The organism is Anaeromyxobacter terrae (genome assembly GCF_022690685.1).
Classification (GTDB): Bacteria; Myxococcota; Myxococcia; order Myxococcales; family Anaeromyxobacteraceae; genus Anaeromyxobacter; species Anaeromyxobacter terrae.
Genome location: NZ_JALCYY010000003.1, coordinates 54,404 through 169,665 on the forward strand (window position 1 = coordinate 54,404; position 115,262 = coordinate 169,665).

General features: G+C 74.2%; 91 protein-coding genes, 1 tRNA gene and 3 pseudogenes (1 of these 95 cut by a window edge). 40 read left to right on the top strand and 55 right to left on the bottom strand.

All coding sequences use genetic code 11. The features are described from left to right. Nucleotides 1-504, top strand: partial view of an amidase gene (locus MNY62_RS01965; RefSeq protein ID WP_242342411.1) — the final stretch only. The gene continues 915 nt to the left of window position 1, outside the view; only the last 504 of its 1,419 coding nucleotides appear in the window; the start codon falls outside the window, past its left edge; the stop codon is at nt 502-504. Beyond that, complete coding sequence (locus MNY62_RS01970; protein WP_242342412.1) at nt 504-1,154, top strand: TetR/AcrR family transcriptional regulator; 651 nt, start codon at nt 504-506, stop codon at nt 1,152-1,154. The genes MNY62_RS01965 and MNY62_RS01970 overlap by 1 nt, the downstream gene beginning before the upstream one ends. A gap of 35 nt (nt 1,155-1,189) precedes the next feature. On the opposite strand, the gene MNY62_RS01975 is transcribed toward MNY62_RS01970, so the two are convergent. From MNY62_RS01975 to chrA, 4 genes are all read right to left on the bottom strand, one after another. Beyond that, complete coding sequence (locus MNY62_RS01975; RefSeq protein ID WP_242342413.1) at nt 1,190-1,552, bottom strand: VOC family protein; 363 nt, start codon at nt 1,550-1,552, stop codon at nt 1,190-1,192. Nucleotides 1,553-1,832: 280 nt separating this feature from the next. Further along, nucleotides 1,833-1,906 (bottom strand) — tRNA-Arg (locus MNY62_RS01980). 164 nt (nt 1,907-2,070) lie between these two features. After that, entirely contained in the window at nt 2,071-3,702 is a 1,632-nt protein-coding gene (locus tag MNY62_RS01985; RefSeq protein ID WP_242342414.1) for a Na+/H+ antiporter, read from the bottom strand. A gap of 156 nt (nt 3,703-3,858) precedes the next feature. Continuing rightward, nucleotides 3,859-5,142, bottom strand: coding sequence for a chromate efflux transporter (chrA, locus tag MNY62_RS01990; RefSeq protein WP_242342415.1), 1,284 nt, complete (start codon nt 5,140-5,142; stop codon nt 3,859-3,861). 158 nt (nt 5,143-5,300) lie between these two features. Between chrA and MNY62_RS01995 the strand changes: the two genes are divergently transcribed. The 6 genes from MNY62_RS01995 (at nt 5,301) to gloA (ending at nt 9,626) form a co-directional block, all read left to right on the top strand. After that, nucleotides 5,301-5,948, top strand: coding sequence for a methyltransferase domain-containing protein (locus MNY62_RS01995; RefSeq protein ID WP_242342416.1), 648 nt, complete (start codon nt 5,301-5,303; stop codon nt 5,946-5,948). An 18-nt stretch (nt 5,949-5,966) separates the two neighbouring features. Continuing rightward, on the top strand, nt 5,967-7,319 hold the full coding sequence (locus MNY62_RS02000; protein WP_242342417.1) for a radical SAM/SPASM domain-containing protein: 1,353 nt from the start codon (nt 5,967-5,969) through the stop codon (nt 7,317-7,319). Nucleotides 7,320-7,465: 146 nt separating this feature from the next. Further along, complete coding sequence (locus MNY62_RS02005) at nt 7,466-7,651, top strand: hypothetical protein (protein ID WP_242342418.1); 186 nt, start codon at nt 7,466-7,468, stop codon at nt 7,649-7,651. Nucleotides 7,652-7,858: 207 nt separating this feature from the next. Continuing rightward, complete coding sequence (locus tag MNY62_RS02010) at nt 7,859-8,194, top strand: thioredoxin family protein (RefSeq protein ID WP_242342419.1); 336 nt, start codon at nt 7,859-7,861, stop codon at nt 8,192-8,194. A gap of 17 nt (nt 8,195-8,211) precedes the next feature. Next, nucleotides 8,212-9,132, top strand: coding sequence for a thioredoxin-disulfide reductase (trxB, locus tag MNY62_RS02015; protein WP_242342420.1), 921 nt, complete (start codon nt 8,212-8,214; stop codon nt 9,130-9,132). A gap of 107 nt (nt 9,133-9,239) precedes the next feature. Continuing rightward, nucleotides 9,240-9,626, top strand: a complete 387-nt coding sequence (gloA, locus tag MNY62_RS02020; RefSeq protein WP_242342421.1) for a lactoylglutathione lyase — start codon at nt 9,240-9,242, stop codon at nt 9,624-9,626. Nucleotides 9,627-9,663: 37 nt separating this feature from the next. On the opposite strand, the gene MNY62_RS02025 is transcribed toward gloA, so the two are convergent. From MNY62_RS02025 to MNY62_RS02055, 7 genes are read right to left on the bottom strand one after another with little or no spacing between them, the layout of a single operon-like run. Beyond that, complete coding sequence (locus MNY62_RS02025) at nt 9,664-11,868, bottom strand: response regulator (RefSeq protein WP_242342422.1); 2,205 nt, start codon at nt 11,866-11,868, stop codon at nt 9,664-9,666. Continuing rightward, nucleotides 11,865-12,932: a chemotaxis-specific protein-glutamate methyltransferase CheB gene (gene cheB / locus MNY62_RS02030; RefSeq protein ID WP_242342423.1), complete on the bottom strand. Its 1,068-nt coding sequence runs from the start codon at nt 12,930-12,932 to the stop codon at nt 11,865-11,867. The genes MNY62_RS02025 and cheB overlap by 4 nt, the downstream gene beginning before the upstream one ends. Beyond that, nucleotides 12,929-15,007, bottom strand: coding sequence for a hybrid sensor histidine kinase/response regulator (locus MNY62_RS02035; protein WP_242342503.1), 2,079 nt, complete (start codon nt 15,005-15,007; stop codon nt 12,929-12,931). Before MNY62_RS02035 ends, cheB begins: the two co-directional genes overlap by 4 nt. A 5-nt stretch (nt 15,008-15,012) precedes the next feature. Next, on the bottom strand, nt 15,013-16,482 hold the full coding sequence (locus MNY62_RS02040; protein ID WP_242342424.1) for a methyl-accepting chemotaxis protein: 1,470 nt from the start codon (nt 16,480-16,482) through the stop codon (nt 15,013-15,015). A 1-nt stretch (nt 16,483) separates the two neighbouring features. Next, nucleotides 16,484-17,005 (bottom strand): chemotaxis protein CheW, encoded by a 522-nt coding sequence (locus MNY62_RS02045; protein WP_242342425.1) that lies wholly within the window; start codon nt 17,003-17,005, stop codon nt 16,484-16,486. Continuing rightward, a complete protein-coding gene (locus tag MNY62_RS02050) occupies nt 17,002-18,582 on the bottom strand; it encodes a CheR family methyltransferase (RefSeq protein WP_242342426.1) in 1,581 nt (526 codons plus the stop codon). Before MNY62_RS02050 ends, MNY62_RS02045 begins: the two co-directional genes overlap by 4 nt. Continuing rightward, the gene (locus MNY62_RS02055) at nt 18,579-19,040 is read right to left on the bottom strand and encodes a chemotaxis protein CheW (protein ID WP_242342427.1); all 462 of its coding nucleotides are present in this window, start codon (nt 19,038-19,040) and stop codon (nt 18,579-18,581) included. Before MNY62_RS02055 ends, MNY62_RS02050 begins: the two co-directional genes overlap by 4 nt. Nucleotides 19,041-19,366: 326 nt before the next feature. On the opposite strand from MNY62_RS02055, the gene MNY62_RS02060 reads away from it, so the two are divergent. Beyond that, complete coding sequence (locus MNY62_RS02060) at nt 19,367-20,926, top strand: hypothetical protein (RefSeq protein ID WP_242342428.1); 1,560 nt, start codon at nt 19,367-19,369, stop codon at nt 20,924-20,926. Between the two features lie 36 nt (nt 20,927-20,962). Here MNY62_RS02060 and MNY62_RS02065 read toward each other — a convergent pair whose 3' ends face one another. After that, nucleotides 20,963-22,750 (bottom strand): glycoside hydrolase family 15 protein, encoded by a 1,788-nt coding sequence (locus tag MNY62_RS02065; RefSeq protein ID WP_242342429.1) that lies wholly within the window; start codon nt 22,748-22,750, stop codon nt 20,963-20,965. Between the two features lie 84 nt (nt 22,751-22,834). Beyond that, a complete protein-coding gene (locus MNY62_RS02070) occupies nt 22,835-23,464 on the bottom strand; it encodes a hypothetical protein (RefSeq protein ID WP_242342430.1) in 630 nt (209 codons plus the stop codon). 315 nt (nt 23,465-23,779) lie between these two features. On the opposite strand from MNY62_RS02070, the gene MNY62_RS02075 reads away from it, so the two are divergent. The 6 genes from MNY62_RS02075 to MNY62_RS02100 all read left to right on the top strand — a co-directional run bounded on the left by MNY62_RS02075 (nt 23,780) and on the right by MNY62_RS02100 (nt 29,842). After that, nucleotides 23,780-24,238 (top strand): hypothetical protein, encoded by a 459-nt coding sequence (locus tag MNY62_RS02075; protein WP_242342431.1) that lies wholly within the window; start codon nt 23,780-23,782, stop codon nt 24,236-24,238. Further along, nucleotides 24,235-24,834, top strand: coding sequence for a tetratricopeptide repeat protein (locus MNY62_RS02080; RefSeq protein WP_242342432.1), 600 nt, complete (start codon nt 24,235-24,237; stop codon nt 24,832-24,834). The genes MNY62_RS02075 and MNY62_RS02080 overlap by 4 nt, the downstream gene beginning before the upstream one ends. A 1-nt stretch (nt 24,835) precedes the next feature. Then, nucleotides 24,836-26,230, top strand: a complete 1,395-nt coding sequence (locus MNY62_RS02085) for a hypothetical protein (protein WP_242342433.1) — start codon at nt 24,836-24,838, stop codon at nt 26,228-26,230. Next, nucleotides 26,230-27,471, top strand: coding sequence for a sensor histidine kinase (locus tag MNY62_RS02090; RefSeq protein ID WP_242342434.1), 1,242 nt, complete (start codon nt 26,230-26,232; stop codon nt 27,469-27,471). The genes MNY62_RS02085 and MNY62_RS02090 overlap by 1 nt, the downstream gene beginning before the upstream one ends. Before the next feature lie 11 nt (nt 27,472-27,482). Beyond that, nucleotides 27,483-28,823, top strand: a complete 1,341-nt coding sequence (locus MNY62_RS02095) for a sigma-54-dependent transcriptional regulator (RefSeq protein WP_242342435.1) — start codon at nt 27,483-27,485, stop codon at nt 28,821-28,823. A gap of 65 nt (nt 28,824-28,888) precedes the next feature. Continuing rightward, entirely contained in the window at nt 28,889-29,842 is a 954-nt protein-coding gene (locus MNY62_RS02100) for a ketopantoate reductase family protein (RefSeq protein ID WP_242342436.1), read from the top strand. 7 nt (nt 29,843-29,849) lie between these two features. Here the strand turns inward: MNY62_RS02100 and MNY62_RS02105 are convergent, their stop codons facing one another. Beyond that, nucleotides 29,850-30,851 (bottom strand): hypothetical protein, encoded by a 1,002-nt coding sequence (locus MNY62_RS02105; RefSeq protein WP_242342437.1) that lies wholly within the window; start codon nt 30,849-30,851, stop codon nt 29,850-29,852. Nucleotides 30,852-31,035: 184 nt separating this feature from the next. Between MNY62_RS02105 and MNY62_RS02110 the strand changes: the two genes are divergently transcribed. After that, entirely contained in the window at nt 31,036-32,478 is a 1,443-nt protein-coding gene (locus tag MNY62_RS02110; protein WP_242342438.1) for a carboxypeptidase-like regulatory domain-containing protein, read from the top strand. Nucleotides 32,479-32,543: 65 nt separating this feature from the next. Here the strand turns inward: MNY62_RS02110 and MNY62_RS02115 are convergent, their stop codons facing one another. Further along, nucleotides 32,544-33,905, bottom strand: coding sequence for a HAMP domain-containing sensor histidine kinase (locus MNY62_RS02115; RefSeq protein WP_242342439.1), 1,362 nt, complete (start codon nt 33,903-33,905; stop codon nt 32,544-32,546). Between the two features lie 234 nt (nt 33,906-34,139). Beyond that, nucleotides 34,140-35,477, bottom strand: coding sequence for a Na+/H+ antiporter NhaA (nhaA, locus tag MNY62_RS02120; RefSeq protein ID WP_242342440.1), 1,338 nt, complete (start codon nt 35,475-35,477; stop codon nt 34,140-34,142). Between the two features lie 209 nt (nt 35,478-35,686). Here nhaA and MNY62_RS02125 point away from each other — a divergent pair, with 209 nt between their 5' ends. Beyond that, complete coding sequence (locus MNY62_RS02125; RefSeq protein ID WP_242342441.1) at nt 35,687-37,633, top strand: chloride channel protein; 1,947 nt, start codon at nt 35,687-35,689, stop codon at nt 37,631-37,633. A gap of 5 nt (nt 37,634-37,638) precedes the next feature. Here the strand turns inward: MNY62_RS02125 and otsB are convergent, their stop codons facing one another. The 3 genes from otsB to MNY62_RS02140 all read right to left on the bottom strand — a co-directional run bounded on the left by otsB (nt 37,639) and on the right by MNY62_RS02140 (nt 41,287). Continuing rightward, nucleotides 37,639-38,445, bottom strand: a complete 807-nt coding sequence (gene otsB / locus MNY62_RS02130) for a trehalose-phosphatase (RefSeq protein WP_242342442.1) — start codon at nt 38,443-38,445, stop codon at nt 37,639-37,641. After that, entirely contained in the window at nt 38,442-40,712 is a 2,271-nt protein-coding gene (locus tag MNY62_RS02135; RefSeq protein WP_242342443.1) for an alpha,alpha-trehalose-phosphate synthase (UDP-forming), read from the bottom strand. The genes otsB and MNY62_RS02135 overlap by 4 nt, the downstream gene beginning before the upstream one ends. Nucleotides 40,713-40,873: 161 nt before the next feature. Continuing rightward, on the bottom strand, nt 40,874-41,287 hold the full coding sequence (locus tag MNY62_RS02140; protein ID WP_242342444.1) for a response regulator: 414 nt from the start codon (nt 41,285-41,287) through the stop codon (nt 40,874-40,876). A 149-nt stretch (nt 41,288-41,436) separates the two neighbouring features. Here MNY62_RS02140 and MNY62_RS02145 point away from each other — a divergent pair, with 149 nt between their 5' ends. The 3 genes from MNY62_RS02145 (at nt 41,437) to MNY62_RS02155 (ending at nt 48,164) form a co-directional block, all read left to right on the top strand. Next, nucleotides 41,437-46,089: an AMP-dependent synthetase/ligase gene (locus MNY62_RS02145; RefSeq protein WP_242342445.1), complete on the top strand. Its 4,653-nt coding sequence runs from the start codon at nt 41,437-41,439 to the stop codon at nt 46,087-46,089. A gap of 10 nt (nt 46,090-46,099) precedes the next feature. Further along, the gene (gene lysS, locus MNY62_RS02150) at nt 46,100-47,230 is read left to right on the top strand and encodes a homocitrate synthase (RefSeq protein WP_242342446.1); all 1,131 of its coding nucleotides are present in this window, start codon (nt 46,100-46,102) and stop codon (nt 47,228-47,230) included. A gap of 82 nt (nt 47,231-47,312) precedes the next feature. Next, nucleotides 47,313-48,164: a DMT family transporter gene (locus MNY62_RS02155; protein WP_242342447.1), complete on the top strand. Its 852-nt coding sequence runs from the start codon at nt 47,313-47,315 to the stop codon at nt 48,162-48,164. Here the strand turns inward: MNY62_RS02155 and MNY62_RS02160 are convergent, their stop codons facing one another. The 3 genes from MNY62_RS02160 to MNY62_RS02170 form a co-directional block, all read right to left on the bottom strand. Further along, entirely contained in the window at nt 48,165-49,334 is a 1,170-nt protein-coding gene (locus MNY62_RS02160) for a patatin-like phospholipase family protein (protein WP_242342448.1), read from the bottom strand. 102 nt (nt 49,335-49,436) lie between these two features. Next, entirely contained in the window at nt 49,437-49,826 is a 390-nt protein-coding gene (locus MNY62_RS02165) for an ACT domain-containing protein (protein ID WP_242342449.1), read from the bottom strand. A 125-nt stretch (nt 49,827-49,951) separates the two neighbouring features. Then, a complete protein-coding gene (locus tag MNY62_RS02170; RefSeq protein WP_242342450.1) occupies nt 49,952-50,977 on the bottom strand; it encodes a pyridoxal-phosphate dependent enzyme in 1,026 nt (341 codons plus the stop codon). A gap of 308 nt (nt 50,978-51,285) precedes the next feature. Here MNY62_RS02170 and MNY62_RS02175 point away from each other — a divergent pair, with 308 nt between their 5' ends. Together MNY62_RS02175 and MNY62_RS02180 are read left to right on the top strand one after the other, a co-directional pair. Continuing rightward, on the top strand, nt 51,286-52,878 hold the full coding sequence (locus MNY62_RS02175) for a WD40 repeat domain-containing protein (protein WP_242342451.1): 1,593 nt from the start codon (nt 51,286-51,288) through the stop codon (nt 52,876-52,878). A 115-nt stretch (nt 52,879-52,993) separates the two neighbouring features. Then, nucleotides 52,994-54,172 carry a methyl-accepting chemotaxis protein gene (locus MNY62_RS02180; RefSeq protein WP_242342452.1) on the top strand — a complete coding sequence of 393 codons (1,179 nt, stop codon included), beginning with the start codon at nt 52,994-52,996 and terminating at the stop codon, nt 54,170-54,172. A gap of 25 nt (nt 54,173-54,197) precedes the next feature. Here the strand turns inward: MNY62_RS02180 and MNY62_RS02185 are convergent. After that, nucleotides 54,198-54,782 (bottom strand): annotated as a pseudogene (locus tag MNY62_RS02185) (DsbA family oxidoreductase); the annotation flags it as partial. A gap of 150 nt (nt 54,783-54,932) precedes the next feature. Between MNY62_RS02185 and MNY62_RS02190 the strand changes: the two are divergent. The 3 genes and pseudogenes from MNY62_RS02190 to MNY62_RS02200 form a co-directional block, all read left to right on the top strand. Next, a pseudogene (locus MNY62_RS02190) lies at nt 54,933-55,472 on the top strand (DTW domain-containing protein); the annotation flags it as partial. A gap of 103 nt (nt 55,473-55,575) precedes the next feature. After that, nucleotides 55,576-57,609 carry a tRNA guanosine(34) transglycosylase Tgt gene (tgt, locus tag MNY62_RS02195; protein ID WP_279426192.1) on the top strand — a complete coding sequence of 678 codons (2,034 nt, stop codon included), beginning with the start codon at nt 55,576-55,578 and terminating at the stop codon, nt 57,607-57,609. A gap of 35 nt (nt 57,610-57,644) precedes the next feature. Beyond that, the gene (locus MNY62_RS02200; RefSeq protein ID WP_242342455.1) at nt 57,645-58,640 is read left to right on the top strand and encodes a YheT family hydrolase; all 996 of its coding nucleotides are present in this window, start codon (nt 57,645-57,647) and stop codon (nt 58,638-58,640) included. 10 nt (nt 58,641-58,650) lie between these two features. Here the strand turns inward: MNY62_RS02200 and MNY62_RS02205 are convergent, their stop codons facing one another. From MNY62_RS02205 to MNY62_RS02230, 6 genes are all read right to left on the bottom strand, one after another. After that, entirely contained in the window at nt 58,651-59,841 is a 1,191-nt protein-coding gene (locus MNY62_RS02205) for an acyltransferase family protein (protein WP_242342456.1), read from the bottom strand. Between the two features lie 139 nt (nt 59,842-59,980). Continuing rightward, nucleotides 59,981-60,283, bottom strand: coding sequence for a c-type cytochrome (locus MNY62_RS02210; protein WP_242342457.1), 303 nt, complete (start codon nt 60,281-60,283; stop codon nt 59,981-59,983). 23 nt (nt 60,284-60,306) lie between these two features. Then, nucleotides 60,307-61,560 (bottom strand): sulfate reduction electron transfer complex DsrMKJOP subunit DsrP, encoded by a 1,254-nt coding sequence (dsrP, locus tag MNY62_RS02215; protein ID WP_242342458.1) that lies wholly within the window; start codon nt 61,558-61,560, stop codon nt 60,307-60,309. A gap of 11 nt (nt 61,561-61,571) precedes the next feature. Then, nucleotides 61,572-62,495, bottom strand: coding sequence for a 4Fe-4S dicluster domain-containing protein (locus MNY62_RS02220; RefSeq protein ID WP_242342459.1), 924 nt, complete (start codon nt 62,493-62,495; stop codon nt 61,572-61,574). A 2-nt stretch (nt 62,496-62,497) separates the two neighbouring features. Further along, nucleotides 62,498-63,217: a hypothetical protein gene (locus tag MNY62_RS02225; RefSeq protein ID WP_242342460.1), complete on the bottom strand. Its 720-nt coding sequence runs from the start codon at nt 63,215-63,217 to the stop codon at nt 62,498-62,500. Between the two features lie 108 nt (nt 63,218-63,325). Further along, nucleotides 63,326-64,582 carry a TIGR04013 family B12-binding domain/radical SAM domain-containing protein gene (locus tag MNY62_RS02230; RefSeq protein ID WP_242342461.1) on the bottom strand — a complete coding sequence of 419 codons (1,257 nt, stop codon included), beginning with the start codon at nt 64,580-64,582 and terminating at the stop codon, nt 63,326-63,328. 546 nt (nt 64,583-65,128) lie between these two features. Here MNY62_RS02230 and MNY62_RS02235 point away from each other — a divergent pair. After that, nucleotides 65,129-66,022 carry a CPBP family intramembrane glutamic endopeptidase gene (locus MNY62_RS02235; protein ID WP_242342462.1) on the top strand — a complete coding sequence of 298 codons (894 nt, stop codon included), beginning with the start codon at nt 65,129-65,131 and terminating at the stop codon, nt 66,020-66,022. Nucleotides 66,023-66,380: 358 nt separating this feature from the next. Here the strand turns inward: MNY62_RS02235 and MNY62_RS02240 are convergent, their stop codons facing one another. Together MNY62_RS02240 and MNY62_RS02245 are read right to left on the bottom strand one after the other, a co-directional pair. Next, nucleotides 66,381-66,986, bottom strand: a complete 606-nt coding sequence (locus MNY62_RS02240) for a DUF2378 family protein (RefSeq protein ID WP_242342463.1) — start codon at nt 66,984-66,986, stop codon at nt 66,381-66,383. A gap of 134 nt (nt 66,987-67,120) precedes the next feature. Beyond that, nucleotides 67,121-68,860 carry a chloride channel protein gene (locus MNY62_RS02245; protein ID WP_242342464.1) on the bottom strand — a complete coding sequence of 580 codons (1,740 nt, stop codon included), beginning with the start codon at nt 68,858-68,860 and terminating at the stop codon, nt 67,121-67,123. Between the two features lie 197 nt (nt 68,861-69,057). Between MNY62_RS02245 and MNY62_RS02250 the strand changes: the two genes are divergently transcribed. Then, the gene (locus tag MNY62_RS02250; RefSeq protein ID WP_242342465.1) at nt 69,058-70,023 is read left to right on the top strand and encodes a hypothetical protein; all 966 of its coding nucleotides are present in this window, start codon (nt 69,058-69,060) and stop codon (nt 70,021-70,023) included. A gap of 1 nt (nt 70,024) precedes the next feature. Next, nucleotides 70,025-70,351, top strand: coding sequence for a hypothetical protein (locus MNY62_RS02255; protein ID WP_242342466.1), 327 nt, complete (start codon nt 70,025-70,027; stop codon nt 70,349-70,351). A gap of 393 nt (nt 70,352-70,744) precedes the next feature. Here the strand turns inward: MNY62_RS02255 and MNY62_RS02260 are convergent. The 7 genes and pseudogenes from MNY62_RS02260 to MNY62_RS02290 form a co-directional block, all read right to left on the bottom strand. Then, nucleotides 70,745-71,134: pseudogene (locus MNY62_RS02260) on the bottom strand (HNH endonuclease); the annotation flags it as partial. 702 nt (nt 71,135-71,836) lie between these two features. Beyond that, the gene (locus MNY62_RS02265) at nt 71,837-73,126 is read right to left on the bottom strand and encodes an MFS transporter (protein WP_242342467.1); all 1,290 of its coding nucleotides are present in this window, start codon (nt 73,124-73,126) and stop codon (nt 71,837-71,839) included. 10 nt (nt 73,127-73,136) lie between these two features. Continuing rightward, on the bottom strand, nt 73,137-75,695 hold the full coding sequence (locus tag MNY62_RS02270; RefSeq protein ID WP_242342468.1) for a M1 family metallopeptidase: 2,559 nt from the start codon (nt 75,693-75,695) through the stop codon (nt 73,137-73,139). Between the two features lie 245 nt (nt 75,696-75,940). After that, nucleotides 75,941-77,086 (bottom strand): hybrid sensor histidine kinase/response regulator, encoded by a 1,146-nt coding sequence (locus tag MNY62_RS02275; RefSeq protein WP_242342469.1) that lies wholly within the window; start codon nt 77,084-77,086, stop codon nt 75,941-75,943. Then, nucleotides 77,083-77,664: a chemotaxis protein CheB gene (locus MNY62_RS02280; RefSeq protein WP_242342470.1), complete on the bottom strand. Its 582-nt coding sequence runs from the start codon at nt 77,662-77,664 to the stop codon at nt 77,083-77,085. Before MNY62_RS02280 ends, MNY62_RS02275 begins: the two co-directional genes overlap by 4 nt. Before the next feature lies 1 nt (nt 77,665). After that, nucleotides 77,666-78,484 carry a CheR family methyltransferase gene (locus tag MNY62_RS02285; protein WP_242342471.1) on the bottom strand — a complete coding sequence of 273 codons (819 nt, stop codon included), beginning with the start codon at nt 78,482-78,484 and terminating at the stop codon, nt 77,666-77,668. A 9-nt stretch (nt 78,485-78,493) separates the two neighbouring features. Then, nucleotides 78,494-81,625, bottom strand: coding sequence for a response regulator (locus MNY62_RS02290; protein WP_242342472.1), 3,132 nt, complete (start codon nt 81,623-81,625; stop codon nt 78,494-78,496). A gap of 154 nt (nt 81,626-81,779) precedes the next feature. Here MNY62_RS02290 and MNY62_RS02295 point away from each other — a divergent pair, with 154 nt between their 5' ends. Next, nucleotides 81,780-83,726, top strand: a complete 1,947-nt coding sequence (locus tag MNY62_RS02295; protein ID WP_242342473.1) for an acyl-CoA dehydrogenase family protein — start codon at nt 81,780-81,782, stop codon at nt 83,724-83,726. 455 nt (nt 83,727-84,181) lie between these two features. Here the strand turns inward: MNY62_RS02295 and MNY62_RS02300 are convergent, their stop codons facing one another. From MNY62_RS02300 to egtB, 3 genes are all read right to left on the bottom strand, one after another. Continuing rightward, nucleotides 84,182-85,027 (bottom strand): hypothetical protein, encoded by an 846-nt coding sequence (locus MNY62_RS02300; RefSeq protein WP_242342474.1) that lies wholly within the window; start codon nt 85,025-85,027, stop codon nt 84,182-84,184. A gap of 64 nt (nt 85,028-85,091) precedes the next feature. Then, entirely contained in the window at nt 85,092-86,069 is a 978-nt protein-coding gene (egtD, locus tag MNY62_RS02305; protein ID WP_242342475.1) for an L-histidine N(alpha)-methyltransferase, read from the bottom strand. After that, complete coding sequence (gene egtB / locus MNY62_RS02310; RefSeq protein WP_242342476.1) at nt 86,066-87,349, bottom strand: ergothioneine biosynthesis protein EgtB; 1,284 nt, start codon at nt 87,347-87,349, stop codon at nt 86,066-86,068. Before egtB ends, egtD begins: the two co-directional genes overlap by 4 nt. Before the next feature lie 230 nt (nt 87,350-87,579). Here egtB and MNY62_RS02315 point away from each other — a divergent pair, with 230 nt between their 5' ends. Continuing rightward, nucleotides 87,580-89,364: a MutS-related protein gene (locus MNY62_RS02315; protein WP_242342477.1), complete on the top strand. Its 1,785-nt coding sequence runs from the start codon at nt 87,580-87,582 to the stop codon at nt 89,362-89,364. A 30-nt stretch (nt 89,365-89,394) separates the two neighbouring features. Here MNY62_RS02315 and map read toward each other — a convergent pair whose 3' ends face one another. The 4 genes from map to MNY62_RS02335 all read right to left on the bottom strand — a co-directional run bounded on the left by map (nt 89,395) and on the right by MNY62_RS02335 (nt 94,065). Then, on the bottom strand, nt 89,395-90,384 hold the full coding sequence (gene map, locus MNY62_RS02320; protein WP_242342478.1) for a type I methionyl aminopeptidase: 990 nt from the start codon (nt 90,382-90,384) through the stop codon (nt 89,395-89,397). A 43-nt stretch (nt 90,385-90,427) separates the two neighbouring features. Then, nucleotides 90,428-90,919 (bottom strand): hemerythrin domain-containing protein, encoded by a 492-nt coding sequence (locus MNY62_RS02325; protein ID WP_242342479.1) that lies wholly within the window; start codon nt 90,917-90,919, stop codon nt 90,428-90,430. Nucleotides 90,920-91,085: 166 nt separating this feature from the next. Beyond that, nucleotides 91,086-93,368: a nitric-oxide reductase large subunit gene (locus tag MNY62_RS02330; protein WP_242342480.1), complete on the bottom strand. Its 2,283-nt coding sequence runs from the start codon at nt 93,366-93,368 to the stop codon at nt 91,086-91,088. Nucleotides 93,369-93,456: 88 nt separating this feature from the next. Beyond that, on the bottom strand, nt 93,457-94,065 hold the full coding sequence (locus tag MNY62_RS02335) for a hemerythrin domain-containing protein (protein ID WP_242342481.1): 609 nt from the start codon (nt 94,063-94,065) through the stop codon (nt 93,457-93,459). A 167-nt stretch (nt 94,066-94,232) separates the two neighbouring features. Here MNY62_RS02335 and MNY62_RS02340 point away from each other — a divergent pair, with 167 nt between their 5' ends. After that, nucleotides 94,233-95,801 carry a sigma 54-interacting transcriptional regulator gene (locus MNY62_RS02340; RefSeq protein WP_242342482.1) on the top strand — a complete coding sequence of 523 codons (1,569 nt, stop codon included), beginning with the start codon at nt 94,233-94,235 and terminating at the stop codon, nt 95,799-95,801. 55 nt (nt 95,802-95,856) lie between these two features. Here the strand turns inward: MNY62_RS02340 and metX are convergent, their stop codons facing one another. The 4 genes from metX to MNY62_RS02360 all read right to left on the bottom strand — a co-directional run bounded on the left by metX (nt 95,857) and on the right by MNY62_RS02360 (nt 102,499). Next, complete coding sequence (gene metX / locus MNY62_RS02345) at nt 95,857-98,097, bottom strand: homoserine O-acetyltransferase MetX (protein ID WP_242342483.1); 2,241 nt, start codon at nt 98,095-98,097, stop codon at nt 95,857-95,859. 35 nt (nt 98,098-98,132) lie between these two features. Beyond that, on the bottom strand, nt 98,133-100,331 hold the full coding sequence (locus tag MNY62_RS02350; protein WP_242342484.1) for a DPP IV N-terminal domain-containing protein: 2,199 nt from the start codon (nt 100,329-100,331) through the stop codon (nt 98,133-98,135). 111 nt (nt 100,332-100,442) lie between these two features. Continuing rightward, the gene (gene mobB, locus MNY62_RS02355) at nt 100,443-101,336 is read right to left on the bottom strand and encodes a molybdopterin-guanine dinucleotide biosynthesis protein B (RefSeq protein WP_242342485.1); all 894 of its coding nucleotides are present in this window, start codon (nt 101,334-101,336) and stop codon (nt 100,443-100,445) included. Continuing rightward, nucleotides 101,333-102,499 carry a molybdopterin molybdotransferase MoeA gene (locus MNY62_RS02360; RefSeq protein WP_242342486.1) on the bottom strand — a complete coding sequence of 389 codons (1,167 nt, stop codon included), beginning with the start codon at nt 102,497-102,499 and terminating at the stop codon, nt 101,333-101,335. The genes mobB and MNY62_RS02360 overlap by 4 nt, the downstream gene beginning before the upstream one ends. A 354-nt stretch (nt 102,500-102,853) precedes the next feature. On the opposite strand from MNY62_RS02360, the gene MNY62_RS02365 reads away from it, so the two are divergent. From MNY62_RS02365 to MNY62_RS02400, 8 genes are all read left to right on the top strand, one after another. Beyond that, nucleotides 102,854-103,510 (top strand): Crp/Fnr family transcriptional regulator, encoded by a 657-nt coding sequence (locus MNY62_RS02365; protein ID WP_242342487.1) that lies wholly within the window; start codon nt 102,854-102,856, stop codon nt 103,508-103,510. A 49-nt stretch (nt 103,511-103,559) separates the two neighbouring features. Then, complete coding sequence (gene tatA / locus MNY62_RS02370; protein ID WP_242342488.1) at nt 103,560-103,772, top strand: twin-arginine translocase TatA/TatE family subunit; 213 nt, start codon at nt 103,560-103,562, stop codon at nt 103,770-103,772. A gap of 407 nt (nt 103,773-104,179) precedes the next feature. Beyond that, nucleotides 104,180-104,602 carry a universal stress protein gene (locus MNY62_RS02375; RefSeq protein WP_242342489.1) on the top strand — a complete coding sequence of 141 codons (423 nt, stop codon included), beginning with the start codon at nt 104,180-104,182 and terminating at the stop codon, nt 104,600-104,602. A 33-nt stretch (nt 104,603-104,635) separates the two neighbouring features. Further along, on the top strand, nt 104,636-105,076 hold the full coding sequence (locus MNY62_RS02380) for a CBS domain-containing protein (protein WP_242342490.1): 441 nt from the start codon (nt 104,636-104,638) through the stop codon (nt 105,074-105,076). Nucleotides 105,077-105,161: 85 nt separating this feature from the next. Then, nucleotides 105,162-106,301 carry a sensor histidine kinase gene (locus tag MNY62_RS02385; RefSeq protein ID WP_242342491.1) on the top strand — a complete coding sequence of 380 codons (1,140 nt, stop codon included), beginning with the start codon at nt 105,162-105,164 and terminating at the stop codon, nt 106,299-106,301. Nucleotides 106,302-106,317: 16 nt separating this feature from the next. Further along, nucleotides 106,318-107,124, top strand: a complete 807-nt coding sequence (locus tag MNY62_RS02390) for a response regulator (RefSeq protein ID WP_242342492.1) — start codon at nt 106,318-106,320, stop codon at nt 107,122-107,124. Continuing rightward, the gene (locus MNY62_RS02395; protein WP_242342493.1) at nt 107,121-108,242 is read left to right on the top strand and encodes an ATP-binding protein; all 1,122 of its coding nucleotides are present in this window, start codon (nt 107,121-107,123) and stop codon (nt 108,240-108,242) included. The genes MNY62_RS02390 and MNY62_RS02395 overlap by 4 nt, the downstream gene beginning before the upstream one ends. 6 nt (nt 108,243-108,248) lie before the next feature. Further along, nucleotides 108,249-108,767 carry a PH domain-containing protein gene (locus tag MNY62_RS02400; protein ID WP_242342494.1) on the top strand — a complete coding sequence of 173 codons (519 nt, stop codon included), beginning with the start codon at nt 108,249-108,251 and terminating at the stop codon, nt 108,765-108,767. Between the two features lie 50 nt (nt 108,768-108,817). Here MNY62_RS02400 and MNY62_RS02405 read toward each other — a convergent pair whose 3' ends face one another. The 6 genes from MNY62_RS02405 to MNY62_RS02430 form a co-directional block, all read right to left on the bottom strand. Continuing rightward, a complete protein-coding gene (locus tag MNY62_RS02405) occupies nt 108,818-110,254 on the bottom strand; it encodes a sigma-54-dependent transcriptional regulator (protein WP_242342504.1) in 1,437 nt (478 codons plus the stop codon). A gap of 128 nt (nt 110,255-110,382) precedes the next feature. Further along, complete coding sequence (locus MNY62_RS02410) at nt 110,383-111,057, bottom strand: TatD family nuclease-associated radical SAM protein (RefSeq protein WP_242342495.1); 675 nt, start codon at nt 111,055-111,057, stop codon at nt 110,383-110,385. Nucleotides 111,058-111,175: 118 nt separating this feature from the next. Next, nucleotides 111,176-111,484, bottom strand: a complete 309-nt coding sequence (locus MNY62_RS02415; RefSeq protein WP_242342496.1) for a TraR/DksA family transcriptional regulator — start codon at nt 111,482-111,484, stop codon at nt 111,176-111,178. Nucleotides 111,485-111,654: 170 nt separating this feature from the next. Beyond that, nucleotides 111,655-112,032 carry a hypothetical protein gene (locus MNY62_RS02420; protein ID WP_242342497.1) on the bottom strand — a complete coding sequence of 126 codons (378 nt, stop codon included), beginning with the start codon at nt 112,030-112,032 and terminating at the stop codon, nt 111,655-111,657. A gap of 30 nt (nt 112,033-112,062) precedes the next feature. After that, a complete protein-coding gene (locus MNY62_RS02425; RefSeq protein ID WP_242342498.1) occupies nt 112,063-113,208 on the bottom strand; it encodes a zinc-dependent alcohol dehydrogenase in 1,146 nt (381 codons plus the stop codon). Between the two features lie 90 nt (nt 113,209-113,298). Then, complete coding sequence (locus tag MNY62_RS02430; RefSeq protein WP_242342499.1) at nt 113,299-113,943, bottom strand: nicotinamidase; 645 nt, start codon at nt 113,941-113,943, stop codon at nt 113,299-113,301. A 173-nt stretch (nt 113,944-114,116) separates the two neighbouring features. On the opposite strand from MNY62_RS02430, the gene MNY62_RS02435 reads away from it, so the two are divergent. Then, a partial coding sequence (locus tag MNY62_RS02435; RefSeq protein ID WP_242342500.1) for a 3'-5' exoribonuclease YhaM family protein occupies nt 114,117-115,262 on the top strand: 1,146 nt, incomplete at its 3' end.

Sequence of the window (115,262 nt, forward strand, 5' to 3'; positions counted from 1 at the left end):
GCGGCGGTGGCCGGCCTCGTCGAGATGGTGGACCGGCTCCGCGGCCACCCCGTGCAGCGGGACGAGCTCGAGCCGTTCAGCTGGGCGCTCGTCGACGAGCTCGAGCGCCGGGGCCCTGGCGCGCTGTCCGCGGCCCGCGCGGCGTTCGCCGCGGGCACCGAGCGTTACCTCGCGTCGATCCGCGGCTGCGACGCGGTCCTCACCCCGACGCTCGCGACGACGCCCTGGCGCATCGGCCACCTGTCCCCGATCCTCCCGCGCGACGAGCTGATCCGGCGGACCGGGCACGCCGTCGGCTACACGCCCATCCACAACATCGCGGGCTGCCCGGCGATGTCGGTGCCGCTGCACTGGACGGACGAGGGCGTCCCCGTCGGCGTTCACTTCGCCGCCGCGCCGGGTGCCGACGCGCTCCTGCTCGGCCTCGCCTATCAGCTCGAGGAGGCCCGCCCGTGGAGGGATCGCTGGGCGCCCTTCTCCTACCCCCGGCTGTTCGAGGCCTGATGCCCCAGGTCCTCAAGGACGAGGTGCGTGCGCGCATCGAGGCGGCCGCCCTCCGGGTCTTCGCGGAGCGCGGATACGCCGGCGCGACGATGACCGCCATCGCCGAGCGCGCCGGAGTCGGGACGGCGAGCACGTACCGCTACTACGCCGGGAAGCGCGAGCTCTTCGACGCGCTCGTCACGCCGGCGCTCGCCGAGGAGTTCGAGTCGCTGCTCGACCGGCGTGTGCGCGCCCTCTCCCGCGCCTTCCGGGCGGAGGCGACCCGCGGCGCGGCCCACCTCGGCGACGAGCTGCTGAGCTTCTGGGCGGAGCACCGGCTCGCGGTGGTGATCCTCCTCGACCGCGCCGAGGGGACCGACTACGCCGCGTTCGGCGCGCGCTTCGTGGAGCGGCTCGTCGCCTCGACGCTCGCGGATCTGCGCCCGCGGCGCGGGGAGAGCGCGACAGCGCGCTTCGTGCTCGCGCGGATCTTCGACAACACCCGGCGAATGCTCGCGGCGATCCTGGAGGCTCACGCCGACGAGCGCGCGCTGCGCGAGGCGATCGAGGCGTTCTGGAGCTACCAGATCCCGGGGCTGCAGGGGTTCGCGCGCTGGTCCGCTCGTCGCGCCCGTGGCGAAGCGGAAGACGGGAAGCAGAACGCGCGGTGAGGGAGTCGCTTGCCACCGCCGCGTCCCGCCCGGAGTCACTGCGCCTCGTGACAGACGGCCTCGATGTTGTGACCGTCCGGATCGACGTAGTAGTTCGGGTGGTAGTGCGGCCTCAAGCCCGGCGCACCGTTGTCCCTGCCGCCTGCTGCGATGGCCGCCTCGTAGAAGGCATCCACCGCTGCGCGCGAGGACACGCGAAATGCGATGTGGATGGGCGGCCTGTTCGCATCGCCCTGGCTGATCCAGAAATCGGATCCGTCGGCATGACAGAAGCCCGCGGTCTGCGCACGGCCATCGAGCGCGGCAGGCAGCTCCACCAGCCGCGAATGGCCGGTCTGCGCCAGCGCCTGCAGGTAGAACGCCTTGCTTTTCGCGTAGTCGCTGACGATGACGCTCACGTGATCGATCATCGGAACTCCATCCGGTTTGCAGCGTGAATCAGATCGCTCCATGCGTGTTCGGTCTAGCGGCGGGTCCTGGTCGCCATGGCCGAGCGTTCTTCGATCCGAAAAGTCTAAACGACCGGTTCCGCGCCGCGGCCGTCCCGGCGCTGATCGCCCTGGCGGAGGTGCTGACCATCGGACGGGCCCGGAAGCACACGGGAGCGCGGCCGTAGACGCGTCGGCGGGTCCCCGGGAGCTCCGGGAACCCCGCCTGACTTGCCGACTGGAATGTGTGTGGCCCCGGCGGGACTCGAACCCACGGCCTACGGTTTAGGAAACCGCCGCTCTATCCAGCTGAGCTACGGGGCCATCGGACTACGGGCCGGCGGATATAGCACACGGAACGGCGGGACGCCTCTGCGGACGAACGCCTCCCCTCACCTCCCGAGCATGAGCGCGCAGCGGAGGCCCCCCGCCGTGACGAACGCCCCATTCCTCCGCGTTCCACGGTGCACCGCCTCTCCGGAGCCACGCTACGGGCTCCCGGGATCTTCCCCTGGCGCGAGCTGCTGCAGGTCCAGCTCCTCCAGGTCGAGCTCCTGCTCCACGCGCTGGAACGCCGCATCGCCGATGGTCCCGTCCGCCCGGAGAGCGAGCAGGCGCTGCCGCTCCGCGGAGACCGCCTTGCGTGCGACGGACGCATCGATGGTGAGCGACCGTCCGTCACCTTCGCCCGGCCGGGCCGGATCGGCGGCGACTCCACCCAGATCCGCCTCGGCGCGCCCGAGTAGCAGTTCGTACCGGCGCCGCAGCAAACCCGACATCTCGTCGCTGGCCACCCCATCCGTGGCGGACAGCGCGGCGCGCAACAGCTCGACGCGGGCGAGCCGGACCTCCCGCTCGACGGAGAGATCGCCCTCGAGCCGGAGCAGGCTCATGAGCGGGCGCAGCGTCATCCCCTGCAGGACGAGCGTCCCGAGCACGACAGCGAACGCGGTGAACACCACCAGATCCCGGTACGGGAACGCGGGCGCGTCGGGCCCGCCGGCGGGGAGCGCGAGCGCCGCCGCGAGGGTCACGATCCCTCGCATGCCGCACCAACCGACCACCGCTGCGGCGCGCGGCGACAGGCCGACCGCGTCGCGCCGTCCGTCTGCGCCGTCGCTCGCCGGGCGGCACCGCAGCCGGCTGACCGCCGCGGCGCCGGACACCCACGCGATGCGCGCGAGGATCGTCGCGATGCACACCGCGGCCGCAACGCCGGCATACCTGACGACCGTGGGCGCATCGACCCGGCTCAGGATCGCCTTCAGCTGGAACCCGACCAGGATGAACGCGAGCACGTTCAGCACGAACACGGCGAATTCCCAGACCGCATACGACGGGATGCGTACGCGCGCCGCCACCGCGCCCGCGGCGCGCTGCGCGCTCGCCATCGCGAAGACCACCACGGTGAGGATGCCCGAGAGGTGGAGTCGCTCGGCCAGCATCCAGACCGCGAACGTCCCGCAGAACTGGACGACCACGACGATGGGGACGTCATGTATCCGCGCGATGAGCGGCACGATCACGCGTGAAAGCGCGAACCCGAGCACCACGCTCCCCACGGTCACGACGAGCAGCAGGGGAACGACCTTCGCCGGCGCCAGCGCGCCCGCGAGCGCCGCGCCCACGGCGAGTCGGTAGATGAGGAGCGCGCTGGCGTCGTTGAAGAGACTCTCCCCCTCGAGGATCACGAGGAGGCGATGCGGGGGCCGGAGCTGCTTCAGTACGGCGGTCGCGGCCGCGGCATCGGGAGGTGCCACGATCGCTCCGAGCGCCACCGCCACCGCCCAGGGCATGCCGGGCACGAGCACGCGGACGACCACCGCCACGACGGCGACGGTCAGCACGACCGCCCCGACCGCGAGGCCGACGACGGTCCGCCAGTTTGCCCGGAGGTCGCGCGCGGACGAGTCGAACGCGGCGTCGAGCAGCACGGGCGCGACGAAGATCGTGAGCGCGAGGTCCGGCTCCAGGACGAGCGTCGGCGTGCCGGGAACGAGCGCGAGGACCGCGCCCGCGAGCGCCACCAGCGCCGGGTAAGGAGTCCCGATCCGTCGTGAGAGGGCCGTGAGGCCCGCGCCCGCGAGCAGCAGCGCAATGATGATCTCGAAGACGAGCATGCGACGCAGACTGCCGCGGCCCGGTCACGCTGCCGCAGCCGACACCTCCGTGACGCGGTCGCCTCGGGCTCCGACCCGGGCCGCGACCGCGCATCTATTCTGACGCGTCTCGTCCGTCGCAATGGCGAGCGGGAAGCCTCTGCGGAGGACCGGCCCTCACACCCCCGCGAGCGTCAGCGCCCAGCGGACCGCCCCGGCGGTGACGAGCACGACGACGGGGCTCACGCGGAAGCGCGACAGCGTGAGCGTGGTCGCGACGGCGATCCCGACCTCGGCGGGCCCGCGCATCGACGCGCCGAGGGTGACGGCCGCGGCGGCCATGAGCCCGACGACCGCCGGGGTGAGCCCGCGCAGCGCGGCCCGGATCGCGCGGCGCGAGCGCATGCGGAGGAGCCAGCCGCCGAGCACCACCACGAGCGCGAACGGCGCGGCGAAGATCGCGGCCGTCGCCACGATTGCGCCCGGGAACCCGCGCGCGACGTAGCCGATGAAGGTCGCCATGAGGAGCACGGGGCCGGGCGTGAGCTTCCCGACGGCGACGGCGTTCGTGAACTGATGCTCGGTGATCCAGCCGGCATCGACGACCGTGGCGTGCAGGTGGGGGACGATCGCGAACCCGCCCCCGTACGCGCCGAGGCCGGTGCGGAAGAAGAGCGCCCCGAGCGCCACGAGCCCGCCCAGGCCGACCTGGGTGACGAGGCCGAGGGGAGCCACCGCGGCGAGCGGCGCGCTCTCCTCGGCGGGGCGCGTCTCGCTGAGCGGCTCGAGCCGCTGGCCCTCGTCCGGCAGCGCCACCGGCGGCGACGGCCTGCGAGGCGCCCGGCGGATGCGGGCGAGCCGCGCGCGCTTCAGCAGGAGATCGATGACGAGTCCGGAGGCGATCCCGAGCCCCGCGATCTCGCCGGAGGCCGCCCCGCCGGCGATGCTGAGCAGGAGCGCGATGGCCGCGACCCCCATCTGCCACGGCCGCCCGATTGACGTCCGGACCATTTGCAGCGCGAGCGCCGCCACGATCCCCACGACCGCCGCGTTGAGGCCGGAGAGGACGACCTCCGCGCGCGGCGCGACGCCGAACCGGACGTAGGCCCACGCGAGCGCGAGCGTCAGCAGCGCGCCCGGCAAGACGAAGCCGACGTAGGCGGCGAGCGCGCCGCTCATCCCGCGCAGCCGGAGGCCGATGTGCGCGAGCGCGTTCGCGGCGGCGCCGCCCGGGAGCATCTGCGAGACCGTCGAGGTGTTCGTGAACTCCCGCTCGGTGAGCCAGCGGCGGCGCTCGACCGCGAGGTGCCCGATCATCCCGAGCACGCTCACGCCTCCGCCGAACCCGACGAGCCCGAGCCACAGCGACGCGCGGGCGAGCTCCCAGTGGGTCGGGATCGAGCGGGTCGTGGTCGCGGTCCGCTCGTGCGCTCGCTGGCCCTCGGTCCTCGCCCTCAGCATCGTCGTATCCCGAGCGATGAGACGAGCGCGGCGGCGTCGCGACTCCGTCGCGCGCGCAGCGTCCCGTCCCTGGCGCGGCTCTGCATACCAGGGTCGAGGCGCGCCCGCCACGAACCTCCGTGCTTCCCGCTGGCTCTCCCGGGGGCGAGACTCTCGACATGGCCTGCCCCGGCGACGCTCCCTCGGACCTCGACCGCGCACTCGAGGCGCGCTACTCCCCCCTCGCGACTGCGGCGGGCTCGCTCTCCTGCGGGAGCGTGCTCGAGCACGCCGCGCCGCGCGCGGGCGAGACGCTCGTCGACCTCGGCTGCGGGCGAGGCCGGGAGCTCCTGCGCGCCGCCGGCGCGGTCGGCCCGGGCGGCCGCGCGATAGGCGTGGACGCGAACGAGGCGATGATCGCGGGGGCGAGCGCGCTCGCCGCGGGCCTCGCGCAGGTACGCCTCGTGCGCGCGGACGTCGCCACGGTGCCGCTGCCCGACGGCGAGACCGACGTCGTCGTCTCGAACTGCGCCATCAACCACGCGCCGGACAAGGCCGCCGTGTACCGCGAGGTGCACCGGCTGCTCCGGCCCGGCGGGCGGTTCGTCGTCTCCGACGTGGTCTCCGAGTCCACGCTCCCGGACTCCGTCCGCAGCGACCCGGCCGCATGGGCCGCCTGCTACGGCGGCGCGATCCCCGAGGCGGACTACCTGGCGGCGATCACGGCCGCGGGCCTCGCCGACGTGAGCGTCGTGCGCCGCACGGCGCCTTACGAGAAGGGCGGCGTGCGCGTCCTCTCGATCACCGTGAAGGGCCGGCGCCCGTAGCGCCGGGGAAGGTCTCCGATGCGGCTCTCGCGCTCCACCCTCGTCGCGCCCATCCCCGGCTCGCCCCGGGTGCTCCTCGTGCAGCCGCTCACCGGCCAGGCGGCGCTCGTCTCGGCCGAGGACGCCGCCGCCCTCCGCGAGCTCACGCGGGGCGGCGCGCTCCCGGCGTCGTTGCCCGAGGAGACCCTCCGCGCGGCGGCGTTCGTCGTCGAGTCCGACGAGGACGATCGGGCGCTGCTCGAGCGCGCCCGCGCGGAGTTCGAGCGGGAGGCGGCTCGGGCGCCGACGCAGCTCATCGTCGTGCCGAGCTTCGGCTGCAACCTCGCCTGCACCTACTGCTACCAGGAGGTCTTCGATCCCTCCGCGGCGGCGCTGATGGCGCCCGAGGTCATCGATGCGTTCTTCGCCTACGTCGACGCGAACCACGCCGCCGAGACCCCGCGGCCGTACGTGACGCTCTTCGGCGGCGAGCCGCTGCGCGACACGCCCGCGCACCACGACCGGATCGGCCGCTTCCTCCGCCGCGCGGCGGAGCGGGGCCTCGCGCTCGCCTTCGTCACGAACGGCCACGATCTCGAGGCGTTCCTCCCGGCGCTCGCCGCAGGTCCGGTGAAGGAGGTGCAGGTCACGCTCGACGGCCCGCGGCCGGTCCATGACGCGCGCCGGCCGCACGCGAGCGGGCGAGGCACCTTCGACCGGATCGTGTCGGGCATCGACGCGCTCGTCCGCGCCGGCATCCCCGTGAACCTCCGCGTCGTCGCGGATCGCGGGAACCTGCCGGCGCTCCCGGAGCTCGCCGAGCTCGCCGCCGCGAAGGGCTGGCTCGAGCTCCCGGCCTCGCGCTTCAAGACCCAGGTGGGCCGGAACTACGAGCTGTTCGGCTGCGCCTCCCGCCAGCGCCGCGAGGACCTCTTCGACCGCGTGGAGCTCTGGGCGCGCTACCTCGAGCTCGCCGAGGCGCACCCCATCCTTCGCCGCTTCCACAGGCCACGGTTCCACGGGATCGGCCACCTCGCCGACACGGGCGAGTTGCCGGCGCCGAACTTCGACGCCTGCCCGGCCGCGAAGAAGGAGTGGGCCTTCGGCCCGGACGGGAGCCTGTACGGCTGCACGGCGACCGTCGGCCACCCGGCGCACGTGCTCGGCCGGTACCACCCGGTCGTCTCCCGCGACGACGCCGCGATCGCCCGCTGGCGCGCGCGCAGCACGCTAACGATCCCGCGCTGCGCCGAGTGCGCCGCCGCGCCGGTGTGCGGGGGCGGGTGCGGCGCGATCGCCTGGGATCGGGAGGGGACCCCGCTCGCGCCGGACTGCCGGCCGGTGCCCGAGCTCTACGGCCTGGGGGCGCGCTACTACGGCCTCGACGCGTGAGCGGCTGGCGCGGAGAAGCGGACCTGCGCAGCCCACATCTCGGGTGAACCCACGGGGCTGCGACCTCGTGTCGCGAACCCCACCCGCTTCGAGCGGCTCGTACCGGGTGGCGCGAGGATCCGACGCACCCGTTCCTGGAGGCGCACATGGTCCCCGCGGCAACGCAGACGGTCCTCACGCTCTCCCCGCGGGAGCTGCGGATCATGGTCCAGTCGCTCGTGAACTGTCTCGCGACTTGCCAGACACATGCGGTGAAGCCGGACGCACCGTGTGAGGACTGCGACGCCGCACGCGCCCTGAAGGAGAAGCTCGAGTCCCACCTCGAACCCTGAAGGAGAGCGCGATGAAGCTCCTCACCACGCTCAAGAAGCCCACCTGCTGCGCGCCGGAGAAGGTCGCGCAGTGCTGCGCCAAGGCATCCCCGCTCGTGTCGGGCTGCCACGACTGAAGCACCGCGGGGTCCGCCCCGCACCCTCCCTCACCCTCACCCTCCGGTAGCCGGGCCACCCGGCGCGGGAGGGGCTTGCCTGGAGATCCGAATGTCCGCAGCCGTCGAGGAGATCAGCGCGAACCAGTACGACGAGCGGGTGCTCGGGGCCGAGACCCCGGTGGTGCTCGACTTCTTCTCCACCGAGTGCCCTCCGTGCGAGGCGCTCGCGCCGAAGTACGAGGCCGTCGCCGAGCAGTTCGCGGGGAAGGTCCGCTTCCTCAAGATCTTCCGGCAGGGGAACCGCGAGCTCGCGACGAGGCTCGGTGTGAGCGGCAGCCCCACCCTCCTCTTCTTCAAGTCCGGCCGGGAGGTCGGGGCGCGCATGACCGGCGAGGACATCAAGCGGTCCGCGCTCAAGTCCGCGGTCGAGGCGCTCCTCCCGTGAGCCCGGAGACTCCTGCCATGTCGGAGCGTTACGACGTCGCCATCATCGGGGCTGGACCGGCCGGGCTGACCGCCGGCATCTACGCGGCGCGCGCGCGGCTCAGGACGATCGTGCTCGACGAGAGCGTCCCCGGCGGGCAGGTGAAGACGACGCACAAGGTGTCGAACTACCCCGGGTTCCCCGAGGACGTCCACGGCTCGGAGCTCTCCGCGGCGTTCGCAAGGCAGGCGGAGCGCTTCGGCGCGCGGATCCGCCGCTCGGTGGAGATCACCGCGCACGACCTCTCCGCCTTCGTGAAGACCCTGGAGCTCGACGAGTCGGAGACGGTCGAGGCGCGCGCCGTCATCGTGGCCACCGGCGCGAAGCCCCGACCGCTCGGCGTCCCCGGGGAGGACACGTTCAAGGGGCGCGGCATCTCCTACTGCGCGACCTGCGACGGCGCCTACTTCGAGGGGAAGGACATCCACGTCATCGGCGGCGGCAACTCCGCCGTGGAGGAGGCGCTCTTCCTCACGCAGTTCGCGCGGAGCGTCACCATCGTCCACCAGTTCGAGCAGTTCCAGGCGGAGCCCGCCTCGGTGGGCGAGGCGCTCACGAACCCGAAGATCCGCGTCCTGTTCGGCCACGAGCCGCGCGCCTTCCACGGCGAGACCGCGCTCGAGGCGCTCGAGGTCGAGGCGCTGCGGACCCGCGAGCGCAAGCGGCTCCAGACGGACGGGGTGTTCGTGTTCGTCGGCATGGTGCCGCGGACCGACCTCCTCGCGCGCTACGTCGAGCTCGCGCCGGGGGGCTACGTCGAGACGACCGACGCCATGGAGACGAGGATCCCCGGCGTCTACGCGGCGGGCGACATCCGCGTGAAGCGGTTCCGGCAGATCACCACGGCGGTCGCCGACGGCACCATCGCCGCGCTGGCGGCGCAGAAGTACCTGCGCTGAGAGGTCGCGGCGCGGCGCGTCCTTCCTCTCCGCCCAGGACGCGTCGCGCCGCCCTCCGTCTCGTGTTAAGGCACGTCCCGCCGCGCTCCCGCGGCGAGGAGACCCCCGTGCGCATCCTCCACACCATGCTCCGCGTCGGCGACCTCGAGCGCTCCGTCGCGTTCTACACCGAGGTCCTCGGGATGAGGCTCCTGCGCCGGCAGGACTTCCCCGACGGCCGCTTCACCCTCGCCTTCGTGGGCTACGGCCCGGAGTCCGAGCAGGCGGCGCTGGAGCTCACGCACAACTGGGACACGAAGGCGTACGACCTCGGCAACGGGTACGGCCACGTGGCCCTCGAGGTGCCGGACGCCTACGCCGCGTGCGCGGAGATCAAGCGGCGCGGCGGCGTCGTCACGCGCGAGGCGGGGCCGATGAAGCACGGTACGACCGTCATCGCGTTCGTGCAGGATCCCGACGGCTACAAGGTCGAGCTCATCCAGCGCGGGACGTGACGGCGGCGTTCGCCTGGATCGACGCAGGCGGACGGCGCTACGCGGAGCTCCCCCCCGCCCGCGCCGGCAGGGTCACGAAGAACGTCGTGCCGCGCCCGGCCTCGGAGGTGACCGCCACGCTCCCGCCGTGCGCGCGCACGAGCTCCCTCACGATGAAGAGGCCGAGACCCGTGCCGCCGCTCGCGGCGGTCCGGCCGCGCTCGAACGGCTCGAACATGTTCGCGAGGAGCGCGGGATCGATGGGGGGCCCGTCGTTGTGCACCGCGATCACCTTTCGGTCGCCGTCCGTGTGCCACTCCAGCGACACCGCCGCGTCCTCCAGGCTGTAGCGCACCGCGTTGGTGAGCAGGTTCGAGAGGACCTGTCCGATGCGGTCCGGGTCCCACTCGCCCGCGCCGTCGGCGCCGGGCTGGTACGAGATCTTCCGGCCGGCGTTCGCGCTGCTCACCTCCTCGATGATGTCCCGGCAGATGGCGTCGAGCTCGGCCGGCCGCCGCGCGATCGGGATCCCCTTGCCGAGCCGAGCCCTCGAGTAGTCGAGCAGGTCGTTCACGAGCCGGGACATCCGCGCGGCAGCGCCCGAGGCGCGCGCGAGCACCCGCCGGTTCCGCTCGGAGAGCTGCGGGTCCCGGAGGGCGACGTCGAGGGAGACGCGCACCACCGAGATGGGCGTCCGGAGGTCGTGCCCGGTGATGCCGAGGAGGTGCGCCTGCACCTCCTGCGTGCGCCGGCGCTCGGTCACGTCGCGCAGGTAGGCGGTGAGGCCGTCGCGGTGCGGGAACGCGCGGACCTCGATCCACCGCTCCGCGGGCCCTCGCGCCTCGAACGTCACCGGCACCTGGGCCTCGACCGCGCGGTCCAACTCCGCGCGCGGCTGGCCCCGCGCCAGGAACGGGCAGCGCTCCCACAGGACCGCGCCGGCCAGCGCGTCGCGCGGCGAGCCCACCATCTCCTCGAGCGCGTGGTTCACGTACACGAAGCGCCAGTCGCGACCCGCCGCGAAGAACGCGTCCGAGATGGTCTCCAGGATCGCCGCGCTCCGCGCGTACCCTTCGCGCGTCCGGTTCTCGTCCTCGAACTGGCTGCGGCGCAGCTGAGCGTTGACGCGCGCGCGCGCGACGAGCGGGCCGCTCGCCAGCGGAACGTAGTCGTCGGCGCCCCCGGCGAGGGCGTCGACCGTGGCCTCCGGGTCCGGGCGCTCGCCCACGACGAGGAGCGGAAGGTGGCGCCATCGACCGTCGCCGCGAATGCGCAGGCACGCGGCGGCCCCCTCTTTGCCCTGCTCCGTCGCCTCCACCAGGATCGCGTCCACTCGGTCGACCGCGAGGAGCGCGAGGGCCTCCTCGGGCGAGGCGGCCACCACCACGTCGTGGCCGTCGACGCGCAGCGTCTCCGCGACGTCGCCGAGCGGGGCGGTCCCCGCCCCGATCACGAGGATGCGCCTCGCCGCCGGCGCGCCGGCCGCGCTCCCCTCCGGCGCCGACGTCGCGCTGCGGAGCAGGGCCTGCAGCCGGGCGAGCACGAGCTCGTTCCCGTCCTCGTCCTTGCGGACGTACGCGTCCGCCCCGGCGTCGAGCGCGCGGAGCTCGCCGACGGAGCCCGACGCGGTGAGCAGGATGCAGGGCGTGGTGCGGAGCGCCGCGTCGGCGCGGACCTCGCGGATGAAGGTGGCGCCGTCCATCCCCGGCATCACGCCGTCGACCACGATGGCGCGCGGCCGCCGTTCCGAGGCGACGCGGAGCCCTTCCTCGCCGCTGCCGGCCGTCACCACCTGCAGCCCCGCGCGCTCGAGCGCCTCCCGCAGCTCCTCCCGGGCCGTGACGCTGTCGTCCACGAGCAGCACCGGCCGCGGGGCGGCGCCGGAGTCGACCCCGGCGCGGCGGCGGACGAGCTCGCGGGCGCGGGCCACGACCTGCGCGGCGTCGTACGGCTTGCCCACGTACTCGTCCGCCCCGGTCTGCAGGCCGCGCACGCGATGCTGGACCTCCGTCTCCGTGGAGAGGAGCACGACCGGCGTCCCCGCGTGCTGCGGGGACCCCTTGATCTCGGCGAGCAGCTCGAGGCCGTCGCCGTCGGGGAGGAGCACGTCGAGCACGGCGAGCGCGAACCGCCGGGACGCAAGGGCGCGGCGCGCGCTCGCGACGTCGGCGGCGAGCACGGGCTCGAACCCCGCGGCGGAGAACGCCTCCTCGAGGTGCATCCGCACGGTCAGGCTGTCGTCGACGACCAGGACGGCGCTCATGGCGGCCTCCCGGGCGTGCCCGCGCGCGCCGCGATCGCCGCGCCGATCTCATGGATCGGCAGGACGCGCTGCGCCGCACCGAGGAGGATCGCCTCACGGGGCATGCCGAACACGACGGAGGTCGCCTCGTCCTGGGCGATGGTGGCGCCGCCCGCCTGCCGGATCGCGAGGAGTCCCTGCGCGCCGTCGCGCCCCATCCCGGTGAGCAGGCACGCGAGCGCCTCGGCGCCGCAGTCCCGCGCGACCGAGTCGAACAGCACGTCCACCGAGGGCTTGCAGCTGTGGCGCTCGGGGCGATCGTCGAGCCGGAGGACGCCGCGCTCGACGACGAGGTGGCGGCCCGGGGGCGCCATGAGGACCGTCGAGCGACCGCGCTCCGCGAGGCGCTCGCCGTCGCGGGCATACCGGACGCGCAGCGGGGAGAGCCCGTCCAGCCACTCGGCGAACGCGGCGCCGAAGGGCTCGTTGATGTGGACGACGAGCAGGATCGGGTGCGGGAACTCCGGCGGGAGCCGGCGGAGGATCTCCACCAGCGCCGCCGGCGAGCCCGTGGAGCCGCCGATCGCCACGAGGTTCGTCGGCGCCGCCGGCTCTCCCGCGAGGGGCGGCGCCGCGCCCGGACGCGACATGGCCCCGAGCCGCGCCCGCGGGTGCGTGATCACCTTGAGGCGCGAGATGAGCTTCACCGTGCCGCGGAGCCGCTCCTCCCACTCACCGTCCGGCTCCGTCCCGAGGGGCTTGTCCAGCACGTCGATGGCGCCCGCCGCGAGCGCGTCGTAGGTCCGGAAGAGCTCGCCGCGGTTCGTCGACGCGGACACGACGAGGATCGGCGTGGGGCAGTACGCCATGATGTACTCGGCCGCGGCGACGCCGGTCATCACCGGCATCATCATGTCGAGGGTGACGACGTCCGGCCGGAGCCGCTGGCACAGCTCGATGCCGCGCCGCCCGTCCTCGGCCTCGCCCACGACCTGGAGCTCGGGATCGGCCGACAGCACCTCCACGAGGCGCTTGCGGACGGTGAGCGAGTCCTCCACCACGAGCACGCGGATCGGCACGGTCACCCCAGGAGCTCCTCGATCGCCGCCAGCAGGCGCGCCTGATCGAACTCGCTCTTCACGACGTAGGCGCTCGCCCCCGCGGCGAGGCCGCGCGCCCTGTCCTCCGGCGCGCTCCGCGACGTCACCAGGATGGCGGGGATGGACGAGAGCCTCGGGTCCGCGCGCGTGACGCGCACGAACTCGAACCCGTCCATGCCAGGCATCTCGACGTCGACGAGGAAGAGGCCGAACCGCCGCGCGCGCGCCTTCTCGAGCGCCTCCTCGGCGGAGACGGCGAGGTCCACCTCGTGGCCCGCCGACTCGAGGATGCTCTGCTCGAGCATGCGGGTCGTGAGCGAGTCGTCGACGACGAGGATCGGCGCGCGCGGCGATGGCGCCGCCTCCTCCTGGGAGACGCGGCCCCGCGCCGCCGCCACGAGCCCCGCCGGGTCGAGCACGAGGCGCGGGTTGCCCTCGCCGTCGAGCGCCGCCCCCGCCACCGCGGGATCGAGCCCCATGTACGCGGGCAGCGGCCGCACGACGACGTCGGCCGTGCCCACCAGCCGATCGGTCCCGAGGACGACGCGTCCCCCCGCCGCCTCCACGACGACCGCCGACCAGGCGCGGCGGGGGCCGGAGGGCCGCGGGAGACCGAGCACGCTCGCGAGCGGCAGGAACGGGACGAGCGCGCCGCCGTACGCGACGGTCGCCCCCTCGGCCGTGCGCGTCACCCGGTCCCCCTCGAGGAACGCCGCGCTGCGGACCGCGTCGAGCGGCAGCGCCGCCACCGCGCCCGAGGCCTCGACCTGCAGCGCGGTCAGGGCGGTGAGGGAGACGGGCACGACCACCTCCACCTGCGTACCGCGCCCGCGCTCCGTGCGGATCGCGACCTCCGCGTGAAGGCGCGCGGCGACGTCGCGCACGACGTCCAGGCCGACGCCGCGCCCGGCGACGTCCGTCACGGTGGCGCTCGTCGAGAGGCCGCCGCGCAGCAGGAGCGCGGTGAGCGCCGCGTCGTCGAGGCCGGCGGACTCCCCGGCGGAGACGAGCCCCTTGCGCGCGGCGGCGGCCCGGACCGCCTCGAGGTCCACTCCGCGGCCGTCGTCGACGCAGCGGAACACGACGCGGGTCCCGCGGCGCTCGACCTCGATGCGGACGCGGCCCGGCGCGGGCTTGCCCCGCGCGGCGCGCTCGGCGGCCGGCTCGATCCCGTGCGCCACGGCGTTGCGCACGGCGTGCAGGAGCGCCTCGCGCATGGCCGTGAGGACGTTCGCGTCCACGCGCACGCCGCCGCCGGCGAGCTCGAAGGTCACCGTGCGGTCGAGCGCCCGCGCGGCGTCGCGCGCCGCCCGCTCGAGCGGCCCCGAGATCGCCCGGGCCGGCAGGAGCCGCAGCCGGTCGGCGGCGCGCCGGACCTCGCCGAGCTCGCGCTCGGCCTGATCCGCCCGGGCGTCGAGCGAGCGCTGCGTCCCGTCGAGCGCCCGCGCGAGCTCGTCGACGAGCGGCCGCAGGCGCGCGACGGAGGGCGGCCCGTCGCCGTCGCCTCGCCGCACCGAGAGCTGGTCCGCGAGGGCGCGCGCGATCTCCTTCGCGTGGTCGAGCCGCCCGAGCTGCCGCCGGAGGGTCGCGAGGTGGACGCCCGCCTCCAGCGTGGTCTCCACGACGACGTCGACCTCGTGGAGATCGACGCGCACCGTCCGGATCGGCTCGTCCGGCCGGGGGGCCGGCGCGGCGCCCGCCGCCGCGGGCGTGGCCGGCGCGGGTGTGGCCGCCGCGGGCGTGGGCGGTTCGAGCGCGGCGACCGCGGCCGCCATCTCGTCCACGAGCCGCAGGAGCTCGTCCGTCCGCTCGCGCGGCACGGGCGGAGCCCCCTCGTCGCGGTGCTCGGCGAGCGCGTCCTCCGCCGCGTGCGCGCGGTCGCCGATCACCTGCACCTGCACCACGCGCGCCGCGCCCTTGAGCGTGTGCGCGTACCTGAGCAGCCGCGCGACCACGGCCCGGTCCCCGGGGGACCGCTCGAGCTCGAGGAGCCCGCGCGAGAGCCCGTCGAGCAGCTCGCGCGCCTCGATCCGGAAGTACCTGTAGCGGTCGCGGGCCATCGCGCTCACGCGGCGTCGCGCTTCTGGACGAGCCGCGCGAGATCGCGCGACATCGTCGCGAGCTCCGAGGCGGTCTGGAGCGACTGCCCGGAGCTCGCCTCCGCCTCGCGCGTCGCCTGCGCGACGTTGGCGATGGCCTCGTTCACCTGCTCGACCGCGGTCGCCTGCTGCTTCGTCGAGAGCTCGATCTCGCGGGCTGAGTCCGTGGTCGAGCCGACGAGACGCGCGATCTGCGAGAACGCCGCGGCCAGCTCCGCGAACTGGCGCGCGCCCGCCTCCGCGGCCTTGGAGCCGCTCTCGGTGGCCATGACGGTGGTGTTCACCGCGGCCCGGACCTCGTCGACGAGCGAGCGGATGTCCTTCGTCGAGCCCGCGACCCTATCGGCGAGCTTGCGGATCTCCTCGGCGACCACCTGGAACCGCTTCCCCGACTCGCCCGCGCCTGCCGCCTCGATCGTGGCGTTGATCGCGAGGATGTTGGTCTGCTCCGCGAGCTCGTTGATGATCTCGACCACGCCGCCGATGTGCTGCGACTTGCGACCCAGGTCGAGCATGTGGTCGACGATGAGCTCCACCTGCCGGCGGATGCCTCCCACCGCCTCCTGGCTGCGCTGGACCGCGTGGTCGCCGGCCCGCGCGGCGGAGGCGGTGTCGGACGCGATGGAGGCGACGCGCTGCGCGCTCCCCGAGATCTGCCGCGACGTCGCGAGCAGCTCGTTGATGGTGGTCGTGATCTCGGCCATCGCGCTCGCCTGCTGCTTCGCGCCGGTCGCCTGCTGCCCCGCGGCCGCCTTGAGCTCCGCGGAGGACGTCTCCACGTGTCGGACCGCGCCGGCGATCTGCCGCGAGAGCATGCGCCCGAGCAGGAGCGCGAGCGCGGCCGCGAGGGCGACGCCGGCCACCGAGAGGACCACGACGATCCGGCTCGCGTCCGCCGCGGCCTCGCTGGACTGGCGCCGCCGCGCCTCGAGCAGCTCACGCTGCCGGGCGATGTAGCCGTCGACCGCGGCGTTGAGCCGCTCCCGCAGCGGGCGCACCTCCCGCTCGAGCCGCGCCGCCGAGACCTCGAGCTTCTCCCGGGGAGCGTCGGCGAGGATCCGATCCACCGCGGTCCCGTGCTCCTCCTCGACGCGGGCGACGTCGTCGAGCATCGGCCGGAGCGACTCGTCGTGCTGCTGGCCCCGTAGCTCGTCGAGGACACGGCGCATCTCGCTCCGCGCGGTCCGCATCGCGTCGAGGTAGCGCGCGTCGTTCGTCATGAGGTACGCGCGCGCCTCCGCCGCCTTCCTGAAGCTCATCGCGTTCAGGCGCTCGGCGTTCACGAGCCGCCGCGTCGCGAGCTCGATGATCTCGTCCTTTCCTGCGACCGTCTCGCGGAGCGCGAGGACGGCGACGCCCGCGATCGCGAGCGCGACCACCACCACGAGCAAGAACCCCAGCGCGACCTTCTGCGAGAACGTGAGCCTTCGCTCCATGTCACTCTCCACGTCGATGTTCCGTGATGGCGCGCAGGACCGATGGGATGCTCACCACCGGGCGCCCCGCGCCCCCGAGCTCCGCGATCTCGGCGAGGTGGCCCGGCCCCTGCCCCGCCGCACGCTGCAGGGCCGAGGGCGCCACGAGCACGTGCCCGTCGAGCACGTCGAACGCCAGCGCGACGCGCTCCTCCTCCCGGCCGGCGAGCAGCATCCAGCGCGGTGGCTCGCCGCCATCGGCGACCCCGAGCAGCCGGGCGAGGCTGAAGACGGGGAGGACCGCCCCGCGGTGTCCGCAGACCCCGAGCACCTCCGGCCGGCGACTCGGGGCGGGCACGATGAGCCTCGCCGGGAGGAGCCCCGCGGTCTCGAGCACGCGAACCGCGATGGCCTCGCCGCCCGCGCGGATCACGAGCAGCGGGACGAGATCCCGCCGCGCGCCCGCCGGGGGCGCCGCGAACGCGGCGTCGAAGGCCGCCCGCAGCGCCTCGACCGTGCCCTCGAGCATCGTCTCGTCGCTCACTCCATCCCCCCGCACGCGCCGAGCTCGGCGCGGCACACCTCCAGCAGCCCTTCGCGCGTGAACCCGCCCCCGAGCAGGAGGATCCGCGAGCCGTCCTCGCCGGCGAGCAGCACGCGCGCGCGCGCGAGCTCGCGGCGCGCGAGCTCGAGGTCGCCGCCGCGCTTGGCGAGGAGGCCGAGGTGGAGGCGCGGCATCGCGAACGTCGGATCGAGGTAGAGCGCGTAACGGTCGTGGTCCGCGGCGCCCACTGGGTCGCCCGCGTGCTCGCGGCAGAGCGCGCGGAGGTAATGGGCCTCGGCGTTGAGCTCGTCCCGCTCGAGGATGCGCGCGCAGACGCGCTCGGCGCCCGCGAGATCGGCGCTGCTCGTCAGGAGGACGGCGCGGAGGAGCAGCGCGTCGACGTCCTCCTCGGCGGCGGGGGCGCGCGGGCCGAGCGCCGCGAGCGCCTCGGCGAACCGCTCCCGCCTCAGGAGCTCGAGCGCGAGGGCGACGCGAGCGCCGTCGCCGTGCGCGTCCGGCTCGCCTCGCGTCGGGAGGGCGTCCTTCGCCGCGGTCCCCTCACGCGGCTCGGGCGCGCGGGCCGCCGCGGCGACCTTCGCGACGCGCTCGGATGCTTCCTGGATCGCCTGCACCCACGCGGTTCGCGCGTCGGGCGCGGGCGCGGGCGTCGGCGACGGCCACGGCGACGGCGACGGCGACGGCGACGGCAGCGTATCGTCCGGCGGGCCGAGCGCGGGCGCGCCCTCCTCCGTGCCCCGGGGCTGGTAGTAGAAGGTCCCGTGCGACTGCCGCAGGTGGTAGTCGGTCGAGACGCCGCGCAGCGTCTCGGCGTGGCCGAGGAACAGGTAGCCGCCGGGGACGAGGGCGCCTGCGATCCGCGCCACCACCCGCCGGAACACCTCGGGCGAGAAGTACATGACGACGTTGCGGCAGAAGACGACGTCCCAGCTCCCCGGCGCCCACAGCGCGGGATCGTCGTCGACGAGGTTCCGCTCCTCGAACGAGACGAGGGCCCGCACGTCGTCGACCACGCGGGAGTGGCGGCCCTCGGCGCGGAAGAAGCGCGCACGCAGCGCGGGCGTGGTCTGGCGGAGCGACCAGGCGGAGTAGCGGCCCTCCCGCGCGCGGGCGATGGCGGCCGGGTTCACGTCGATCCCGTGGACGCGCACGTCCCAGGAGGCGAGCTGCGCGTCGGCGCGGACGAGCATCGCGAGCGTGTAGGGCTCCTCGCCCGAGGCGCACCCCGCGGACAGGATCCGCAGGCGTCGATCGGCGCCGCGCCGCCGCACCCGGTCCGGCAGCACCGCGCCGGAGAACGCCTCCAGGTCGTTGGAGTTCCGGAAGAAGTAGGTCTCCCCCACGGTGAGCCGCTCCGCCAGGGCGCGGACCTCGTCCCCGCCGCCCTCACCCGAGAGCCGCGCCACGTAGGCGTCGATGGAGCGGGCCTTGGTGGCCTCCGCCCGCTCCTCCGCGACCTGGGCGAGCTGCTCGAGCTTGTCGTCGTCGAACCGCAGCCCGAGCCGCGCCCCAACCGCGCGGCGGAAGCGCTCGAGCTGCTCTCGGCCCGCGGCGGTCACGCGACGTCCTCCTGTCCCGCGATGGCGCGCCACGCGTCCTCCGGGACGATCCGCGCCGCGCGGAGGAGGACGAGCAGCTCGCCGTCGAGCGCCCCGAGCGCCTCGATCGCGCCCCCGTCCGCGGCGCCGAGCAGCGGCGCCGCCGTCCGCTCCACGCCCGCGAGCGACGCGACGCCCGAGACCGCGTCGACCGCGAGCGCCGCGGGCCGGTCGCCGCAGCGGACCAGCACGAACCGGCGCGTCGCGGCGGCGGCGGCGCCGAGGAACGCGGCGAGCTCCACCACGGGGACCGCCGCGCCGCGCACCACGGCCGCCCCGAGCACGAACGGAGGGAGCCCCGCGCACGGGGTCGTCGGCAGCGGACGGAGCGTCTCGATCACGTGGGAGAGCGGGATCGCGCACGCGCGCCCGCCGGCGCGCACGAGCAGCACCGATTCGCGCTTTCCTTCCGGTTCCACGGCGCCTCCAGACGGGGGGATCACCGTAGGCGACCGGAGGGCCGGGTCGCAAGCATCCGAGCGACGCTCGGCCGGCTCGCCGGTCAGCCGGCGGGAGCCTGGCCGGCCGCGAGGGGTCCGTTCGAGGCCCCCGCGAGCGGACGTTCGCGCGACCGTGCGGCGTCGTGCCGGACGCAACTCCCCGAGCCGGGGATCCTCCGCGCGCCTCGGGCGTGGCTCGTCACGCGCCGGCAGTTGGCGCCGCGCGCCGCGACGCTCAGCGTCCCGACGTGAACGCGCTCGTCCGACGGGAGGGCGAGCTGAGCCTCGGTGAAAGGGGAAGCGGAGTGAGCGGACGTCTCGGCAGGAAGTGGATCTTCGTGGCGGCCACCGTCCTCGCGGCGTGCGGTGGCGGCGGGGGCGGCGCGAAGACGCCGCAGGAGCAACCCCCGCCGGTGGAGCCTCCCCCGGTGCAGCCGCCGCCGGTGGATCCGCCCATCGTCGTGCCGCCGCCCGACGCGCAGCCGGCCGTGACGCTCGCGTCCCCCACCACCGTGGCCAGCTGGACGTTCTACGCCGCCGAGGGCGACAAGGTCGGGGTCTTCGACGCGTCGGCCGACGAGGCCGGCAACGTGTACGTCGCGGCGGGCGCGGCGGTGTTCGCGAAGGCGCGCGCCGACGCGGAGTTCAAGGCCTTCGACGCGAAGAGCGCGGGCCTCACGACGAACTGTGACGAGGCGCAGACGCTCATGTGCCCGGTCATCTCGGTCGCGGGCGCCGACCCGGGCCACGCGGTCCTGGGCTTCATGGGGATGGGCACGGACGGCGACCTCGACCCCGAGTGGTGGATGTCGTCCGGCGGCGCGGACGTGGTCGGCTTCGACGCCACCGCGGGCACGCTCGCGCGCGCGCGGCACGTCTTCATCGCGGCGCCGCCGGAGCAGGTGAACGAGACCGGCGCCTACGACTTCTGGAACCTCGGCCGCAAGAAGGTTCGCCAGGTCCACCGCATCGCCGTCGAGCACGACCCGGCGCGCGGCTCGCACTACGGCGACGTGTGGTTCGCGGGCTCGCACGGCTCCTTCTCGGTGCTCATCGCGAACGCGGCGCAGCGCGGCTGGAGCCTGGACGCGACGAAGTACCCGGGCTTCGAGGCCGCCCAGGATGTGTGGGAGCACGATCACCCGGACCTCCGCGGCGTCATCTACGAGAACGGCGTCCCGCGGAAGCCGGGCGGGGAGATGATCACCGGCACCGCCACGGCGCTCGCGATCGATCCCACGACGGGCGACCCGTGGGCCGCGAACGGCATCCGCCTCGCAGTGAAGAAGGGCGCGGGGGCGCGCGCCGATGGCTGGAACGCGCCGATGTTCCCGCCGCGGAACGGGGACTGGAGCGCGACGAGCGGCTTCTACGACGTCTGGCCCGACCCCATCTTCACGACGGCCTCCGAGTTCTGGGCGAACAACCCCGCCTACCAGGACGCAGTGAGCTCGATCTCCTTCTGCCCGGACGGCACGCTCTGGATCGCCTCGGAGATCCACGGGCTCGCGCGCCGCGCGCCGGGCGAGCCGCTGGTGGACGACGTGTTCGAGCACGTCGCCATCCCGCCCGAGTACTGCTGGGACGAGGCCGGCACGCAGGTGTGCGCCGTGTACTCCGTCGCCTGCGACCCCAAGGACGGCTCGGTCTGGGCGGGCCTCGGCTACGGCGTCATCGGCCGGTACAAGGACGGCGCCTGGACGTTCCCGGTCCCGAAGACGGCGCCGCTCTTCGCGCAGCAGAACCCGGTCGGCTCGATCCAGATCGACGCCTTCGCCGGCGTGGAGAGCCGGATCGTCTACTTCAGCCACATGGCGACCTGGAAGGGCGCGAACGGCGGGCTCACCGTCTACCGGGGCCCGTGACGGAGCCTCGCGGTCTCGCGAGCCCGGCCCGTCGCGTCAGCGCGACCGCCGGCTCGCGGGCCCGCACCCGCGGGCGAGCACCTCGGCGCTGCCGACGAGCGCCATGTGGCTGAACGCCTGCGGGAAGTTCCCGACGAGCCTTCGCGTGCGCGGATCGTACTGCTCGCTCAGGAGCCCCACGTCGTTCGCGAGCCCGGCCACCCGCTCGAACAGGCGCACCGCCTCCTCCCGCCGCCCGGCGAGCGCGAGCGCGTCCACCATCCAGAACGAGCTGGCGAGGAAGATCCCCTCCCCCGGCGGCAGCCCGTCGGGCGTGGTCCTCGTGTCGTAGCGGCGCACGAGGCCGTCGTCCACGAGCTCCCGCCCGATCGCGTCGATCGTCCCGAGCACGCGCGGGTCGCGCGGCGGCAGGAACCCGACCACCGGGATCACGAGCAGGCTCGCGTCGAGATCCTTCGCGCCGTAGCGCTGCACGAACGCGCCGCGCTCGGCGTCGTAGCCGCGGCGGCAGACCTCCTCGTGGATCTGCTTGCGCAGCGCCCGCCAGCGCTCGACCGGGCCCTCGAGCCCGAACCGGTGGACCGCCCGGATCGCGCGATCGAACGCGACCCACGCCATCACCTTGGAGTGGGTGAACATCTGGCGCTCCGCGCGGATCTCCCAGATCCCCTCGTCCGGCTCGTCCCAGCGCCGCTCCAGGGACTCGAGCAGCGCCCGCTGCATGCGCCAGCCCTCCGGGACGGGCGAGAGTCCGGCCTCCTCGGCCTGGAACAGGCAGTCCATGACCTCGCCGTAGACGTCGAGCTGGAGCTGCTGGTGCGCCGCGTTGCCGACGCGCACCGGCCGCGCGCCCTCGTACCCCGGGAGCCACGGCACCTCGCGCTCGTCGAGCCGCCGCTCCCCGGCGAGCCCGTACATGATCTGCAGCTTCCCAGGATCGCCCGCGACGGCGCGGAGCAGCCAGTCCCGCCACGCCGCCGCCTCCTCGCCGTAGCCCGCGTCGACGAGCGCGGTGAGCACGAGGGTCGCGTCGCGGATCCAGCAGTACCGGTAATCCCAGTTTCGCACGCCGCCGAGCCGCTCCGGCAGGGACGTCGTGGGCGCGGCGACGAGGCCGCCGGTGGGCGCATAGGTGAGCGCCTTCAGCGTGACGAGCGAGCGCGCGACCTCGTCGCGCCACGGCCCGACGTGCGTGCAGCGCGCCGTCCACGCCGCCCAGAAGCGCTCGGTGTGCGCGACCTCGGCGAGCGGATCGATCGGGTTGGGCGGCTTCCGGTGCGAGGGGAACCAGGTGAGCGTGAAGGGCACCCGCTCCCCGGCGTCGACCTCGAAGGTGCGCCGGGCACAGCCATCCTCGAGCTCGCACGGCAGCGGCGAACGGAGCAGCACCGCGTCGGGCCCCGCGAGCGCCGCGAGCCCGCCGTCGAGCCGGCGCAGCCACGGCCGTCGTGCGCCGTACTCCATCCTGAGCCGCAGGTCGAAGTCGATCGCGACGCGCCCCTCCACGCCCTCGACGACCCGCACGAGGTCGGGCACGTCCTGGCGCGGCGGCATGCAGTCGACGAGGCGGACACGCCCGCCCTCCACCTCGAACTCCGTCTCGAGCACGAGCGTGCCGGGGCGGTAGCGGCGCGTCACGCGGCGCGGCTCGAGCCTCGGCGCGATGCGCCAGCGCCCGTGGTCCGGGCCGCCGAGCAGCGCGGCGAAGCACGCGTCCGAGTCGAACCGCGGCCAGCACAGCCAGTCCACCGATCCGTCGCGACCGACGAGCGCGGCGGTCTGCATGTCGCCGACGAGCGCGTAGTCCTCGATGCGGAGCGCCATGCTCCGGTGGTAACCCCGCGACGCGGCGTGCGCCGTCGGGAACGGACGCCAGCCGCGCACCGCGGCCGGCGTCCGCGCCCCAAGTCAGGGCGTCGTCGCGGGTGGCACGCCGGTGGTTCCGTCGCACGCATAGGGACACACGGCGCCGCCTGCGCAGAGGCCCATCCCGTACGTACCGTCCGGGTTCGCCTCGCAGGCGCCCGGCGCCGTCGCGCCGCCCAGCATCGCCTGGCAGCGCTCGCGCTGCTGCTCGAGCCAGCCGCCCATCTGGCAGACGTGCTGCTGCATCTCCGTGCGGTTCGCGAGGACGTCCCCGGCGCACGCGACGCCCTGGTGACGGGCGAGCTCCGCCCCCATCGCGTCGACGCCGCAGACGAGATCGGCGCCGCCCTGCATGCCCATGCCGCCGCCGGTCATGCCCATCCCACTCGTCCCACTCATGTGCTGCCCGTCGCCCGCGAGCGCGCCGCCCATCTGCCTCATGCGCTCCAGCGCCGAACCGGCTGCCGCGCCGTAGCGCATCTCCGCCGCCCGGCACGCGTCCGCGGTGTCCGCCGTGGCCGCCTCCGCCTGGTAGGTCGTGACGGCCGCCGCGAGGTCACCCCGCGCCGCCTGGTAGGCCTGCACCTGCGAATCGACTCCGCCGCTCTCCGTGCCACCGCACGCGCTCGCCAGCGCGGCGACGACCCCGATCATCCAGCTCTTCGTCCTCACGGCTCTGCCTCTTGCGAGCGAGGGATCTCCGCGGAAGGGCGCTCGCCTCCTGCTCCGCGCTGCGGCGTGCTCCGGCGCGCCGCAACGCCCCCCATCGCAGTCGGCGTGCCATCCGCCCGGCGGCCCCGGAACGGCAGCATTTCCGGGCCCTGGCGCGATCTCCCGGGACGCCGCGCCGTACCATCCGGTACGGTCGATCGTACGGCACGGGACACTGCCGGCAAGAATCCCGCGCGGCGGCGCGATCTTACGCACGGCACGGACCATGCTCTCCGCACCGTTGCCGCCGGGAGCGGCTCTCAGGAGAATGAACCCATGCGCCACGCGTCCCTCGCCGTCCTCGCTCTCGCCGCTGCGCTCCCCGTCGCCGCGCTCGCCGAGGACGACGTGACGCGCTCAGGTGGGGACCGTGCGATGCGCGCCGCCCACGAGGTGGTCCGCGAGGCGTTGCTCGAGCGCGCCACGCTCCCGGCGCGCCCGCCAGCGCTCCCCGACGGCGAGATGATGGAGTCCGGAGCCCGCGCGGACCGGGCTCGCCGAGACGAGGCGGAGCGCGCCGCGCACGACCGCGCCGCCCGCCACGGCGAGCAGCAGCGTGCGCGTCACGCCGGCGGCGACCGCGACCACGGCGCCGCGGGAGGCCACCGCGGCGGGATGCACCCCGGGGACTCCGCTGGCGACTGCCGCGATGCGGCCGGTGCGGTGCGGACCCGCGAGATGCACGGCGGGATGGAAGGCGGGCACATGGGCGGCGGGCACATGGGCGGGAGATGACCGGAGGCGTCGCGCTCCAGGCCGCCGCGCTCGCCGTCCTCGTCGCCGCGGGCGCTACCGAGGGCGGCGCGGAGCCACATCTCCTCGCCGGAGCGGCGCACTTCCGCGCCGAGCGCTACGACGCCGCGCTCGTCGAGTTCCGCGTCGCCGAGCGGCTCGGAGAGCCCGAGGCGGCGGGCTATGCGGGCGCGGCCCTCGTGAAGCTCGAGCGCTTCGAGGAGGCGGTCGAGACGTTCGAGACCGCCAGCCCCGGCGGGCATCCGCTCCACGACTACTATCGCGCCCTCGCCTGCTACGGCGCCCGGCTCTACTCCTGCGCCGACCGGCTCCTCGCCGGCCTCGGCGATCGCTCCGGACCGCGCATCGCAGAGCAGGCGCGCGCGATCCGCGCAGAGCTCGCCCCCACCCTCGAGGCACCTCCTTCCGAGACGAGCCTCGCCTGGTACCGCGACCGCTGCGAGGCGCGCCGCGCAGAGGGACGCGCCGCGCTCGCGGCTGCGTACTGCCGGGAGGCGGACGCCCTCGCCGCGCGGCGCGGCGCCGCGACGCGCGCGGCCGGCTCGGACGGCGCCGGTCCGCCGCGGAACGGAGGCTGAGGTGCTCGCTCCCCTGCTCGCGCTCGCCCTCGCCGCCATCGACCCCTGCGCGCCGGTCGAGGCGCTCTCGCCCGATGCCGCCGCCGCGCAGGCCTACCGCTCGGTCGCGGACGCCGAGCTCGCTGCGGGCGCGCGGGACAGCGCCGCGGCGGCCTACCGGGAGGCCCTCGCGCGCGACCCCGCGGACGAGGCCTCGCGCTCCGCGCTCGCGCGGCTCTGCGTCGCGCGCGGCGAGGATCCGTTCCAGGACGGGCTCCGCAAGCTCGACGCGGAGGACCTCGCCGGCGCGGCGCGCGCGTTCGAGGCGGCGTACGCCGCGGACGGCAGCGCCCCGGCGGCGCTCCTCGGCGGCATCGCCCGCTTCGAGCTCGGCGACGACGCCGCCGCCGAGCGGCTGCTGCGCGCCGCCGAGCGCGCGCCCGCGCACCGCGAGGAGGCGCGCTTCTACCTCGGCCTCCTCGCGCTGCGCGCCGGCGACGGGACGCGCGCGGCGTCGCTCCTCGAGGGCGCCGCGGTGAACCCGTCGCTCGCGAGCCCCGCCCTGGATCTCGCCCGCCTCGCCCGGAGAGACGGCCGGCTCGTCCTGTCGTTCCTCGCCGAGTCCGGCTGGGACTCGAACGTGAACCTCGGGCCGGGCGGTCCCCAGGGCGTCGCCCCCGAGTCCGACGGCACGGCGTCGCTCTCCGCCTCGGCCCTGTGGCGCCCGCAGGGCGCGCGGGGACCCTACCTGCGCGCGGGCGGGCTCTGGCACGAGCTCGCCCGGCTCGACGCCTACGATCTCGGCGGCATCGAGGCGGCCGCCGGCTGGCAGCTCCGGGGCGGGAACCGCGGCGCGGCTGCGGAGTACGAGTACGCGCACCGGGCCCTCGGCGGCGAGGACTACCTGGGCGCCCACCGCCTCCTCGCGTCCGGCTGGCTCCGACGCGGCCGGGCGGTCGCGACCGGAAGCTACGCCGTGCGCTTCGAGTCCTATGCCGGCAACTGGTCGCCGTTCTCCGGCGTCCTGCAGCGGGCCGAGGCGCGCGTCGCGCTCGACGCGACGCCGCGGCTCAGGCTCGGCGTCGCGTACGCCGGCGCGCGCGACGCCGCGGACGAGCCCGTCCTCTCCTTCTGGGAGCACGGCCCGCGCGCCGAGGCGCGCGTCCTGCTCGGGCGCGCCCGGCTCGGGATCGATCTGGGGCTCACGTTCCGCGCCTACGACGCGTTCGACGTCGCCCTGGGCGACCGGCGCCGCGACACCTACCTCGACGGCGCGGCGTTCCTGGAGGTGGAGCTCGCGGACCGCTGGAGCGCGCGGGCGGGCGTCGTCGGCCGCCACGCGCTCTCCAGCGTCGGCGCCCTCTCCTACGATCAGCTCGCGCCCTCGGTGGCGATCGGGTACACGCTGGGGCTGTAGTGTCCCTCGCGCGGATCCCCCTCGCCGCCGCCGCCGTCGGCCTCGCCGTCGCCCTCACCGCGACGCTCTCGCTGCATCGCTCCGCGACCGGTGCGCTGGATCGGGTCCTCGCGGAGCGGCTTCGCGGTGCGGGCACCGCCGCCGCCGAGCTCCTCGCCGACGTCCCCCCGACCCCCGAGCGGCTGCGCGCCATCATGGACGCGAACGCGCTCGAGGGGGCGTACGTGCTCTCGCCCGACCTCGTCGTCCTCGCCGACGCGACGGGTCCCGCGGGCGACCGCGCGGACCTCCTGCGGGTGGACGCCGGGCGCGTCGCGCGCGCGCTGCACGGCGAGGCGACGATCGCGTTCGGTTACGCCGTCGGCGACCTGCCCGTCGCGACCGGCTACTTCCCCATCCGCGGTCCGGGCGCCCCGCGCGCGGTGCTGGCGCTCGAGGCGGGCGAGTCGTTCGCGCAGGCGCGCGCGGGCGTCCGGCGCGCGCTCATCGTGGCGATGGTCGTCTCCGCGCTCGGCGCGCTGAGCCTCGCCGCCCTGGGGGTCCACTGGGCGCGGGGCGAGGCGCAGCGGCGCACCGGCGCGGAGCGGGCGGCGCGCGGCGACGCCCTCGCGCGCATGGGCGCCATGGTCGCCCACGAGATCCGCAACCCCCTCGGCGTCATCCGCGGCGCGGTCGAGCTCGTGCGCGAGCGGACGGGGGATGGGCTCGCCGCGCGCGATCGCGAGGCCCTGGAGGACGTGCTCGGCGAGGTCGAGCGGCTCCGGCGCCTCACCGACGACTTCCTGGACCTCGCGCGCGAGCCGTCGATCGCGCCGGCCGAGGTGGACGCGGCCGCCGTGGCGGAGGAGGCGGCCCGCGGGCTCGCACGCTCCCACCCGCGGGTGGACGTCCGGGTCGCGGTCCCGGCGCTGCCTGTCCGCGCGGATCCAGCGCGCCTGCGGCAGGTGCTCTCGAACCTCCTCCAGAACGCGGCCGAGGCCGGCGCCGCTCGGATCGAGATCCGCGGCTCGGCCGTGGACGGGGCGGTGGTCCTCGAGGTGCGGGACGACGGGCGCGGCGTCGATCCCGCGCTGCGCGGGCGGCTCTTCGAGCCGTTCGCGACGGGGCGCAAGGACGGCGCGGGGCTGGGGCTCGCCATCGCCCGCAGGATCGTGGAGCGGCACGGCGGCGAGCTGCGCCTCGTCGCGGAGCCCGGACCGGGCGCCGCGTTCGAGGTGCGCCTGCCCCGGAGCGCGGGATAGGAGTACCGGTCATGGCGCGCATCCTGGTCGTGGACGACGAGCCGAAGCTCGGGAAGCTCGTCGCCGAGATGCTGGAGCTCGACGGGCACGAGCTCGAGCGCGCCGCCAGCGGGCGCGACGCGCTCGTCCGGCTCGCCGCCTCGCGCTTCGACGTGGTGGTCACGGACCTGCGCATGCCCGACGTGGACGGGCTCGCCGTGCTCCGCGCCGCCCGCGCCCTTCCGCAGCCGCCGGAGGTGGTCGTCATGACCGCCTATGCCTCCGCCGAGTCCGCGGTCGAGGCGATGAAGGCGGGGGCCGTCGACTACGTGACGAAGCCGTTCTCGATGGACGAGCTCCGGCTCCGGGTGCGCCGCCTCGCCGCGCAGCGCGGCGCGGAGGCGCGGGAGGCGCGGCTCGTCGCGCGGCTCACGCCCGAGCTCGTCGCCGAGAGCCCCGCCATGCGTGCGGCGTTGCAGGCGGCCCGTCAGGTGGCGGCGACCGACGCGACCGTGCTGCTCCTCGGCGAGAGCGGGACGGGCAAGTCTCAGCTCGCGCGGTTCATCCACTACCAGGGGCGCCGGGCGGCCGGGCCGCTCGTCGAGGTGCACTGCGCCGCGCTGCCGGAGACACTCCTCGAGGGCGAGCTCTTCGGCCACGAGAAGGGCGCTTTCACGGGCGCGACGCAGCGGAAGGCCGGCCACCTCGCCGCCGCCGATCGCGGCACGCTGTTCCTCGACGAGATCGGCGAGATCACCCAGGCGACGCAGGTGAAGCTCCTGCGCTTCCTGCAGGACCGCCGCTTCGTCCCGCTCGGCGCGACCGAGGAGCGCTCGGTGGACGTGCGGGTCGTCTCCGCGACGAACCGCGACCTCGCCGGGGCGGTCGCGCAGGGCGCGTTCCGCGAGGACCTGTTCTATCGCCTGAACGTGTTCGCCATCGCGGTGCCGCCGCTGCGCGACCGCCCCGAGGACGTCGTCCCGCTCGCGGAGCGCTTCCTCGCCGCCCGCGGCCTGCCGGCCGAGAAGCTCGGCCCGACCGCGCGGGAGCGGCTCGCGCTGCACCGCTGGCCGGGGAACGTGCGCGAGCTCGAGAACGTCCTCGAGCGGGCGCTCATCCTGGCCGGCGAGGACGAGCTCCGGGCGGAGCACGTCGCGACGGGGAGCGCGCAGCGCGCGCGCCGGGTGGCCGACGTGCTCGTGGAGGGCTTCAGCCTCGACGCGTTCGAGCGCGAGCTCCTCCACGCCGCGCTGGAGCGCGCAGGTGGGAACAAGACGCACGCCGCCCGGATGCTGGGCGTCTCCCGGCGCCGCCTCTACTCGCTGCTCGCGAGCCACGCCGGCGACGGCGGCCCGGAGCAGGAGGGGCCCTGACGGCGCAGCGCCCCCGGCGCAGGCGAACCCGTGCCGCCGAGCGGCTGCTCTGGTAAGGAGCCGGGATGCGCATCGTGGTCATCGGGGCGGGAGGAGTGGGCGGGCTGCTCGGGGGATTGCTCGCCCGCTCGGGAGTCGAGGTCGCGATCGTCGCGCGCGGCGCGCACCTCGAGACGATCCGGCGGGACGGGCTCACGGTCGAGTCGCCCCTCGGCACCTTCACGGTGCGGGTCGCGGCGGACGCGGCGCCCGGCGCGCTCGGCCGCGCCGACGCGGTGCTGGTCGCGGTCAAGGCGTGGCAGGTCGCGGAGGTCGCCCCTTCGCTCGCGCCGCTCGTCGCGGGGGGTGGCGTCGTCATCCCGCTGCAGAACGGCGTGGAGGCGGCGGGCACGCTCGCGGAGGCGCTCGGCCCCGAGCACGTCGCGGGGGGAACGATCAACGTCCTCGCCTGGATCTCCGGCGCCGGGCGCGTCCAGCACGTGGGCACCCCGCCGCGCGTCACCCTCGGCGAGCGGGGCGCCCTCGCCACCGCGCCCTCGCCCCGGCTCGAGGCGGTCGCCGCCGCGCTGCGTGCCTCCGGCGTGGAGGCGGCGGTCACGCCGGAGATCGAGACGGCCGTCTGGGAGAAGTTCCTCTTCGTCGAGCCGCTCGGCGCGATCGGCGCGGTGACGCGGGCGCCCGTGGGCGTCTTCCGCGCCGTCCCCGAGACGCGCGCCCTCCTCGCCGCCGCCCAGGAGGAGATCGCGGCGCTCGCCCGCGCCCGCGGCGTGGCGCTCCCGCCCGGCGCCGCCCATCGCGCGCTCACGCGCGTGGACGGGGTCCAGCCGGACGGCACGATCTCCATGCAGCGCGACATCGGGGCTGGCCGTCCGTCGGAGCTCGCCGATCAGCCCGGCGCGGTGGTGCGGCTCGCCCGCCTCGCGGGCCTGCCGGTGCCGGTGCACGAGGCCCTGCTCGCGGCGCTGCTCCCGCAGGAGCTCGCGGCGCGCGGCCGCATCGAGCCGTTCTCGCGGACGTGAGGGGCGTTCACAGGCGCGACCTCAACCCGGCGACGAGCGTGATGTCGGCCCCCCGGTATGGGCTGAAGATGTTCTCGGCGATCCCCGTCTCCAGGTCGACGTGGCTGGAGAGGGCGACCGTCGCTCCGCCGAGCACGTAGGCGGTCGAGCCGTCGAGCTGGCCGAGGCCGGTGCCGCCGAGCGGCGAGAGATGACCGCTCGCCTGGAGCTGGAGCGCCAGGCGCGCTCCGAGGCGCCGGGTCACCCCGAGGTTCGCCGCTCCGTACGGGCGCGTCTTCACGTGCACGACCGGGAGGCGGGCGGTGGGGAGCATGAGGTCGAGCTGGAGCCGGACCGCGGTGGAGGTCCAGCGGAAGCCCGCGAGGACGCTCGCGCCGAGCTCGAGCTCCTCGCTCCCGTAGGGCAGGCGTCCCGTGGGGAGCTTGAGCGCGCCGCGCAACGCCAGCTCGCCGCCGCGTCCATCGCCCGCGACGAACACCTTGAGTCCAGCCCAGACATCCCCAAGCCCCGCGCCCGGACCGCTCCGTGAGAGGCCGCCCCCGTCGCGCCGCGCGAGCTCGAGGCGGGCGACGTTCCGGGGACGTCCTCTCCGCTGCGGGTTCGAGGCGTGGACCAGGCCCTCCACGAGCTCGATGGGCCGGTCGAGATACCCGCCGTAGTCCACCACGAACGGGATCGCGAGCTGCGCCTCGACGCGCTGCGCGAGGCCCTGGCGAAGAATCACCGTGGGCTGCGCCGTCTCGACCTGGATGTCGAGGGTGAACCTCTCGTTCTCCGCGGCGAGGAGGCTGTTCGAGTACAGGAGCCGCAGCTCCAGCTCGAGCTGCCGGGCCGGCACCACCTCCGGCGCCTCGAAGGGGAGCTGGAGGAAGAGCCGCGCCAGCGGCGCCGGCTCCTGCCACGGGATCGGGGTAGCGACGGTGACCTCGCCCCCGGGGTCGCCTGCTGCGCGGGGGGCGACGGCCCAGCAGCACGCTGCCAGCGCCGCGATCGCGGTGGCCGAGCTCACACCGACACGGTCCTTCCTGCCGCGGATCTCAGCAGCGAGGCGACGAACGGCGGACGCGGGATCCTCGGCGCACACGGGAGCACATCCGCCCTGTTCGCCGCACGATCGTCTACCGGCCGGGCGCGCGACGGGCCGCCCGCGTCGTTGTAAGAAGGGACGCGTGAAACCCAATCCTGGAGGAACCGTGCTCCGCAGATCTCCGCGCCTCACCCCGCTCGCCGTCGTCGCCGCGCTCATCGCGACGACCGCCGCCTGCAGCGGATCCGACAAGAAGGCCTCGTGTGACGTGGCGAAGCAGACCGGCTGCGCGTCCGGCCAGGTGTGCGAGGCGGTCGAGGGCGGCACGAGCCTCTGCACCCAGCCGCTCGTCATCCGCGGCAACGTGTTCGACCTCGGCACCGCCGTGGGCGTCGAGAAGGCGCGCGTGGTCGCGCTCGACGCCAACCGCTCGCCCATCAGCACCGTCGCGATCACCGACGCGGCCGGCGACTTCAGCATCCAGGTCGCGAACCCCCGCGCGAAGGACGGCACGCCCCTCGCGCGCGACCTCTTCCTCCGCGCCGACGCGCAGGGCTACGCGACGTTCCCCTCCGGCATCCGCGAGGCGCTGCCGATCGACACCGCCGCGGCCACCCGCGTCGACACGCGCTACGAGCTCGCCGATCCGCAGACCACGGACATCGGCCTCCTCGAGCTCCCCTCCGCGGGCACCGGGACGATCTCCGGCACGGCCGCGGTTCCGGCCAACCAGCCGGGCGTGCTCGTGGTCGCGGAGTGGGCCGCGGGCGGCGCTGGGTTCAGCGCGCTCGCCGACCGCAACGGCGACTACGCGATCTTCAACCTCGCGCCCGGCGAATACACGGTCCAGGCGTACGCGCGCGGCGCGGTCCACGAGCCCAAGACCGCGACGGTGGCGGCGGACGCGGTGACCGACGTGGATCTCGCGCTCGTCTCCGGGGCGGCGGGCGCGAACGTCACGGGCCAGGTCAGCCTCGTGAACCGCGGCGCCGGCACCGGGACCTCCGTCGTCCTCGTGGTCGAGTCCACCTTCGACCCGAAGCTCCTCCGCGGCGAGACGCCCCCGGGGCTCCGCGCGCCGGGGCCGGGCACTGCGCCGAACCTCGACGGCGCCTTCGAGATCGCGGGCGTTCCCCCGGGACGCTACGTCGCGCTCGCCGCGTTCGAGAACGACTTCCTCGTGCGCGACCCGGACGTCTGCCAGGGAGGGACCGAGCTCGTGAGCTTCGACGTGACCGGCGCGCTGCCGGTGTCGCTCACGACCTTCAAGATCACGGGCTCGCTCGACGTCATCTCGCCCGGCGCGGACGGGCCCGAGCTCCTCACGAACGCCACCCCGACGTTCTCGTGGGTGGATGACAGCTCGGAGTCGGCCTACGAGCTCACCGTCGTGAACGCCTTCGGTGACGTGGTCTGGACGAAGACCCTGCCGGGCAGCAGTGGCAGCAACCCCTCCGTTCCGTACGCGGGCCCGGCGCTCGCGCCCGGCTACTACCAGTTCAAGGTGAAGTCGGTGAAGGGCACGTGCACCCCGACCGGCACCTCGACTCCGGTCACCCAGTACATCTCCCAGACCGAGGACCTGAAGGGCGTCTTCATCGTGCCCTAGATGACAGTTCGCGATTCGCGATCACCTTCGGTTTCGCGCATCGGCCGGCCGCGTCCGCCGGCGCCTCAGGGCGCCGCGGGCGCGGCCGGCGCGCTCTCGGGGACGAGCTGCGGCGTGTCGTGAGCGAGCGGGAGCCGGACCGTGAAGATCGTCCCCATCCCCTCCACGCTCGCGACGGCCACGGAGCCGGCGTGCGCCTCGACGAGCCGCCGGACCACGTAGAGCCCGAGCCCCGTGCCCGCCACCGCCGAGCGCAGGCTGCCGGTCCGCCGGAAGGGCTCGAAGATCGTCGCCCGATCGCGCTCGGAGATGCCGATCCCCTGGTCCGCCACCTGGATCACCGCCTCGCCGGAAGCGACGCGGAGGGTCACGCGCACCTCGCCGCCGCCCGGCGAGTACTTGATCGCGTTCGAGAGCAGGTTCGCGAGCACCTGCTCGATCCGGAGGGGATCGCAGTAGACGGGCACGGGGTGATCGGGGACCTCGGACACGAGCCGGTGGTGCGCAGAGGTGCCCTCGAACAGCTCGAGCGCGCTGCGCACGTGATCGCGCAGGTCCACGCGCTCCACCCGCATCTCGACCTCGCCCGCCTCGATGCGCGCGGTGTCGAGCAGGTCGTTCAGCATCCGCTCGAGCTTCACCGCCTGCCGCCGCACCACGTCGAACGCGCGGCGCGTGCGCGCCTCGGGCGGCAGGGGCCCGCCCACCGGCACCGCCGCCGCCGTGAGCTTCAGGGCGGAGATGGGGTTGCGCAGGTCGTGCGCGACGCTCGCGAGGAACGCCGCCTGTCCCTGCCGCTGCCGCGCGAGCGCGTCCGCCATCCGGTTGAAGTCGCGCGCCATCCGCGCGACCTCCTCCGGCCCCACCTCTCGCGCTCGCACCAGCGGATCGCCGCCGCCGAAGCGCGCGAGCGCGTCGGAGAGCTCCAGGACCGGCCGGAGCGCCTGCGTCTTCAGCCACCAGCCCAGGAGCCAGGACGCGAGCACCATGGCGAGCGCGAGGGAGATCCCTGCGCCGTTCGCGATCATCTGCCAGCGCGCGGCGCTCGCGCGCGCGGCCCGTACGTGCGCCATGTTCACGTCGACGAGCGCCCCCACCGCGGCGTAGGCCTGCTCGAGGCTCGCCTCGGTGCCGGGAGCACCCGCGCGGCTCGCGAGGAGGTACTCCCCCACCGCGTCGACCGCCTCGTGGGCCGCGGCGTGCTCCTCCGGGGTCGCGAGCCGCCGATCGGCGTCCACGAGGTGCGAGGCGAGGCGCCGCTCGTGATCCATGCGCACGAGCGGGTCGCTCGAGCGCGCGTGCACGAGCAGGTCGATCGCCGCCTCCTCGGCCTGCCGCACGCTCTCCGCGGACGCGAGGATCCCGCTGTTCGCCCCTTGCACCGCTGCCGTGATGACCGCGAGCGCAGCGGCCGAGAGGATCCCCATGCCGGCGAAACCGACCAGGACGGCGATGAGGCTCGCCTGCAGGCTCGTCTTCGTACGAAAGCTCCTCGCCCCAGGGATAGGGATCGACGTTCCGAACCGTGAAGCGCACCCCTCCGTTCTGGTGGGGGGTCGGGCTCTCGGCCGCATGCGCGCGCGGGTGTCGGCGATGCACGCGGGGTCCCTCTTCCCGATGCGGCGCGGGCGCGCGGGCTCGCCGGGCGAGGCCCGCGCCGGTCAGGCCGTGGCGGGCCTCACCTCCGCGGTGACTCGGAGCACGAGCGCGCCCACCACGCCTGCGGCGAGCGAGCCCACCAGGATCCCGATCTTCGCCTGGGCGAGCAGGGCCGGGTCGGACGCGAACGCCAGGCTCGCGATGAACAGCGAGACGGTGAAGCCGATACCGGCGACGATGGCGACCCCGAGGAGCTTCGCGTACGAGGCGCCGCCGGGCATGGGCGCGAGGCCGAGCCGCACCGCACCCGCAGCGAAGGCGAAGATCCCGACCTGCTTGCCGGCGAACAGCGCGGCCGCCGTCCCGACGGCCACCTCGCCGAGCGGCTCGACGCCCTCTCCTCCCCCGAGCACCACGCCCGAGTTCGCGAGCGCGAAGAGCGGCATCACGCCGAACGCCACCCACGGGTGGAGCGCGTGCTCGAACCGCGCGAGCGGCGCCTCGAGGTCCTCGATCGAGTCCTCGATCCGGAGCAGCGCCTCGGAGTCGAGCTCGTCGTCGCCCGACGTCGCGAGCAGCCCGCCGACGTGGTCGCCGAGGCGGGCGAGCACCTCCCGCGGGCGGCGACGCGGACGCGCGGGGATGGCGAGGCCGAGCACGACGCCCGCGATCGTCGCGTGGATGCCGGCGTGGTGGAGCGCCCACCAGAGGAGCGCGCCACCCGCCGCCCACGCGGCCCAGCTCCGCACGAACGCGCGCGACATCCCCCAGAGCCCCGCCGCCGCGACCGCCGCGGCGACGAGCCAGCGCGCGTCGAGCCCGTGCCCGTAGAACAGCGCGATGACGAGGATGCCCCCGATGTCGTCGAAGATCGCGAGCGCGGTCAGGAAGACGGCGAGCGCGTGCGGCACGCGCCGGCCGAGGAGCGCGAGCACCCCGATGCTGAAGGCGATGTCCGTCGCCATCGGGATGCCCCACCCTCGGGCTCCGGGTCCGCCCGCGTTGAAGGCGAGGAACACCGCGGCCGGGACGATCATCCCGCCCAGCGCGGCGATGGCCGGGAGCGCCGCCTGGGCGGGCCGGCGCAGCTCGCCGACGGCGAGCTCGCGCTTGATCTCCATCCCCACCACGAAGAAGAAGACGGTCATGAGCCCGTCGTTCACGAGCTGGAGCAGCGTGAACCGCGCGACGGCGCCGCCCGCCCCCAGCGCCAGCTCGGTCCCGAGCACGTCCTGGTACACGGCTGCGCCACCCAGGTTCACCCACGCGAGCGCCCCGACCGCGGCGGCGAGCAGCACGATCCCGCTCGCGGCCTCCAGGCGAAAGAAGGCCACGATGGGCCGGGCGACCGCGCCGAAGAGCGGCGCGAGCGGGGCGCGCGTGGGGGCTCGTTCGTTCATCGTTCCGGCTCCGGGTTCGGCGAGGGCGAGGAGCGAGCTTGCACGCCCGGCGGTTCAAGCTCAACTCGAAACGGCGGCCCTTCCGTTGCGACACCAACGGTCACCGTCTCGCGATGTCGCGCGCCCGGACAAGCTGGTCATCCTCGGTCGCCGCGGCCGCACCTCGCTGCCGCTTTACGCGAGGGCGCCGCGGAGTATCCTCTCGCGTCATGACCGAACGCCCCCGGCGCCCCGCCCCCTGGCGCGCGCTCGCGAGCGCTCTCTCCCGCTGGGCAGACGCAGCGGGCTCGACCGGACGGGCGCTCCAGGGCGGCCTGTCGCTGCTCGTCCCGGAGGCCCCCCTCGAGCTCCGCATCGCCGGGCGGGTGCTCCTCCACGCGGCGGTGGTCGGCCTGCTCGCCGGGGTGGTCGGCGCCGCGTTCTTCGCCGCGCTCGAGCTCGGCCAGCGCGTGCTCCTGCACGGCCTCGCCGGCTTCGAGCCGGCGCGCGCCCGTGGAGAGGTGGTGGTCGCGGCCGCGAGGACCGCGGTGTTCCGGCCGTGGCTCCTCGCCCTCCTGCCCGCGGCGGGCGGCCTCGTGAGCGGGGTCCTCACGAGCGTGCTCGCGCCGGAGGCCGCGGGCGGCGGCGGCGACGCGTCGATCGAGGCGTACCACCGGGGCGGACTGTTCCGCTGGCGCGTCGTGCCGGTGAAGTTCGCCGCGGCCTTCGCGGCGCTGTCCTCGGGTGGCTCCGGGGGGCGCGAGGGCCCGACGATGCAGATCGGCGCGGCCATCGGCTCCGTCGCGGCGCGGCTCCTCCCCACGAGCCGCCGGGAGCGGCGGGTCCTCTTCGTCGCCGGCATCGCCGCCGGCATCGCGGCGGTGTTCCGCACGCCGCTCGGCGCCGCCCTGCTCGCGACGGAGATGCTCTACCGGGACGACTTCGAGGCGGACGCGCTCGTGCCGGCGATCCTCGCGAGCGTCGTCGCCTACTCGGTGGTGATCGCCGCGTTCGGCGAGACGACGCTCCTCGGCCTCTCGCTGCGGTTCCCGTTCTCCCCGCGCCAGCTCCCGCTCTTCGTGCTCCTCGCGCTCCTGGTCTCGCTCGCCGCGGCCGGCTTCGTCCGGCTGCTCCGGGCGGTCCAGGCGCTCTCGCGCAGGACCCCCGGCCCTCCCTGGCTCCGCCCCGCCCTGGGCGGCCTCGGGGCGGGCGTTCTCGGAGCGGCGATCGCGGTCGCCCTCGGGGTGTGGCTCGGCCCGGAGGCCCGCGGCTTCGGCGTCCTCGGCGGCGGCTACGGCACCGCCCAGGTCGCGATGGATGGCGCGCCGTGGTTCCCGGTCGGGTGGGAGCTCGTCGCGCTCTTGCTCGCCATGGCGGCGGCGAAGGCGCTCGCGTCCGCCCTCACCATCGGCTTCGGCGCGGCGGTGGGCGACTTCGCGCCGTCCCTCGTCGTCGGCGCCCTGGTCGGCGCCGCGTTCGGGTACGCCGCGCGCGCGGCGCTCGGGGATCCGGGGATCGAGCCGGCCGCCTTCGCGCTCGTCGGGATGGGCGCGTTCTACGGAGGCGTGGCGCACGTGCCGCTCTCGGCGCTCGTGCTCGTCGCGGAGCTGGCCGGGAGCTACGACCTGCTCGTCCCGATGATGCTGACGGTCGGGATCTCCTACGTGGCGCTCAGGCGCTGGTCGCTCTACCCCAGCCAGCCGGCGAGCCGCGCCGTGGCCGCCGGAGCCGCGGGCGAGGCGCTCCGGGTGGCGCTGGCGCGCCCCGCCGCCGAGCTGCTCCAGTTGCCCGATCTGCCCGACTTCGGCGAGGAGACGCCGCTCTCCGCCGTCGCGGCGGCGAGCGCGGGCGCCGCGCAGCGGGTCGCGCTCGTCCGCGGGGCGGACGGCCGCCCGCGGGGGCTCGTCGATCTCGCGCTCCTCGGAGCCCTCGGCCCCGCCGAGCTCGGCTGGACGCGCGCGGCCGACGCGATGGTCCCCTTCGCGGCCCTCTCGCCCTCGGCCTCGTGGCGAGACGCCATCGCGGCGCTCCACCGGCACGGCCTCCCGCAGCTCCCCGTCGTCCAGGCGGGCGCCGTGCTCGGCTGGGTGGGCGAGCGCGAGCTCGCGCGCGCGGCCCTCGAGCTCGAGCTCGGGGGCGCCCCTCCCGGCACGCCCGCGCCGGGCGAGCCCGCCTAGCGCGCCTACACCTCGCGGACCGGCTGGACGGCGCGCGCGAGCGACTCCGCGCGGGTCCCGCGCCCGTCGAGCCGGCTGCGCTCCTCGACGAGGAGCCGGAGGAGGTCGTCGATGGCCTCCTGTCCGGCGAGACGGTACGCCGCGCCGCTCCCCCCGCCTCCCCCGATCCGCACCCCGACCACGCCCGGCGCGCGGAACGCGTCCTCGTCCGTGGTGTCGTCCCCGACGTACAGGGCGGTCCTGCAGCCGCTCCGCTCGAGGAGCTCGGCGATGGCGTCGCCCTTGGTCGGCGCGTCGGCGGGCACCGCGTTCACGACCGCGTGGCCGCCGAAGACGCGCGCGCCGGGCAACGCCTCGGCGGCCTCCCGGATGGCGCGCTCGGCCGCGGCCGGCTCGGCGGCGCGCCGGTAGTGGATCGCGATCGAGAGCCCCTTGTCCTCGATCTCCACGCCCGCCAGGGCACCGAGCCGCGCCGCGAGCGCCGTGCGCCAGGCGATCACGGCGCCGCGCGGGGAGCGGTCCACCGGACCGAACCCCGCCTCGGCGCCGTGGTTCCCGACCCACGCCACGAGCGGCACGCCCTCGAGCCTCGGGGCGAGATCCGCGCGCGAGCGCCCCGACACGACGACGCACGGGTAGAGCAGCGCCGCGACGCGGAGGAGCGCGCGCGTGTCGGGCCGCATCCGCGCGCGGCCGGGCTCGTCCACGATGGGCGCGAGCGTGCCGTCGAAGTCGAAGGCGAGGAGCGCGCGGTCGTGCGCGAGCGCGGCGACCGCCGGCCGCGACGCGGGGGCGAGGACGTCGGGGATCATGGCTTCACCTCGTGGACGCTGTGCAGGCCCAGGTTGAGCCGGGTGGAGAGGCGGTCCCGCTGACGGAGGCGCGCCGCGTCCACGAGCATGCGCCCCGCCCATCGGTACACGTTGAAGTCGGCTACGAACGCGCGCATCGCGCGCATGCGGGCGGCCTGCTCGTCGGGAGGCATGGCGAGCGCCGTCGCCAGCGCCGCGCTCGCCTCCTCGACGTCGTACGGGTTCACGAGGAGCGCCTCGGTGAGCTCGCGCGCCGCCCCGGTGAAGCGTGAGAGCACGAGCACGCCGCGCTCGTCGTCGCGCGCCGCCACGAACTCCTTGGCGACGAGGTTCATGCCGTCGTGCAGCGAGGAGACGTAGCAGACGTCGGCGGCGCGGAGGTAGCGGAAGATCGCGGGCGGCTCGTGGTGCGCGCGCATGAGCGCGATCGGCCGCCACGCGCCCTCCGCGAAGCGCGCGTTCACGCGGGCCGCGATCGCGTCGACCCGCTCGGACAGCTCGCGGTACCTGTCGATGAGCGTGCGGCTCGGCGCCGAGAGCTGAACGAACGTGAAGCGGCCGCGCAGGTGAGGGAAGCGCTCGAGGAGCCGCTCCACCGCGATGAGGCGCTCCTCGATCCCCTTCGTGTAGTCGAGCCGGTCGACGCCCACGCCGAGCTTCGCGTCCGGGGGGAGGCCCAGCTCCGCGAGCACCTGCCGCCGGCACTCCGCGGCCGGCGGCGCCTCTCCGGCCCAGCGATTCGGCCAGTCGATCGAGATCGGGTAGGCGCGCACGAGCGACTCGCGGCCGCCGAGCACGACCGACTGGCGCTCCCGGTCGAGCCGCGCCTCGAGGTACCGATCCACCCCGTCGGTGAAGTTGTTGCAGTGGAGCTGCGTGTGGAAGCCGACGACGCTCGAGCCGAGCAGGCCGTCCAGCAGCTCGTTCGCCCACGGGCAGATCCCGAAGCGCTCGGCGTTCGGCCAGGGGACGTGCCAGAAGCTGATGATCGTGGCGCGCGGCAGCCGCTCGCGGATCATCCGCGGCGCGAGCGCGAAGTGGTAGTCCTGCACGAGGACGATCGGATCCGGCCCGTCCACCTCCTCGCAGACCGCGTCCGCGAAGCGGCGGTTCACGCGCTGGTACTCGCGCCAGTCCTGGGCGCGGAACACCGGGCGGGTGTGCGCGACGTGGCAGAGCGGCCAGAGCCCCTCGTTCGCGAAGCCGTAGTAGTAGCCGCGCTCCTCCTCCGGCGTGAGCCACACGCGCCGGATCGCGTAGGACTCCTCGCCCGGCGGCACCCGCACCCGGTCGTGGGCGTCCACGGCCGCGCGATCCGCCGTGCCGCTCCCGTGCGCGACCCACACGCCGGAGCAGGCGCGCATCACCGGCTCGAGCGCGGTCACGAGCCCGCTCGCGGGGTGGAGCACGCGCAGGCTCCCGTCCGGCGCGCGGTCGTGGATGTACGGCTCGCGGTTCGCGAGGGTGACGATGCCCTCGCCGTGGAGCGTCTCGGTCAGGGTGCGGTGCAGCCTCTCCGCCGACCACCGGCCGCCGGCGCCGAGTCCCTGCTCCGCCGCGAGGTCCGAGACGAGCTGCCGGACGTCCGAGAGCAGCGGCTGGAACTCCTTGCGCGGAGAGCGCGCGCTCGCCCCCGGCGCCGCCCATCCGAGGGTGAGGAGCCGGCGCAGCTCCTCGTTCCACGTCCGCCACGAGAGGCGCCGCACGAACACGGTGAGGATCGAGGCGAGGATCGCGACGATCGCGAACGCGCCGGCCGTGTAGCGCCGCAGCGCGGCCTCGCGACGCGCGACGAAGCTGAGGTCGTGCACGAGCGCGACGTGGGCGAGGACCTCACCGCCGTCGTCGAGGAGCGGCTGGACGGTGAGGTGGACGAGCCCGCCCTCCGCGTCCTCGACCCGATCGAGCTCGAGCCGACCGCCCTCGCCCGGGTCCCCGAACCGCTCGCGGAGCCCGTCGCACTCGTACGCACTCGGGCCGACCCCCGTGCGCGCCAGCGTCCGCATCCCGCGCCCGCACACCGACGCCGCCATGATGCGATCGTCGCGGGCGATCTCGGCGAGCAGCGCACCCACCCGCTTGCGATCCCCGCCCGAGAGGTGCGTCACGAGCGCCTCGCGGGCGCCCGCGACTACGAGGTGCGCCCGCAGGCTGACGTCCTTCTCGTACCAGGCCCGCGCCGTCCCGTTCAGGAGGGCGGCAGCCGCCCAGGCGAGCGCCGCGAGGACGCCCACCAGTGGGATGAGGACCCGAACGAAGGCTCGCACCCGGGCATGGTGCGATCGATCGATTTGTGTTGCAACCGTCCCCCCGGGCCCACGGGCGCCCGGCCGGGCTCGACGGGAGACCCGGGCGTCGCTCGCTGGCCGGGCGGCGCATCCGACAGACAGCTCACCTACGGGGCGGGCTCGTCCGTCCGGGGGGCGGTTCAGTTCCGGGCGACGTGCCCGGCGGACTGCCGCGCGCGGCCGGGCTCGGCGGCCGGCGGTGGGCAGTGCGCGCGCACGACCGAGACGAGCCGCTCGAGGTCGAACGGCTTCTCGAGGTGACCGTCCGCACCGGCCGGGCGCTCCTTCACCGCGGCGCTCATGGTCACGACCTTCAGCGAGCGGAGACGCACGTCGGCGCGGATGCGGCCGAGCAGCGCGATCCCGTCGAGCCGCGGGAGGAACAGGTCGAGCAGCACGAGTCCGGGGCGGAGCCCCGCGTCGTGAAGGATCTCCCAGGCGTCCTCGCCGTCGACGGCCACCTCGACCCTCGCGCCGAGGAGCTCGAGCAGATCCGAGAGCGCCTCTCGGATGCCGGGGTCGTCCTCGACGAGGAGGACGGATGTGCGGGTCATGACCATCTGCCGCAAATCTTCGCTCCCACCCCGGTTTCGGCTACCCCGGCCGTCACCCCACGGTCGTGCGACGCCCAACGGCCGCACCTGCGCCCGTCCCCTGCGCCTCCTGCATCGACAGGGGCCGGGGAGCATGGTTTCCTCCGGCCATGTTCCAGGTGAGGCAAGACTCGCCGTACCCGGCCCTCCTCGCGGCCTGGAGCGCGCCGGGCGCGCCCGATCCGCAGCTGCTCGACTCGACCCGGGAAGCCCTCGCCTCGGTCCGCCCCGACGACCTCTCGTCCGTCCGCCCGCTCGCCGAGCGCCTGGTCGCCCGCCTCGCGGAGCCCGCCGCGGGAAGGGGCGCGCGCCGCTCGCTCCACGCGCTCCTCGACGGTGTGCGGCGGCGCTTCTTCACCGGCTCGCTCGCCCCGGACGCGATCGCGCCCTGGCTCGACGTCGTCCTGCCCGTGCTCACCGCGATCGACTACACCGTCGGCGAGCTCCTCCGCTCCCGCGAGGAGACCGATCCCAAGACGGTCGCCTTCCGGGTGCTCGGCGACGACCCGGCCGAGCTGACCGTCGCCGAGGTGGCGCGCCGCACGCGGGCGATCGCGCGCGGGATCCTCGCGCTCGTGGACGACGAGCCGGGCGCGAAGGTCGCGATCCTCTCCGAGAACTCGCTCCAGGCCGCGCTCTGCGACCTCGCCTGCCTCACGAACGGCATCGTCGATCTGCCGCTACCCGCGAACGCCGTCGCCGAGCAGATCGTCTACATGCTGAAGCACTCGGGCGCGCGCGTGCTGCTCGCGTCCGACGAGGAGCAGCTGGCGAAGGTCCTGCCCTCCCTGCCGGCCCTCCCCGAGCTCCGGGAGATCGTGGTCTTCTCCCGGACCGCCGCCGAGCGGAACGGGCTGCTCACGCTCGAGCAGATGGTCGGTCAGGGCGCCGAGTTCGACGACGGCGAGCGCGCCGCCCGCGCCGCCCGCGTGCGCGCCCGCGACGTGGCGACGGTGATGTACACCTCCGGCACCACCGGGAAGCCGAAGGGCATCCTCTTCACCCACGAGAACCTCGTCTCGAAGCGCTTCTGCCGGGCGTTCGCGCTGCGGGAGGTGAACGAGGGCGACGTCTTCCTCTGCTACCTGCCGCTCTACCACACGTTCGGGCGCTGGCTCGAGATGACGGGCACGCTGTTCTGGGGCGCGACCTACGTGTTCGCGCGCTCGACGGCGCAGGCGACGCTGCTCGAGGATTTTCGCAGGGTGAAGCCCACGGTCTTCATCTCGGTGCCGAAGAAGTGGATGGAGCTGCAGGAGGCGGCCGTCTGGGAGGCGGCGTCGGACGATCCCGACGACATCGCCGCCCACCTGCGCGGCATCACCGGGGGCCGGCTGCGCTATGGGCTCTCGGCGGCGGGCTACCTCGACCCCGGCGTATTCCGCGCCTTCCACCGCGCCGGCACGGAGCTCTGCTCCGGCTACGGCATGACCGAGGCGACGGGCGGGATCACCATGACCCCGCCCGGCGAGTACACGGACGACTCGATCGGTTTGCCGCTGCCGGGCATCGAGTGCCTCCGCGCCGACGACGGCGAGCTCCTCGTCCGCGGCCCGTACGTCTCGCCCGGCTACTACGATCCGGGTCCCGAGGATCACGGCGCCGACGCGGAGGGCTGGTTCCACACCGGCGACCTCGTCTCGATCGACGCCGCCGGCCACTTCCGGATCACCGGCCGCAAGAAGGAGATCTACAAGAACCGCCAGGGCCAGACGATCGCGCCGCAGCGGGTGGAGAACCTCTTCCGCGACTTCGAGGCGGTCGCCCAGGCGTTCCTGGTCGGCGATCACCGCGAGTACAACACGCTCCTCGTCTGGCCGAACCACGCCTCGACGGCGGTGCAGGACCGCTCGCCGGAGGAGCTGCGCGAGCTCCTGTCGTCGCTCGTCGCGAGCGCGAACCGCTTCCTCGCGCCGTTCGAGCGCGTCGTGACGTTCCAGCTCCTGCCGCGCGCGCTCGACCTCGAGCACGGCGAGCTCACCCACAAGCACACGTTCAAGCGCGAGGTCGTCGAGAAGAACTGGAAGGAGCTCATCGAGAAGATGTACGAGCAGAAGCACCTCGCGCTCGCGCTCGACGGCAGCTTCCTGCGCATCCCGAACTGGGTCCTCCGCGAGATCGGCGTCCTCCAGCACGAGGTCTCCCTCGACGGCGATCTCTTGCGCGCGCGCGACCGCACGCTCAGGGTCGGGCTCGCGCCCGACGCGCCCGGCGCCATGTTGATCGGCGACCTCGCCTACGCGACCGAGGGCACCGTCATCGACCTCGGCGCGCTCCTCGCCCGCCCCACGCTCTGGCTCGGCAACGAGGCGCTCCGGCGCTTCCTGGGCGACGAGGCCTTCGTCTCGCTCGTCTCCCGGCGCCGCAAGGGCGCCTCCGACCTCCGCCTCGACTCCCGGGTCTGGCCGGCGCCCGAGCCGGAGCGGCTCCGGCCGATGCTCGACGTGGTCGACCGCGCCGAGGTGAGCTTCTGGTCGATCCACGTCGCCGGCGAGCTGCTCCGCGCGGAGCGCCCCGAGGCCCGCCGCGCCATCAGCCACCTGCACATCGGCCTCGCCGTCTCGGAGAGCGAGCACGCCGGGCTCTGCCGCGCGCTCCTCCGGCGCGCCGCCGACGCGCCGGACGAGGACGTCCGCCGGCGGGCGTTCCGGGTGCTGCTCCCGAACGAGGAGCCCGCCGAGACGCTCCACACGCTCCGCCTGTTCCTCGACCGCATGGGCGCGCTCGCGCTCCGCGACGAGGACCTCGCCGACCTCGGCGAGCGCGGCCTCACCGACGCCCAGGTCCAGGCGCTCCTCTCGCACCTCTCCTCCGACAAGGTGCGGTTCGAGCTCGCGGATCCCTCCGACCGCCGGCAGCTCGTCGGGACGATGCGACTCCTCACCGCGACCGCGATCGCCCACCCGCAGTACTTCGCCCGGGTGCGCATCCCGCTCGCGCGCCTCACCCTCCACGAGGACGCCGAGATCTCCGCCCGCGCCGGAGAGGAGCTCGATCGCCTGCGCCGCGGGTTCTCGAACTGGGTGGGCCCGAACCTCCGGCTCGCCATCGATCCGCAGACCGGCTCCGAGTACGGGTGGAAGGACGTGCTCGTCTTCGACGAGAGCGTCCCGCAGGAGGGGCGCACCCACCTCCTCCAGGCGCTCGCGGACGCGACCATCGTCCGCGCCTCGGTGTTCGTCCTCGGCAAGGGCGTGCTCATCTCGCTCGCGGACATCCCGCCCGGCGGCGCGGCCGTGTCGCTCCTCGGCCGCCAGCACGGAAAGAGCGTCTACCGGCTCTCCATCCACACCCGCGCGAAGGAGATCTTCGACGTCGCCATCAACGTCGCCGAGGACATGAACTTCTACGAGCTGAAGCAGGAGGTCTCGTGGCTGCTCGCCGCGGGCGCCCCGCCGCCGCTCGTCGAGCAGTTCGCCGGGTACTTCGCGGAGTGGGGCATCTTCACGGAGGAGTTCATCCCGGGCGCCGACGTGGAGCGGCAGGCGGCGCGGCTCCTGCGCCAGGGCGAGGCGGCGCGCCTCAAGCTGCTCTGGCCATTCCTCGTCTGGACGGCCCTCGAGCTGCATGTCCGGTTCTGGGGGCGGACCGGCCGGCGGCTCGCGCTCCGCGAGCCCTCCCCCGCCGCGTTCATCGTGCCCTCGCACGACTACCAGACCGGCGCGCGGCTCGTGTCCATCTCCGATCGCTCGGCGTGCCGGACCTTCGACGAGCTCGTGGAGCGCTTCGAGCGGTCCTTCATCCAGCGCGTCGAGGCGCAGCGGCCGGACCTTCAGGGAGAGATCGACGATCGGGTCGTGCTCTCCGCGGTGATCGAGGCGCTCGGCTACGAGCGCGGGGTCGCGCTCCTCGAGGACGCGGCGCAGAGCTCACGGCGCGCCGTCGCCATCGAGACCTTCCTCGAGCGGCTCCGCGGGAACGGCTTCACGCCGCAGCGCGTCTGGTTCGCGTCGCGCCGGTACCGGCGCTGGCTCGCCGCGACGCCGGGCGCCACGGTCGAGGCGAAGGGCAAGATGCTCGGCGAGCTGTGGGGCACCTACCGCCTCTCCGAGGTCGAGGCGTCCTGGCCCGACACGCGGCTCCGCTTCTTCCGCAAGACGGTCTTCGAGGACGCCCGGCCGGAGCTCTGCGCGGCGCTCGATCGCCTGATGCACCGCGCGCGCGCGCTCCCTTCCGGCGGCCTCGACCTCGAGGAGCAGGTGGCCGCGGTGCGCTCCGCGGTGCGGCCGACCGCCGAGGAGGATTACTTCCTGGCACGGATGACCTATCGCTACCTCGCTCCCACCGACGACGTGGCGCTCATCTCGATGCCGTCGGGCGGCCACTACGTCACCGAGGTCGTGGTCGCGCTCGCAGACGAGGAGGGCAACCGCTTCGCGGTCCGCGGCCCCATCTCGCCGCGCGAGGTGGCTCGCCTCCTCCACATGTTCCACGAGGCGAACCTGCAGGTGACCTTCACGACCGAGCACGAGTTCCTCGTGGCGCTCGACGCGAAGGACACGCCCATCGCCGGCCTCTTCTACCGGCAGGTGAGCCCGGACCGCATCCACATGGAGAAGATCGTCGTCGCGCGGCGGCACCGCGGCAAGGGCGTGTCGGACGGGCTCATGCGCGAGTTCGTGCGGCGGCTCCGAGCGCGCGGCGTGAGGCGCCTCGAGACCGGCTACTTCCAGCCGGAGTACCTCCGCCGCTACGGCTTCCGCACCGACCCGACCTCCGGCGGGCTCGTCTGCGACCTCGACCACGACGGGATCCGCTTCTAGGGCGACAGCCATGTCCAAGACCACCTGGAAGCTCATCGACACGACCCTCCGCGAGGGCGAGCAGTTCGCGAAGGCGGCGTTCCGCTCCGAGGACAAGCTCGAGATCGCGCGCGCGCTCGACACCTTCGGCGTGGAGTACATCGAGGTCACCACCCCCGCGGCCTCGCCCCAGTCGCAGCGCGACCTCGCGCAGATCGTGAAGCTCGGCCTCGCCGCCAAGATCATCACCCACACGCGCTGCATCCTCGACGACGTGATGGCGGCGATGGACACCGGCGTCCGCGGAGTCGGCCTGTTCTTCGCGACGAGCCGCATCCTCCGCGAGGCGTCCCACGCGAAGTCGCTCCAGCAGATCGTCGACGCGATGGGACCGCCCATCGAGGCGGCGCTCTCCGCGGGGCTCGAGGTGCGCTTCTCCGCCGAGGACGCCTTCCGCTCCGAGGTCTCGGACCTCCTCGCGGTGTACCGCGCGGCCGAGAAGCTCGGCGTCCACCGCGTCGGCATCGCGGACACGGTGGGGATCGCGACGCCGCGCCAGGTCTACGCGCTCGTGCGCGAGGTCCGCAGCACCGTGAAGTGCGACATCGGCTACCACGGCCACAACGACACCGGCTGCGCGATCGCGAACGCCTACGAGGCGATCTCCGCGGGGGCGACGCACGTCGACGTGTCCGTGCTCGGCATCGGCGAGCGGAACGGGATCACGCCGCTCGGCGGGCTCATCGCCCGCATGTTCTCGCTCGAGCCGCAGGTGGTCGCCGAGCGCTACCGGGTCGGCCAGCTCCGCGAGCTCGAGCGGCTCGTCGCGCGCGTCACCGGGATCGAGATCCCCTTCAACAACTTCGTCACCGGCGAGACGGCCTACTCCCACAAGGCGGGCATGCACCTCAAGGCGATGATGACGAACCCCGGCGCCTACGAGATCATCCCGCCGGAGGCGTTCGGTCTCACGCGCCGCTTCATCCTGGGGAGCCGCCTCACCGGCCGCCACGCCATCGCCTACCGCGCCCGCGAGATGGGCATCACCTTCGGAGAGTCGGAGCTGAAGGCGATCACGCGGCGGATCAAGGAGCTCGCCGACGCGGGTGAGCTCTCCGAGGCCCAGATCGACGAGGTCCTCCGCGACTGGGTGACGGCGTGATGCCCGCCGGCCACGCGTGATACAAGGCGGCCGCTCATCCCGAGCGTAGCGCCCCGCCCCGGGGCGAGCAGCCGAGGGACCCGTGCTCACGAGCCGCCTCCTCATCCTCGCCGCCGCGGTCCTCTGGTCCACGGCCGGCGCCGCCATCAAGACGAGCGGCCTCGACGGCTGGCAGCTCTCCGGGGGCCGCTCGCTCGTCGCCGGCCTCTTCCTCCTCGCCGCCGTTCGCGAGGCGCGGCGTCGCCCCACCCTCCGCATCCTCCTCGTCTCCGTCGCCTACGCCTTCACGGTGGTGCTGTTCGTCGTCGCGACGAAGCTCACCACCGCGGCGAACGCGATCTTCATCCAGGACGCGGCCCCGCTCTTCGTGCTGCTGCTGTCGCCGCTCCTCCTGCGCGAGATCCCCACCCGCGGCGAGCTCCTCGCCGTGCCGGTCTACGCGCTCGGGCTCGGGATGTTCTTCCTCGACGAGCTCTCCGGCGGGCAGGTGGCGGGGAACCTCATCGCCGTCGGCTCGGGGGTCGCGTTCGCCTTCTCGATCGTGGGGCTCCGGCTCCTGCGCGACGAGGGTCCCGCAGCGCTCGTGTACGGGAACGTCCTCGCGGCGCTCGTCGCGCTCCCGGTCGGCCTCGGCGGCCCCGCCCCGACCGCGCTCGACCTCGCGCTCGTCCTCTACCTCGGCATCTTCCAGCTCGGCCTCGCCTACCTCTGCTTCTCGCGCGGCCTCTTGCACACGCCCGCCGTCGAGGCGTCGCTGCTCATGCTGCTCGAGCCGGTGCTGAACCCGATCTGGACCTTCCTCGCCGCCGGCGAGCGCCCGGGTCCGTGGGCGATCGCGGGCGGCGCCGTGGTGCTCGCCGCGACCGCCTGGCGGACCGTCGCGCCTGTGATCGCCGCGCGCGCGGCGGCGTGGGGATCGAGGGGTAGCGGGTGACTACCCCCGCGCCCGCTCCCGCTGCGGCGCCCCGAGGAAGAACTCCTGGAGCTCCTCCCTGCGCGCCAGGGTGTCGACGTAGCCGAGGTCCATGACGCGCTTCAGGTAGATGGGCTCGAAGGCGAGGTACGAGAGCAGGTCCTCGCCGGCGTGGCCCGTCGCGCCGATGCCCTTCAGCAGGTACCGCAGCATCGCCGGGAAACGCTCGTACTCGTCGGCCGCGAGCTTCCCGAGATCCTGCGAGGGACGGAGGACGAGGGCGGGCACCATCCTGAGGTCCACGTCCTGGTGGTTCAGCTTGTCGCGCGGGATGAGCGCGAGCGTCTTGTTGATGCGCTGGAGCCGCTCGAGATCCGAGTCGAGCGAGTCGAGGAACACCGCGTTGAGCAGGACGCCGGCGATCTCGGAGAGCGGGAGCTGCTGGTCCTTCTCCTTCGCCTGGCGCTTCAGCGTCTCCCCGGGCGGGCGGAGGTAACGCACGCTGATGGCGAGGATCCGTTCGGCGCCGAGATGGATGGCCGGGCTCATCGGGTGGTTCATCCGCACGCAGCCGTCCCCGTAGTACGTACCGTCCACGCGGATGGGCGGGAAGAACACCGGGATCGCGGCGGAGGCCATCACGTGATCCAGGGTGAGGCGGGCGCGGACCCCGATTCGCGTCGAGCGGATCCACGGCGCGATCTCGGCCGCGCCCTCGAAGAAGGTGACGCCGCCGCCGGTGTGGTAGTTCGTCGCGGAGACCGCGACGGCGTACAGCCGCCCGGCGCGGAGGTGACGTCGCATCCGGCCCACCGGCACCTCGCTCTCGAGCAGCCGTCGGAGCGGAGCGGGGTCGAGCAGGTAGTTGATGCCGGACTTGCCGATGAGGCCGCCCGCCGAGAGATCGCGCAGCCAGCGGCTGCCGATGCTCGCGAGCCGGAGCGTACCCGTCCGGTAGACGCGGTCGGGCGTGAGGGACTCCCAGGTCGCGCGCAGGCGCTGGGTCGCGCGGCTGAAGTCCTCGGCGCCAGTCGAGATGACCAGCGAATTGATCGCCCCGGCGCTGATCCCCGCGATGATGTCGAACGGGAGCGGACCCGGCCCGAGAACGTCGGACAGGGCGCGAAGCGCCCCGACCTGATACGCGGCGCGGGCGCCTCCGCCCGTCAGCACGAGGCCCGTGTGGCCCACGGTCCAAAGGTAGCGCCGCCTACGCAGCGCGGCATCCTGACTGCCCGGAATGTCGCACCACGTCGGCCCGCTGCGGCGTCCCGAACCGCGGACCCCGGCACCTCAGCGGAGGGCCTTCAGCGCCGCCTTCACGTCCGGGACGGCGAGGTAGAGGTTCATGCTCCGGGCGCTGCCGGCGGTCCCGACGTAGGCGTACTGCACGTTGATTCCCGCCGCGCCCAGCCGGTCCGCCACCGTCCCGACCGAGCCGGGTCGGTCCGGAACGGTGACCTCGACCACCTCGTCCTCGGTGCTCTCCCAGCCGTGCGCGGTGAGGATCTTCCTCGCGGCCGCCGGACGGTCGACCACGAGCCGGACGAAGCCGCGGCCGTCCATGGCGGCCGCCATGAACGCCCGGATCGTGACGCCCTTCTCCCCGAGCGCGTCGGCGAGCTTGCCGAGGGTTCCGGGCCGATCCTCCACCCACGCCGAGATCTGCTTCGCCCTGGGCATGCGCGCCTCCTCGGCCGCGGCGAGATCCGCGGTCCGTGAACGAAGCTCATAACCCGGCGCGTCCGAACGTCCAGCGTCCAGGCGTACAGCCCCCGTCCGCCCGCTCGCTTCTGCGAGCGCCCCTGTCACTCCGCCCGGGCGAGCCGCTCCGCGAACGGGAACAGGCCGAAGGCGCCACCGGTGTGCAGGAACACGACGCGCGATGACGGAAGCCCGCCCGGCTCGGAGGCGCGACGGGCGACGCCGAGCAGCGCCTTGCCGGTGTAGACCGGGTCGAAGAGGACGCCGTCCGCCCGCGCGGCGTGGCGGATCAGCGAGAGCGCCTCGTCGGTCGTCTGCGCGTACCCGGGCCCGATGAAGCCGTCGTCCACGGAGATCTCCGCGGGCGGGACCTCCGGGAGCTCCGGCCAGCGGCGCCGGGCGTCGGCGCAGAGGCCGGCGATCGCCGCGCGGAAATAGGCGGCGTCGTTGCAGACCGCGAACCCGACCGGCCGCGCCTCGCGCCAGCCCGCGACCCGAACGCCGAGCTCGAGCCCCGCGCCGGTTCCGCCGGACCCGGCCGCGTAGGCGATCGTCAAGGGCCCCGTGCGCCAGGCCTCCGGGAGCTGCGCGCGGAGCTCGGCCACCGCGGCCACGTAGCCGAGGCTCCCGAGCGCGCTCGAGCCGCCCTCGGGGATGACGTAGGGCCGCCGGCCCGCGCGGCGCCGCTCCGCCGCGACCGCCTCCATCACCTCCGCCCGCCGCCGGTACTCGTCGTGCGACACCCAGCGGATCTCCGCCCCGGCGAGCCGGTCGAGGAGCGCGTTCGCCTCGAGCGCCGGCGGCCGCGACGGGTCGGGGACGCGGAGGAGCACCAGCGCGGCGAGGCCGCGCTTCGCCGCCGCGAACGCCGTCGCCCGGCAGTGGTTCGACTGGACGCCTCCGCAGGTGATGAGCGTGTCGGCCCGGGCCGCCTCGGCCTCGGCGAGGAGGAACTCGAGCTTCCGGGCCTTGTTGCCGGAGAGCTCGAGGCCGGTGAGGTCGTCGCGCTTGTAGAGGAGCTCGAGGCCGAGCTCCGCGCCCAGGCGCGGAGAGCGCTCGAGCGGCGTCGGCAGGCGCGCCAGCGCCACGCGCGGAGCGAGGTGCACGGTGGGTGGTGTCGGCGGGGTCATGCGGCGAGCCTAGCACCGCCCCGCGGTGCCCTGCCGGCGGACGCCCGCGTCCATCGGGCCCGCCCGGTCGCCTGGGCCGCGAGCGGCTCGTCACGGTGCGTGCGAGCGAGCGATCCCGCGCCCGCCCCTGGACGGGCCGACCCGCCCTCGACCTTGCCGCCTCGGCGCAAAGCCGTTCCACCCGCGCGCACCGCGTTGCCGCGCGAGCGCGCCGGTCCGCGACCTTGCGCGTGGCCCGCGGCTCGCAACTCGCACGAGCGGCACTCGTGCGCTCTCCGCCCAGCCGGGCGCGAGCGCGGGGAGAACGGATGACGAGACGTGGGGTGATGGGGCTCGGCGCGCTCCTGGGCGTCCTGCTCGTGGCGTGCGGCGGCTCGGGATCGAGCGGCAAGACGCCGGCGGGCGGGACCGGCGGAGACAACGGGGGCGGCGGGGGCGGCGGGACTCCACCCTCGACTCCGCCTCCGACCACGCCGCCGCCGGAGCAGCCGCCGGGGTTCCAGTTCGGCACGAAGGGTCCCTGGCCGGTCGAGAACGCGGTCTACGGCGCGAAGGACGGGATCGAGGAGTCGCCCGTCGTCGCCATGACCACCGACGAGGCGCAGAACCGCTGGGTCGCGACGCCGCGCGCGCTCTACCTGCTCCGGCCGGGCGAGACGACCTTCCGGCGCTTCGACGAGGTGGACGGTCTCCACCTCGGCGCGATCACCGGGCGGACCCCCGGCGCGGTCGGCTGGGCCAAGTACTGCGACAAGGCGCCGATCCCCGACGACAGACCCTGCAACGGCGATCTGGTGTGGGGCGGCGCCGGACCCGAGGGGATCAAGGCGATCGTCGGCGGCGGCAAGAACGAGGTGTTCATCGGGTACGACGGCGACCAGACCCGCGGCGCGGACGGCGAGCCGATCCCCTGTCTCGACGCGGACGATCCGGTCGGCTGGAAGGGCTTCGACTACTGCGACCCGCTCCGCCACAGCGGGAAGGTGGACTGGGTGCGCGTCCAGGAGGACGGCACGCTGCAGGTGGTGAGGTTCGACCTCCTGTCGAACCGCTACGGCGCGAAGTACTGGCACGACCGGACGATCAGCCGGCTCGCCTACGACCACTTCGTCCACCCGGGCACGCTCTACACCGGCGCGAACCACGGCGTGTCGATCCTCTTCCCGGCGAAGTACCGGGAGCCCGCGCCGGGCGAGTGGTTCGACCTCGCGTACTCCGAGTACATGGGCGATCACCAGCACGCGCGCGTCTGCTACCACGAGGTCTGCGGTCCGGACGGCGAGAGCGCGAGCATGCGCGTCGGCGAGTGGCTCGGCCTCGCGATCGACGCCGAAGGGCGGCTCTGGCACGCGGGGAAGTGGACGGCGGGCCGGATCACCTGGGTCGACGACGCGTACGAGTGGCACCATCGCTACGGCGCCGCCTTCGACGCCGCGTTCGGCGATCCGTGGATGGACGGCGCCCGGACGAGCCCGCCGGTGTTCGACGTGACGGAGTCGGGCGACCCCGTGTACCTGACGGCCGTGTCGGCGTGCCCGGACGGCCGGGTCTGGTTCGCGAGCCGTGGGCCCACCACCGGGAACGCCGCGGCCCGCAAGGACGCGGTCGCGGTGTGGGACGGGAGGCGGTTCGCCTACTACACCGCGTCCCAGGTCGGCCTGGCCGAGGCCGGGGTCCGCGATCTCGCGTGCCTGCCCGACGGGCGGCTCGCGATCGCGGGCTACACGACGGGGCTCGCGATCTATGACCCCGCCACCGCGAGCGCGAAGCCCATCCGCGCCTCGTCCGGGCTCATCCCCAGCGATCGCGTGAGCGCGCTCGAGCTCGATCGCATGGTCGACCCGCCCGCGCTCCACGTGGCGACCGCGTCGGGCGCCGCGGTGCTCCGGGCGCTGCCGTAGCCGCTCCGGCCGGTGCGTACGGGCGCCGCCCACCCGCACGCACCGGTCGCCGAGTGGCCCACCCCCGGCCATCCGGGGTAGAACGGCGCGAACGTTCTCGAGCGGAGGCTCGTCCGTGCGCCTTTCCATGCGGCTCAAGATCGCGGGGCTGGTCGGCGTGGCGACCGGGGTCACCGCGATCCTCGACACCGTCGTCTTCCATCTTCTGTACGAGAACGCGCCCACGTCCGACCTCGCGCGCGGGCTCGCCGTGGCGATCGTGATCTCCGTCGTCGCCGCGGGGGTCGCCTACCAGGTCGCGCTCCGCCTGACCCGGCCCCTCGAGCGGCTGCGCGACACGGCCGCGGCGATCGCGGCCGGCGACCTCGGCCGCCAGATCGACATGGACGCGACCGCCGAGACGGCGGACCTCGCGGCCAGCTTCGGCGCGATGATCGAGGGGCTGCAGGCCACCATCGCCGAGCTGCGCGAGGCGGCGTTCACCCTGGACGGCCGCTCGAGCGACATCCTCGGCTCCGTCACCCGGCAGGCGGCGATGGCCGCGCAGCAGGCGGCCGCGATCAACGAGACCTCGACGACCGCCTCCGAGATCGCCCAGACCTCGAAGCAGGCGACGCAGCACGCCGACTCGGTCATCGAGATGACGCGCCGCTCCGACGACCTCTCCCAGGAGGGGCTCCAGACCGTCGAGGAGGCGGTGAAGGCGAGCGCGAGCCTCGGCGAGCAGGTCAACAAGATCGCCTCCAGCATGAGCGGGCTCAGCGAGCGCACGCTCCAGGTCGGAGAGATCATCTCCTCGGTGAAGGACCTCGCCGAGCAGTCGAACCTGCTCGCGCTGAACGCGTCCATCGAGGCGTCGAAGGCGGGCGAGCACGGGCGCGGGTTCGCGGTCGTCGCCATGGAGATGCGCAACCTCGCCGAGCAGTCGCGCCAGGCCGCCGTGCAGATCCGCGCGATCCTCCAGGAGATCCAGCGGAGCGCCCGAGACGCGGCGGCGGCGACCGACGAGGGGGCGAAGCGCGCCACCGCGGCCATGGGGCTCGCGCGGAGCGCGGGCGAGGCGATCGAGGGACTCGCGATGGTGATCCGCGAGTCCGCCGTCGCGGCCCGGCAGATCGCCAACAACACGCGGCAGCAGACCATCGGGGTGGATCAGATGGTCGCCGCGATCTCCGAGCTCTCCCAGGCGATCAACGAGAGCGCCGAGGGCACGCGCGCGATCGAGCAGGGCACCGCAGCGCTGACGGAGATCTCGAAGCAGCTCGCCTCGGCCGTGCAGCGTTACCGGGTCTAGGCGGCTCTCGAGCCGGGGCGGCCGCTCACCGCTCTCCCCGGCGCCGCGCGCCCGCGCGCCGCGCCGCCTCCGCCAGCACCTCGTACGGCTGGCACCCCACGACGCGCGTCACGGGCCGAGCGCCCGGCGCCGCGACGAAGTCGAACGTCGGCACGCCGGTCACGCCCGCCTCTCGGGCCGCGCGCCGCGCCGCGTCCACGCACGCGAGCGCGCCCGCCTCGTCCGCCGCCGCGAGCGCGGCCGCCGGGTCGAGCCCCACCGCGCGCGCGACGTGCACGAGATCCTCGTCGCGGTCGAGATCACGCCCCTCGCGCCAGTACGCGTCGAACGCGGCGGCGCGGAAGACCTCGAGCTTCCCGGCCTCGCGCGCGTACTGCGCGGCGGCGAGCGCCCGGCGGGTGCTCGGGAGCCGGTCCGGCGCGCGCAGGTCGCGGAGGCCGAAGCCCGCCGCGAAGCTCTTCACGTACCCCAGCATCGCGCCGGCGTCCGACAGGTAGGACGCGAGCGGAAGGCCGCCGCGCGGCGTCCCCGGGTGCAGCTCGTAGCCGACCCAGTCCACCTCGATGTCGTACTCCGCCTGCAGCCTGACCAGGCTGCTCCGCTCCGCGACGAAGCAGAACGGTCAGACGAAGTCGGAGAAGAGCCGCACGATCGCGCCCATGGGTGGGGCGTGTAACGGGGGCGGCCGCTCCGCTCCACTCCCGGCGCGGGTACGGCCAGCGCGGCGCGCGGTCCCGCGCCGTGGTAGATCCGGCAACCCGTGCCACGCCCTCTCCAGCGCTGTCCGCGCTGTCCGCGCTGCCGCTTTCCGCCCGAGTTCTGCCTCTGCCCCGCCGTCCCGAGGCTCGCGGCGCCGTTCCGGCTCGTCGTCGTCCGCCACGCGAGCGAGCGCGAGCGGATGTCCAACACGGCGCGCTGGGCGGCCCTCGCCCTCGAGGGGGCGGAGATCCTGGAGCACGCGCTCCCCGGCGTCCCGCTCGACGAGACGCTGCTCCGCGCGCCGGGCGCGGTGGCGCTCTTCCCCTCCCCGCGCCCGGAGGACGGGGTGGCGCCGGCCACGCCGCCGCCGATCGTGGTCGTTCCGGACGGGACCTGGACGCAGGCTCGCCGGATGATGCAGCGCCTCCCCGCGCTGCAGCGGCTCCCGCGCCTGTCGCTCCCGGGCCCGCCTGCCGGGCTGCGCCTCCGGCGGCCGCCGTGGCCCGACGGCATGTCCACCCTCGAGGCGATCGCCGGCGCGCTGGCCGCCTTCGGCGCGGGCGAGGCGTCGGAGCGGCTCCTCACCCTGCACGACGCCGGCGTCGAGCGCGTCCTGCGGCTCAAGGGGATGTGGGACGCCGACTCCGCCGCCGCGGGGGGCCCCCGCCCCGGGCCCCCCCGCGGCAAAAGGAGAGCCGCAGCCCATACCCCACCACCCCGGCCCGAAGGACGCCGCGACCGGCGCGCGCCGGGGCGCGTTCACGACGCCTCACGGCCGGGTCGAGACCCCGGCGTTCATGTCCGTCGGCACGCGCGCGAGCGTGACCGGAATGACTCCCGAGGAGCTCCACGCGCTCGGCGCCGAGATCATCCTCGGGAACACCTACCACCTGCTGCTCCGCCCCGGACCCGAGCTCGTCCGCGACATGGGCGGGCTCCATCGCTTCATGCGGTGGCCCGGCCCGATCCTCACCGACTCGGGCGGGTTCCAGATCTTCTCGCTCTCGCACGACCGCGTCATCTCCGAGGAGGGCGCCCGCTTCCGCAGCTACGTGGACTGCAGCACGCAGCTCCTCTCGCCGGAGCGCTCGATCGAGGTCCAGACCGCGCTCGGCTCGGACGTGATGATGGTGCTCGACGTGTGCCTCCCATCCACCGCCGAGCCCGCCGCGATCCGCGAGGCGATGGGCCGGACCCACCGCTGGGCCCTGCGCAGCCTCGCCGCGCGGACGAACCCGGAGCAGGCGCTCTTCGCGATCGTGCAGGGCGGGCTCGTCCCGGAGCTGCGCGCCGAGTCGGCGCGCTTCCTCACCCAGCACCCCTTCGACGGGTTCGCGATCGGCGGCCTCGCGGTCGGCGACACGCGCGCCGAGCGCTTCGACGTCGTGGGCCGAACCGCCGAGCTCCTCCCGGACGAGCGCCCGCGCTACCTCATGGGCGTCGGCACCCCGCCGGACATCCTCGAGGCCATCGGGCACGGCGTCGACATGTTCGACTGCGTGCTCCCGACCACGATGGCCTGGCAGGGCACGGCGTTCACCTCCACCGGCCGCGTGCGCCTCACCCGCGGCGAGCACCGCGCGAGCCAGGCGCCGCTCGACGCCGCGTGTGGCTGCGCGACGTGCCGGACCCACACGCGCGGCTACCTGCACCACCTCGTGAAGTGCAGGGAGCCGCTCGGCCCGCGGCTCCTCTCCGTCCACAACCTGCACCACTACCTCGAGCTCATGCGCGAGGCGCGCGCCGCCATCGAGGCGGGCACGTACGCGGCGTTCGCGAAGGCGAAGCTCGACGCGATCGACCGGCACGAGCACGACGCCTCGCGGCGGCCGCCGGGCAGGAAGCAGACCTCGGCCCCCCCGACCCCGACCCCGACCCCGACCCTGACCTCGACCTCGACCCCGACCCCGACCCCGACCGTGCCCGACGCCCCGCGCTTCGAGATCGTCACCACCTCCCTCGGCGCCGCCGCGGTCCGCGACGGCCGCGCGGGCGAGGTCATGCACCCCGTCATCGGTCCGGACGTCGAGTCCGAGCGGCTCTACGTGGCCCAGTCCCGGCTCCGCGAACGGCTCAGCGCTCCCGGCCCCCGGCTCCTGCTGCTCGACGTGGGCCTCGGCGCCGCCTCCAACGCGCTCGCCGCGCTGCGCGCCGCCGAGGCGCTCCCGGCCCCTGGCCGCGGCCTCGAGATCGTCAGCTTCGAGCAGGAGCTCGGCGCGCTCGCGCTCGCGACCTCCGAGGACGGCGCCGCGCGGCTCGGCCTCGATCCCGCCTCGCTCTCCGCCGCCCGGGCGCTCCTCGCACGGGGCCGCCACGAGTCGCCGCGCGTCCTCTGGCGGCTCATCCCCGGCAACCTGCTCGAGACCCTCCCGCGCGAGGACGTCCGCGCCGACGTCGTCTTCTGGGATCCCTTCTCGCCGAAGGCGAACCCGTCGCTCTGGACCTGGGCGGCCTTCGCCGCCGCCCGCGCCCGCTGCGGCGACGCGGCCACGCTCTACACGTACAGCACCGCCACCGCGACCCGCTCCGCGCTCCTGCTCGCCGGATTCCACGTCGGCCAGGGCGACCCCAGCGGCCCGAAGGAGCAGACCACCGCGGCGGCGACCGACCCCGCGCTCCTCGCGCGCCCGCTCGACGCGCGCTGGCTCGCGCGGCTCGAGCGCTCCAGCGCGCCGTTCCCCGATGACGCCCCGCCGGATGCGCTCGAGCGGATCCGGGCACACCCGCAGTTCAGGTGAAGCGACCCTCCGACCCCGTCCCCGACCCGGCCTCGATGTCCCCACCCCTCCCGCCCTACACCCCCGCGCGCGGGCTCCGCGGTGGCCACGCGATGACGATCTTCGCGAGCCTCGCCCGCGTGTACCCGCGCCCGCGGGCGCGCCGCGAGCGGTGGGAGCTCCCGGACGGCGACTTCGTCGACGTCGATCGCTACGCCGCGAGCGGCGTCGGCGCCGCGCACCGCCCCGTGCTCGTCGTCTGCCACGGCCTCGAGGGCTCCTCGCGCGCCCCGTACGTCCGCGGCCTCGTCGCGGCCGGGCTCGCCCGCGGGCTCGACGCGCTCGCGCTCAACTTCCGCGGCTGCTCGGGGGAGCCGAACCGGCTGCCGCGCTTCTACCACTCGGGCGACACGGGGGACCTGCACGAGGTCGTGACCCGGCTCGCCGCCGAGCGGCCCGGCCGGCCCATCGTCCTCGCCGGCTTCTCGCTGGGAGGGAACGTCGTCGTGAAGTACGTCGGCGAGCGCGGGGAGTCCCTCGCCCCCGAGGTCCGCGCCGCCGCCGGCATCTCGGTCCCCTTCGACCTCCTCCGCTCGGCGCGCGCGCTCGACGCTCCCGGCTTCTGGAACCGCGTCTACCGCGAGCGCTTCCTGCGGCGCCTGCGCGAGAAGGCGCTCGCGAAGGCGCGCCGGTTCCCGGGAGCATTCGACGTCGCCCGCGTGCGGGCCGCGGCGAGCTTCGCCGAGTACGACGCGGCGCTCACCGCGCCGCTCCACGGGTTCGCCTCCGCGGAGGACTACTGGTGGCGCTGCTCGTCGGCGCGGTTCCTGCCGGGCGTCCGCCGGCCCCTGCTCGCCATCGCGGCGATCGACGATCCCATCGTGCCGGGCGACACGCTCCCCGTCGAGGAGGCGCGCGCGAACCCGCTCGTCACCCTCGAGGCCACCCAGGCCGGGGGACACGTGGCCTTCGTCTCGGGCTGGCCGTTCTGGCCCGACTTCTGGGCGGAGCGGCGCGCGATCGAGTTCCTCGACGCCGCGCTCCGCGAGTGAGTCTCGCCGCCTACTCGCCCTCGGTCTCGGTCCCGCCCCTGCCGCCGCCCTCCAGGCGGAGGCCGACGCGCTCCCAGACCGCACCTGCCGCGGCGCCTAGGCCGCTCCGGACGCGCTGGAAGGCGAGGTGCACGGCGAAGCTTCCGAGGAGCACCGCGGTGGCGACGAGGAGCGCGTGCCCGAGCCCGAGGTGCGGGCCGATCCGCCCCGTGAGCCCGGTGAAGGTCGACCAGCCGTAGACCACCGGCACGTGGATCGCGTAGACGCCGAGCGAGGCGCGGCCGATCGGCGCGACGCGAGCCGCCCACGCCGCGGGCACGGTGGAGAGGGCGGCGAGCACGAGCAGCACGGCGCCGCAGCGGAACGTGAAGAGGAGCGGGTGCCCCATGGGCATCTCGCCCACGCCCGTCCCGATCGTGCCCGCGACGAGCACGGCCCCCACGAGCGCCATCCCGGCGGCGCTGCGGCCGCCGCCCGTGCCGGCGAGGAGCCCGACGAGCGCGCCCACGAAGAAGTACGCCGCCCACGGGAACAGCGGGAACGGCGAGGTCCCGCCCGTCGCCTGCTCGACCACGAGCGCCGCGATCGACCGCGACAGCTGCGGGATCCCCGGCACGATCGGCGCCGGGGCGAGCATGCCGAGCGCGACGCACAGGAGCGCGAGCGCGCCGATGGCCCACGTGTGCTCGCGGCGGGACCACGGCAGCGCGAGGACGAGCGAGGCGGCGAGGAGCGCGACGGCGATGGTGTGCAGCGCGTCGAACGACAGGAAGTGCGCCCACACCTCGACGTCGCCGGCGGCGAGCCGCTCCACCCCCCAGCCCGGCCAGCGGAGCGCGTAGCCGATGCCGAGCAGGAGGAGGACGCGGCCGATCCGGCCGCGCGGGATCGCGAGGCCCCGGGCGCGCCCGCGCGAGATCGCGACCGTGACGGCCCAGCCCGAGACCATGAGGAACAGGGGCGCCGTGAAGCCGCGCGCCTTCCAGTACAGCTCCACGCCCGGGGTCGCGCGCACCGCGGTCGCGAGCAGCGCGTCGAGGGTGTGGCCGAACACCATCGCCAGCACGCCGAGGGCGCGCGCCGCGTCGAGCGCCGCGATCCGGCCGCGCGGGGGAGGCGCTCCCGCCCCGGGGACTGCGTGGAGCGGTGGCGCGACAGCGGAAGGGCGGCGCGGCTCTGTCGTCTGATGGGTCGCTTGCAACGGTGCAACTCGCGGAAGCGGGCGAGCGCCCGGTCGGTCGGCTCCGGGCGCGAGCGGCCGAACCTATAACACGGCCCTGCCCTCCGCGCTCCCGTCCGGGCCGCTCCGCTCGGAGCGGCCCGGACGGTCGGCTCCCTGCCTACTTGAGCCCGTCCTTCACGTACTTCGCGACCGCCTGGATCTCGGCGTCCGTCATCTTGCCCTTGAACGCCGTCATCTTGCCCTTGCCGTTCTCGATCACCTTGGCGATGTCGGCCTCGCTCGCCTTCAGCGTGGTGAGATCCTTCGCGCCGAGCTTCTGGGCCATCGGCGTGTTGCCCTTGCCGTCCTTCCCGTGGCAGGCGGCGCAGCGCTTGGCGAAGATCTCCGCGGGGGCAGCGCCCTCCGCGCGAGCGATGGCGGCGGCGGCGAGGACGACGAGGGCGACGGCGATGCGCTTCATGGTGCTCCTCCCTTGTGCGTGGTTCACTGCGCCGGAATCCCGGCGCTGCTCGGGCCCGGCGCGGCCACCCGCTCCGGCGCCCGGAAGGTTCCGACGAGGATGGGCACCGCGATCTTCACGAGCGCCGTGAAGACGAGGAAGCCCACCCCGAACACGCCCGCCGCGATGGCCCACTCCGTCGCGGTCGGCGTGTACTCGTAGATCTCGCCCAGCGTGTCCGGCGTGAACCCCGGGATGATGAGGCCCATCCCCTTCTCGATGTAGACGCCCGCCCAGATGAGCAGGCAGCCGAGGTTCAGGGTGACGTAGTTCCTCCGGGTGCGCGGGATGAGGAAGAGCACGAACGCGGCGACGCTGCACGTGAGCGAGAGCCACGCGTACGGCACGAGCGCCCGGTGGCCGTCGAGGCCACCCCAGAAGTACTGCGTGTACCTGAGGTGCTCGGTCGCCGAGTAGTACTCCTTGAACAGCTCGGCGCCGAGGAGGAACAGGTTGAGGAACATCGCGTAGCTCATGAGCTCCGCGATCTTCCAGATCGCCTCGTCCTTGATCGGGAACCGGTTCGTGCGGCGCAGGATCTGGAAGAGGATGATCATCACCGCGGGTCCGGAGCAGAACGCGGACGCGATGAAGCGGGGCGCGAGGATGGAGGCGTTCCAGTACGGTCGCGCGGCCATGCCGTTGTAGAGGAACGCGGTCACGGTGTGCGTCGAGATCGACACCGGGATCGAGAGCAGCACGAGCGGCAGGAAGATCCGCCGGTCGTAGTGCTCGCCGCGGTACGTCTTGAAGAGCAGGTAGAGGACGAGCGCGGCGTTCAGGAGCAGGTAGGTGTTCAGGACGAGCGCGTCCCAGGCGAGGAGCGAGCGTGGCCAGTTGGGCGTGCCGAGGAGCGGCATGATGTGGAGGAACCGGTCCGGGCGGCCCATGTCCACGAGGATGAACAGGAGGCACATCGTGAGCGCGCTGATGGCGAGCAGCTCGCCCAGCACCACCACCTCCTTGATCGGCTTCCACTGGTAGACGTAGGCGGGGATGACGAGCAGCACCGCCGCCGCCGCGACGCCCACGAGGAAGGTGAAGTTGCCGATGTAGAACGCCCACGAGACCTGATCGCGCATGTTCGTCGCGATGAGGCCGGTGCGCACCTGGTGGACATAGGCGATCCCGCCGATCGCCACGAGCGCGAGGAGCGCCGCGACCCACGCCTTGTACGCGCGCCCGCCGGAGACCACGAGGCGCGCGCTGCCCTTCACGAACTCCACCGCTCCGCTCATCGCCCGCCTCGCTAGGTCGCGTAGAAGTAGTAGAACTGCGGGTGCGTCGCGAGCTCCTCCTTGAAGACGAACACCCGCTTCGTCTCCATCACCCGGCGGATCTCGCTCTCCGGGTCGAGGAGGTTGCCGAACTTGCGCGCACCCACCGGGCAGACCTCGACGCACGCCGGGTAGCGCCCCTCGCGCGTGCGCTGGATGCAGAAGGTGCACTTCTCGACGACGCCCTTCGGGCGGGGCCGGTTGCCGAGGTAGTGCTGGTGCGGGTTGAGCTCCTCGGCCGGCAACGTCGGCGTCGCCCAGTTGAAGTGGCGCGCGCCGTAGGGGCAGGCCGACATGCAGCAGCGGCAGCCGATGCACCAGTCGTAGTCGATGACGACGATGCCGTCCTTCTCCTTCCACGTCGCCTGCGTCGGGCAGGCCTTCACGCAGGGCGGGTTCCGGCACTGCTGGCACTGGACGGGCATGTAGAACTTGCCCGGCCGCGGCACGGCGTCCGCCTCGTAGTAGTGGTTCGCGTGGGCGAGATCGACGCCGTGCTCCTTGTCCATCTCGAGCACGCGGATCCACTGGATCTGCGGGCTCTGCCGCGACTGGTTGTTCTCCGCCACGCACGCGTACACGCACCGCCGGCAGCCGACGCAGCGCGAGAGATCGAGGCCGTAGCCGAACTCGACGCCCGGCCTGGGGCCAGTCGCGGACACCGTGGTCTTCTTGCCGAAGCGCTCGAGGTTCTTCCGCTCGACCTTGGCGAGCACGCGGCGGAGCTCGTCGGGTGAGAGCTCCTTGAAGTGGCTGCGGAGGAAGTCCTCCATCTCCACGCCGCAGGAGGACAGCGCCGCGACCGCGGCGCCGGCGGCGGCCGTCCGCATGAAGGCGCGGCGCGACGGGTCCATGGGCTCGTCCGCCACGACGGGCAGGCTCTTCCGCTCGGACATGGCTACCTCCCGCCCGCGGCGGTCGTGGGGGCCGTCGCCTTGGCCGGGGCCGTGCGACGCATCTCGTCGGGGCGGAGCGGCCGCGGCTCGGGGCGGAGCATCTCGAGCGTCGGCGCGGTGGTCCTCTTCCCGTCCACCTCGATCTCCTTCACGCCCTTGAACCCCGGGGTGTGCGGGTTGTGACAATTCACGCACAGGAAATAGGTCTTCTCGCCGTCCCACTGGCCGACGCGCTTGCCATGCACGCCCGCGCGCCAGTCGCGGTACTTGTCCCCGTGACACTGGCCGCACAGCCGGTACGACTCGGTGAACGGCACCGTCTCGCCGCTCGCGAGCTTCAGCACGTCGCGGTTCTCCGCGTCGTGGCAGTCGAGGCACCAGCGCGCGTTGGAGTCGTGGTCGAACACCTTCTGGATGTCCTCGTGGAACGTGAGCTCGCGCCGGGTGCGATCACCCGGATCGACGTGGCACCCGCTGCACGGGAAGATTCCCTCCGAGAAGGGGGGCGGCTCCGCCTGGATCAGCGGGGGCGCGACCTTTCGCACCGCCGACGACTCTTCGAGCGCCTTCGCGCCGTGCGCAGGATCGAGTTTGGGCGGGCTCTTCACCGTCTCCGCAGGAGTCGCGTCCGGCTTCGTGCCCGCGGCGCGCGCGGCCTGGGGCGACGCGAGAGCGGCGGCGACCGCGAGGATCGTCAGGGCATGGATGATGTCGAGGCGCATGAAGTCTCCCACTCTCGGGGGAAGCTACTCCGCGCCTTGATCTGTCGTTTGATCCTGGTCAATTCGACGCTCGCTCGCTTGGGGCGTGAGCGCCGAGTGAGGCCGCGTCTACGCACCCTTAGGCGGCATCCGGAGCGCCCGCTCCTCCTGCCGCCGCCATTGACCGTGCGCCGCCCCGGAGGCCGCGAGCCGCCCGAGGAGCGCCTGCGTCGCTGCGTCGAGCCTGCCCGGCGGCTCGCGGGCCCAGGGCGTCCCGGGGAGCGGCATGAACGCGTGCGCGTGGACCCGCGCGCCCGCCGCCGCGAGGCGGCCCATCGCCGCCCGCGTGGCCCTGCGGTCGTCCTCCATCTCCCCTGGCAGGCCGAAGATGAAGTCCACGGAGGGTGTTAGGCCTGCCTCGAGCGCGAAGCGCGCCGCACGCGTCACGCTCTCCGCGTCGTGGCCGCGCTGCATCGACGCGAGCAGCCGATCGGAGCCCGACTGTCCGCCGATGACGACCGTCCGGTTGTCGCAGTAGCGCCGCAGGAGCGCGAGCGCCTCCGGCGACACGTGCTCCGGCCGGAGCTCCGACGGGAAGGAGCCGACGAAGAGCCGCCGCCCGGGCCCCAGCGCCTCGCGCAGCGTCGCGAGCAGCGCCTCGATGGCGGCGAGGTCGCAGCCTCCGTCCGGCGAGCCCCAGGAGAGCGCGGACGGCGTCAGCACGCGCAGGTCCCGCGTGTCGACCTTCGCCAGGGCGCGGGCCCAGCGCGCGAGGGTGTCGAGCGAGCGGTGGCGGAAGCGGGCGCGGAACAGGAACGGAGTGTGGCAGAAGCGGCACGCCCAGACGCACCCGCGCGTGATCTCGAGCGGGCCGATCCGGCCGGCCCGCACCGCGAACGGCGGCAGCGCGTCCAGGTCGACCGGCGGCCCCCGCCCGCTCGTCCGCATGCCGCCGCCGTCGAGCCATGCGAGCCCGGGACCCGCGCGCGGATCGTCGCCCACCGCGACGCGCGCGAGCAGCGCCGGCAGGGTCTCCTCCCCTTCCCCGATCGCGACGAGGTCGAAGCCGGCCGCGAGCGTGCCGGCCGGATCCGCGCTGGCGTGCGGGCCGCCCGCGACGTGCAGCACGCGCGCATCCGGCACCGTGTCGCGCACGCGCGCCAGCTCGGCGGCCACCTCGTCGAAGCTCGCCGTGTAGAAGGACCACGCGACGACCGGCCGCCTCCCCGCCGCGAGCGCCGCCCGCGCGGCGTCGGCGACCGCCTCGGGAGAGGGGGCGAACACGACCGGCACCTCTGCGGTGGCGGGGTGCGCCTCGACCGCGCCGAGGAGCACGTTGAGCGCGTGGCGGGCGGTCCTGCGGTAGTGGAGGACGAGGGTCGTCACCGCGGCGACAGCGTGCCTCCGGGGCGCGGCGGGCGGCAAGGGCGGGCGAGCGGGCTTGGTGGACGGCCGGAGTCGGGGTCGGCCTGTCCGGGTCGAGGTCCGGGTCGAGGTCGGGGTCGAGGTCGGGGTCGTTCTGGCCGACATCGCCGCGGCTGACGTCACCTTGGCGCGCCGCCTGGACGGGACCTCACGTCCTCGGCGGGCCACGATGGACGGGGACAAGGTACGGGGGGCGGTGCCGGGGGGCTGCACGTGGGCGACGTCGCCTAGGCCGACCGCGTTGCATTGCGGTCCGTGGGTCGGGGCGGTGCCTACCGCGTCCAGTGGCCCGCCTGCGGGCGCGAGGTCCCGCCACGTGGGGCGGCGCGCTGCGGGCGGGGTCGGTGATGGGCTCGCTGCAATCGTCGTCGAAGTCGTCGGCCTCGCAGCCACGTAGGGCGGCGCGTCGCGGGGCGGGTTCAATTAGTGACTCGTCGACTTCGTCGCGTTCGCGCGCCGTAGGCTACACTCCTCGTGTCACCCGCCATGCAACCTTCAGCGTTCACTGTGTCCCAGCGTGCCCCACGCCACGGCCTCGCGTTTCGCCTCTTCGCCTTCGTCGCTGCGTTCCTCGCCGCGACCCTGCTCGCTCGCGCGGTGCGGTATTTCCTCACCGGCCGCGCGCGCCTGCCGCCCGGTCCAGAGTCGAGCGCGGAGCCCTACTTCCTCCTGTATCGCCTGACTGGCGTGGGGGCGGTGCTCGTCGCGACGTGGCTCGTGCTGCGCCTGCTCGACGGACGGAGGCTCCGCGACCTCGGGCTCGGCAGCGGCGTCCGCGAGGCGGCGCGAGACGGAGCGAGGGGCGCAGCGCTCGTCACCGCGATCTTCCTCGCCGGATTCACCGCACTCACCGTGACGGGCGCGGCGCGCGTGACGGGCGCGACGCCGGACTGGCGCGCGCTCGCGCTGCAGGCGGTCCCGGCAACGCTCCTCGTCGGCCTGTACGAGGAGCTCCTGTTCCGCGGGTATCTCTTCCAGGCCCTGGCGGAGCGGCTCCGTCCCTGGCCCGCGATCGTGCTCGTCTCCGCCGCGTTCGGTGCGATCCACTACCCCAACCCCGGGGTCACCGCGCTCGGCGCGGCCGCGACGGTGCTCTACGGAGTGCTCCTCGGCGCCCTGCTCGTCAGGACGCGTAGCCTCTGGACCTGCATCGGCTTCCACTTTGCCGGAAACCTCGTCCAGGCCGCGCTGCTCGGCTCGCGCGCGAGCGGGATGAGCTACGGCACGAGCCTCCTCGCGGTCGAATACCGGCCGACGCTCTTTGCCGGCGCGCCGAGCGGCCTCGAGGCCGCGGTGCCGACCCTGCTCGTAGCCCTCCTCGCGCTCGCGTGGGTGGTGCGGGCCGAGGTCTGGCGCGCTCGTGGCGGAGCACGCGTCCTCTTCGACGGCCCGGAGCAGTGAGCCGGCGGCGCCGGAGAGCGCGAAGCGCTCGCGCCCCTTCGCAGGCGAGGCACGCGACCGGCGTCGCGGTTACGAGCCCCGCCATGGCGACCCGCTCTCTCGACGTGATTCGGCCGCGCCGCCCCGAGGCCTGGAACCCGGCCGACGGTCCCCCCATCTCCCCGCTGCAGCGGCCGCCGCGCCGGCCGGTCGTGGCGTCCGACGGGAGCACCTCGCGCGGGTCCGGCGCACTGTGGGCTCCGAGCCAGGGCCCCTGCCGCCCAGAGACCGGCGGCGCGGGCGGCGAGCCCAGCGGGCGCAACATCCCGATCCGGAAGGATTGCTGGGACTAGGGCGATCGAGCGAGGCGCGACCGCCCCTACAGCCACTCGCAGCGGAACTCGCAGCAGTCCGCCTTCCTCGCCCGGCAGCGCGTCTCGACCACGCTGACGCTCTTCCCACCGCAGATCTCGATCGCGTGCTGGAGCCACCCGATCGTCGTGAGGCAGTCCTCGGCGGCGAGCTCCTCGTCGCCGAGCGTGCGGACCAGCGCCGCGCGCTCTCCCTTCGGCTCGTGCGCCCGGTGCCCGGAGGAGTGCTGCGACGCGTACATTCGAGGCACGTCCGCGAGGAACCGCTGCGGGTCTCCCTCGCGCACGAACGCGCGCTGGACTCCCGTGGGCCCCAGGTTCGTCGCGGCGCTGAACCGGCCCATGTCCAGGAAGAGTCGCGTCCGGTCACCGCTCGCGAGGATCGCCGCCGCGGTCATCTCCAGGCGAAGGAGCAGGTCCGCCGGATACCAGCCGCTCTGGAGGACGATCCCCCGGAGCGACTCCTGATCGGCCTTCGACAGGTGGCGTACCACGCGCCCCGACTTCTCCGGTCCCTGGGCCTCCAGGTACTTCAGGCGCGCGAGCAGCAGCGTCCCCTTCACCTTCCCTGCGATGCGCGTACCCGGAGTCGAGGCGCTGGAGCTGTCGGACATGGTGGGCCTCCGCGCGGCAAACGACCGCAGCCGGTCACTTCGCCGCGCGTCGCGCCCGCTGTCAACCCCATTGGCTCGAACCCGTCGCGCCTACCTTCACCCACGGAGCACCCTGGCGGGGCCGCGTACGGCGCCTAGAACGTCCCCTGCGCGAGCAGGGCGCGCATCGCGACCGTTCCGACGAGCCTTCGCCGGTCGTCGACCACCGGAAGCCGCTCGAGGTCGGTCTCGCGGAAACGCTCCGCCACCTCCGCGAGCGTCATCGTGGTCGTGATCGGCACCACGTCCCTGTTCACGACGTCCGCCGCCACGATCATCCCGAGGTGGGCGTGATCGGAGATCGTGCCCTTGAGCGCGTCGAGCTGGATGACGCCGAGGAGCTCGTTGTCGCTCGCGGTCACGTAGAGATCGTGGCCGGGCGGCAGGGAGAGGAGCTTCTTCAGCATCTGATCGAAGGGCATCGTCGGCTCGACGCGCTCCGCGTCGGGCACGACGAGCGCGGCCACGGGCGTGCGGCGGAGCCAGTCGGGGCGCGGCAGCTCCGGGAGCCGCACGCCGCGACGCCGGAGCGGAGCGGTGTAGAGCGAGTCGGGCTCGATGGCGCGGCTCGTCGCGGCGGCGATCGCGGCGGAGAGCATGAGCGGGAGGATGACGCCGTAGTCGCCCGTCATCTCGAAGATGATGAGCACCGACGAGACCGCGGCGTGCGTCGTGCCGGCGAGCACGCCCGCCATCCCGACGAGCGCGAGCGCGCCGGGGGGCGCGAGGCCGGGGAAGACGAGGGCGAGGAGCTCACCCGCCGCGCCGCCGATCGCCGCGCCGTAGAACAGCGAGGGCGTGAAGAGTCCTCCCGGCACGCCGGAGCCGGTGCAGAGCGCGCTCGCCGTGAGCTTCAGGATCGGGAAGAGCAGGAGCGCCTTGAGCTGCACGGTGCCGAGCAGCATCGCGTGGACGCTGTCGAACCCGTTGCCGAGCACCGGCGCCCAGCGGATGGACATGAGCCCGACGATGAAGAGCCCGAGCACCGGCAGGAGCGGCTTCATCCAGCGCGGGAACCGCTCGAACGTGACCTCCACCCAGCCCATCACGCGGATGTAGATCACCGACGCGAGGCCGAGGAACGGCGCGAGGACGAGCCCGGGGACGAGCTCCCGCGGGTGGAGCAGCTCGTACTCCGGGATGATGTACGTCATGTGCGCGCCGGGCAGGATGCGCGAGACCGCGGTCGCGACGACGCACGACACGACGATCGGCCCGAGCAGCTCGAGGGCGAAGGAGCCGAGGAGCACCTCGAGCCCGAAGAGCGCGCCGCCGATCGGCGTGTCGTAGGCGGCCGCGATCCCCGACGCGGCGCCGCACGCGACGAGCACGCGCGCCTGCCGCTCGTCGAGCTTGAGCCGCGACGCGAGCCAGGATCCCGACGACGCCCCGGCCTGCACGAGCGCGCCCTCGCGGCCCAGGGAGGCGCCCATGCCGACCGCGACGATCGAGAGCAGCCCCCGCACCATGGTCGGCCCGAGCGCGAGCTGCCGGTCGCGGTGCCAGATCGCCTCGATGATGCGCGCGGTGCCGTGGCCGCCCATCGGCCGTCGCCAGAAGAGGTAGACGACCGTCACGAGCGCGCCCGCGAGGGTGGGCACGAGGACGCGCTGGAGGGGCGGGGCGGCCTCGACCGCGGCGATGAACCGGTCCGCGTCCGGCCAGGCGAGCCCCTGGACGAGCCTCAGGACGTAGAGCAGCGCGCCCGCGCCGAGCCCCGAGAGCAACCCGGTCGCGATGACGAGCACCCAGAAGCGCTGCGCGGCGCCCGGCAGGATGCGGAGGAAGTCGCGCAGCGATCGGAAGAACAGGGGCGGCGCGCCACCGGCGGGCATCCCCCCTCCACGACCTGTCTCGATGCCAGCCAAGCGTGCGCGCGCCGCCCCGTGTCCCCAAGATCGGCCGCCACGGGCGCCCCGGCAACCGGCCCTGGCCGGGAGGCCCGCCCCGGAGTCGCGTTCGAGCGGACGCGGGCACGGCCGCCGCCGCGAGGGCTCTACCGTCCGTCAAGCCGGGGCGCAAGCTTCCGGGCGTGGATCCGCTGAAGCAGCTCATCGAGGAGCCCGGGGCGCTCACTCCGCGGCAATACGCCAGGCGCGCGAGGCAGCTCGCGGCGTTGCACCTCGCGCTCGCCTTCGGCGCGGTCACGGGTGAGGGGGTCCTCTTCGCGCGCGGGAAGGTGCTCGTCACCCTCGCCCAGCGCTCGAACGTAGAGACGCTCACCCTCGCGTTCTTCGCGGTGTTCTTCGCCTACGTGGGGCTCCTCGGGCTGCGCGGCGCCCCGGGCGCGCTGCGCGTCGTGCGCTTCGCGCTCCTCGCTCGAATCCGCGGACGCGAGGCCGCCGAGCGGGCGAAGCACGAGGCGCTCGGCCTACCCCGGGGTGACGGGCCGATCGCCGCCCTGAGCGTGGTCCTCGAGCGGCAGGACTCGCCCGCGCGCCCGTTCGAGCTCGCCGTCCAGGACGCGGCAGGCTCGATGGGGCGGCTGCGCGTCGACGGCGCGCGCGTCCAGCACGCGCCGCACCGGCGGGACGGCTCGGCGAACCTCCTCGCCTACTTCGCGCGCCAGGTCGATCAGGTGGCGGGGCGACGCCAGGGACGCGACGTGGACGTGGTCGAGTGGGGAACGCTCGACGACGAGGCGACGCGCCGGTTCCTCGCGCTCGCCGAGTTCGGCCGCAACCTGGGCGCCGCGCTCGGCAGGGACGGCCTGTGGCCGCGGGTCGTCCTCACCGCCGAGGACTGCGCCGAGCTCGAGCGGCGCCTCGCGGCGATCTGCCCCGCGCTGCGCGACGAGGGTTTCCTGCCGCACTGGGAGTACGAAGCGGAGCACAAGCTCCCCATCGTGCCGGAGCCGCTCGGGCTCGCGAGCCTCGGGCGGACCGAGAAGCGCGCCGACCCCCTGCCCTCGCTCACCGCGCTCGCCCTGGTGGTCGCGCTCGCGACCGCCCTCCTCGCCGCGCTCATCCTCTACCCGCCGTGGGTTCCCGGGAAGTGACGTGAGGCGCGCGCTCGTCATCCTCGCCCTCGTCGTGGCCGGAGCCGCAGCGGTGCGCGCCTGCGCCGGCCCGCGCCCGTCGGTCGCGGCGTCCTGGCTGGAGTCGGGGCCCTCCGGCTACGTGGCGGCCGCGCGGATCAGGAACGCCGGCGGCGATGGCGAGATCCAGGTGAACTTCCGCCTGCGCGAGCGCGCGACGGGCCGCACCGTCCCGGCCCAGGGAACCGCGGAGGTGCACCGCGGGGAGGAGGTCGAGGTGCGCGTGCCCGTGCCCGCGCCGCCCGGCGACTGGTCGCTCGAGGCGCAGTCGGAGTATCCGCCGCGATGAGCGCGGGGCACCCCCCCGGCGAGCAGGGGCGGGGCCCGACGACAGCGGCCAGCCGTCGGCGGAGCGGGGGCGCAGCCCTCATCATTCATCACATCCTGGGGATGCGGCCGTGCACGCGGTTGCCGTTCGACGAGCGGCCCAGCGCGCAGGCCGGTGGGGAATCGACGAGGTGTGCTCGTGCGGCCCGGGAACGCGCCTTCGGAGCGGTACGCGGGCGGCAAGTCGCGGCGAGCGGTGACCGCGGGGACCCGGCCGATGGGTCGGACGCTTGGCCGAGGCGCGGCGCCGCGACGCTCGGCCCGACCACAGCTGGAGAGCCGTCGCTATGGCGCGCGGCCGCGCGAGCGCCGTCCGGGCGCAGCGTCACTCGTCCTTCGTTGGCGCGCGCAAGTCTCACGGCGCCCACATTCCCAGCTGAATGGCGGGACGCGGGGGCGGCGCGACGCCAGCGCGTTCCCGCGGCGTCGGCCGGTGGCCCGGGTTGCGGCGGAAGCGATCCATGTGCTCGCGTCCGAAGGTCCTCTCGGCGTGAAGCAGGTTATGAGCTCGGCAGGCGAGCCGAAGATTGTCGATCGTCGAGGGCCCCCCGAGCGCCAGAGGGCGGATGTGGTCGAGCTCGAGCTTCCAGCGGCTGTTGCAGCGACACCCGTCCGGACCGACCCAGGCGCAGCGCCCGCCGTCGCGCTTCCACACCGCGCGGCGCACTATCGCTGGGATCGTGGAGGTCGCCTCCGGGGACGCCGCCGCCGTCGGCTCCGGCCCAGCCTCGACGAAGGCGCGCCGTCGGTCGAACTCGTTGAGGTGGAGGAGGAAGTCGACCTGGACGTTTCGTTCCTCTCCGGCGAGCTCGCGCAGGCGAACGGCGAGGACGTTCGAGTCGAGGGTGGCGGGAACGGGCGAAGACAGGAAGTGCACCTCCAGATGCACCCTTCGTAACACGCGTTTTCGAGAGCTCCGGAGGCGCTCCAGGCTCGCGCGAGCGCGGTATTTCTCGGTGTGCCCTCGGCGACCCTCTGCCGCGGTCGAACGCGCGCGCCCGGCCCAACTGCGCGCGCGTGAGTGGCTCTGTCGCGCCGCCTCGAACCCAGGACCGGAACTTCGGCTGGGAGCAGTCAAGGGCGTTCATTCACGCACCGCAACTGGGACGGATTGTTCACATCGCCATGAAGCGCGTACGACGGCCGGCACTACCTCTGGCGATAGGTTTCACGTTCAGTGACTTTTCGCAAGCTCATGCGCCGCTTCCGGGGTCGCCTCCGCGCGTGGGGGCGCGAGCGCTCACGGCAAGCGCTCTCGGTGGAGACGCTCGCCAGCACCCGCCACCCCGGCTGCGCCGTTCGGAACCGTGCCCGGACAGCGCGGTCCCACCTCGTCGATGCCCGAGTCCGGTGTGCGCATCCCTACGCCGGTCCATCGGCGTACGGCCCTTCGGGCGGTCGGCCCTGAGATGTATGAATCCTGAGGGCTGCGCCCCCGTTAGATCACTCAGCTCGGCTCCGCGGCGGTCGCGGGCGCCCCGCGCCTCCGCACCACCGCGAGCATCACGAGCAGCACCGCTATCCCCGCGAACGTGAGGACGACGTCCATGGCGAGCGAGCCGTGCGAGCCGCGCAGCCCCGCGGGGAAGAACGCCGCGCTCGCCGCCCAGCCGTCGAGCCAGGTGACGTAGCTGATGGCGAGGTTCGAGGCGGCGTTGAAGAGCGCGTACTTCGTCGTCGTCGCGGCGGTGTGGCCGATGAGCTCGAGCACCATGCCCGCCCAGGTGGCGAAGGCGATCCCGTTCGCGAACGAGTACGCGAGCGTGCCCCAGGCGTAGGTCGCCGGCGTGAGCGGCGCGAGCAGCATGGCGATCGCGGAGAGCGCGGTGATCCCGCCGGCGAGGGCGTAGGCGAGGCGGCGGCTCATCCGATCCGCGACGTAGCCGCCCACGAGCGAGCCCGCCGCGGCGCTGATGCCGCCGCCGAGCCCGTTCACGAGCTCCACCACCCGGGCCGAGGCGCCGAAGTCCGGCGCCATGCCGGCGAAGAGGTTCGTGAGGGCGCCGCAGCCCACCGGGGCGAGGCAGATGACGAGCCCGGTGAACCCCGCGCGGCTGCGGACCGTGCGGCCGAGGTCCTTCAGCATCTCCCACAGGTGCAGCCCGAGCGCGCGCGAGACGCTCCCCGCCCGCGCCACCGCCGCGTCCACCCAGCGAGGCTCGACGATGCGCAGCGCGAGCGAGGCGCTCGCGAGGACGACGAGCGCGAGCGCGATCCCGCCCGCCCGCGGCGAGACGTGCTCCGACACCCACAGCGCGAGCGCGCCGAGGAGGCCCGTCCCGCCGACGTTCGAGGCCATCGAGAACCCGCCCGCCTTGCCCTTGTCCTCGAGGCGGGTGGTGATGGCCATGAGCGCGTTGTTCGCGGCGTGGCCGGTCGTCGCGGTGGCCTGCGCGAGCATGATGAGGGTCGTGTACAGGCCGAGGTTCCGGAGCGGATCGGGTACGAGCGAGGCCGCGACGAGCAGCGCGGCGGTCGCCGTCGTCATCGCGAGGTACCAGGTGCGCTTGAAGGAGCCGATGTCGAGCACCGGGATCCACAGGATCTTGAACGCGTGCGGCGCGAACACCGCCGCGCTGATCGCGCCGACCTGGTCGAGCGGCAGCCCGCCCTGGCGCAGCCAGAACGGCATCGCGATCATCGCGTAGCCGACGGCCGCGCCGAAGGGCAGGTCGAGGAAGAGGAACAGCCAGGGGGGCGTCGGGCGGGCGGGCGAGGCCGCGGGCGTCGAGGTCACGCGGCGGAGTCTACCTCGCCTCGAGCCAGCGGCCGATCGCGGCCTGGGTCCGCTCGCGCAGCGCGACGTCCTGGCGGAGCCGCTCGAGCGTCTGCGCGATGGCCTGGCGCGCCTCGTCGAGCGGGTGGGCCGCGAGGAACGCCTCCGCCTCCTCGAGCTCGCGGCGCTCGACGAGCGCCCCCATCGCCTCGACGACGCGGCGGAGCAGCATCGGTGCCCCCTTCACGCGCGCGTGGAGCTTCTCCCAGTCCGCCCGCAGGCGCTCCCAGAACGGCCTGCGCGCGGTGCGGTTCGCCAGGAGCGCCGCGACGAACGAGGCGACGTCCTGGAGCGGGACCTCGTCCGTGAAGACGAGGTCCACGCCGCGCGCCGCGAGCGCCGGCTCCTCGAAGGACGCCAGGGCGAGGAGCCAGCGGCGCCGGAAGGCGGGGTCGGTCTCCTTGGCGAAGAGCCCGCGGAAGCGCTCAAGGCGCGCGAGGTCCCCGCCCCGCGCAGCCATCGCCACGGCCGGATCGTGCAGGTTCGGCTCGAGCGCGCCGCGGTCGCCGGCGATCCAGCGGTCGAGCCGGACCGTCGCCTCCTGGGCGACGCCCGCGCTGCGGGCCACGACTCCGAGCGCCCGCACCGCGGCGGCGCGCCGGAGCCGCACGTCGTCCGGCTCGGCCTGCACCGCGTCCCAGCCGCACGCGGCGAGCCGCGGCCCGAACAGCGTCACGACGAGCGCCGCGAAGCGCAGCCGCTCGCCGTCGCCGAGGAGCCGGTACTCGATCGCGGAGAGTCGCGCCACGAGCTCGTCGAGGACCGCGTGGTCCTCCTCGCCCCCGAAGCGCGTCACGAGATCGAAAAACGCCCCGACCTCCCGCTCGCCGCTCCGCACGAGGGCCCACTCGTCCGACAGGAGCTGGATCCGCTCCGCCGGCGCGAGGAAGGCGAGGTTCTGGCCCAGGGCCTCGAGCCCCGCGGCGTCGTAGGCGACCCGGTAGAACCCGGTCGCGCCAGCGTTGGCGCAGACGAACGCGGGCGCGTCGGCGCCCGCGAGCTCCACCTCCGCGCGCCGCTCGCGCAGCAGGTAGCGCTGCTCCGTCATCCGCTCGCCTTCGCCGTGGCGGAGGACGAGCGGCACCGGCCAGACCGTGTCGTCCGCCGCCGCGCTCCCCTCCGAGAAGAACCGCCGCTGCTCGAGCGTGAGCACGCGCCCCTCCCGCCGCACGTGCACGAGCGGGAAGCCGGGCTGGCCGATCCAGCCGTTCGCGAGCTCGACCACCGGCTCGCGCGACGCCTCGGCGAGCGCGCCCCACAGGTCGTCGGCGACGGCGTTCCCGCGCGCGTGCCGCTGCATGTAGATCCGGATCCCGTCCCGGAACCGCTCCGCGCCGAGGTAGCCCTCGATCATGCGGAGCACCGCCCCGCCCTTCTCGTAGGTGATGAGGTCGAACGCTTCGCCCGCCGCGTTCACGTCGCGGATCTCTGCGCGGATGGGGTGCGTGGACCGCAGCGCGTCGAGGTGCATGGCCGCAGCCTTGCCCTGGTCGAACTCGAGCCACACGCGCCAGGCGGGATTCCACTGATCCACGACCTTGAACGCCATCCAGGTGGCGAACGCCTCGTTGAGCCAGAGGTCGTCCCACCACGTCATGGTGACCCAGTTTCCGAACCACTGGTGCGCGAGCTCGTGCGTGACCACCTCGGCGACCCGCTTCTTCTGGGCGAGCGACGCCGTCTGCGGGTCGAGGAGCAGCGCGACCTCGCGGAACGTGATGAGCCCCGCGTTCTCCATCGCCCCCGCCTCGAACTCGGGGAGCCCGACCTGATCGACCTTGCCGAAGGCGTACGGCGCGCCGAAGTAGTCCTCGAGGCGGGGCAGCACCTCGACCGCGACGTCCTGGCCGAAGCCGGTGAGCGGGAGCTTCTCGGGCGAGGCCCAGGTCCGGACCGGCACGCCGCGCACGTTCACGGGCGGGAACCCCTCCACCCCGCCGGCGACGAGCGCGACGAGGTAGGTCGGCAGCGGCGGCGTCTCGGCGAAGACCACGCGCCGGCGCCCGCCGGGGAGCACCTCCTCCCCCTCGGGCGCGCCGTTCGAGAGGACCGCCCCTCCCGCGGGCACCTCGATCGTGAGCCGCCAGGTCGCCTTGAAACCGGGCTCGTCGAACGACGGGAACACCCGCCGCGCGTCCGCGGCCTCGAACTGCGTCGCGCAGAGGCCGGGCCCCGCGAGGTAGAGCCCGCGGAGCCCCGGGCTCATGCGGCCGCTCCAGGCGAGCTCGAGCCAGCTCCCGCCGCTCGGCACCGGCTCCGCGAAGCGCAGGATGACCGTCTCGCTCGCGGCGACGGGAGTGACCGCTGCCGCCTCGAGGGCCCGGCCGCCGGCGTGGAGCACGGCGCGGGTCACGTCGAGCTCGGCGGCGTGCAAGACGATCTCGTCCGCGACCTCCGCGGAGGAGAGCTCGATCCGCTCGGTCCCGGCGAAGCGCTTGCCCTCGAGATCGACCGAGAGGGAGGCCTCGTAGCGAAGCGGGCGGAGGTGGAGCGGGAGCCGGAAGGTGCGGTCGTCGGTGGGGTGGGGCATCGGGTCGGTCCTCGGCGCGCCGGGCGGCGCACCCGCCAAGGCGTAACCGATGACGGCTCCGTTCCCCACGACTTTCGGCCGGCACCGGCGTGGGCGCCGCCGGATACCCGCGCGGGCCCGCGACCCGACGGGGCTGAGCTGCTCGCGCTCGCGGGGTCCGGGCCTCCGCGGCCCTCGCCACGCGGCGCGCCCGCGCCGTCCTCCTGCGCGGTCCGCCGGGCGGCGCCGTCCCCCTCCCCGCCCGCTCACGGCCCGTCGGCGGCTCCGTCGCGCGCCGGCGCGCGCTCGGCTCTCGGAAGCCGGACCGTGAAGGTCGTGCCGGTGTCGGGCGAGGAGACCACGCCCACGTCGCCTCCGTGCGCCTCCACGAGGCTCCTCACGATGAAGAGCCCCAACCCGAGCCCGCCGCGCCTGCCGCGGCGCGCGCTGGAGCGGAACGGGTCGAAGATCGACGGGAGCAGCTCGCGCGGGATCGCGCCGGCGTTGCGGACCCGCAGCTCCACCGTGCGAGGGTCGCCGCCGTCGATCTCGACCCGCACCGGCCCGTCCTCGCCGTGCTGCAGCGCGTTCGCGACGAGGTTCGACACCACCCGGCCGAGCCGGTCGACGTCCCACTCGCCGGAGTCGTCGCCGCGCGCGTCGACGACCGTCCGCTCGAGGTGCTCGCCCTCGAGCTCGCCCACGATTCGCCGCGCGAGCTCCCCGAGCCGCGCGCGCCGCCGCTCCAGCCGGATCCCGCCGCTGACCCGCAGCCGGGTGAAGTCGAGCAGCTCCTCGATCATCCGCGCCATGCGCCGCCCGGAGAACAGGATCCGCTGCGCCGTCTTCACGGTAGAGTCGCTCTCCGCCCGGCGCTGGATGAGATCGGCCGAGGCGAGGATCGAGGAGAGCGGGTTCCGGAGGTCGTGCCCGAGGATCCCCGCGAAGGTCTCGTTCATGCGCAGCTGCTCGCGGAGCCGGGCCACGAGCCCGTCGCGCTCCTCGAGGCGGGCGGCGAGCTCGCGCCGCTGCCGCGCGAGCTCGAGGAAGACGTCCACCTTGGCCTTGAGGACGTGCGGATCGAGCGGCTTGTGGAGGAAGTCCACCGCGCCGGCCTCGTACCCCTGGAACACGCGCCCCGGCTCCCGCGCCGCGGCCGTCACGAAGATGATGGGCACGCCGCGCGCGTGCCGCGTCCCTCGCATCAGCTCGGCCAGCTCGAAGCCGTCCATCTCCGGCATCTGCACGTCCAGCACCGCGAGCGCGTACTCGTGACGCAGGACGAGCTCGAGCGCGTCCTCGCCGGAGCGCGCGCAGTGGATCTCGACCCCGTCCCGCGCGAGCAGCGCCTCGAGCGCGACGAGGTTCTCCTCCCGGTCGTCGACGAGGAGGATCTTCTCCGGGCCGCTCACCGCCGCACCTCCGTGCCGCCCAGCGAGACGAGGTACGCCCGGATCGCTGCGGGCGCGAGCACGAGCTGGGGGTCCGCCTCGCGAAGGGCGGCCTCCGGCATGTGGGGCGACCACGCCGTCGCCGGATCCTGGACGATCGCCAGGCCGCCCGCGCGGCGCACGGCGGCGAGGCCCGCGGCGCCGTCCGCGCTCGCGCCCGAGAGCACCACCCCGACGACGCCCTCCGCGTAGGCGTCCGCGGCCGACTCGAGCAGCGGGTCGATGGCCGGACGCGAGTGGTGCACGGGGGCGTCGACGGAGAGCGCGAGCGTGCCGTCCGCCTCGACGAGCAGGTGGTAGTCGGGCGGGGCGACGTGGACCGTCCCCGGCGTGGCCCGCGCCTTGTCCTCCGCCTCGATCACGGCGAGGGGCGTCCGGGCCCCGAGCACCTCCGCGAGCATGCTCTGCTGCCCCCCGGGGAGGTGGACGACGACGAGCACGGGCAGCGGGTAACCGGCCGGGAGCGCGGGGAGGATCTCGAGCAGCGCCTCGATCGCCCCCGCGGATCCACCCATCACCACGATGCGCGGCTCGGCCACGTCATGCCCTCCGGTAGATCCGCTCGCTCCGGTCGAACTCCGTGAACCGTCTCGCCTCGGCGGAGAAGCGGACCGTCTCCCGCGACCCGAGCCCGAGGAACCCCATCGGGCAGAGCGCGTCGGCGAACAGGCGCAGCGCCCGGTCCTGCAGCGCCCGGTCGAAGTAGATGAGCACGTTCCGGCACGAGACCATCTGCACCTCGGCGAAGACCTCGTCGGTCGCGAGGCTGTGGTCGGCGAACACGACGCGCGCGCGGAGCGAGCGGTCGAACGCGGCGCCGCCGTACCCGGTCACGTAGTGGTCGGAGAGCGACGCCTTCCCGCCGGCGCGCTGGTAGTTCTCGCTGAAAGCGGGCATGCGCTCGAGCGCGAACACGCCCGCCTCCGCGCGCGCGAGCGCCGGGGGGTGGATGTCCGTGGCGTAGATGATCGTCCGCTCGAGGAGCCCCTCCTCCCGGAGGAGGATCGCGTACGAGTAGACCTCCTCCCCCGTGGCGCAGCCGGCGATCCAGAGCTTCACGGAGGGATAGGTGGCGAGGATCGGCACCACCCGCTCGCGCACGGCCCGGAAGTAGGAGGGGTCGCGGAAGAGATCGCTCACCTGGATCGTGAGGTCCTCGAGCAGCTGCGGGAACACGGTGGGCTCGTGGAGCACCCGCTCCTGGAGCGCGGAGATCGTGCGGCAGCCGAAGCGGCCGGCGGCGCGCACGAGGCGGCGCTTCATCGAGGCGCCGCCGTAGCGGCGGAAGTCGTAGTGGTACTTCTCGAAGATCGCCTCGAGGAGGAGCCGGATCTCGAGGTCGACGTCCTGAGTGATCACCCGTCGGTCCTAGCGGGGCATCCAGACCCGCATGAGCGAGAGGAGCTTCTCGAGGTCGATGGGCTTCGAGACGTAGTCGTTCGCCCCGGCGTCGAGGCAGCGCTGGCGGTCGTCCGCCATCGCGCGGGCGGTGAGCGCGATGATGGGGAGCTTCGCGAGGCGCGCATCGGCGCGGATGCGCCGCATCGCCTCGTACCCGTCCATCTCCGGCATCATGATGTCCATCAGCACGAGGTCGGTCCGGGGGGCGCGCGCGAGCACCTCGAGCGCCTCGCGCCCGTTCCGCGCGATGTCGACCACCGCGCCGCGCGCCTCGAGGAGCGCCGCGAGCGCGAAGACGTTGCGCACGTCGTCCTCCACCACGAGCACGCGCCGCCCCTCGAAGACCGCCTCGCGGCTGCGCGCCACCTGGAGCATGCGGCGCCGCTCCGGCGGCAGCTCGGCCTCGACCTGGTGGAGGAACAGCGTCACCTCGTCGAGGAGCCGCTCCGGAGAGCGTGCCCCCTTCACGATGATGGACCGCGAGTAGCGGCGCAGCCGCTGCTCCTCGTCCGGGTCGAGCGAGCGGCCGGTGTAGACGATGACGGGCGGGAACGGCGACCCCTCGCTCGCGGCCATCCGCTCGAGCAGGTCGAAGCCCGAGCCGTCGGGGAGCGCGAGGTCCATCACCACGCAGTCGAAGGTCTGGCCCTGGAGCTTCGCGACCGCGTCCGCGACGGTCGAGGCGCCGACCGTCTCGACGTCGCGCCCCGAGAGCAGCCTCGACAGGCTCTCCCGCTGGACGGGATCGTCCTCCACCACGAGGATTCGCCGCACCCCCGCGCGCAGGCGCTCCTCGAGCTTCTCGAACGCCTCGAGGAGCTCGTCGCGCTTCACCGGCTTCAGCGCGTACCCGACCGCGCCCATCTCCAGGGCCGCGTGCGTGTAGTCCTCGACCGACATGACGTGGACCGGGACGTGGCGGGTGCGCGGGTCGCGCTTCAGCTGGTCGAGCACCGCGAGGCCGGAGAGATCCGGCAGGCCCACGTCGAGCACGATCGCCTCGGGAGGCTCCGCGAACGCCCGCTCGAGCCCGGCGGAGGCCGTCGTGGCGAGCTCGCACGCGAAGAGGCGCTCGCGGGCGAGCCCGCAGAGCACCTCGGCGAAGGCCGGGTCGTCCTCGATGACGAGCACGCGGCGGGCGCCGTCCACCCTCGCGGGTGCCGGACCCGAACCGGCGGCTGCCTCGGCCTTGGCGAGCGCCGCGGGCGGCATCGCGCGCAGGACGGCCGGCGCGCGGCTCGCCGGAACCGACGCCGGCACCGCCGCGGCCGTCGCGGGCGCCTGCGCCGCGAGCGGTACGCGCTCGCGCGCCCGGGTGCCGATCGCTCGCGGCAGGGTGACCGTGAAGGCGCTCCCCCGCCCCGGCGCGCTCTCCAGCGACAGGGTCCCGCCGAGCAGCGCCACGAGCTCTCGCGCGATGGAGAGCCCGAGCCCCGTCCCCCCGTACCTCCGGCTGGTCGTCCCGTCCGCCTGCCGGAAGGCCTCGAACACGAGGCGCTGCTTCTCCTCGGGGATGCCGATGCCGGTGTCCTGGACCACGAGCGCGACGTGATCGTCCGGCGCGGGCGAGACCCGCAGGGTCACGCCGCCGCGCTCGGTGAACTTGAAGGCGTTCGAGAGGAGGTTCTGCATGACCTGGAGCAGGCGCTGCGGATCGGTCGTCAGCTCCGGCGGCGCCCCCGCCTCGACGACCCGCTCGAACGCGAGGCCGCGCTCGGAGGCGACGGGCCCGAACGTGAGCGCGAGCTGCTCGACGAGCCGCGCGACCGGGACGGCCTCCGGGTGCACCTCCAGCCGGCCTGCCTCGATCTTGGAGAGGTCGAGGATGTCGTTGATGAGCACGAGCAGGTCCGTGCCCGACTGGTGGATGGTGCGCGCGTACCTCACCTGCTCCTCGGTGAGGTTCCCGGGCGCGTTCTCGGAGAGGAGCTTCGCGAGGATGAGCGCGCTGTTGAGCGGCGTCCGGAGCTCGTGCGACATGTTCGCGAGGAACTCCGACTTGAACCGGCTCGCGCGCTCGAGCTCGTGGGCGCGCGCCTCGAGCTCCTCGCCGCGCTCCGCGAGCTGGGCGCGCTGGTCCTCGAGCGTCGCGGCCTGCTCCTCGAGCTGCACGTTCGCCTGCTCGAGCTCCGCCTGCTGCGCCTCGAGCCGGGCCTGCGAGTCGCGCAGCACGTCGGCCTGCGACTGCAGCTCCTCGTTCGCGACGCGCAGCTCCTCCTGCTGGATCTCGAGCCGCTCGGCCTGCCGCTGGGTCTCCGCGAGCAGCTCCTCGAGCCGCGCCCGGTCCCGCGCCGACCTGAGCGCGATGCCGAGCGGCTGGGCGATGCGGTCGAGGACCTCGACGTCGAGGTCGTCGAACGCGCGGAACGCTCCGAGCTCGACGACGCCGATCACCTCGTCGTCCACCCTCGACGGCGCGAGCACCAGCGCCCGCGGGTCGGCGCCGCCCGCGCCCGAGGTGATGCGCAGGTAACCCGCGGGGACGTCGTTCACGAGACGCACCCGCCCCGCCACCGCGACCTCACCCGAGAGCCCCTCCCCCGGCGCGAACGACGCGCCGGCGCCCGGCTCCCCCGCGAGGGTCGCGCACGGGTGAAAGCGCCCATCGTCGCGCTGGACGTGGAGGGCGCCGACCTCGGCGCCGAGGTGGTTCGCGAGGGCGCGGAGCGCGTCGGCCCCCACCGCCTCGACGGGCTTGTCGCCCTGAAGCGCCCGGCGGACCGCGGCCATGCCCTCCCGGGTCCACTGCTCCCGCGCCACGACCATGCGCGCGCGCACCGAGGCCCGGACGATGAGCGCGACCACCCACACCATCACGAAGCCGATCGCCCGGTTCGTCAGCGGCAGCCAGGCTGGGAGGCCCGCCGGCGCGGCGGGCGAGACCACGTAGCCGATCGCGAGCAGCACGGTCGCGCCGGCCGCGACGGCGATCGCCGTCCAGCCCGTGCGCGCGAGGAGCGCCAGGGCGACCGGCACGGCGTACAGCGCCCACTCCGCGGAGCCGCGGGGGCCCACGGCGTCCGCACCGAGCACCGCCAGGAGACCGAGGGCGAGGAGCGCGAGGAAGGCAGGAGATTCGCGAGGAGTCGGCTTCAGCATCGTTGGGCCAGCGATAGGATCGATCGCGTCACTGCGCCAGAACCTGTACCTCGCCCCGTCGGGCGAGCCTCCGCCGACCCGCGCCCCGAGGGGTCGTATCAGTTGGCAAGGCGCGCTGCGTTAATTTGATTAGTGAATCAGCGGAGGTGAGTCCATGGCCATGACGCAGCGCAACGACGAGATGCAGCGCTCCAGGGAGGTCGCCGAGGCCGCGCGGGAGGCCGAGTGGCAGGGCGCCGGGTTCCTCCGCGAGCTGTTCCTCGGCAAGCTGCGGCTGGATCTCATCCACCCCTACCCGCTCGACCGCGCCGAGCGCCCGGAGTTCCAGCGCTTCTACGCGGAGCTCGAGCGGTTCCTGCGCGAGCAGGTGGATCCGGTCCGGATCGACGAGACCGGCGAGTATCCACCGGAGGTCCTCGACGGGCTCCGCAAGCTGGGCGCCTTCGGGATGAAGGTGCCGGTCGAGTACGGCGGCCTGGGGCTGAACCAGGTCGAGTACGGCAAGGCCATGCAGCTCGTCGGCGGCTACGACGCGAACATCACCGCGCTGCTCTCGGCGCACCAGTCGATCGGCGTGCCGCAGCCGCTCAAGCTGTTCGGCTCGCCCGCGCTCAAGCAGAAGTACCTGCCGCGGATCGCGAAGGGCGCCGTGAGCGCCTTCGCGCTCACCGAGGTGCACGTCGGCTCGGATCCCGCCCGCCTCTCCACGAGCTACGAGCTGACCCCGGACGGCAAGCACTACGTCATCAACGGCTCGAAGCTCTGGTGCACGAACGGCACGATCGCCGAGCTCCTCGTCGTCATGGCGAAGAACCCGCGGACGGGCGCCATCAGCGCGTTCGTGGTCGAGGCGGACTCGGAGGGCGTGGAGGTCACGCACCGCTGCAGGTTCATGGGCCTGCGCGCGCTCGCGAACGCCGCGATCCGCTTCACGGACGTGAAGGTCCCCGTGGAGAACCTCATCGGCAAGGAGGGGCGCGGGCTCAAGATCGCGCTCACGACGCTCAACACCGGCCGTCTCTCCCTGCCGGCGGCGGTGGTCGGCGGCGGCAAGCGGTTCCTCGAGCTCTCGCGCAAGTGGTCCCAGGCCCGCGTCCAGTGGGGCCAGGAGATCGGCAAGCACGAGGCCATCGCCCACAAGCTCGCCGAGATGGCCTCGACCGTCTACGCGATGGAGGCGGTCTCCGATCTCGCCCAGTCGCTCGCCGACAGGAAGGGCTACGACATCCGCCTCGAGGCGGCGGCGGCGAAGGAGTGGAACACCGTCAAGGCGTGGCGGCTCGTCGACGAGACCATGCAGATCCGCGGCGGCCGCGGCTACGAGAAGGCGAGCTCCCTCGCCGCGCGCGGCGAGGCGGGCGTCGACGTCGAGCGCGCGATGCGCGACCTGCGCATCAACCTCATCTTCGAGGGCTCCTCGGAGGTGATGCACCTCTTCATGGCGCGCGAGGCGGTGGACAAGCACCTCGAGATCGCGGGCGCCCTCATCGATCCCGAGGTGCCGGTCTCGAAGAAGCTCGCCCAGCTGCCGAAGCTCGGCGCCTTCTACGTCCCCTGGTACCTCGGCCTGTGGGCGCGGGGCCTCTTCGCGCCGCGCTACGGCGAGTTCGGCAAGAACGCGAGCCACCTCCGCTTCGTCGAGCGCTCGAGCCGCAAGCTCGCGCGGGAGATCTTCCACTCCATGGTGGTCTTCCAGGCCGCCGCTGAGCGGAAGCAGGCGTTCCTGTTCCGCCTCGTCGACATCGCGAACGAGCTGTTCGCCATGGCGGCGAGCGTGACCCGCGCGCAGGCGATGAAGGAGGCGGGCCAGCCCGAGGCGGCGGACGCCGCGCGGCTCGCCGACCACTTCTGCCTCGGCACCCGGCGCAAGGTGCGCGCGCTGTTCGGCGCGCTCTGGAGCAACGACGACGCGAAGAGCTACGCGATGGGCCGCGAGGTCCTCGAGGGGAAGCACGTCTGGCTCGAGGAGGGCGGGATCGGCCTCGACGTGACGGTCGAGGAGCTCCGCCCGAAGCTGCCGGGGGCCGCGCCGGCGAGGCCGGCGGCCGTCGGGGAGGCGGGGGTGCGGCCCGTCTTCGCCGAGCCGCAGCCGGTCTCCTGACGAGCCTTCGGAGGCAAACGACGACGCCCGCTCCGACCGAACCGGGGCGGGCGTCGTCGCGTCGAAACCTGCGGCGACGGACACGAGCACGCCGAACCGCCCACCCACCCCGCTCGCAGCGCGCCGCCCTACGTGGCGGGACCTCGCGCCCGCAGGCGGGCCACTGGACGCGGTAGGCACCGCCCCGACCCACGGACCGCAATGCAACGCGGTCGGCCTCGGCACCGTCGCCCATGTGCAGCCAGCGCCCGCAGCCCCGCGTTGCCGGCGGCGTCTGGCGGACGGCACCGCCCCCCGTACCTTGCCCCCGTCCATCGTGGCCCGCCGAGGACGTGAGGTCCCGTCCCGGCGGCGCGCCAAGGTGACCTCGGCAGCGGCGATGTCGGCCCAGAACGACCCCGACTCCGACCGCGACCGCAGCGATCTCGAACGCGGCCCGATCCTCGACTCGCGCCCTACGGCGCCTGCGGCGCGAGCGCCCGGATCCCCTCCGCGATCGCGCGGCACACGTTGTCCACCAGGTCCTCGCGGGCGTTCACCACGTACACGTGCGGCCCGACCGACCACGTCTCCCGGAACAGGCGGCGGACCGGACCCGCGCCGCCGCCGCGGGCGAGCGCGAGCTCGAACATCGGGACGATCTTGTCCCCGAGGCGGAGCGCGGTGTCGACGACGAAGAGCGCGACGTCGGGGCGGACCGCCGCCACGCGACGGAGGAACGCGCCGACCTCCGCCTGAGTGACGTGCTTGGGCGGGGACGACTTCACCTCCAGATAGAGGAGCTTTCCCTCCCCGGCCGCGACGACGTCGAGGTCGCCGCCGACTCCGGGCGCACCGGAGCGGACGCCCGTCGCCACCTGGAGCGCGAGCCGCTCCCGCAGCTCCTCGCCGAGCCACCACTCGAGCGTGCCACCGAAGGTCCTCGGACGGTGAACCAGCCGGTAGCGGCCGCGCGGGAGCGGCGCGGCGAGCCCGATCGCGACGAGCGCGTCGGCCATCTCGCGCGCCTTCTCGGGGACGACGTAGCGCGTCGCCTGACCCGGCGTGAACCCGGCGCCGCGCAGGATCGCCCCGCGCAGGAACAGGCGGAACGCGTAGTGGCGGAGGCGATCGACGAGGGCCGCGACGGCGGCTGGATCGAACCCGGGCGGGAACGGCAGGTCGGGGCGCGACGGCCGCGGGTCGAGCCCGCGCCGCTGCAGCATCGCGAGCGGCTCCGAGAGCGGCGGCGGCGCCGCGCCCGGCGGCGCCGCCCGGGCGGCGCGCGCCTCCAGCTCGGCCGCGGTCCGCCGCGCGCGCATGGGCGATCAGCACCCCGGTGAGCTCGCTCCGTGCGTCCACCGTTCGCGATTCATGATGGGCCGTTCAGCGCGCGGCGGTGTAGAGCTTCACCGCGAACCACGCCCGCTCGTCCGTCCAGGTCCGCTCCGGCCGCCAGCCGGCGATGAGCGCGAGCGCGTCGAAGGCGCGCGTCTCCCACTTGTACGCGCTCTCCGTGTGGATGGTCTCGCCGGCGCGAAAGGCAAAGCGCTCGCCGGCGACCGTGACGATCTGCGGCTCCAGGCTCTCGAGGTGCATCTCCACGCGTGAGTAGTCCGGCTCGAAGATGGCGCGGTGCCGGAAGGCCGAGAGCCGGAAGTCTCCGCCGAGCTCGCGGTTCATGCGCGTGAGGAGGTTCAGGTCGAACGCGGCGGTGACGCCGCGCGCGTCGTCGTAGGCGCGGACCAGCGTCCGCTCGTCCTTCGCGAGGTCGACGCCGATGACGAGCGCGCCGCCCGGCCCGGCGTCGCGGGCCATCCGCCGGAGCAGCGCCACGGCCTCGGGCGGATCGAAGTTGCCGATGGTCGAGCCCGGGAAGAACGCCACGCGTCGCCTCGCGGGGAGCTCCCCGAGTGGCAGCGCCATGGGCCCGGTGAAGTCCCCGACGAGCGGCAGGACCGGGAGGCGGGGGAACTGCCGGCGCAGCGACTCGGCGCCGTCGAGGAGCGCCTCCCCGGAGATGTCCACCGGCACGTAGCCGGCAGGGCGGTCCAGCGCCGCGAGCAGGAGGGCGGTCTTCCTGCCGCTGCCCGCGCCGGGCTCGAAGACGAGCGCACCCGGCCCGACCGCCTCGGCGATCTCGTCGGCGTGCCCCTCCAGGATCCCGAGCTCCGTCCGCGTCGGGTAATACTCCGGCTGCTCGCAGATGAGCTCGAACAGCGCCGACCCGCGGCGGTCGTAGAGCCACTTCGGCGGCAGCGCCTTTCGCGGCGCCGACAGGCCGCGCACCACGTCCTCGCGGAACCGGGCGGACTCGCTCGTCCGCTGCCCCACCCCGATGCTCGCACCCTCGAGTCCGATCACGCCCGGTCCCTCGCCAGTCGTACGCCCGTGAACTGCCAGCGCGCGCCCGGAGGAAAGAAGTTCCGGTACGTCGGGCGCACGTGGCCCCGCGGCGTGGCGCACGAGCCGCCGCGCAGGGTGAGCTGGTTGACCATGAACTTCCCGTTGTACTCGCCGAGCGCGCCCGCCAGCGGGCGGAAGCCCGGGTACGGGGCGTAGGCGGAGGAGGTCCACTCCCAGACGTCGCCGAGGAGCTGGCGAAGACCGGGGCCGGGAGCCGCGGCCGCGGGATGGAACCGTCCGTCGTCGGCGAACGTCCCGTCCTCCTCGGCGCCCGCCGCGGCCGCCTCCCACTCGACCTCGGTCGGCAGCCGCGCGCCCGCCCAGCGCGCGAAGGCGTCCGCCTCGTAGTAGGAGACGTGCGCGACCGGCTCCGCCGGGTCGAGGGGGCGCGGGCCCGCGAGGGTGAAGACGCTCCAGCCGCTCTCCCCGCGCTCCCAGTAGAGCGGCGCCTGCCAGCCGCCCGCCTGCACGGCGGCGAACCCGTCCGACAGCCACAGCTCGGGCCGGCGATAGCCGCCCTCGTCCATGAAGGCGAGCCACTCGCCGTTCGTCGTGGGGCGCGACGCGAGCGCGTGCGGCTCGACGAGCGCGCGGTGGCGGGGCCGCTCGTTGTCGAACGCGAACCCGCCGGCCGCGGCGCCGATCTCGACGACGCCGCCCTCGCGCGGGACGAACCCGAGCGGCGTCGCCGTCGCAGGCCGCGGCCTCCCGGGGAGGGCTCCGGGGGCGTAGGCGGGGCGGAGCGGGTTCGAGGAGAAGGCGTGCTTCACGTCGGTCAGGAGGAGCTCCTGGTGCTGCTCCTCGTGCGCGATCCCCACCTCCACCACCGCGAGGAGCGCGTCGTCGAGGCGCGCGGCGAGCGCCGCCGCCATCCGCTCGTCCACGTTCGCGCGGTAGCGGAGCACCTCCTCGAGCGCCGGCCGCGAGAGCAGGCCCCGCTGCGGCCGTGGCTGCCGTGGCCCGACCGCCTCGTAGTAGGAGTTGAAGAGATAGGCGTACGCATCGTGAAACGGCCGGAAGGACCGCTCCACCCGGGGCAGCACGAACGCCTCGAAGAACCACGAGGTGTGCGCGAGGTGCCACTTCGCGGGGCTCGCGTCGGGCATCGACTGGACGGTCGCGTCCTCGGGCGAGAGCGGGGACGCCAGCGCGACGGTGCGGCGGCGGACGGCCGCGAGGCGCGCGGCGATCGTCTCCGCGCGAACCGCCTCTCGTGCGTCCCCCTCGCTTGCCCTCACCCGTCCTCCCCTGGCGCGCCGGACGGCCGGTCCGCGTAAACGCCGGCTCTGAACCTTTCCACGCGCGAAGGGCGAGGCAACGCGGCGGACCCCTTTCGCTTACCCCCCGCGGAGGCGGCGCGCTCGCGCGGTCCGGGGCGGCATCGACGCCCGGGCGGGTCCACGCCTCCGCCCCACCGCGCCGTACGGACCGGTGCGGAGGCGCCACTTCCGCGTTACCCTCCCGCGCCGTGAAAAGTCCCCGGGAGGAGATCACCCGCCGCCTCGAGGCGCGCCGCGCGGCGGTCGCGCGGCTCGATCGCGCCGATGCCCGCATCGCCTGGGGCCGGCTCGCGATCTTCGCCGCGGGCGCCGCAGTCGCGTGGCTCGCGTGGGGGGAGCACCGGCTGTCGGCCGGCTGGCTCCTCGCGCCGCTCGCCGCGTTCGTCGCGCTCGCCGTCGTGCACGATCGCGTCCTCTCCGCGCGCGCCCGCGCCCGGCGCGCCGTCGAGTTCCACGCCGCCGCGCTCGCGCGGATGGACGGAGCGTTCGCCGGCGCCGGCGACGCTGGGGAGCGGTTCGCCGATCCCGCCCACCCCTACGCGCTCGACCTCGACCTCTTCGGCCGGGGATCGCTGTTCGAGCTCCTGTGCGCAGCGCGCACGCGCCCCGGCGCGGAGCGGCTCGCGGCCTGGCTCCTCCACCCCGCGCCGGCGGCCGAGGTCCGCGCCCGCCAGCGCGCGATCGCCTCCCTCGCGCCGCGCCTCGATCTGCGCGAGGACCTGGCGGTGCTCGGCGAGGACGTGCGCGCCGGCGTCGACGCCGCCGGGCTCTCCGCCTGGGGCGAGGCCCCGCCCCTCGTGCCCGCCTTCGTGCGCCCGGCGGCGCTCGCGCTCGCCGCGCTGGCCGTCGCCGCGGCCTTCGCGTGGGGTGCCGGGCTCGGCCCGGCGCCGTTGCTCCTGGTCCTCCTCGGCGAGTGGGCGTTCTCGCGCGGCCTGCGCGATCGGATGGCCCGCGTCCTCGGCGGGGTCGAGCGTCCCGCGGCGGAGCTGCGCGTGCTCGCGCTCCTGCTCGAGCGCCTCGAGGCCGAGCCGCTCGAGGACGCGCGCCTCGCGGCGCTCCAGGCGTCGCTGCGCGGCGCGGGCGCGCCGGCCTCCGGCCGGATCGCCGCGCTCGTCCGCGTCGTCGCGCGCATGGAGTGGAGCCGGAACCAGTTCTTCGCGCCGGTCGCGTTCGCCCTCGCGTGGGCCCCGCTGCACGCCGCCGCCGTGGAGCGCTGGCGCGCGGCGTCGGGGCGCGGAATCCGGCGCTGGCTCGAGGCGGTGGCGGAGCTCGAGGCGCTCTCCTCGCTCGCGGGCTACGCCCATGAGCACCCCGAGGACGCCTGGCCGGAGCTCCTCGACGGGGGCCCGGGCCGCGCGCCGATCCTCGAGGGCGAGGCGCTCAGGCACCCGCTGCTCCCCGGGGCGGTGCCGAACGACCTCCGGCTCGGCGGCGACGGCCCGCGCGTGCTCCTCGTGTCCGGCTCGAACATGTCCGGAAAGAGCACGTACCTCCGCACGGTCGGCGTGAACGTCGTGCTCGCGCTGGCCGGCGCGCCCGTCCGCGCCGCGCGCATGCGCCTCACGCCGGTCCAGCCCGGCGCGACGCTCCGGATCCAGGACTCGCTCCAGGCCGGCAAGTCGCGCTTCTACGCCGAGATCACGCGGCTCAAGGAGCTCGTCGATCTGTCGGCGGGGCCGTTCGCGCTGCTCTTCCTCCTCGACGAGATCCTCCACGGCACGAACTCGCACGACCGCCGCATCGGCGCCGAGGCGATCGTCCGCGGCCTCCTCGCCCGCGGCGCGCTGGGGCTCGTCACGACGCACGACCTCGCCCTCACCGAGCTCGCCGGCGCCGACGGCGCGCTCGCGAACGGCCACTTCGAGGACCAGGTGAAGGACGGCGAGATCGCGTTCGACTACCGGCTGCGGCCGGGAGTGGTCGCGCACTCGAACGCGCTCGCGCTGATGCGCGCGGTCGGCCTGAGCGTGTGAGCGCCGGCGCCGGTCCGCGACGGGCGGGGGCTACTCCTCGACGGTGAGGATCTCCGCCCCGTCGTCGGTCACGGCGAGCGTGTGCTCGAACTGCGCCGAGCGCTTCCCGTCCGCGGTGACGGCGGTCCAGCCGTCGTCCCAGAGCAGATCCTGCCAGGTCCCCTCGGTGATCATGGGCTCGACGGTGAACGTCATGCCCTTCTCCATGACGCGGCGTACCGACGGGTCGTAGTGGTGCGGGATCTGGATCGCGGTGTGGAACGTCTCGCCGATGCCGTGACCGCAGTAGGAGCGCACGACCCCGTAGCCGTGGCGCGACGCGTGCGACTCGATGGCCCGGCCGATGTCCGAGATCGGGCGCCCGGGCCGCACGGCGGAGACGCCCTTCGCGAGGCACTCGCGCGCGATCTGGACCAGCCGGCGGCCCTCGCCGTCCACCTCGCCGACGAGGAACGTCGCCGAGCAGTCCCCGTGCATGCCGTCGAGGTAGACGGTCACGTCGAGGTTCACGATGTCGCCGTCCTCGAGCGGCCGGCTGTCGGGGATGCCGTGGCAGATCACCTCGTTCACGGAGGTGCAGAGCGACTTCGGGAAGCCGCGGTAATTGAGCGGGCTCGGGTAGCCGCCGAGCCGCAGCGTCTCGGCGTGGGCGAGCTCGTCGAGCGCGTCGGTGGTGACCCCCGGCCGGACCCCCTCCCCGGTGACGCGGAGCACGCGGGCGGCCGCCCGGCAGGCGCGGCGAAGCCGCTCGAGCTCCTCCGGCGTCTTCACGTCCCGGCCCTGCGCCTTGGGGCGCCCGTTCGTCGCGTAGTCCGGACGCGCGATCGCGGCCGGCACCGCGCGGCGCGGCGACACGACGCCCGCTCGCAGGGGACGGCGGCGAGGACGCGCGGACCCCGCCGGAGCGGCGCCGCGCGCGTCCTCGTCGAGGTGGCACTTCTTGTACTTCTGCCCGCTCCCGCACCAGCAGGGGTCGTTCCGACCCGGCCGCGCCCGCGCGAGCAGCTCGGTCTCGTTCACGGAGCGGTTTTAAGGGAGCCGGGGAGATCCGGCAACCCGCCCGTCAGATCTGCGACGGGGCATCCGTCTGCCCGGGGATCTTGGCGCTCGCGTCTCCCTGGGCCTCGAGCCGCTCGAACATCTGCTCCATCCGGTCGCCGAGGTCCTCGAGCTCGTCCTTCGAGAGCGCCTTGCGGACCTTGGGGAAGAGCTCCTTCTCCTCCTCCTCGACGTGGTGCTCGACCTGCTCCTTGAGCACCGACATCTTCGCGTCGAACTGCTCGTCCTCCGCCCCGACCTCCAGGAGGTCGGAGAGGATGCGCTTCATGGACAGGTGCTCCTCCACGGACTCGCGCAGGATCTCCTCGGTGTTCTCCTGCTTCGACTCCGGGTAGAAGAGCTTCTCCTCGATCTCCGCGTGCATGGCGAGCTGGTCGGAGATCTCGCGGCAGAGCTGCTCTTTCTTCTTCTTCGCGCGGTCCCCGGCGCTCTCGAACTCCTCGAAGAGCTCCTCCACCTCACGGTGCTGCTGCTCCAGCAGGTCGATGGCGTTCACGGTCTTCCTCCCATGAGGGAGCGTATGCACCGGCCGCCGGAGAGGCGGAGGGGCGAGACCGGCGGACCGGCCTCGCCCCTCTCGTCGCGCAGGCGGGCGGGGGAGGCATCCGCCGGCGCGCGGGCGTCCGGAACGGACGCCTCACGGATCCCGCCCTGCCGTGCCTCTACGCCGCCCGGCGCACGGCCGCCCGCTCGCCGGCCGCGTCCGCGCGCCGGAGCGCCGCGTCCTTCGCGATGGCGCGCACCACGAAGGTGAGGAGCAGGACCGCGCCGCCGAGGAACACGACGTCCGGCACGACGCGCGCCCAGGTGACGGCGTGGATGAAGGCGCTGCCGGTCACCTCGGGGCTGCGCGCGTACCACAGCCCCTTCTCGATCCCGATCGCGAACTGGTAGATGCCCGCCGGGAGGAGCGAGAAGACGATCATGCCCGCCAGGCCGCCGTTGAGGCCCCAGAACGCGCCCTTGAGGAGCCCGTCGTTCCAGGCGTCCTTGCGGACGATGTTCCGCATGGAGAAGAGCATGAGCGCGATGGCGAGGAAGCCGTACACGCCGAACAGCGCGCCGTGCGAGTGGATGGGCGTCGTGTTGAGGCCCTGCGCGTAGTACAGGACGATCGGCGGGTTGATGAGGAAGCCGAGCACGCCCGCGCCCACCGCGTTCCAGAACGCGACCGCGACGAAGAAGTAGAGCGGCCACTTCCAGGGCTGCGCGTTCGGGCCCGACCGCGCGAGCTTCAGGTTCTCGTAGACCTCGAAGCCGAGGAGCGTGAGCGGCACGATCTCGAGGGCCGAGAACGTCGCGCCGAGCGCGGTGATGAAGAGCGGCGAGCCGGTGAAGTACAGGTGGTGGAAGGTCCCGATGATGCCGGAGCCGAGGTAGAGCAGGATGGAGAAGTAGGTCGCGCGGAGCGCCGACTTCTGCCCCACCGCGCCGATGCGGGCGAGGATGAACGCGAGCGCGACGGTGGCGAACACCTCGAAGAAGTTCTCCACCCAGAGGTGCACCACCCACCAGCGCCAGTAGTCGGCGACGGCGATGTGCGTGCCCGGCGTGTAGAAGAGGCCGACCGAGTAGAACAGCGGGATCGTCACCGAGGCGTAGAGGAGCAGGTGCGTGAGGCCGCCCTTGTCCTTCTCCGCCGCGAGCGCGGGCTTCACCGCGCGGTACACGAGCGCGAGCCAGAGGAGCATGCCGCCGATGAGGGCGAGCTGCCACACGCGGCCGAGCTCGATGTACTCGTAGCCCTGGTGACCGATGAGCCAGCCGTTCGGCCCGGAGAGCTTGCCGCGGACGCCGAAGTAGGTGCCGGCGAGCGCGCCGACGACCACCACCACGAGCGCGCCGAGGAGCGTGTAGACGAGCGCCTTCTGGCCCTTCGGCTCGTGGCCGCTCACCGCGGGGCCGATGAAGAGGCCGGTGGCGAGCCAGCAGGTCGCGATCCAGAAGACCGCCAGCTGGAGGTGCCAGCCGCGCGTGGCGGCGTAGGGCAGGAGCTGACCGATCTCGATGCCGAAGAGCTTGTTGCCCTCGACGGCGAAGTGGCCGGTGACCGAGCCGAGCGCCGCCTGCAGGATGAAGAGGACGATCGCGACGAGGAAGTACGGCAGCGCGGCGCGCTGGCTCGGGGTGGGGTTCGGCTCGGCGAGCGGCGCGAGCTTCGCGGGCTCCTCGTGATCCCTCCCGCGCAGGCGCAGGTAGAAGTAGATGGCCGCGAACGTGCCGAGGATGAGCAGGACGACCGAGACGATGGACCAGACGAGCGACGAGGGCAGCGGGCGGTTCCCGACGAGCGGGTCGTACGGGAAGTTCGCGGTGTAGCTGAACGTCTCGCCGGGGCGGTTCGTGCCCGCGGACCATGCGGTCCAGAAGAAGAACGCGGTGATCGCCCGCGCGTCCTTGGGATCGGCGACGAAGCCCTTCGGGATCGACATCGCGTCGGAGCCCTCGCCGAAGAGCTTCGTGTAGTACGCGACCAGCGCGGGGAACGCGGCGGCCTGGCCCGGCGAGAGCGTCAGCGTGCCGGTGGCGGCGTCGTAGCGGTTCTGGCGCAGCTCGGCGGCGACCTCGGCGTCGACGCGACCGCGCTCGCCGGCGGGCAGCGCCTCGAGCTCTCCCTGCGTGAAGGCCGCGGCGTCCGCGGGCGCGCGGCCGGCCGCGAGCCCCGCCGCGGCGAGGCCCGTGCGGTGGAGCGCGTCAGCGGACCAGTCCGGTGCGAGGTACGCGCCGTGGCCCCAGATCGAGCCGGTCTGCTGCCCACCGCGGGACAGGTACTGCAGCTGGCCCTGGTGGATGTCCTCGCCGGTCATCACGACCTCGCCCGTCGAGGTGACGACGCGGTCGGGGATGGGCGGCTTGTGCTCGTTGATCTTCGCGCCGCCGAAGATGAGGACCGAGAAGGCGGCGACGATGGTGAACAGCAGGATGGCGCGTCCCTTGTGGCTCATGGGCTCTCCGGACTGCGGGGTATGAAGCTCGCGCAGCGGCGTGCCGTGGCAGCCGTGCGGTGGGTCGTGAAGGGTCAGGGGACGGCGGCTAGCCGCAGCAGCCGTGGCGGTGCGGGTCCGTCGTGGTCGCGGCGGGGTGGATGGTGCCGGCGTGACGGAGGACGAGCTCGTCGGCGAGCGCGTGGAAGCGCTCGTGCTCGCCCGCGCCGGTCTGCTCGCGCTCGAAGCGCTCGCAGTCCTCGCCAACGCGCTCCATCGCCTCGGGCGGGAGGCGCTGCTCCGCCATCGGGTAGAGGATGGCGTCCTCCTTGTGGATGTGGGCGTGGAGCAGGTTCGAGTACGCGTACGCGTCGTCGGCGATGCCCTGCAGGTCGGCGGGGGTCCACTCACCGTCCTGCGCGGCCCTGGCGGCGAGGGCGCCCACGAGCGCCCTGCCCTGCGCGTGCTCGTGCAGCATCACCGCGACGGGCCCGCCGTTCTTCGGGAACCCGTGCGACACCATCGCGGCGAAGAGGATGTCCTCCTCCTTCCCGTGGTGGCAGCGATCGGCGAACTCGCGGATGAACCCGACGAACCGGCCGAGCTCCTCCTTGTCGGTCGTGCCCTTGCGACGGGCCTCGTCGGCGAACCCGACGAGCGCGTCGAGCACGCGCTCGATCACGCGGTGCTCGTTCATGAGGGTCTCGATGGCGTCCATGGCTTGCTCTCCGTGCTTGGGGCAGCAGCGCACCCGTCCGTGAGCTAGAGCAAGGGCGTTGCCAACCGCCGAACCTCCTGGTTTTGCGGAAGTTTGGTTCTCGAACGGGGGAACTCGCACCGCCGGGAGGTTGACGCGCGCACCGGCATTTCGTTACTCACCGGCCCATGGTTGGTTCGATCCTGCCCGTCGTCTCGCACGAGGACCCCCACCGGCGCATCGTCGAGGAGGCGATCGAGGCCGTGCTGTCGACCGTCGATCTGGCCTCCGTGCTCGATCGCACGGGGCAGCTCCTCCGGCGCCACTTCGGCGTGACCCGCGTCGCGATCAACCGCATCTCGCCGACCGACCCGACCCGTGCAGAGGTCGTGCTCGTGTCGGATCCCCGGCAGCCGTCGCCGGAGCTCGGAACCTCCTTCCCGCTCGCCGGCTCCGCGGCCGGAAAGGCGCTCGGCGAGCGGACCCCGTGCATCGTCGACCCGCTCCAGCCCAAGTCGCCGCGCTACCGCGAGGAGCCGCTGCTCGCCGCGTACGGCTACGGCTCGCTCGTCTCGTTCCCGCTCGTGTTCGAGAACGAGGTGCTCGGTACGCTCGACATCGCCCACCCTCCCGCGGAGGGGCTCCTCGACTGCTGCTACGAGGTCGCGAAGCAGGTCGCGCACCTCGTCGCGATCGCGCTGCACAACTCTCTGATGGTCGAGGAGGTCCAGCGGCTGAACCGGCTCCTCGGCCGAGAGAACGCGCTCCTCAAGGAGGAGATTCGGCAGATCAAGCGCGACGCCCGCTACGTCGCGGACAGCCCGGCGATGAAGGACGTCGTCGAGCGGGTGCGGCTCGTCTCGCCCTCCACGACCACCGTCCTCGTCCGCGGTGAGACCGGCGTCGGCAAGGAGGGGCTTGCGCGGATGGTCCACGAGTTCAGCCCACGCTTCAACGCGCCGTTCGTCCCGGTGAACCTGGGCGCCATCCCCGAGGGGCTCATCGAGAGCGAGCTGTTCGGCCACGAGAAGGGCGCCTTCACCGGCGCGAGCCGGCGCCGCCCTGGCCGCTTCGAGCAGGCGGACGGCGGGACGATCTTCCTCGACGAGGTCGGCGACGCGCCCCCCTCGGTGCAGGTTCGGCTCCTGCGCGTCCTGCAAGAGCGCGTCGTCGAGCGCGTCGGCGGGACCGAGCCGGTGAAGGTCGACGTGCGCGTCGTCGCAGCGACGAACCGGAACCTCGAGGAGATGGTCGCACGCGGCACCTTCCGCGCGGACCTCTACTACCGACTCGCGGTGTTCCCCATCGAGCTCCCGCCGCTCCGCGAGCGGCGCGACGAGATCCGGCCGCTCGCGATGCACTTCCTCGCCCGCCACGCCGCGGGGATGCACCGCCGCCCGCCGCGCGTCGCCGAGGACGTCTGGCGCGCCCTCGAAGGGCACGACTGGCCCGGCAACGTCCGCGAGCTCGAGAACTTCCTGCAGCGCGCGCTCATCCTCTCGCCCGGGCCCGAGCTCTCCCTCCCCGACCTGCCCGTCCGCCTCACGCAGGACGGCGCGCCGGCGGCGGCGTCCGACGCCGCGGCGCCCGGCACGTTCGAGGAGGAGGTCCGCGGGCTCATCGAGCGCGCGCTCTCGCACGCGGGGGGCCGGGTCTACGGCCCCGGAGGCGCGGCGGCCCTGCTCGGCCTCCGCCCCACGACGCTGCAAGGCAAGATGAAGAAGTACGGCGTCGCGCCCTCGCGCGCGCGGCCGTAGCGATCGCCCGGGCCGCGCCGGTCCCGAGGACCGGCGGTCGCGGCCAACGGGACGGCTAGGCCGCCTCTCCGCCCCCCGCGATGGCGAGGATCTCGGCGAGGACTCCTCCCGCCGTGCTCGCCCCGCCGACGCCCGCGCCCTGGACGACGAGCGGCCGCTCGGCGTGGCGCGCGGTCGTGAACGCCACGTAGGCCTCGACGCCCACGAGCCGGGCGGCGGGATCCGCGAGCTCCACCGCCTCCGGGCCCACCCGCGCGGAGACCCGGCCGTCCGGGCCGGTCTGCACGCGCGCGAGGTACCTCAGCACCTTGCCCTCGGCGCGGAGCCGCTCCACCCGGGCGGCGAGGACCTCGTCGTGCGCGCGCAGCGCGGCGAGGAGCGCGTCCGGGCGGCCCGGCGCGAGCGCCTCCGGCGGCACGAGCGGCTCGACCGAGACGTCCTCGAGCGCGAGCTGCGCGCCCATCTCGCGGGCGAGGATGAGCGCCTTGCGCGCGGCGTCCCTCCCCGAGAGGTCGTCGCGCGGGTCCTCCTCGGCGTAGCCGAGCCCGATCGCCCAGCGCGTCGCGAGCGACAGGGGCACGCCGCGGCCGAGCTCCGTGCAGAGGTAGCCGAGCGTGCCGGAGAGCGACCCGACGATGGACCGGACCCGGTCGCCGCTCCGCACGAGGCGCCTCAGCGTGCCGATGACCGGCAGGCTCGCGCCGACGGCGGTGTCGTAGCGGTACTGCCGCCCGTGGCGGCGGCGCGCCTCGCGGAGCTGCTCGCGCCGGCGCGGCGGGGCCGCGAGCGGCAGCTTGTTCGCGGCGACCACGTCGATGCCACGCCGGAAGGCCTGCTCGTAGACCTCCTCCATCCCCTCCGCGGCGGTGAGGTCGACCAGCACCGGCCGGGGCAGACCCGCGAGCCGGTCGAGGATCGCCGGCGCGCTCGCTGCGTCGACGGGCCCGGTCGCCGGCGCGGCGGCGAGCTGCTCCCGCCAGCGATCGAGATCGACCCCTTCCGGCTGGACGAGCGCGCCGTGGCGGTCGGCGATGCCGACCACCCGCAGCACCGTCTCGTAGTCGAGCTCGAGCTCGGTGCGCTGCGAGCGCAGCTGCTCGAGGAGCTCCGCGCCGACCTTCCCCTTGCCGAGCACGAGGAGCGACACGCCGTGATCCGCGTAGGCCCGATCGATCGGCGCCTCGCCCTCCGCGGTCTCCTCCTCGCGCCGCCGGCGCTGGCCGCGGAAGTCGGCCACCATCTCGGAGAGCCGGTCGACGTCGATGAGGAACGCGTCGTGGCCGTGCGGCGAGTCGAGCACCGCCAGCCGCGCGTTCGGCAGGAGCGCCTGGACCTCGCGCTGCTCCCAGGGCCAGTAGAGCACGTCAGAGTCGATCGACACGACGAGCGTCGGCTGGCGCAGCGAGCGCAGCACGTCGTCGAAGTCGCCGCGCGCGCGCGACACGTCGTGCGTGTCCATCGCCCGCGTGAGCGCGACGTAGGTGGCCGGGTCGAAGCGGTCGACGAGCAGGCGCCCCTGGTAGCGGAGGTAGCTCTCGATCGCGAACAGGTCCTCGGTCTGCGGGCGCCGCGCGAAGCGCTGCTCGAACGACGGCTGGCTCCGGTACGAGAGCATCGCCATCATCCGCGCGGCGGCGAGCCCGGCCGCGGGGGGATCGGCCGGGTCGTAGGCGCCGCCCCGCCAGCGCGGATCGGCGTAGATCGCCTGCCGCTGCGCCTCGGACAGCCCGATGCACCAGGCCGAGTGCCGCGCGGTCGACGCGATGAACACCACCGACTCGACGAGCTCCGGGTAGAGGAGCGCCCACTCGAGCACCTGCATGCCGCCGAGCGACCCGCCGATCGCCATCCGCACGCGGCGGACGCCGAGCGCGTCGACGAGCGCGCGCTGGACGCGGACCATGTCGCGGATTGTGATGGACGGGAACGCCCCCAGGTAGGGCCGGCCGGTGGCGGGATCGATCGAGGTCGGCCCGGTCGTGCCGTAGCAGCTGCCGAGGATGTTCGCGCAGACGACGAAGTCGCGGGAGGGATCGAGCGCGCGCCCCGGCCCGAACATGCGCGCCCACCACTGGTCGACGTCCGCCGAGCCGGTGAGCGCGTGGCAGACGACGACGCCGTTGCCGCCGTCGGCGGCGAGCGTGCCCCAGGTCCGGTACGCGATCTGGACGCGCTCGAGGCGGCCGCCCAGCTCGAGCTCGAGCCCGCCGGGAAGCTCCAGCGTGCGCGTCTCCGGCGAGACGAACGCCGCGCGCCCCGCCGCGGAGCGATCCGCGCTGCCCGTCTTCGAGGTCATGGACGGCGGAGGGTAACGACCGGGGATCCGGGGTGTCAAGGCGCGGCGGCGGTCGTCCGCGCCGCGCTTGCAGCGAGGTGCAGCCGCAGGAATCCCGCGGTCTCCTCCCACCGGCGCACGACCGCGGTCGGCTCGGGGATCATGTGCGTCGCGCCCGCGACCGGCAGCAGCTCGAAGCGCCGGCCCGCCCGGAACAGCGCGTTCCCGAGCTTCAGCGCGTGCGAGAAGAACACGTTGTCGTCGGCGGTGCCGTGCAGGACGAGGAGCGGGCGCGAGAGCCCCGGCGCCCAGGTGAGGAGCGAGCTCGCGTCGTACCCGGCGCGATTCTCGTCGGGGGACCCGAGGTACCGCTCGGTGTAGTGCGTGTCGTAGTCGCGCCACTCCGCGACCGGCGCGCCCGCCACCGCCGCGTGGAACACCTCCGGCCGGCGCAGCACCGCGAGCGCGGACGCGTAGCCGCCGAAGGACCAGCCGGTGATGCCGACGCGCCCGAGGTCCATGGCCGGGACCTCCGCGGCGAGCGCGCGCAGGCCCGCGACCTGATCGTCGAGGACGATCTCGGAGAAGTCGCCCTTCACTGCGCGAGAGAACGCGCGGCCGCGCCCGGTCGTCCCGCGGCCGTCGATCCGCACGACGACGAACCCCTGATCCGCGAGCCACTGCTCGGCGATCATCGGCGCGTTCACCGCGCGCGGGCCGGACGGCCCGCCGTAGACGTCCACGACGACCGGGAGCCTCGCGCCCGGCGCCGCGCCGCGCGGGCGCAGCACCGCCGTCCAGAGCCCCTCCCCCGCGCCGACGCGCCTGAGCTCGGTCGTCGACGCGAAGGGCGGCTCCTCGGCGACGCTCGGCAGCTCCGCGAGCCGCGCCCCGCCCCGCGCGAACACGGCGGTGCGCGCGGTGCGGGTGAGGGTCGTCCACGTCACCGCCACCGCGCCGCCCTTCTCCGCCGCAACGGCGCGCGCGAGCGCCGGGCCGTCCTCGCCGAGGGCGATCGTCTCGGGCGGCCCGCCGCGCCGGACGCGCTGCACCACCGTGCGCGTCGGGTCCGGCGCGGCGGTGTAGACGAGCTCGTCCTCGTCGCGGTCGTAGCCGGCGAGATCGACGAACCCAGCCTCCTTCGGGACGACGCTCCCGCGCGCCGCCCCGTCGGCGCCGCGCAGCTCGACCTCGGGCCCACCGTTCCGCTCGGTCACCCAGTAGAAGCTCCCGTCGCCGCGGAAGCGGGGGAACTCCTGGAAGAGCTCGACCCACGCGTCGTCGTGCTCGGCGAGGAGCACGCGCGTCGCGCCCGTCGCCGGATCGGCCGCGAGGAGCCGGAGCTCGGTCTGCGCGCGGTTCTGCACGACGAGCGCGAGCGGGCCGCCCTTCTCCCAGCGCACGGTGGCGAGGTAAGGGAACGCCTCGCGGTCCCAGCGGACGAAGACCGGCCGGCCGCCCGAGGCGGGCACCACCGCGAGGCGCACGGCCGCGTTCGCCGTCCCCGCGCGCGGGTACGCGACCTCCTCGCAGCCCCGCTCCGGGCGCGCCGGGTCGCACAGGGCGAGGTGCTGCACGGGCGCCTCGTCGACCTCGGCGTACGCGAGCCGGCGCCCGTCGGGCGCCCACCAGTACCCCTCCTGCCGGCCCATCTCCTCCTGCGCGACGAACTCGGCGAGGCCGTTCGAGACGGAGGCGGCGCGCGCGTGCGTGACCCGCCGCGTCCGTCCGGACGCGAGCTCGAGGACGAACAGGTCGCGGTCCTTCACGAAGGCGAGCGCGCGACCGTCCGGCGCGAAGCGCGGATCGAGCACCCCCTCCGCCCCCGCGACCGGCGCGGCCTTCCCCGTCGCGCGCTCGAGGAGCCACAGGCGCCCGCCGATCGCGAAGGCGATCCGGCGCCCGTCCGGCGACGTCGTGTAGTGCGTGATGCCGCGCGCGAGGATGCGCTGCCGCTCGAGCCGCGCCGCCTCCTCCGCCGTCGGAGCCTGCGCGCCACCCAGGAGCGCGGCCGGCGACAGGAGCTCGCGCGTCTCGCCCGTGCGGAGGTCGGTCTCGAAGAGCGACTGCACGGCCGCGCGCGGCCCCGAGCGGAGGAAGAGCGCGTGCCGGCCGTCCGGCGCGACCGTGACGAGGGTCGGCCTCCCCGCGCGAAAGCCGCGGGTCTCGGCGAGCTGGCGGAGGAAGGGGTCCTGCGGAGCGGGCGCTGGGGGCTGCGCCGCGGCGAGGAGGAGCGTGCAGAGGAGCGTCACCATGGGGGCCCATGTCTTAGCACGAGCCTCTCGCGACGCAGCCCAGCGCAGAAGCGCGAGGCGCCGCCGAGGAGCTCCCGGCGGCGCCCGTGATCGCGTGACCGCCCGAGGGCGTCAGCGCGTGCGGCTCGTGCGGGACGTGCGCCGCGCCGTGCCGCGACGCGCCGCGCCGCGCTTGGTCGTCGTGCCGCGCTTCGTGGTGGCGCGAGCCGCGGTGGAGGAGCGCCCCCCGCGCGCGCTGGAGCGGCTCTTCTTGCCACCCTTGCGGCCGATCTCCGAGTAGAACTCCGGGCCGCGCGCGCGAAGCGTCGCGTTCCCGCCCTTGCGCCCCGCGTCGCTGCGGGAGGCGCCGCTGCGGCGGCCCCCACGCGCGCGCGCCGTGGCGCCCTTCCGGTTCGTCGTCTTCTTCGGCATGCGTTCCCTTCTCCCGAGCGCTCCCGTGCGCTCGCTTCGCTTCGCGGGAACCCTGCTCACGGTGGGTCGCACCGGCAAGCGCTCGCGGGCCCCGGACCGGGCTCCGGAGAGGTGGAAGCGCGCGCAGAGGAGATCGGCGAGCCCCTCCGCGTCGTCGGGATCGATCGTCGGGATGCGCCGGAGAGCGGCCCGCGCCCCGACGATCGCGAACACGCGTGGGTCCTCGTCCGCGAAGAGCGCCCGCGACACGCCGGGCCGGTACACCTCCACGCGCGGGAGCGGCTCGTGCTTGAAGCCCTCGGCGAGCACCAGGTCCACCTCGGGCAGGAGCCGCGCGAGCGCCCGCGCGCCGCCGGCGGGCGGCCCGAAGTACGCGAGCCCGTGCGGACCCTCGATCGCCGCGGCGATCGCGCCGGCGCGGCGGAGCACGTCGGTGTCCTTGCCGGGCACGTCGAACGGGTGCGGGTGGCCGGTGTGCTTCAGGGCCCCGACGCGCACGCCGCGGCGCACGAGCGCGGGGATGAGCCGGGAGAGGAGCCGCGTCTTGCCGGCGCCGGAGAACCCGGACACCGCGACGATGGGCGCACGCCTCACGCGTCGTCGCCGAGGAGCCACGCCGTCACCTCCGCACCCTCGGGGAGATCGCCCGCGTCGGCGGGCACGAGCAGGAGCGCGTCCGCGAGCGCCGGCCCGCGCACCTGCGCGGCGTCCCTCCCGAGCGGCCGCGCGCGCCCGCCGGCCTCGAGGCGCGCCCAGAGCAGCCGCGCGCGCCCCGGCCTCCCCGCGGCCGCCTCCGCGAGCCTCACGGGCAGCGCCGGCCGCTCGCGCCGCGCCGCGCCTGCCCGGGCGAGGAGCGCGGGCCGGGCGAACACCTCGAACGCGACGAGGCACGCGGAGGGGCTGCCGGGCAGCCCGAACACCGGCGTCGCGCCTGCGAGCGCGAACAGGAACGGCTTGCCCGGCTTCATCGGCACGCCGTGCACGCGCACGTCCGCGCCGAGCCCGGCGAGCGCCGCCGGAACGTGGTCGCGCTCGCCCACCGAGACGCCGCCGATCGTGACGACCGCATCGCTCGTCCGCGCCGCCTCCGCGATCGCCGCGGAGACCGCCTCGAGCCGGTCCTCGACCGTGCGCCGCGCGACGTCGAGGCCGAGCGCGCGAACGAGGCCGGCGACCGCGACGCCGTTCGAGTCCGGCGTGCGCCCGGTCACGACCTCGTCCCCGGTGGAGATCACGGCGACCCGCGGACGCCGGTGGACCCGTACCGGGTCAGCGCCCACGGCGGCGAGGAGCGCCGCCTGGCGTGCGCCGAGGCGGGCGCCCGCGTCCAGGGCGAGCCCGCCCGCGGCGACGTCCTCTCCCGCGAGCCGGACGTTGTCGCCGCGCCGCGCCGCCTCCGCGAACCGCACCCGCTCGCCCTCGGCGCGCGTCGCCTCCTCGCGCACGACCGTGTCGGCCCCGGGCGGCAGCGGCGCGCCCGTGAAGATCCGGACCGCGGTGCCGGGCGTGAGCGACGCGCCAGCGTCCTCGCCGGCGTAGCGCGCGCCGATGACCGCGAGCGCGCACGGTCCGGGCACGTCCTCCGCGCGGAGGGCGTAGCCATCCATGGCCGAGCACGTGGCGGGCGGCGCGGGGACGCGCGCGCGCGCGGGAGCGGCGAGGTACCGGCCGGCGGCAACTCCGAGCGCGACCTCCTCGGCCTCGAGCGGCGAGATCGCGGCGAGCACCTCGTCCCGGATGCGCAAGAGCCTCTGCATGCGCGCGCATCATGCCACGCGTGCGGCGGCGCGGCGCCGCAGGCGTCGAACGACGCGTCCTTCAGCGCGGCGCATCGCGGTGTCGCGGGCGCCTTCGTGAGCGCCGGCAGCGCCCGCGCGGATCGCGCGCGGGAGCTCTCGCCGGCGGGCGGTCGTGGCGCTGCGCCGGGATCGGGCGAGCGAGCGGGTCCCCGGATGCGCCTCCGCAAACCTTGCGCACGCAGGAGGGCGCCCGAACTGCAAACGCATTGTCTGCACGGGGCGCCCTATAAAACCCCGGGCGTACGCGGGCCTAGCTCGTGCAAACAGACGGCGATCAAGTAAGAGAATAGTCTGTCGCGGGGAGGAACTGCGGTGCTCTCGAACGCTCCGGTCTCTGACTGTAATGCCTGCTCGCTGGGTCTCGCGTCGCAGGGACGCTGCCGGCTGACGCCCACCTCGCGCGAGTCGGGCGCCACGATCTGCGCACAGGGCGAGCGCCCCCGGACCGTCTACTTCATCAAGGAGGGCTTCGTCGCGCTGTCGGCGGTGAGCCCTCGCGGCTCCGAGCTGCTCCTCTCGCTCCGCGGCCCGACGTCGCTCCTCTGCACCGAGTCGCTCCACGGCGAGCCGTCGCCCTTCGAGGTCCGCGCGCTGTCGCGCGTGAAGATCTGCGGGATCGGCGGCGACGCGATGTCCCAGTGGATCGGACCGGAGAAGAGCGCCGCGCGCGTGGTGCTCGACCTGCTCCTCACGGAGTCGCGCGCGCAGCGGGACGAGGTGAACTGGCGCCAGGGCGACTGCCTCTCGCGCGTCGCGCGCTTCGCCCTCGCCCACGCCCGCTTCCTCGCCGATCGTCCCAACGCGGTCCGCAAGCAGGTGGTCGCGCGGCTCCTGGGGATGCGTCCCGAGACGCTCTCCCGCTGCCTGACCAAGCTCGAGAAGGACGGCGTGGTCGACGCGTCGCGCGGCGTTCGCGTGCTCGATCAGCGCCGGCTCGCGGCCATCGCGATGGAAGACAACGCAGCCTGATCCCTGCTAGAAGAGGGCCGTCGCACCGAGGTTTAGAAAGGACTCCCGCATGTTTCCCAAGCTCGGAATGGGCGAGCTCGTCGTCATCCTGCTCATCGTCGTGATCCTGTTCGGGTCGAGCAAGCTCCCGCAACTCGGGGCCGGGCTCGGCCAGGGCATCCGGAGCTTCAAGAAGTCCTTCGCCGGCGAGGACGAGGAGAAGCCGGCGACGCCGAGCGCCTCGTCCCAGGATGAGGCGTCGAAGGCCGGCAAGCAGGCGTAGCCGGTCCCTCGCCCCGCGCGCGACACGCGCGATCCCCAACTTCCGACTCTCGCCGGGGGCGAGCGCTACCGCGCTCGCCCCCGCGTCTTTTGCGGGCCTTACCGGCGCGCCTGCCTTTCCCCGGCCTCGCCCTTGCTCCGATCGCCCGCGGGACACGTCCCGCTCGTCGGCCCCTGCTCGAGCCCCTCCCCCGCGGGAGGCCTCGCGCGGCCGCGCCTGCGCGTTCGCTCGCACCGGGTTGGCTGCGAGCGGCCTGGAGACGCCCGGGCGTTCGCGAGCGCGAGCGCAGCATCGGCTCGCGGCGCCGGCCGGGCGGGCGCGTCCCACTCCGGGCGCTCTCGCGCCCGAGCGCGGCGCGAGGGCATCCCCCTTGAATAGGTGCGATAGTCACGCAGGGGGGAAACACCATGAAGCGCATCCTGGTCGCAGTCGACGGCTCCGAGTCCTCGCTCAAGGCAGCGCGCATGGCGGCCGACATCGCGCTGCGGTTCGGCGCCAAGCTCTCGCTCGTCCACGTGGTCCCGAAGCTCCTGCTCCCGCCGGACGTCTACGGGCTCACCATCGCCGAGGTCGAGAAGGAGCACCGCGCCTACGCCGACCGGCTGCTCGAGCGGGCCGTCGAGGCCATCGAGGAGCCCTCCATCGAGGTCGGCACGTCCGTGCTGTACGGCGCGCCAGCCGAGGCGATCGCCGAGGAAGGCGCGGCGAGCGACGTCGGCATGATCGTCGTCGGCAGCCGCGGCCACGGCGCGGTCGCGCGCATGTTCCTCGGCAGCGTCTCGGACCGGCTCATCCACATCAGCCCGAAGCCGGTCCTGGTGGTGCATTAGCCGTCCACTCCGGGTCGTGTAGAATCGGCGCCGATGATCTCCGTCGCCGACTTCATGACGAAGGATCTCGTGACGGTGCGCGGGTCGGACGACCTCGCGCTCGCGGAGTCGCTCCTGCGGCTCGGCGGAATCCGCCACCTCCCGGTCGTGGAGGACGGCCGCCTCGTCGGCCTCGTGACCCAGCGTGACATCCTCCGCTCGGGCCACTCCGGTGGCGCCGACGCGCGCAGGCTGCCCGTCTCGCAGATCATGACGCGCGAGCTCACGACGGTCCGCCCGGCGATGGCGCTCGCGCACGCGGCGCGGCTCATGCTCGAGCGGAAGTTCGGCTGCCTCCCGGTCTGCGACGACGACGGCCGGCTCGTCGGGATCGTCACGGAGGCCGACTTCGTCCGCTTCGCCGCCGACGTCGCGCGCGACCTCGACCTCGTCGCAGAGGCGGTCCGCGCCCAGGAGCGCGCCGGGCGCGCCTGACCGGCGCGAGGGACGACTCCTGCCTCGGGCAGCGCCGGGCCGTTCGCCCGTTGACCGGCGGGGGGCGCGCGGCTAGATGAGCGGGGTGGCCGAGACGGTCTTCGACGAGCTCAAACGGTACGTCCGCTGGTCCGAGACGGACGAGCAGGCCCTCCGGAGCCTGCACGGCGCCGCCGTGCCGCAGTTCCAGCTCCTCGCCGAGGAGTTCTACGACCGCATCCTCAAGCACGAGGAGGCGCGCGCGGTGCTCGCGGGAGGCGAGAGCCAGGTCGGGCACCTGAAGGTCACGATGGTCGCCTGGCTCGACAGGCTCCTCGCCGGCCCGTGGGACGAGGCGTACTGGGAGCAGCGCTACCGGATCGGCCGCGTGCACGTCCGCATCGGCCTGCCGCAGCACTACATGTTCGGCGCGATGAACGTGCACCGGACCGGGCTCGCGCGCATCGCCTACGAGCGCTTCCACGACGACCCCGACGAGCTCCAGCGGGTGCGCACGGCGCTCGGGAAGATCCTCGACCTCGAGCTGGCGGTGATGCTGCACACCTACCGCGACGACCTCCTCGCGCAGCAGGCGCGCGTCGAGCGGCTCTCGACGTTCGGCCAGCTCGTCGGCTCCATCGGCCACGACCTCCGCAACCCGCTCGGCGTCATCGAGACCTCGCTGTACATCCTGCGGACGCGGATCGGCGAGGACGATCGCGCGAAGAAGCACCTCGACCGCATCGGCGAGCAGCTCGGCGTCGCGAACGGGATCATCACGAACCTGCTCGACATGATCCGCAACCGCCCGCTCGCGCGCGAGCGCGTCGCGCTCGCGGAGGTGCTGGGCGGCGCGGCGGCGGTGGTGAAGCGGCCCGCGGGCGTCTCCCTCGACCTCGAGGGGCTCGACGGGCTCCCGGCGGTGGAGGGCGACCCGGTCCAGCTGCGCCAGGTGTTCGTGAACCTGCTCGAGAACGCGGTCTTCGCGGCCTCCCCCGAGGGCGCCGTGGCGGTCCGCGCGCGCGCGGACGACGGGGCCGTCGCGCTGGAGGTGGAGGACACCGGGCCGGGAGTCGACTCCGCCACGCGCCGGCGCCTCTTCGAGCCGCTCATCACCACCAAGGACAAGGGCATCGGCCTCGGGCTCGCGCTCGTGAAGCGCATCGCCGAGCGCCACGGCGGATCGGTCGAGTACTCCGATCGTCCGGGCGGCGGCGCTCGCTTCACGGTCCGACTGCCCGCGTGACGCGCGGGGGAGCTCCATGCGCCGCTACCTCATCGTCGACGACAACCGCGAGTTCGCAGAGAACCTCGCCGAGATCCTCCGAGACGCGGGCGACGAGGTCGCCATCGCGGTGAACGGCCAGGAGGCGCTCGAGCTCGCCCAGGGGACGCGCTTCGACGCGCTCCTCACCGACATGCGGATGCCGCTCATGGGCGGCGCGGGGGGCGGGGGCGCGCGCCCCCCCCCGGAGCCCCCCGCCGCCGCCCAGGTGGTAAACCCCCACTGGGGTCTCCCGCTCTGGGGGGGCGGGGTGCTGGGCCCGCCGCCCCGCCGCCTGGATCCCGGAGCCGCCGCGATGGTGATCACCGCCCACGTCGCGGACGACGCGCTCGAGGCCGCGCGCCGCGAGGGGCTCCTCGCGGTGCTGTCGAAGCCGGTGGCGGTGGGCCGGCTCCTCGACCTGCTCTCGGTCGCGCGCCGGGACGGGCTCGTCGCGGTCGTCGAGGACGACCCGCGCATGTCGGACAACCTCTGCGAGGCGCTGCGCGGGCGCGGGTTCGCCGCCGTCACGGCCGCGTCGGTGCTCGAGACCGAGCGGCTCGGGCCGGTGGAGCCCTTCTGCGCGCTCGTCGACCTCCGGGTCCCCGGGGGCGTGGACGGGGAGGCGATGCGCCGCCTCGGCGAGCGGTTCCCCGGGCTGCCGATGATCGTCGTGACCGGCGTCCCCGAGGTCCCCGCGCTCCCGCACGAAGGCTACTTCACGAAGCCGTTCGACACGGCGGCGCTCCTCTCCGCCGTCGAGCGGCTCCACGGTCGCCGCGGGGAGGCGGTCGCGCGCGAATGAAGGACGCCCCCAAGCCGGCGCGCATCCTCGTCGTCGACGACAACGAGGGGCTGGTCGAGAACCTCTGCGAGATCCTGGACGGCGCCGGCTACTCCGCGCGCGGCGCCGGGAGCTGCAAGGAGGCGCTCGCGGCCGCCCGCGACGGGTTCGACGTCGCGCTCGTCGACCTGCGGCTGCCGGACGGCGACGGCACGGCCCTCGCGCCCCAGCTGAAGGAGCTCTCGCCCGACGGGGAGGTGGTGCTCCTCACCGGGTTCGCCACCCTCGAGTCGGCCGTCGCGGCGGTGCGCGCGGGCGCGTGCGCGTACCTCGTGAAGCCCTGCGCGACGCAGGAGCTGCTCGTCACGGTCGAGCAGGCGATGCGACAGGTGCGCCTCCACGGCGAGAAGCGCGAGCTGTCTCGGCGCGCGCAGATGGCGGAGCGGCTCGCCGCGGTCGGCACCATGACCGCCGGCCTGTCGCACGAGATCCGCAACCCCCTGAACGCCGCCGCCCTGCAGCTCTCCGTCCTCGAGCGCCGCATCCAGAGGCTCCAGAAGGACACCCAGGGTCCGCTCCTCGAGCCGCTCACGCTCGTGCGGGACGAGATCCGGCGGCTCGATCACATCCTCGAGGACTTCCTCCAGTTCGCCCGGCCGCGCGAGTTCGTGGCGCGGCCGGTCGAGGTGGCTCCGCTCCTGAACCGCATCCTCGACCTGCTCGGCGCCCAGGCCGAGCGCCGGGAGGTCCGGCTCGAGCGCGACCTCGAGGCGGTGCCGCCGGTCGCGGGCGACGAGGAGCGGCTCCGCCAGGTGCTCGTCAACTTCGGGCTGAACGCGCTCGAGGCGGTGAAGGACGGCGGCCTCGTGCGCGTCTCCTGCCGGGAGGTCCCCGCCGCGGCCGGCTCCAGCGATGGCCCGCGCCAGGTCGCGATCATCGTCGACGACGACGGCCCGGGCGTGCCGCCCGAGTCGCGCGACCGGATCTTCGAGCCGTTCTTCACCTCCAAGGCGAAGGGCTCGGGGCTCGGGCTCTCGATCGTGCACGCGATCGTCACCCAGCACGGGGGCACGATCACCGTCGCGGACTCGCCCGAGGGCGGGGCTCGGTTCGTCCTCGAGCTGCCGCAGGCGCGCTAGGCTCCCATGCACCGCTTCCGCGCTCCATGGGATCGCGCCCTCCGGCTCACGACCGCCCTCGTGCTCGTCCTGATGCTCGCGGCGATCGCGACGACGCTCGCCGCCGCGGCGCGGGCGGGCTGGCCCCTCTCGAGGGTCGGCCTCGCCGCGCTCGTCTGCGCCGTGCCGCTCGCCGCGTGGGCGCTCGGGCCGCGTGGGTTCGTGATCGGCGGGGGCTTCCTCCGCATCGAGCGGAACGCCTGGCCGGCTCGCCTGGTCCCGCTCCGGGCGGTCCGCGCCGCGGAGCCCCTCGGGCCCGACGCCCTGCGCGGCGCGCTCCGCCTCTTCGGCACGAGCGGGCTCTTCGGGCACTACGGGCTGTTCCGCTCGCGCGCCCTCGGGCGCTTTCGCATGTACGCGACGCGCAGCTCCGGGCTCGTGCTGGTGCGCGCCGGCGAGGTGCAGTACGTCCTCTCGCCGGACCGGCCGGAGGCGTTCCTCGCGACGATCGCCGCCTCCGCCGCGGCGGCCCCGCGCGGGCGCTGAGCGCGTTCGCGCCGGGAAGCGCGACGCCGCGGGGCCGGGGCCGCCCTGCCCTACTCCGCCCCTTCGGCCTTCTCCGCCGGCTCGAGGTCCGGGTGCTCGCGCGGCTCGCGGTTGCCGGAGGCGTACTCCTTCAGGCGGTACTGGATCTTGCGCACGCTGATCCCGAGGATCTCGGCGGCGCGCGAGGTCGAGCCCCCGACCATCTCGAGGGTGCGGAGGATCGCCTCGCGCTCGATCTCGTAGAGCGTCGCGCCCGGGATGAGCGCGCCCGGGGACCGCTCGCGCGGCCGCGGCCCGCGCAGCGTCGGAGGCAGGTCGTCGGCGGTGAGCTCCGTCGCCTTGCAGAGCACGACGGCCCGCTCGACGACGTTCTCGAGCTCGCGCACGTTTCCGGGCCAGTCGTGCGAGAGGAGCGCGTTCAGCGTGCCGGGCGCGAGGCCGCGGATCTCCTTGCCGTAGGCCTTCGCGTACTTGTCGATGAAGTGGGAGACGAGCGCCGGGATGTCGCCCTTGCGCTGGCGAAGCGGCGGCAGCGTCACCGCGACGACGTTCAGCCGGTAGTAGAGGTCCTCGCGGAACTTGCCGCCCTTCACCTCGGCGGCGAGATCGCGGTTCGTCGCCGCGACGAGCCGCACGTCGACCTTGATGGTCTGCGTGCCGCCGACGCGCTCGAACTCCTTCTGCTGCAGGACGCGGAGCAGCTTGATCTGGAGCGCCGGCGAGATGTCGCCGATCTCGTCGAGGAACAGCGTGCCGCCGTCCGCGAGCTCGAAGCGCCCCTCCTTGCGGCCGATCGCGCCGGTGAAGGAGCCCTTCTCGTGCCCGAAGAGCTCCGACTCGAGGAGCGTCTCGGAGAGCGCCGCGCAGTTCACCTTGATGAACGGCTTGTCGGAGCGCGGCGACTCCTCGTGGAGCGCCTGCGCGATGAGCTCCTTGCCGGTGCCGGACTCGCCGAGGATGAGGACCGTCGCGCGGGTCGGCGCGGCGCGCTTCACGACCTCGTAGACGGCCTGCAGCTCCGGGGCGTCGCCGACGATGTTGTGGAACCGGTAGCGCTCGCGGACGCGCTCGCGCAGGTTCGCCGTGTCGCGCTGGAGGCGGAGCTTCTCGAGCGCCTTCTCGAGCACGACGATGACGGCGTTCACGTCGAGCGGCTTGACGAGGTAGTTCTCCGCGCCGGCCCGCATCGCCTCGACGGCCGCCTCGACGCTCGCGAAGGCGGTCATCATCACGAACACCGCGTCGGAGCCCTGCTCGCGTGCTCGCTTGAGCAGCGTGATGCCGTCCATCCGCGGCATCCTCACGTCGGCGAGGACCGCCGCGGGGGCGAACCCGGGCAGGAGCGCGAGCGCCTCCTCCCCGTCCGCCGCCTCCGCGATCTCGTACCCCTCCTCGGTGAGGATGGTCCTGAGCGCGACGCGCGCGTTCTGCTCGTCGTCGACGACGAGAATCCGCTCCTTCCCCGAGCGGCCGGCCGTGTTGGGAATGTTCACCGTTGCCTCACTACCAAGCGCAAACCGTGCAGGGTCCCGCACGTTATGCATGATTCCACGCGTGAGATCCACCGGATCTCGCCGCAAGTCCCCAATCCTACGGGGTAAAGCCGCTTACCAACTCACCCGCTTCCCTCGTGGAGGGATCCCGCGCCCTCGACCCGTCCGAGCCGATCGTAGGGCCTCCAGCGAAACCGAGCCCCGAGCGACTCGGCCACGCTCCGGCACGCCTGCTCGGACAGGGCGTGGAGCGCTACCGCGCTCGCCGCCACATCCGGGATGCAGCGCACCGCGCTGCGGATGAAGTCCTTCATCGCATCGTACGCCGCCTCGCCGTACCGGCTCGGGCAGATCCGCGCGTAGGTCGCGGAATCCGGAGCGTTGAGCGAGACCGACACGGCCGACACCCCCGCGGCCGCGAGCTCGGGCGCGACGTCGTGCCCCTCGCGCAGGGACGCGAGCCCGTCGGTGTCGACCCGCACGCGCGCGACGCCCGCCGCCCGCAGCCGGCGCGCGAGGTTGAGCAGCACGTCGAGCCGCCGCGTCGGCTCGCCCAGCCCGGTGAACACGACCTCGGAACGGCCCGAGATCCCGGCGCGCAGCGCCGCCGCCCAGACCTCGTCCGCGCTCGGGTTCCGGGTGAGCCGGAGATCGAAGCCGCCCACCGTCCAGTCGTCGTCGCGGATCTTCGGGCAGAAGACGCACGCGAGCGTGCAAGCGCTCGTGAGATTCAGGTAGAGCGCGTCTCCAAGCGGGTACGCGAGCGTCGGCTCGCGCTGTGGGGTCTCGGATACCACCGGCGGGTGAAATAGCAGGCCCCCGCCTGGAGCGCTACACGCCGGCGCCTGCGGCGGGGGATGACTCTCCTTCAACCGGCGGGAACGGCTGTCGCATTTCGGGCGAAGCGGGGCGCCGTCAGTCCACGAGGTGAACGTGGCCGCTGCAGGCGAGGCAGTAGCGGGCCTCGGGGATCGCGCGGAGGCGCTGCAGGCCGAGGGGGCCGCCACAGTTGAGGCAGCAGCCGTAGCTCCCCTCCTGGATGCGAGCGAGCGCCGCGTCGATGTCCGCCAGCTCCCGGCGGACGACCTCGGAGATCGGATCGGGCATGGCCTCGTAGTCCGACCAGCGCGCGGCGGGATCCGCCGCGGTGTGGGTCGTCCCCTGGCTGAGCGAGCGGCGGCGACGCAGCAGGACCTCGCGCGCCTCCGCCTCGATACGACTCATGGGGTCCGCCCCTCTTCACGAGGCGTGCCTCAAGAAATCTCGCCTGATTTCGCGATGTACCCGCCAGAGTTGCGTGCGGCCGAGCAGGTGACGCACGCCTTGCGCAGCGCCGAATGGGGCCTCCGCGAGCTGTCCCTCGACGCGGTTCCGGCGCCGGGGCGCGGGCCCGGTCAACGTCGCAGCGCGCGGGACACGCCGACGTAGCCCGCGGCGAGCGCCACTGCGACGGGCAGGAGCCAGACTCCCGCCGCGAGGCGGTGCTCGAGCACGTCGAGCTTGTCGCCGGCGAGGAGCAGCGCCCAGCGGGTCGAGCGGTGCTCCGGCACCCTGTACGCGAGGCGCCGCACCGCGCCGGAGAGCGCGCGCGGGGGCGCGACGGTGCCGAACACCGGCGTCGCGTGCAGGAGCCCCGACCGCGCGAGCGGCGTCAGATCGTGCTGCTGCTCGGGCCTGTTCCAGTGCGCGCCGGGATCCGGCGCGCGGCGCTCGCGCGGCACGCCGGGCCGCACGCTCGGCGCCCCGTCGATGCCCGCGCCCGCGACGCTCACTCGACCCGTATCGTCCATCCCTTCCCCCCCCTACGCGTTCGGCACGAGCACGCACTTCACGCAGCCGTCCGCCTTCGCGTCGAAGAGGTCGTACGCGTCGGGCGCGTGCTCGAGCGGGAAGCGGTGCGTGATGAGCCCCCTGCCGTCGAGCCGCCCGGCGCGCACGTGCTCGAGGAGGTGCGGCATGTAGCGCTTCACGTTCGCCTGGGCCATCCGGAAGGTGAGCCCCTTGTTCATCGCGACGCCGATCGGGACGAGGTTCGCCGGCGGTCCGTACACGCCGACGATCGAGACGGTCCCGCCCTTGCGGACCGAGTGGATCGCCCAGTGGAGGGCGATGGAGGACCCCGGCGCGAGCTTCAGCTTGCGACCGATGAGCGTCTGCCACGCCGAGCCCGAGGCCTCCATCCCGACCGCGTCGATGACCACATCCGGACCGTGTCCGCCCTTCAGCTCCTTCAGCGCCGAGATCGGATCGCGCTCCCGGCGCAGGTCGATCGTCTCGGCGCCGGCCCATCGCTCGGCGAACCGCAGCCGCGCCTCGACGCGATCGACCGCGACGACCCGCGACGCTCCGAGGAGCCAGGCCGAGCGCGCCGCGACGAGCCCCACCGGCCCGCAGCCCAGCACCGCCACCACGTCGCCCTCGCGGATGGCGCCCATCTCGGCCGCCTGGTAGCCCGTGGGCAGCACGTCCGACAGGAGCAGCACGTCCTCGTCCTCGAGGTCGTCCGGGATCATCATCGGTCCCACGTCCGCGAACGGTACGCGGACGTACTGCGCCTGGCCGCCGTCGTAGCCGCCGGTGGTGTGCGAGTAGCCGAACACGCCCGAGGCGAGATCGTTCATCGGGTTCGTCGACTCGCAGTCGCCGTACAGCCCGCGCTCGCAGTAGAAGCAGGTGCCGCACGAGATGTTGAACGGCACGACCAGCCGGTCGCCGGGGCGGACGCCGCGCACGGACGGCCCGATCTCCTCGACCACCCCGGTGAACTCGTGCCCGAACGTCGTGCCGACGCGGGTGTCGGGGACCATGCCGTGGAAGAGGTGGAGGTCCGAGCCGCAGATCGCGGCGCGCGTCACCCTCAGGATCACGTCGTCGGGGTGCTCGATCCGCGGATCGGGCTTGTCCCGCACCCGGACCCGGTACGGCCCCTCGTACACGAGCGCGCGCATCTGCCCTCCCCCGAGGAAAGGTTCGGCGTGCACGCCTGGCGCGCAAAACGGGGCGCGCGGGCGGGCGCTCGCGCGCCCGCAGGGCTGCGCTCAGGCGACGCGGAGCTCCGAGGAGCACACGAGCCGGACGCCCGCCCGGGCGAGGGCGCGGTCGACCTCCGCCTTCCGCTCCGGGAAGACCGGGCGCGTGAGGTCGTCGAGGACGAAGGCCTCGAACCCCTCCGCCGCGGCGTCCTCGGAGGACCAGAGGACGCAGAAGTCCCGTGCGAGGCCGCACAGGAACACGCGCCGCACGCCGCGCGCGGCGAGCAGCGCGCCGAGCCCGGTCGTCGGGCGGTGGCCGTCGGGCCCGACGTTCTCGCGGAACGCGCTGTACGAGTCCACCTCGCGGCGCGTCCCCTTGCGCAGGATCACCGTCGCTGCGGCGTCAGGGAAGTCCGGGTGGAGCGCCGCCCCGCGGGTGCCGCGCACGCAGTGATCCGGCCAGAGCTCCTGCGGCCCCTGCGCGAGAGCGATCGTCCCGTAGGGCTGCGCGCCCGGGTGCGCCGACGCGAACGAGACGTGGCCGGGCGGATGCCAGTCCTGCGTCGCCACCACCGTCGCGAAGGCCGGCGCCAGCCGCGCGATCGGCGCGACGATCGCATCGCCGCCCGCGATGGCCAGCGCGCCGCCCGGGAGGAAGTCGTGCTGCAGGTCCACGGCGAGGAGCGCGTCGCGTTCGCGATCGATCCGCATGCCATCACGTCTAACGCGCGCGCGCCCGGCGATCCCATCCTTCGCTCGCGCGCGACGCGCCCGGCCACCCGGCCGGGGGGAAGTCGAGGGCGTCGTGCGCGGCGGGAAAAGGCCCGGAACCCGCCGGAATCCGTGTTGTCTCGGGCGCGGGCCTGAGCTAGCTTGCGCGCACCATGGACAAGATCTGGGTCAAGGACGTCAAGGAGGGCGAGCGGCTGAAGAGCGTCTTCCTCGTCGCTCGCAAGGCGGTGCCCACCGCGAAGAGCGGCAAGACGTACCTGTCGGTCACCTTCCACGACAAGACGGGCGAGCTCGAGGCCCGCGCGTTCGAGCACGTGGACGAGCTCGCGGCGCTCTTCGACGAGAAGGACTACGTCGAGGTCGAGGGTCCCATCGGCGCCTTCCAGGGCAAGCCCCAGCTCAAGATCGAGACGGCCGCCAAGGTCGCCGACGCCGCCGCGCTCGACGCGGCCGAGTTCGTGTGGGCGCCGCCGCCGGAGCCCAAGAAGCCCGAGAAGCCGGCGCCGAGCGAGGGCGAGGACCCGCTCTGGAAGGAGCTCCTCGGCATCATCGACGTCATCGTCGATCCGAACGTGAAGAGCCTCGTGAAGGCGTTCGTCGACGACGACGACGTCGCGAGCCGCATGCGCCGGGCGCCCGCCGCGAAGTCGGTCCACCACGCCTACGCGGGCGGCCTGCTCGAGCACACCGTCTCGTCGCTCAAGCTCGCGCACCGCATCGCCGACCACTACCCGCAGGTCGACCGCGACCTGCTCGTCGCGGGCGCGTTCTTCCACGACCTCGGCAAGATCCGCGAGCTCCAGGGCGACCGGAACGCCGAGTACACCGACGAGGGCCGGCTCGTGGGCCACCTGGTCATGACCGCGCAGTGGGTGCACGACAAGGCCCGCCGCGCGGGCGTGCCGCGCGACCTCGAGCACCACGTCGTTCACATGATCCTCGCGCATCACGGGCGGCTCGAGTACGGCTCGCCGAAGCCGCCGATGACGCTCGAGGCGCTGCTCACCCACTACATCGACGAGCTCGACAGCCGCGTGAACTCCTGGTTGAACCTGATGGCCAAGGAGACCGGCTCGAAGCGCTGGACCTCCTCGGACAACGTGTACGAGCAGCAGATCTGGCGGGGCCAGCTCCCCACCGTGCAGGCCGAGAAGAAGGGCCCGCCGGCGGAGCTCATGACGCCGGTGATCTACGTCCCGCGGACCGGCGGCGCTGCCGCCGGCGGCGCTCCGAAGCGGAACAAGCCGGCGCGGGAGAAGCGCGCCCCCGCGCCGCGCCCCGCGCCCGCTCAGGGCGAG

Bases quoted from the DNA above. Each gene is read 5' to 3' on its own strand.
- MNY62_RS02300 (WP_242342474.1), bottom strand. From the start codon at position 85,027: ATGCGCGCGCGGCGGACCGCGGCCGAGCTGGAGGCGCGCGCCGCCCGG.
- MNY62_RS02040 (WP_242342424.1), bottom strand. From the start codon at position 16,482: ATGGAGCGAAGGCTCACGTTCTCGCAGAAGGTCGCGCTGGGGTTCTTG.
- MNY62_RS02175 (WP_242342451.1), top strand. From the start codon at position 51,286: ATGACGAGACGTGGGGTGATGGGGCTCGGCGCGCTCCTGGGCGTCCTG.
- MNY62_RS01970 (WP_242342412.1), top strand. From the start codon at position 504: ATGCCCCAGGTCCTCAAGGACGAGGTGCGTGCGCGCATCGAGGCGGCC.
- MNY62_RS02075 (WP_242342431.1), top strand. From the start codon at position 23,780: ATGCGCCACGCGTCCCTCGCCGTCCTCGCTCTCGCCGCTGCGCTCCCC.
- otsB (WP_242342442.1), bottom strand. From the start codon at position 38,445: ATGATCCCCGACGTCCTCGCCCCCGCGTCGCGGCCGGCGGTCGCCGCG.
- MNY62_RS02225 (WP_242342460.1), bottom strand. From the start codon at position 63,217: ATGCGCCTCGACATCATCCATGCCCTGACGATCCTCGCGGTCGCCGCC.
- MNY62_RS02415 (WP_242342496.1), bottom strand. From the start codon at position 111,484: ATGAGTCGTATCGAGGCGGAGGCGCGCGAGGTCCTGCTGCGTCGCCGC.
- MNY62_RS02395 (WP_242342493.1), top strand. From the start codon at position 107,121: ATGAAGGACGCCCCCAAGCCGGCGCGCATCCTCGTCGTCGACGACAAC.
- MNY62_RS02375 (WP_242342489.1), top strand. From the start codon at position 104,180: ATGAAGCGCATCCTGGTCGCAGTCGACGGCTCCGAGTCCTCGCTCAAG.
- MNY62_RS02360 (WP_242342486.1), bottom strand. From the start codon at position 102,499: ATGCAGAGGCTCTTGCGCATCCGGGACGAGGTGCTCGCCGCGATCTCG.
- MNY62_RS02380 (WP_242342490.1), top strand. From the start codon at position 104,636: ATGATCTCCGTCGCCGACTTCATGACGAAGGATCTCGTGACGGTGCGC.
- MNY62_RS02390 (WP_242342492.1), top strand. From the start codon at position 106,318: ATGCGCCGCTACCTCATCGTCGACGACAACCGCGAGTTCGCAGAGAAC.
- MNY62_RS02270 (WP_242342468.1), bottom strand. From the start codon at position 75,695: ATGCCCCACCCCACCGACGACCGCACCTTCCGGCTCCCGCTCCACCTC.
- metX (WP_242342483.1), bottom strand. From the start codon at position 98,097: ATGACCTCGAAGACGGGCAGCGCGGATCGCTCCGCGGCGGGGCGCGCG.
- dsrP (WP_242342458.1), bottom strand. From the start codon at position 61,560: ATGAGCGGAGCGGTGGAGTTCGTGAAGGGCAGCGCGCGCCTCGTGGTC.
- MNY62_RS02100 (WP_242342436.1), top strand. From the start codon at position 28,889: ATGCGCATCGTGGTCATCGGGGCGGGAGGAGTGGGCGGGCTGCTCGGG.
- MNY62_RS02140 (WP_242342444.1), bottom strand. From the start codon at position 41,287: ATGACCCGCACATCCGTCCTCCTCGTCGAGGACGACCCCGGCATCCGA.
- MNY62_RS02035 (WP_242342503.1), bottom strand. From the start codon at position 15,007: ATGGCCCGCGACCGCTACAGGTACTTCCGGATCGAGGCGCGCGAGCTG.
- MNY62_RS02425 (WP_242342498.1), bottom strand. From the start codon at position 113,208: ATGCGCGCGCTCGTGTACGAGGGGCCGTACCGGGTCCGGGTGCGGGAC.
- MNY62_RS02095 (WP_242342435.1), top strand. From the start codon at position 27,483: ATGGCGCGCATCCTGGTCGTGGACGACGAGCCGAAGCTCGGGAAGCTC.
- MNY62_RS02200 (WP_242342455.1), top strand. From the start codon at position 57,645: ATGTCCCCACCCCTCCCGCCCTACACCCCCGCGCGCGGGCTCCGCGGT.
- MNY62_RS02170 (WP_242342450.1), bottom strand. From the start codon at position 50,977: ATGACCCCGCCGACACCACCCACCGTGCACCTCGCTCCGCGCGTGGCG.
- MNY62_RS02065 (WP_242342429.1), bottom strand. From the start codon at position 22,750: ATGGCGCTCCGCATCGAGGACTACGCGCTCGTCGGCGACATGCAGACC.
- MNY62_RS02210 (WP_242342457.1), bottom strand. From the start codon at position 60,283: ATGAAGCGCATCGCCGTCGCCCTCGTCGTCCTCGCCGCCGCCGCCATC.
- MNY62_RS02220 (WP_242342459.1), bottom strand. From the start codon at position 62,495: ATGTCCGAGCGGAAGAGCCTGCCCGTCGTGGCGGACGAGCCCATGGAC.
- MNY62_RS02330 (WP_242342480.1), bottom strand. From the start codon at position 93,368: ATGAGCCACAAGGGACGCGCCATCCTGCTGTTCACCATCGTCGCCGCC.
- trxB (WP_242342420.1), top strand. From the start codon at position 8,212: ATGTCGGAGCGTTACGACGTCGCCATCATCGGGGCTGGACCGGCCGGG.
- MNY62_RS02010 (WP_242342419.1), top strand. From the start codon at position 7,859: ATGTCCGCAGCCGTCGAGGAGATCAGCGCGAACCAGTACGACGAGCGG.
- MNY62_RS02290 (WP_242342472.1), bottom strand. From the start codon at position 81,625: ATGCTGAAGCCGACTCCTCGCGAATCTCCTGCCTTCCTCGCGCTCCTC.
- MNY62_RS02080 (WP_242342432.1), top strand. From the start codon at position 24,235: ATGACCGGAGGCGTCGCGCTCCAGGCCGCCGCGCTCGCCGTCCTCGTC.
- MNY62_RS02335 (WP_242342481.1), bottom strand. From the start codon at position 94,065: ATGGACGCCATCGAGACCCTCATGAACGAGCACCGCGTGATCGAGCGC.
- MNY62_RS02145 (WP_242342445.1), top strand. From the start codon at position 41,437: ATGTTCCAGGTGAGGCAAGACTCGCCGTACCCGGCCCTCCTCGCGGCC.
- MNY62_RS02005 (WP_242342418.1), top strand. From the start codon at position 7,466: ATGGTCCCCGCGGCAACGCAGACGGTCCTCACGCTCTCCCCGCGGGAG.
- lysS (WP_242342446.1), top strand. From the start codon at position 46,100: ATGTCCAAGACCACCTGGAAGCTCATCGACACGACCCTCCGCGAGGGC.
- MNY62_RS02350 (WP_242342484.1), bottom strand. From the start codon at position 100,331: ATGGTGACGCTCCTCTGCACGCTCCTCCTCGCCGCGGCGCAGCCCCCA.
- MNY62_RS02400 (WP_242342494.1), top strand. From the start codon at position 108,249: ATGCACCGCTTCCGCGCTCCATGGGATCGCGCCCTCCGGCTCACGACC.
- MNY62_RS02240 (WP_242342463.1), bottom strand. From the start codon at position 66,986: ATGTCCGACAGCTCCAGCGCCTCGACTCCGGGTACGCGCATCGCAGGG.
- MNY62_RS01985 (WP_242342414.1), bottom strand. From the start codon at position 3,702: ATGCTCGTCTTCGAGATCATCATTGCGCTGCTGCTCGCGGGCGCGGGC.
- MNY62_RS02115 (WP_242342439.1), bottom strand. From the start codon at position 33,905: ATGGGGATCCTCTCGGCCGCTGCGCTCGCGGTCATCACGGCAGCGGTG.
- MNY62_RS02295 (WP_242342473.1), top strand. From the start codon at position 81,780: ATGGCCATGACGCAGCGCAACGACGAGATGCAGCGCTCCAGGGAGGTC.
- MNY62_RS02430 (WP_242342499.1), bottom strand. From the start codon at position 113,943: ATGCGGATCGATCGCGAACGCGACGCGCTCCTCGCCGTGGACCTGCAG.
- MNY62_RS02245 (WP_242342464.1), bottom strand. From the start codon at position 68,860: ATGCCCGCCGGTGGCGCGCCGCCCCTGTTCTTCCGATCGCTGCGCGAC.
- MNY62_RS02000 (WP_242342417.1), top strand. From the start codon at position 5,967: ATGCGGCTCTCGCGCTCCACCCTCGTCGCGCCCATCCCCGGCTCGCCC.
- MNY62_RS02025 (WP_242342422.1), bottom strand. From the start codon at position 11,868: ATGAGCGCCGTCCTGGTCGTCGACGACAGCCTGACCGTGCGGATGCAC.
- chrA (WP_242342415.1), bottom strand. From the start codon at position 5,142: ATGCTGAGGGCGAGGACCGAGGGCCAGCGAGCGCACGAGCGGACCGCG.
- MNY62_RS02340 (WP_242342482.1), top strand. From the start codon at position 94,233: ATGGTTGGTTCGATCCTGCCCGTCGTCTCGCACGAGGACCCCCACCGG.
- MNY62_RS02125 (WP_242342441.1), top strand. From the start codon at position 35,687: ATGACCGAACGCCCCCGGCGCCCCGCCCCCTGGCGCGCGCTCGCGAGC.
- MNY62_RS02165 (WP_242342449.1), bottom strand. From the start codon at position 49,826: ATGCCCAGGGCGAAGCAGATCTCGGCGTGGGTGGAGGATCGGCCCGGA.
- nhaA (WP_242342440.1), bottom strand. From the start codon at position 35,477: ATGAACGAACGAGCCCCCACGCGCGCCCCGCTCGCGCCGCTCTTCGGC.
- MNY62_RS01995 (WP_242342416.1), top strand. From the start codon at position 5,301: ATGGCCTGCCCCGGCGACGCTCCCTCGGACCTCGACCGCGCACTCGAG.
- tatA (WP_242342488.1), top strand. From the start codon at position 103,560: ATGTTTCCCAAGCTCGGAATGGGCGAGCTCGTCGTCATCCTGCTCATC.